We start from the raw sequence: 111,925 nt of genomic DNA on the forward strand, positions 1-111,925 counted from the left end.
CGACATACACCATAGGAGCTCAATCAAATGGCTGTGAGTATTGCTATTGGCGCACTGTTTTTGCTGTTTCTTGTAGGGACACCCGTCGCCTTCGCGCTGTTTTTTTCTACTTTTCTGTACTTCATTGTCGGGGCCGATCAGCCGACGATGTTGCTGATTCAACGTCTGGCAGGAGGCTTGGAATCCGTATCGTTATTAGCGATACCGTTTTTCATTATGGCCGGCGTATTCATGAACTATTCCGGCATTACGGACCGGCTGCTTAAATTAGCAGAGCTGCTTACGCGGCGTATGCACGGTGGGTTGGCGCAGGCCAACGTCCTGCTAAGTACCTTTATGGGTGGGCTATCTGGCTCTAACATTGCCGATGCCGCGATGAACTCAAAACTGCTGGTGCCTAGCATGACCGCTAAAGGCTATCCCAAGCCTTTTTCCAGTGCAGTAACGGCAGCTTCGTCGTTAATTACTTCTACTATCCCCCCCGGTATTGCATTGATCGTCTATGGCTACGTCAATAACGTATCGATTGGGAGGTTATTTCTAGCGGGGGTAGTGCCCGGCGTATTGATGGCCATCAGTTTAATGGTCTTGGTATCTTATTTATGCCGTCGGAATAACTACCAGCCGCCTGAGCGCAGCAAAGTGACGCGCCATGAATGGGTTAGCGTCACACGGGCTGGCATCATCGCTTTAATGCTGCCGCTGGTTGTGATCGGGGGTATTCGTATTGGTGTCTTCACGCCAACTGAAGCTGGCGCTATTGCGGTGCTCTATGCGCTGATTGTGGGTGTCTTTGTTTACAAGCAGATGTCGGTCAAGAGCATTGCGCTGGCCACCAATGAGTCACTGTTGGCATCGGTCAATGTGCTATTTATCATCGCTGTCGCTTCGGGCTTTGCGCGTTTTCTTACCTGGGAGCAGATCCCTCAAGAAATCGCTATGCTGTTGTCTTCAGAGGTGGGTAGTGCCATTGTCTTCCTGCTTTTGGCCAACTTGCTGCTGCTGGTGCTGGGAATGTTCCTGGAGGGCAACGCGATATTGATTGTGCTGTCTCCGTTATTAGCCCCTGTGGCCGCTCAGTTCGGCATCGATCCGGTTCACTTTGGTATCATTTTTATCATTAATGCCACGATTGGAACCATAACGCCGCCCTTGGGCACGGTCATGTTCACTACCTGCAGCATCACAGGCGTCAAGGTTGCGGACTTTATACGTGCGGTCATGCCATTCTGGATGGTGATGGTAGGCATACTGCTGCTGACAACCTTTGTGCCAGCGATCTCTCTTGCTCTGCCCGCGTTAGTTTTCTAACCGTTCTGTTTATATCCCTCCGCTTGTCTAAATAGATAAAGGCGCAGAAGATTCTTCTGCGCCTTTATCCTTGAAATTGCCACATTCAGTCACCGACGAGACAGCCGTTCGGGTCTATAATGTGTCACAAGCATTGGGCGATTTGACAGACGTGAGTCGAGGTGGCCGTTATGACAGGAAACGTTCGAAATACTGCAGTGTTGGGAAGTGCCGTTTTGCTAGGCGGACTGCTCGCATTGGGGCTAGTGTGGAGCGGCAGCTACATCAAAGGTGCGGCTGAGGTATGGCAGCAGTCGTCGCGTAGCGTCACCGTGCGGGGGTTGGCCGAGCGAGACGTCGAGGCCGACTTGGTATTGTGGCCGTTTAACTACACGGTGAGCGCCAATAGTTTAAGCGATCTAGAGCAGCAGCTAAGCAATGGCGAAGGGGCGATTCGAGATTTTCTTCAGGCTCAAGGCTTTGCCCCAGAGCATGTGAGCTCGACACCGCCGAGAATTACCGATCAATTCAGCAATCAGTATGGTGCTCAGCGCCCGGATGAACGCTATCGCGCAGAAGCGACGCTGCTGCTGCGCTCACCCGACGTTGAGGGCGTGATTGAAGCGATTCCTAACGCGACCTCGTTAGTGCGAGAAGGCGTACTGCTTTCACCTAGCTACGAATACCGCACGGAATTTCTGTTTACGGGCCTTGATGCCATTAAGCCAGAAATGATTGCGGCCGCAACGGCAGATGCACGTAACGCTGCACAGCAGTTTGCTGAAGATTCGGGTAGCCAAGTGGGTCAGATACGCCAAGCGACCCAGGGCTACTTTTCGATTGATGATCTAGATAGCTACACGCCGCAAACCAAGCGGGTGCGCGTTGTGACGACGGTCGACTACTCGCTCCAGGATTGAGCCTTACAGCGTCGCTATTTAGGCGGTGTAATCGATGACGGTGATGGTATAAAACGTATAGCCGTTAGGCGTAAGCACTTTTGCTTCTTCACCGACCTGTTTACCTAGCAGTGCTTTGGCCATGGGGGCATCGATACTGATCCAGCGCTTTTTGGTATCGATCTCATCGTGGCCAACAATTCTAAGATGTACCTGCTCACCGTTTTCATCTTCCAGGCTCACGTAGGCACCAAAAAACACTTTGCTGGTGTCGGCGGGGAGACGATCAACAATTTGCAGCTCATCCAAACGCGTCGTCAGGTAACTAATACGCGCAATCACGCGATTTAGCTCTTTCTTATTGTAGGTGTAATCAGCGTTTTCACTGCGATCGCCCTGGGCTGCGGCTTCGCCGACTTTGGCAGAAATTTCCGGGCGTTTAACGCGTGACAGGTGATCTAAAATAGCGCGTAAGCGTGAAGCGCCCTCGCTGGTAATCAGGTTGCTCTTAGGGGCTTGACGCGGATCTTTTGCTGGATCGCGCCAGCGGGTCATGTTGCGGCCTTTCATTACCGGTTCCCTATTATGTATCGAGCTATCTACCTTACGTTAATTGCGGGAAGCATACCAAGCAACATGCTACTGGCGAATCATTCAAACGTTCGTTACATTGTTGGAGAGGCCCGCCGTTGTTAGGTCTCAACGGGACAACAATAATTTAGGAGCATGTATGCAAACTCTGTCTTTTTCACGTCTATCTTTAAAGCGTTCATTAATGGCTATCCTCATTGGCAGCGCGCTTACGCTGTCACCCCTTGCCGCCACGGCCTTTGAAGACGAGCTGTTCTCGCTGAAGAATCGCTGGGAACATACCGTTACCGACATGCCGGCGAATGAGCGGGAAAGCACGCTGAAGGCGCTGGCAGTAGAAGCGGGGCAGCTGGCGGAGCAACAGCGCGATAACGCCGACGTGCTGGTCTGGCAGGGCATTATATTGGCGTCTTATGCCCGTGAACGGGGCGGTTTAGGTGCGCTGGGCACCGCGGGGGATGCTCGTGATGTGCTTGAACGGGCAATTGAGATTGATCCCCAGGGTAGCAATGGCTCGGCTTATGTCACCCTGGGTGCTTTATACGACCGTGCGCCGGGGCGCCCCATCGGTTTTGGTAATAGCGATACCGCCGAGCGGATGTTCCAACGTGCTTTAGAGATACGCCCAGACGGCATTGATGTTAATTATTATTACGCTGCTTTTCTAAAAGAAGAGGGCAATGAACAGGCCGCGCGGGAGCATGCTCAGCGCGCGGTGGAGGGCACGGCCCGCGATAGCCGACAGGCGTCTGATGAAGCCTTGCGTCGTGATGCGCAGGCAATACTAAGCGATCTTTAACCTACCGGCTGAATTGGCATTCCCAGTGGCAAGCATTGATAATAGCGGCATTATCATCACTGGGAGTGCCTCATGGCGACCCGCTCTAAGAACGTATCTTCTCCAGGCTCCGCGCAGCCAGCCGCTCCTTTTAAAAACACCACGCTTAGCGTTGCGCTGTTAAATAGCGCCGATGTTCAGTTGTTCAAGCGTGAAACGCTGCACCAGGGGTTTTTTCGTCTCGATGGGCTAGAGCTTCGCCACCGCCTATTTGAAGGCGGTTGGAGCGAGCCTATGCGCAGAGAAGTGCATAGCCGCTTTGATGCTGTAGGGGTGCTGCTCTACGACCCAGAGCGCGATTCATTGGTGTTAATCGAGCAGTTTCGTGCGGGCGCTATTGATGATGCTTTATCGCCCTGGAAGTTAGAATTTGTGGCTGGCTTAGTGGAAAAAGGCGAGTCGCTGGAAGACGTTGCCCGCCGAGAGGCGTGGGAAGAGGCCGGCTGTAAAGTGACGGAGCTAACCAAACTGCATACTTACTACCCCAGCCCCGGTGCCTGCAACGAGCAAGTGACACTATTTTGTGGTTTGGTAGATACCCAAGGATTAGGCGGCATTCATGGGTTAGATGAAGAGCATGAAGATATTCGTGTCCACGTGGTGCCTTTTGCTAATGCTTGGGAACTCTTGGGCCTGGGAAGACTCGACAACGCCATGTGTTTGATTGGGCTACATTGGTTAAATAGCCAACGAGCGTCACTGCGCGCCGCGTCACAGCGGGCGTCGACTTAACGTAAAATACATGCAAAAGCGAAAAAAATGAGGAGTGAACATGGCGAGAACGGCCTATGTCACCGATTTAAAATCGCTCCAGGGGGAGTGCAGCGCCAACTACTTACGTTTGGTGCGGCTGGTCGGCGATATGGAGGCCGGCCAGCGCCGTGATATCGCCCTGCGGGGAGATAAGCAGCATTTTGGCGACTTGCATCTTTATATTCACGAGCAGGCGCCTTACACCACGATGGTGGATGTTTTTCAAAGCGGGCCGTTAGATACCGTCATGGAAAGCCCGCGTATGCGTGTGCATCTTTATCACGATGTACGCATGGCGGAAGTGACCGATTTTCAACGCGAGCGTCATTTTAACGGCCGCTATCGGTATCCCAATGCCCGCATGCATCAACCGGATGAAAAGCTTCAGCTAAATCGCTTTTTAGGTGAATGGTTGGCCCATGGCCTTGCCCACGGCCACAGCATTGACGTGCCGGAGATTCCCTAATGCGCCTAGTGCAAATTACCGATGCCCATCTTTACGCTGATATCAATGCGCGCTCTCGGGCGGGCGTGCCCTGGCGGCAGTTTCAGCAGGTGCTCAGTGCGGTGACGGATGAGCAGCCTGATATCGTGCTATTCAGTGGCGATATCAGCCAAGACGAGTCCGCCGCTTCTTATGCCTTAGCGGTTCAGGCAATGGACACACTGCCGTGCCCCTGGTATTGGCTGCCAGGCAATCATGATCAGCTGGTGTTAATGACCGCCGAGCGCCCGCTGATTGACGACCTAGCGTGTGGTTCGTGGCGTTTGCTGCTGCTTGATACACACGTGGAGGGCAAGCCTTTTGGGGAGCTGGGCAACGAGCGGCTAGCGGCATTAGATGAGCAGCTAAAAGCAGATGATCGGCCGACGCTGATTGTGATGCACCACCCGCCGGTGGACGTTGGCGCCGCGTGGATGGACGCCATTGGCCTGCAAGATAGAGAAGCTTTTTGGCAGCTGTTGAGCGCGTATCCTCAGGTTAGGATCATCCTGTTTGGCCATGTACACCAAGCCTATGCTCGGCGTCATGAAATAAGTAGCCATGAAGTGGGCCACCATGAAATAGGCGTATACGGCTGCCCGGCAATGGCCGATCAGTTTTTACCGGGGGCTGAGCATTTTGCGATTGATGAAGCGTCGCGGCCCGGCTATCGGGTGATCGACCTAGACGGAAGTGAGTGGCAGACCTGGGTCGAGCGAGTCGCGGTATAGCTAATTTATGGCTATGAATATCTCGATAGGCGATAAAGATATAAAAAGATAGTTATTAATTCTTTTGGGTTATTATGGGCTCGGCGTTACCCTACCTGCATTCGAACGTACATTTTAAGAACGTACACTGTATTTAATAGCTTGTACGACGAGCTAGTTCTTGCGAGGTATGGGCCATGACCCAATTTTCTACACTGTCCTCAGAGATGCCGTCTTCCAAGACGGTATCTTCAGCGCCGCTGCGCGAGGTTTCTGTTACACCTGACGCCGCGCGCTTGACCCACCTTAAGCAATTAGAAGCTGAGTCTATCCATATCATTCGCGAAGTTGCGGCTGAGTTTTCCAATCCGGTCATGATGTACTCGATCGGCAAAGACTCTTCGGTCATGCTGCATCTAGCGCGCAAAGCTTTTTATCCCGGTACGCCGCCATTCCCGCTGATGCACGTGGACACCACGTGGAAATTTCGCGAGATGATCGAGTTTCGTAACCGCATGGCGGCAGAAGCGGGTATGGAGCTGATCGTGCATACCAATGAAGAGGGGCGGGCTGCCAATATCAACCCGTTCGATCACGGCAGCGCCAAATACACCGACATCATGAAAACTCAGGCGCTCAAGCAGGCGCTAGACAAGCATGGATTTGATGCCGCTTTTGGCGGCGCGCGCCGCGATGAAGAGGCGTCGCGGGCCAAAGAGCGCGTTTACTCATTTCGCGACAAATATCATCGCTGGGATCCTAAAAATCAGCGCCCTGAGCTGTGGAATGTGTATAACGCCAAGGTCAATAAAGGCGAGTCAATCCGTGTGTTTCCGCTTTCCAACTGGACCGAGCTGGATATCTGGCAGTACATCTACCTAGAGTCGATCCCTATTGTGCCGCTGTACTACTCGGCCAAGCGCCCGGTGGTCGAGCGCGACGGTATGCAGGTGATGGTTGACGACGATCGCCTGCCGCTGGCGCCAGGTGAAGTGCCGGAAGAAAAGTCCGTGCGGTTTAGAACGCTTGGCTGCTATCCACTGACCGGTGCCGTGGAATCCGAAGCCGCGACGCTTCCAGAAATAATTCAAGAGATGCTGCTGACCCGAACGAGCGAGCGAAGTGGCCGTGCTATTGACCGCGATCAAGTCGGTTCGATGGAGAAGAAAAAGCGCGAAGGCTATTTCTAAAGGCTATTTCTAAAGGAGTAGGGCCAATGTCACATCAATCGAATTTAATCGCTGACAATATCGAGCAGTATCTGCACGAGCACGAAAACAAAGACCTGCTGCGTTTCATCACCTGCGGCAGTGTCGACGACGGAAAATCTACCCTGATTGGGCGTTTGCTACACGATTCGAAAATGATCTTCGAAGATCAGCTGGCAGCTATTACCCAAGCCTCTAAAATCAATGGCACCACCGGTGATACCGTCGATTTGGCGTTGTTAGTGGATGGCTTGCAGTCAGAGCGCGAGCAAGGCATCACGATCGATGTGGCGTACCGTTTTTTCTCCACTGATAAACGCAAGTTTATTATCGCCGATACGCCGGGGCACGAGCAGTACACGCGTAACATGGCCACCGGTGCCTCAACGGCAAGCCTGGCGATTATTTTAATCGATGCCCGCTACGGCGTGCAGACGCAAACTCGTCGCCATAGCTTTATTGCCGACCTGCTGGGTATCCAGCATTTGGTGATTGCGGTCAATAAAATGGATTTGGTGGGTTTTTCCGAGCAGCGTTTTAACGAAATAGTGGCTGAATACCGCGCGTTTGCCACGAACCTTCAGGCGCCGGACATTCGCTTTGTGCCTATGTCCGCGCTTAATGGCGATAACGTAGTTAATCGCAGCGAGCAAACGCCCTGGTACTTCACCGCCGACTACCAAGGGAAAACGCTGATTGAACTACTTGAAAGCGTTGAAATTAGCCGCGATCAGAATCTCAGTGATCTGCGCTTGCCAGTCCAGTACGTGAACCGTCCAAATCTTGATTTTCGCGGCTACTGCGGCACCTTAGCGGCGGGCGTATTGCACTCTGGGCAAGCTATTAAAGTGCTGCCTTCGGGTAAAGTGTCCACGGTGGCAAGAATCGTGACCTTTGATGGTGATCTCGCGGCGGCTTATCCAGGTCAGGCAATTACCGTTACCTTGGAAGATGAGATCGATATTTCACGCGGCGACTGGATCGTGGCCGCGGAAAGCGAGCTGCCGCTCTCAAATACCTTTAAAGCCGATATTGTCTGGATGCAGGAAGAGGCATTAACCCCCGGCAAGCTTTACGATTTCAAACTAGCAACGCGCGATCTTTCCGGCCAAGTCAGTACCATTGATTATCAAATCGATGTGAATACGCTAGAAAAGCATGCCACGGACTCGCTCGGGCTCAATGCTATCGCTCGTTGTGATGTTGAATTGACCGCCGCTATTCCAGTTGATGATTATCGCACCAGCCCTGGTACCGGCAGCTTTATCATCATTGATCGGCTGACCAACGTGACTGTCGGTGCTGGAATGATTAGGGGAGCCGCCGGTGAACCTAGCGTTGCGGCCAATGCAACCGACTGGGCGGCCTTTGAACACGACCTCAATGCGCTGGTTCGAAAGCATTTTCCCCATTGGGAAGCTAACGATATTAGTAAGCTGTTAACGCGATAAACCGCCATGGGCTATTAATAAATAGCTCTAAAGTGCAGTTTTTAAAAGCGGCATACAGCAAAACGGCACGCCCTGAGGGCGTGCCGTTTTGTTTAGGCGGGAAAGGGTTACTCAGCGTTAGGGAAAAACAGTTGCTGCCCATCGACTTCGAAATCGGCAATCGCTTGCTGACCTTCTTTAGAGACTAGCCATTCGTGCCACTGGGCGGCGAGATCATGCTTCAAGTGCGGGTGACGTTCTGCTGAAAGCAGCAGGCTACCGTATTGGTTGAACAGCGCCTCGTCACCTTCAAACAGCAGCGTTAAGTCCTGCGGGTTTTCAAACGCAACCCAGGTAGCGCGATCGGTGAAGGTGTAAGCATCCATTCCCGCGGCGGTGTTTAGCGTGGGCCCCATGCCGCTGCCCAGCTCACGATACCACTCACCTTGCGGTGTTATTCCAGCGTCTTCCCACAACCGTAGCTCTGCGCGGTTGGTTCCGCTATCGTCACCGCGCGAGGCGAAAGGAGATTCGCTTTCAGCGATTTGCTGCATGGCATCGACAACCGTTTCGCTGTCACTAATGCCGGCGGGGTCATCACTGGGGCCCACAATCACGAAATCGTTGTACATCACATTCAGGCGTTCCGTGGCGTAACCGTCGGCCACAAACTGCTCTTCACCTGCCGTGTCGTGAACCAACAGGCTATCGGCATCGCCACGACGACCTATTTCGAATGCTTGACCGGTGCCTACGGCCACGACGCGTACGTCAATTCCGGTTTTTTCAGTAAACGCGGGAATAATGGCGCCAAACAGGCCCGAGTTTTCAGTAGAGGTCGTCGAGGCCAGCGTAATGTAGTCATCGTCTGCTAGCAGCGTGCCGCTCCACGTTAGGCTTAGAGCGCCAGCGGTTATCAGTGCGGTAGTCTTATTCATTGTAGTGCTCCTTGAGCGCTGCTCATCATTGCCAGGATTTATCCATGCTGTATTTCATCAATGCTATGGTTCATCAGTGCTAATGTGAAGCAAAGCCAGCGTTACCAGACCAGCTCGCCGCGAATAAACGCGCTTGCTTCGCGGGAGGCGGGTGCGGAAAAAAACTGCTTGGCGGGGGTGTGTTCAAGCAAATGCCCATTATGCAGAAACACGACGTCATCGGCTAAGCGGCGTGCTTGGTGCAGGTCATGGGTGGACATCACGATGCGTGTGCCTCGGCGATGAAACTCGAGCACTGCATCTTCAACGGCCTTGATGGCCGCGGGATCTAGTGCGGAGGTAGGCTCATCGAGAAACAGTACCTGCGGATTCAGCAGCCAGGCCCGCGCTAGCGCTAGTCGTTGCTGCTCCCCGCCAGATAGTACCCGCGCAGGGCGCTGCGCTAAATGCGCTAAACCAAACGTATCCAGTGCCTGCATGGCCTGGGCTTTGCGAGAAATACTGTGACCTGCTGTGCGGTTGAGCGCTGGCCGCAACGTTTTGTTAATGGCGAGGACATAGGTGAGATTATCAAGCGCTGAGCGACGCAGCAGCACTGGGCGCTGAAATACCATGGCCTGAGTAGGGGCTGTGCCTTGCCAACCCACAGCACCGCTGGTGGGGGGCAGTAAGCCATGAGCTAGGCGCATTAGCAGGCTTTTTCCTGCACCGTTAGGGCCCATGATCAGCGTACGCTGGCAGCCCGATAGGCGAAGCGTGGTGGGCTTTAGTAACGTATGGCCACGATGCGTGAACGCAGCGCCGTCAAATGCAAGCGTCGCCACCGGAGGCGGTTGGCTTGCATTCATCCCAACCTCTTTTTGGCCGTTTCGCCGATCATGTGCGCGATAGCGTTAATCATCGTCACCAGGATGAGTAAAATAATCCCTAAGCCGAGCGCCATGGGCAGATTGCCCTTGCTGGTTTCTAAGACAATGCTGGTAGTCATCACGCGAGTGACTCCATCGATATTGCCACCTACAATCATGACCGCGCCTACCTCTGCGCTGGCGCGGCCAAAGCCCGCCAGAATGACTGTTAGAAGCCCAAAGCGCGCATCCCACAGCAGCGTTGGAATCATGCGTGGGCGGGTCAGTCCTAATGATTGCAGCTGCTCGGCATACTCGCTATGCAGCGTTTCAATCTGCTGGCGGGTCAGTGCGGCGATGATGGGCAGTACTAAAATGACCTGAGCGATAACCATGGCGGTGGGCGTAAATAGCAGCCCCCAGCTGCCTAATGGGCCGGCGCGTGAAAGCAGTAGATATACGCACAGTCCTGCTACGACGGGTGGCAGTCCCATTAATGCATTGAGAACGATGATAACGGCATTACGCCCTGGGAACCGCCAAAGGGCGAGAGCTGCACCTAAGGGCAACGCTAATAGACTGGCGATCACTACCGCCATGAGTGATATCTGCAGTGACAGCATCACGATGGAAATGAGCGCGCTGTCCATACTCAGAATGAGAGCGAGGGCAGTGCTAAAGGCATTGTCACTGGTTAGCATAGTGGCTGGTTGGCATGGAACGTAGGCATCATTCTTATGTGTAATTAAGCATGATGTACTGAACAGCCCATAATTGCACACCCGACGGGCATTAATTGTGCATCGTTATTCATCAGCGTTAAGCGATTAGCAGGAGTGCTTGACGCTGTTACTATATACGCCAAACTGATATTGGACGGCTGCCGTCTATCATCACGAAAAGGAATGCATGATGAATCAATCATTGAATGGCCCCGTTTACGCTGGTCAACACGCTTGATGGGCTTAATGCGCCGGTGGGCAAGCTTTGTAAAAAGGGTAGTGCACATTATTGCCAAGCCTATTAAGGGCGACAGTGGCCGTGGCGGCATGGTGGTTCACCCCTATCGAGGTTATGGCTCGCAGAATGAAGTGTTTGTCATGGGGCGAGTCTTTCGTCAGGCTGCCTTAGGCCGCGCTATCCCTCGGCATGGAATGCTGCGTGATACTGCCGACGTTGCACGCCGGATTTTTCGTCGCGGCCTGGCCAATGCCCAGGTTGAAATTCATCTTGGCGAAAATCAACTCTGTGTCGGCACCGATCGGGATGGCTACTTCGACATGCATCTGCCGATCAGTCATACCCTGCCTATTGATGTATCGTGGCATCGTGCCGATATTCTGGTCCATTGCCAGGGCGAGACGCCGGTACGTACTCACGTTGAAGTCTACGTACCACCGCCTGAAGCGGACTTACTGGTGATCAGTGATATCGACGACACCGTCATGTTCACCGGCGTGGCGGAAAAGCTTAAAATGCTTTATCGCCTGTTTGTAAAAAAACCTCACCGCCGTACTGCATTTCCCGGCGTAGCGGCGCTTTATCAAGCGCTACATCGTGGCGCTAGTGAACGCATCGAAAGGCCCATTTTGTATGTCTCCCGCGGACCTTGGGCAATTTACGAGATGCTTGAAATCTTTTTTCAGATTAACCGTATCCCCGTCGGTCCTATTCTGTTTCTTCGCGAGTGGGGGATCTCTTGGCGACGCCCCTGGCCGCGCCGTGCGGAAGACCATAAGCGTGATCTGATCGACCGAATGCTTACCCTTTACAATGATATGCCGTGTATTTTAATCGGCGACAGTGGGCAGCACGATCCAGAGGTCTATATCGAGATCGTGAAAGCCTACCCGCATCGTATTAAGGCTATCTATATCCGGCGAGTTGATAAAGACCCTGCGCGTGAAGAAGCTATTCAGCGGCTGCGTGATGAGCTGGCCGGTACCGAGTGTGATTTGGTGCTAGCTGCCGACAGCGTGCTGATCGCTGAGCATGCCTACGCTCAGGGCGATATCTCAGCCCATGGCTTAGCGGCGGTGAAGCGCGATGTTGAAGAACATCGCAACGATCCTGATCCTACCTAAACAGCTTGGGGCACTGAGTCTGCCCCTTCATTTGTGGTGAATTGCCATGGTCATTGTGTTAATCGTGCTGGCACTGGCTATTTTTGTGCTCCCCAATGTATGGGCTAAGTGGGTGCTCAAACGACATACGCGTGGCCGGGATGACTACCCTGGAACGGGGGCTGAACTTGCTGAACACTTGCTGCGTCGACTAGGCGTTCAGGGCGTTAACGTAGAACGCACTGAATATGGGGATCATTACGACCCAGAAGCGCGCTGTGTGCGTCTTTCGCCTGATCATTATGATGGCCGATCGCTAACGGCGGTGACAGTGGCTGCCCATGAGGTTGGTCATGCTATTCAGCATCATCAAGGCTATTCACTGCTGCTGGCACGCAGCCGTTTAGTGGGGGTCGCCCAAAAGGCTGAGAAGCTTGGCGCTATTTTAATGATGGCCGCGCCTTTTCTATTCCTATTAACGCGGCTGCCTGGCGGGTTGGCAATCGTGGTTGCCTTGGCGGTGATCAGTTTCGGTACCGCCGCGCTGGTGCATCTAGTGACGCTTCCCGTGGAGTTTGACGCAAGCTTTAACCGGGCGCTGCCGCTGCTGAAGGAATACGTGCCGCCTAATGACATGGCCGGCGCGCGGCACGTGCTTACCGCCTGCGCCTTTACCTATGTCGCGGCATCACTCGCTAGCGTCATGAATCTAGGCCGCTGGCTGGTGATTTTAAGGCGCTGAGACTAGCCGGCTTTCTTGATAATAGTTTATTAAAAAGGGCTTGTTGAAAATGACATGCCTAGAAAGACTTATTAGCCAAAATCACCGCTCTACGAGGCGCCGGGTAGCCTTCGATGGTTCGGGTGCGGTCATTAGGGTCAAGAAAGTCTGCCAGTGACTGATAGGTCATCCATTCGGTTGAACGCTGCTCTTCCAGCGTGGTGATGGCTTCATCGACTATCCGCACATTGGTGAAGCCGCAGCGCTCCAGCCAGTGGCACAGCGCTTTTGATGAAGGCAGAAAGTAGACATTTGGCATCGCGGCGTAACGCTCGCCGGGAACAAACACCGTTTGCGCATCGCCTTCCACGACCAGTGTTTCCAGCACCAGTTCGCCGCCAGGCGCCAAGGCTGCTTTAAGCTGCTGAAGATGTTCAAGCGGGGCGGGGCGATGATAGAGCACGCCCATAGAGAATACCGTGTCGAAAAAGCCTAGATTCTCGGGCACATCTTCTATGCCGACGGGTAAAAACTGCGTTCTCCCGCCGTCGGCATCGCCTACAAAGTGGCGAACTGCCTGAAACTGCCAATAAAAACGTGGCGATGGATCGATAACGAGTACGAGCGCTGCGCCGGCCCCGGCCATCCGCCACGCGTGATAACCGCTACCCCCTCCGACATCCAGCACCTTGCGATACTTTAGCGGCGCCAAATGCGGTAAGACTCTTTGCCACTTCCAGTCTGAACGCCACTCTGTATCAATATGAATCCCGCCCAGCTGAAAAGGTCCTTTGCGCCAGGGGGCGAGCTTTTTAAGTAGATTAAAACATTGGCGCTGCTGGCTATCATTGAGTGCGAGCTCAACGCTGACGGTATCGCTGTTGAGATCAACGTTACGTTCGCTAGGCAGCGCGGGCAGTTTGGCAACGGCCTTTTCCCAGGCGGGAAGATCGCCGTGGCGATTCCGGTCAAGCCCCTGGGCAAGCTGCTCGGGCAGTTTGGCGAGCCAGGCGGTGAGCGACTGGTCGATGACCGCTTGATCCAAAAAAGCTTGGTAAAGGGCGCGATGATGCTCGGGTAAATCCACCTCAGCCCTCCTTAAAAGCGATCAGCGAGGCAAAGTTCAGGTACTGAAACCACGTTACCGAGCGGGGAAATCCTGCGTTTGCTAAACGCCCGTGAAGCGCATCCAGCGTATCGGGTACCAGCACGTTCTCAAGTGCGGTGCGCTTCTGGCTGATTTCTAAGTCGCTGTAACCATTGGCACGTTTAAAGTCATGGTAGCGTTCAACGCGCCAGGCGTTGTCGCGTTCGTCTGCGTCCACGGTTTTTTCTGAAAGAATTAGCACGCCGCCGGGCTCTAGCGCTGCGTACAGTTTCGCTAACAGGGCATCGCGATCAGCCGCGGGAAGAAACTGCAGCGTAAAGTTGAGAATGATCAACCCAGATGGCGCATACTCAAGCGTGCGAATATCGGCCTCTTCCACCTGCATGGCGTGATCAGAGCACTCTACAAGGAAGGTTTGGCGTGCCTGGCTTACCATGGCGGGTGAAAGGTCGATCCCGGTATAGCGAAAAGCGTCTGGTTCCAGCGTGCCTGCCAGGGCAAGCCCTGAAGCGCCAAGCGAGCAGCCTAAGTCATAAACGTGGGCGCCATGGCGCAAATGGCGCTGGGCAATCAGACTCAGCATGCCAAGAATTTGCCCGTAGCCAGGCACCGATCGACGAATCATGTCAGGAAAGCACGCGACCACCTTTTCATCGAATGAAAACCGCGCTACTCGGTCAAGGGGTGTCGAAAAGATAGCGTCACGGTAAGATGCATCACTCATGGGCAAGCCGGGATCATGGATAGGGCGTAATAGTTTACCCGCCCTGATATGTCTATAACAGACCCTGCTGCATGGATCGACGCCACTGGAGATATCACATGGCCTCAGCATCAAGCGCTACTCCCGATACGTTACCCGCTTGGCAGACGTTGAAGCATCATGCGCAAGCGCTGCAGAACGTTCACTTGAAAACGCTGTTTGGCACCGAGCCTTCGCGGTGGGAAAGCTTCACTCGCCAAGTGGCGGGCTTAACGCTGGATCTTTCCAAGCAGCGTTGGGATGACGATACCCTAGAGCATCTCTTTACGCTGGCCACTGAAGCGGGCGTGCCTTCGGCGATAGAGGCATTGCTTAGCGGCAAGCGTGTGAACGTCAGTGAAAATCGGCCCGCTTTGCATACGGCGTTGCGCTTGCCCGCCGATGCAACGCTGGACGTAGAAGGGGATGATATCGTTGCCGCGGTGCAGGAAAGCCTTGCCCAAATGGAAAGCCTAGTCAGCCGTTTGCACGCCGGGCAGTGGCGTGGCGCGACCGGCAAGCCGATTCGCGATGTCGTCAATCTAGGTGTGGGCGGCTCTGACTTAGGCCCATTGATGGTAACCCACGCTCTGGCTGACTTTCGCCCCAAAGGTATTCATCCCGTAGAAGTGCACTTTGCTTCCACGATGGATGGCTCGCAGCTTGCCGACTGCTTAAGCCGCTTAAATCCTGAAACGACCATTTTTGTTTTGTCCTCTAAGTCGTTTACGACCATCGACACGCTGTCTAACGCCAATACTGCCCGTGAGTGGCTCTTGGGTCGGTTAACGCAGCATGGTTCGACGCCTATTAGTGCTGAGATGGTTGTGCGCCAACACTTTATTGGCGTTTCGGCGAGCCCGGATAAAATGACCGAATGGGGCATTACGCCAGACCATCAATTAACCTTCTGGGAGTGGGTCGGTGGGCGCTATTCGTTGTGGGGAACCATTGGACTGCCGATTGCACTCGTAGTGGGGATGGATAATTTTCGCGAACTCCTAGCCGGTGCCCATGCCATGGATCGGCATTTTGCCGAAGCGCCGATGGAAGATAACTTGCCCATACTGCTTGGGCTGGCCGGCATCTGGAACGTCAACTTTCTGGACATTCGCGCGCATTCTATTTTGCCCTACGACGGGCGGCTGGAATATTTCGCGGCCTATCTCGAACAGTTAGAAATGGAGTCCAACGGTAAGTCGGTTACCCGCCAAGGCCAGCCGGTTAACTACTCCACCTGCCCGGTGCTCTGGGGGCAGCTAGGCCCTAATGCTCAGCATGCGTTTTATCAATTGCTACATCAGGGCACTCAGCCTGTGGTATGCGACTTCATTGCGCCGCTTAAGCGCTATGATGAAGTAGAAGACCCGGATACCCGTCGTGACCTTAAAACCCAGCACCGTTTATCGCTGGCTAACTGCTTTGCTCAGTCGCGTGTGCTGATGCTGGGTGACGACGCTTTAGAAGACGACGGGCCGCGTCCGGAGCACAAGCGCTATCGTGGCAACCAGCCTTCGACTACGGTGCTGCTTGACCAGCTAACACCGTTCACGCTGGGGGCGCTCATCGCGCTCTACGAGCACAAAGTATTTGTTCAAGCGGTGATTTGGGATATCAACCCCTTTGACCAGTGGGGCGTAGAATTAGGTAAGAAAATTGCCACGGATACGCAAAAAATTATTGATCATCAAGGTGATATTTCACTCATGGATGCTTCTAGCCGCGGCCTGATTGAGGCGTTTTGGGCCGCTGAGCAAGAATAAGTAATGGCCCTGCCACCGTGCGGCAGGGCTACTCTGACGCTTTGCCAATAAGCATGGCTAGATATACAGCTTTTTGCTTTTCAGCTATCCTGTGTTTCTTTGCCAGCTGCCAGCACTTTTTTCAGGAATCGACGTTACATGACCCAGTTTGATGCCTCTCAGTACGGTGCGAGTTCCATCGAAGTCCTGTCCGGGCTCGAACCGGTACGTAAGCGTCCCGGTATGTATACCGACACCTCACGCCCCAACCATCTTGTTCAGGAAGTCATTGATAATAGCGTCGACGAAGCGCTGGCAGGTCACGCCTCAATCATCAACGTTGTGCTGCAAAGCGATGGCGGGATTGAAGTGCAGGATAACGGCCGAGGTATGCCTATCGACCTGCATCCAGAACACGGCGTATCGGGCGTTGAACTGATATTTACCAAGCTTCACTCAGGGGGTAAGTTTTCCTCCACAAGCTATCGCTTCTCGGGTGGCCTGCACGGCGTTGGGGTGTCGGTGGTTAACGCGCTCTCTCGTCGATTAGACGTAGAAGTGACCCGTAATGGCGCGCGCCACGCCATGGCCTTTGAGTTTGGTGAGAAGGTCGAAGAGCTGCATGAAATTGGCAAAGCGCCAAAGCGGGCGAGCGGCACTCTGGTGCGTTTCTGGCCAGATGAAAGCTATTTCGATAGCCCCAAATTAGCGCTAACGCGGCTGAAACATTTGCTGCGTGCCAAAGCGGTGCTTTGCCCAGGGCTAAAAGTTACGCTAGTAGAGCCGGATGGCACGTCCTCCGAGTGGGAGTTTGCTGACGGCCTGCGTGATTATTTGGTAGAAGCAACGGACGGTTATGAAGTGCTGCCCCGCGAGCCTTTTGTTGGCCACTTCAATGATGATGAACACGGCGTTGACTGGGCAATTCAGTGGCTACCCGAAGGCGGGGAGGCGCTGTTGGAAAGCTACGTGAACTTGATACCCACGCCCCAAGGCGGTACCCACGTAAACGGGTTTCGTTCCGGCCTGCTGGACGCGCTGCGCGAGTTTTGCGAATACCGCAGCCTGCTGCCTCGTGGCATCAAACTTACCGCTGATGATTTGTGGGAACGCACCTCGTTTGTGCTCTCGGTGAAAATGCTCGACCCGCAGTTTGCCGGACAAACCAAAGAGCGGCTGTCTTCGCGAACCATTGCAGGCTTTGTGTCGGGCGTTGTCAAAGACGCTTTCTCACTGTGGCTAAACCACCACGTCGATCAAGCCGAAGCGATTGCCGAAATGGTGATTAGCGCAGCGCAAAATCGCCAGAAAAAAGCCAAAAAAGTGCTGCGTAAAAAGGTCACGTCCGGCCCCGCACTGCCCGGTAAGCTGGCCGACTGTTCCGGGCAAGACCCCGCGCAAAGCGAGCTGTTTTTAGTGGAAGGCGACTCTGCCGGCGGTAGTGCCAAACAGGCGCGCAACCGTGAAACTCAGGCAATCCTGCCGCTGCGCGGTAAAATTCTGAATACCTGGGAAGTCGAGACTCATGACATCTACAGCTCTCAGGAAGTCCACGATATTGCGGTCGCCATTGGTGCTGACCCCGGCAGCGACGGCCTGGATAAACTTCGCTACCACAAAATTTGTATTCTCGCCGATGCCGACTCCGACGGCCTGCACATTGCCACGCTGCTGTGTGCGCTTTTTGTTCGTCATTTCCCAAGCCTGGTAGACGCCGGGCACGTTTATGTCGCGATGCCGCCGCTTTACCGCATCGATCTAGGTAAAGAAGTGCATTACGCCCTAGATGAAAGCGAAAAAGCCGCGATTCTTAAACAGCTGGCCAGTAAGCGCGGTACGCCTAACGTGCAGCGTTTTAAAGGCCTGGGTGAAATGAACCCGCTACAGTTACGTGAAACGACGATGGCGGTGGAAACCCGTCGACTGGTTCAGCTCACGTTGACCGAAGGTGACGGCACCATGGAAATTATGGATATGCTGCTGGCCAAAAAGCGTGCCGGTGACCGCAAAAAGTGGCTGGAAGATTACGGCAACCTCGCAGACATTGAGGTATAACCCCCGATGACCATGGATATTCAAGTAGCAGAGGGCGACGTCGAACGTTTGTCCCTGCGCGACTATACCGAAAAAGCCTACCTCGATTATTCGATGTACGTGATTCTCGACCGTGCGTTGCCCAATGTGGGCGACGGCATGAAACCCGTGCAGCGGCGCATTATTTACGCCATGCGCGAGCTGGCGCTGCACGCTAGTGCTAAGTATAAAAAGTCGGCGCGTACCGTCGGCGACGTGCTGGGTAAGTTTCACCCTCATGGCGACAGCGCTTGCTATGAAGCCATGGTGCTCATGGCACAGTCGTTTAGCTATCGCTATCCGCTGGTAGATGGTCAAGGCAACTGGGGCAGCCCCGATGACCCTAAGTCGTTTGCCGCCATGCGTTACACCGAAGCGAAGCTTTCCAAGTTTGCCGAAGTGCTGTTAGGCGAGCTAGGCCAAGGCACCGTTGATTGGGCGCCCAACTTTGATGGCACCATGCAGGAGCCGCTGGTGCTGCCCGCCAAATTGCCACACGTATTGCTAAACGGCGGTACGGGCATTGCGGTGGGTATGGCCACCGATATTCCGCCGCATAACGTAGCTGAAATTGTCGAGGCGACCTGTCATCTGCTGCGTAATCCAAAGGCGACCACCGCTGATTTAATGGCATTCGTGCCCGCGCCTGACTTTCCTACTGACGCGGAAATTATCACCCCGCCTGCGGACCTGCGTAAGCTCTATGAATCAGGCCGTGGCTCGGTGAAGCTGCGTGCGCGCTATATTCGTGAAGAAGCCAATATCGTTATTACCTCGGTGCCTTATCAGGTTAGCGGCGCCAAGGTGCTTGAGCAGATTGCCGCTCAAATGCAGGCTAAAAAGCTGCCCATGGTGGCCGACCTGCGCGATGAATCGACCCATGAAGAGCCAACGCGCTTGGTGATTGAACCGCGCTCCAGCCGCATTGACGTTGAGTCGCTGATGGCGCACCTGTTCGCCACGACCGATTTAGAAAAGAATGTACGCGTGAATATGAACGTGATCGGCCTGGATGGTCGGCCACGGGTGATGCCGCTGCCTGAAATGCTCGGCGAATGGCTGCAGTTTCGTCGCAGCACCGTACGTCGGCGTTTAGAGCATCGATTAGGTAAAGTCGAAGACCGCCTGCACATCTTGGAAGGCCTGCTGACTGCCTATCTGGATCTCGATGAAGTAATCCGCATCATTCGTGAGGAGGATGATCCCAAGGCTTCGCTAATTTCCACGTTTAGTCTTTCTGATCGACAAGCAGAAGCCATTTTAGAGCTGCGCCTGCGTCATCTGGCCAAGCTCGAAGAGATGAAAATTCGTGGCGAGCAGGATGAGCTGGAAAAAGAGCGTAAGTACTTGCAGGGTTTGCTGGGCAGCGAAGCTAAGCTCACCACGCTAATTGAAAAAGAAATTCGCGCCGCCGGTAAAGAGCACGGCGATGCGCGCCGCTCACCGCTCGTTAAGCGTGAAGAATCCAGAGCGCTTTCGGAAGTAGAGCTGCTGGGCGCTGACCCCATTACCGTGGTGTTATCAGACAAAGGCTGGATTCGAGCAGCCAAAGGGCATGATATCGATCCCGAGGGGCTTTCCTATAAAGCGGGTGATAGTTTCCAGCTTGCGGCGCGGGGCAAAACCAATCAACCGCTGGTCTTGCTGGATGATACCGGTCGTGCCTATACGCTGTCAGCGCATAATCTTCCCAGTGCTCGGGGCCAGGGTGAGCCGGTGACTGGGCGCGCCAATGTGGCGGCTGGGGCGAAAATGGCGGGGTTGATGTTTGCACCGCCCGAGCGGCGTTTCGTGCTGGCCACTGACGGCGGCTATGGTTTTGTCGCTAGGCTCGATACGCTCACCGGTAAAAACAAAGCCGGTAAAGCGGTACTGAGCCTGCCCAAGGGCTGTAACGTGATGGCGCCTATTGAGGTGCCGGAAGGCGAGGAGCTGTGGGTTGCTTCGGTATCAAATGAAGGGCGTTTACTGCTCTTCCCCTTGGCTCAATTGCCCGAGATGTCCAAAGGCAAAGGCAATAAAATGCTCGATATACCTGGCCCTAGAGCGGCACGCCGGGAAGAGTTTGTATGTGGGATTGTGGTATTAGCTGCCAGCGATGCACTGATGCTGCATGCCGGTAAGCGCAAACTGACGCTTAAAGCCGATGACTTGGCCTATTACCGCGGTGAGCGCGGACGGCGTGGCAGTAAACTACCGCGCGGTTTCCAAAAAGTAGATCGTTTAGAGGCAGGGGAATAAGTAATGGCACGCGGTAATTTTATTCTAACCGCCTTAGGGTCGCGTTTGACTGTGGATATTCAAGCGCAGGTAGACGCCTTAGTGGCACAATTTGGCCTTGAGCAGAAAAGTACCCAGCGGCTTGCCGATGCCTCACTGCTACAGAGCGACATAATTGATTGCATCGAGTACCGCCTGGTCGGTGACAGCGTTGATATTGAGGCGGTACGTAAAGCAGCATTAGCACTGGGTGAGACTCTAGGCGTGGATGTCGTCATCCAGGATGATCTGCGTGGCCAGGTTCAACCACGCCTGATCTGCTTTGACATGGACTCCACGCTTATCAAAGCTGAAGTGATTGACGAGCTTGCGCGTCGTCACGGGGTAGGAGACGAAGTCGCTGCGATTACCGAGCGCGCCATGCGTGGTGAGCTAGATTTTCAGCAGAGCTTTCGCGAGCGCATGAGTAAGCTAGCCGGTTTGGATGAGTCGGTGCTGGCGGATATCGCTAAAGAACTGCCGCTGATGGATGGCGTTGTACGTTTGATGGCTAACCTAAAGCGCTTGGGTTACCGCACGGCGATTCTCTCCGGCGGCTTTACCTACTTTGCTCGCTACTTGCAGGAGGCGTTAGGCTTCGACGAAATCCATGCTAACGAACTGGTGATTGAGAAGGGTAAGGTGACCGGTGACGTTCGCGAGCCTATTGTCGATGCCGAGCGCAAAGCGGAGCTATTAGCCGCCATTGCGGAGCGTGAAGGCTTTACCTTGAATCAAACCATTGCGGTGGGCGATGGTGCGAACGATCTAAAAATGCTCGCTAGTGCTGGCTTGGGCGTCGCGTTTCATGCCAAACCTGTGGTGCGTGGCCAGGCACGTCAGGCAATCTCAACGCTAGGCATTGATGCGTTGCTGTACGTGATGGGCTATCGTCAGCAGGATTTAACGCCTTAAAATGCATATAAGACGGTGCTTTTCAGCACCGCCTTATGTCGTTGGTGCGAGACGCTATGGGATTGCTTTTAACCATGGCCCTTGTCGGGATGTGGCACCGGTTTTTCGCCGACTTCTTCGGTCTTCAGTTCCAACGGTTTGCCCTGGGTTTTATCGGTATGTTTTAAGCGCATGTGCAGGCCGGATTTAGCCAGCAGGTGGGCGCTCACGGGGGCAGTGATAAACAAAAATAGCGTAATGAGCATCTCTTGAATATCCGGCTTACCGTCCACGCTCCAGAAATACAGCATCGAAGCAATCAGCATGCAGCCGATACCTAGCGTGGTGGCTTTGGTAGGGCCGTGCAGGCGCATATAAAAATCGTGTAGGTGAGCCATGCCCAGCGAACCGATAAAAACGAACACACCGCCCGCGATCAACAGCAGTGAAATAATCCCTTCCACTATTATCGACATAGCCACTGCTCCCTGTTGTCGGCGTCCATTATGTGCGTCATTCGATAATATCTCCGCGCAAAATATATTTACACACTGCCACAGTACTGATGAACCCTAGCATGGCGATCAATAGCGCTGACTCGAAATACGTTTTGCTGTTAAGCCATAGCCCCAAGAGCACAATGAGCGCAATTGAGTTTACGTACATGGTATCCAGCGCTAATACCCGATCAGGTAGGCTAGGACCGATGGTGAGCCGATAAAGGTTCAGCAGTAGTGCCATCACGACCAGGGTTAAGGTGATGTAGAGTGCAATACTTAACATTCGTAAATCTCCTTAAGGGGGCGTTCATAGCGCTCGCGTATTTGCTCGATCAGCACCTCTTCATCATCCACGTCTAAGGCGTGAATCAGCAGTGATTTACCGTCCAGGCGTAAGTTAGCCGAGACGGTGCCCGGCGTCAGGCTAATAGTGCTGGCCAGTAGGGTGATGGTGAATCGTTCTTCAAGTATCAGCGGGTATTCAATAAAATGGGGGCGAAGCTTGCGCCAAGGGTTGGTAATTAAGTAAGCCACTTCAAAGTTGGCGATGACTATATCGCCGAGCACTCGAAAGAAAAAGCGCAGTAGAGCGAAAGGCTTGGCGATCCTTGGGCGTGCATCCCAAAAGCGGTGGGTCAGCAGGGGAATCAAAATGGCTAAGGAGCCGCCTAACACAAACTGACCAATGGCGTAGCTGCGCACTAACAGCAGCCAAACTACCAATAGTAATAGGGATAAAACAGGCGTGGGCAGCCAGGCGCGTGGAGCAATCATTGTGCTTCTCCTGCATCAGTAGCTTGATCAGGCAGTAGCGTGCGGATAAGCACCTGCGGATTAGCGAGTTGCTCAGCCGTGGCCTGTGTATAGCTACTCACTGGCCCAGCCAATGCCACTAACAGGGGAGCCGCGCTAAGTAGCCAGATAACGCCAAACCACTGGCGATACGGTAGCGGACTGCCGCTAATGTTGCCGCGGTAGCTGCGCCAAAACAACGTAGACCCCGCGCGCGCCAGGGCGACCATGGAACACAGCCCCGCGACCAGTAGCAGCGGCCATAGCCATAGCCGCTGAGTGCCTTCTGCTGAATTGAGCATCAGAGCTTTGCCAATGGCGCCTGACAGTGGCGGCATGCCCGCTACGGCGATCGCGCCTGCAAAAAAAAGAATCCCTAGCGCGGTACCTTGCACCATGGGGCGGCCCTTAACTAGTCGGGTACCGGCTTTGCCACGCTGCAGGCCGATCATTTCTGCTAACAGAAACAGTCCGCCGGTAATCAGCGTCGTATGTATCAAGTAGTACAAGAGTGCCGAGATCGCTTGAGGCGTGCCTATGCCGATGCCGGCCAGCAGCGTACCCACTGATACCAGCACTAAATACGCAACCAATAGGCGTAAGTCGCGTGCGGCCATTACGCCAGCGCCTGCGGCTGCAATAGTGGCCAGCGACAGCCACCAAACCCAGGGCTGCTCCAGTGCTTCCAAATCACCCGCACTATCACCAAAAATTAACGAATAGACACGTAGGATGGCGTAAACACCCACCTTCGTCATAATGGCGAAAAGGGCGGCGACCGGTGCCGGCGCTGACGCATAGGCTTTGGGCAGCCAAAAATACAGCGGCAGCATAGCGGATTTTAAAGCAAAAACGACTAGCAGCATCAGTGCGCCAGCGGTGACTAAGCCTTCGCGCTCAACCGGCAGGTCAGCCACCCGAATCGCCATATCGGCCATATTGAGGGTGCCCGTTGCGCCATAGAGTATGCCCACTGCGATTAAAAACAGCGAAGAACCCGCTAGGTTGAGCACCACATAGTGCACGCTGGCTTGAATGCGCGCTTTGCCACCGCCGTGCAGCAGCAGCGCGTAAGACGCCAGCAGCAGTACTTCGAAAAAGACGAAAAGGTTGAATAGGTCGCCGGTTAAAAAGGCGCCGTTTATCCCCAGCAGCTGCCATTGAAAAAGACCATGGAAATTGCTGCCTTTTTCGTCGTCACCCGCGCAGGCAAACACCACGGCACCCACTGCTAGGGTGGCGGTTAACAGCACCATTAACGCAGAGAGGCGATCCAGAACCAGCACGATACCAAAGGGTGCCTGCCAATCGCCCAGCGCGTAGTAAGTCACGTCACCGCTGGCGGCTTGGCGTACTAAGCCTATTGCCACCAGTAGTAACAGCAGCGTAGCCGCCACGCTAACCGTGCGCTTATAGCGCACTAATCCTTGGCGCTGATAGAGCATTAAGATGCCCGCAATCAGTGGCAGGACAACAGGAAAAACAATCAGGTGCTGCATCATTCTCGGTCTTCCTTATTGCCGTCGACGTGGTCGTTGCCCACTTCGCTGCGTGCCCGCATTGCCAGGATCACCACAAAAGCCGTCATTGCAAAGCCGATAACGATGGCGGTAAGCACCAGCGCTTGAGGAAGAGGGTCGGCAACGTTTCCGCCCTCGGACACAATCGCGGCGCCGTCAGTGGTCAGTCCGCCCATCGAAAACAGAAACAGGTTTACCGCGTAAGAGAGCAGCGTAAGGCCCACCACGACGGGAAAGGTACGGCCTCTTAACGTGAGATAGAGACCAGAAGCGGTCAATACACCGGTGGTCATCGCGTAAAGCAATTCCATTAACGGGGCTCCTGAGTAGCTGAAGAGGCTGGGGGGGCGTCGATATCTTTTTCCGTCGCTTCGGTCACCGGGCGATGCGCGGTGGTGACTTTACCAAGGTTGGCAAGAATCATCAGCGTGGCCCCGACGACGGCCAAGTACACGCCCAGATCAAACAGCAGTGCGGTGGCCAGCTCAAACGTGCCGATCAGTGGAAGACTAAAATAGCCGAAAGCGGAGGTTAAGAACGGATGCCCAAACAGCCAGCTGCCTAGTCCGGTGAGCGTGGCCACGGCCACCCCGATAACCGCCACTGGTTGGAATGGGAAATCCAAACGTTCCTGTGCCCACGCCACGCCACGCGCCATATACAGCAGAATAAGCGCCACGGCGGTAATTAAGCCGGCAATAAACCCGCCGCCTGGCTGGTTGTGGCCGCGCAAGAAAATAAACGCAGAGACCAGCAGCGCCAACGGAAGCAGCGTCATTGAAATGGAGGTAAGCACCGCAGGGTAACGGTCAGGGGACCATACACGGCCTTCGCCGTCGCTGTGCGGCATAAACAGACGCAGGCGATTCAATAGCTTAAATATCGCTAAGCCCGCGATGGCCAGCACGGTAATTTCACCCAGGGTATCGAAGCCACGGAAGTCGACCAATATAACGTTGACTACGTTATAGCCACCGCCGCCAGGCTTACTGTTTTCTAAAAAGAAGCTAGAAATTGACTGGGTATCATGGGTCATGACCGTATAGTTAAGGCTAGCAACGACTAACCCTAGCGACCCCGCCAGCAACATATCGCGAATATTACGCAGCGGGCTGGATTCTCTAGGGGTTTTCTGCGGTAAGAAAAATAGCGCCAGCATCAGCAGAATCATGGTCACAACTTCGACCGAAAGCTGTGTCAGGGCAAGGTCGGGCGCTGAGAAACGGGCAAAGGTGAGAGCAACAAACAGGCCCACCACCGATAGCATTAGCAGCGAAATAAGCCGATAGCGGTGAGTGGCAGCGGTCGCTATGCCACCGAACATCAGCATTCCCGCGCCTAAAATCAGCACGCCATCTAAGGGTTGATTGCCCGCCGCGCCGGTTAAATCGGGTATTTGAACGAGGCCTATGCCGCCCATTAATAGCGCCGCTAACCATAGCCAGCCTACATAGCGCTGTAAGGAATTACCGTCGAGCGTAGTAATAAGCTGTTCGGCGCGAAAGCTAATGGCAATAAGAATACGTTCAAATATGCGGCGAGCATCCACGCCCACAAACTGCTGAGTAAAACGTTGAACGTTGCCGTAGCGCCAATAAAGCGCAATGCCGGCTACAAAAGCGAGCACACTCATCATCAGCGGCAGGTTGACGCCATGCCAGATCGCCAGGTGGATATCCAGAGGGCTACCAATCACGGCCAGGCTAGCAAGTTCTAAGATGTTGGTGGCCATCACTGCGGGAAATAACCCGACCACCACGCACAAGGCAACCAGTATTTCCATCGGCAGGCGCATCAGGCGAGGCGGCTCGTGAGGCGTCTTAGGCGGTGCTTCGCGAGCGGGCTTGAAGAAGACTGCGTGGACCAAGCGCAGCGAGTAGGCCACCGACAGAACGCCGCCGATCGTTGCTAGCGCGGGCAATAGCCAGCTTATTCCGCCGAACACGGGGGTTGCCAGCGTCTCGGTAAAGAACATTTCTTTAGATAAGAAACCGTTTAACAGTGGGACACCCGCCATGGACGCTGCCGCCAACGTGGTTAGCAGCGCCGTGACAGGCATCGCTTTTCTCAGGCCACCCAACTGCTTAAGTTCGCGGGAACCGGCTTCGTGATCAATGATGCCCGCACTCATAAACAGCGCGGCTTTGAAAGTGGCGTGATTGAGAATATGAAAAAGGGCCGCCAAAATTGCCATTGGGCTGCCAATGCCCAGTAGCACGGTAATCAAGCCGAGATGGCTAACCGTGGAAAACGCTAATATGCCTTTCAGGTCGCTCTTGATCAGTGCAAACCACGCGCCATACAGCATCGTTATAATGCCGACCAGCGAGACAACCACGCTCCATAGCTCGCTGCCGGCAATCGCAGGATGCAGTCGCGCCATCAGGAAAATGCCCGCTTTAACCATGGTGGCAGAGTGTAGGTAGGCCGACACCGGCGTGGGAGCGGCCATTGCGTGGGGCAGCCAAAAATGAAAAGGAAACTGCGCTGATTTGGTAAACGCGCCGAGTAATACTAAGCACAGCATCAGTGGGTAGCGCGGGTCGGCAAGAATTGCGTCGCCGCTTGCTAATACGTCGCCCATGCTGAAACTGCCCGCCATGTTGCCAAGCAGTAGCAAGCCCGCCAACAGGGCAAGCCCACCGGCACCAGTGATCGTTAGCGCCATTCGGGCGCCCTTACGAGCATCTGATTGATGTGACCAATAACCAATAAGTAAGAATGACGAGAGGCTGGTTAACTCCCAGAAAAACCAGAGCAGAATCAAATTGTCCGACATTGAAATGCCCACCATTGATGCCATAAATAGCATCAAGAAGGCGTAAAATCGGCCAAACGGCTCATCTTTTGCGAGATAGTAATGGGCATAAAGTATAATCAGTAGCCCAATGCCCAGTATCAGCAGGTTAAACAGCAGCGATAACCCGTCCAGCCGAAACGCTAAGTTTAGCGCTAGTTCCGGCATCCAGGTGGCTGAAAAACGCAGCTGCTCGCCATCTTGTAGCGCCGGCACGTTGAGTAGCGTCATTGCTAGCGCGGTCGCTGGTAGCACGGCGGTTGTCAGTGAACAGACACTGCGACCAAATCGTGCGGTGAGTAGCGGCACCAGTACGCCTAGCAAAGGCAACAAGGCTATCCAAAGCAATGTCATGGGTGTCATCCAGCGGCTAAGTTAAAAAAGTCAAAAGAACACCTCCAGAGCGCCTGGAGAGGGTTCTGGTGGTGCAGGATACATCAAGTGGAACAAGAGGATATCACTTGTGCAGTAGCTGTGTAATTTTAGTATAAAGTGTGCCGGTCAACCGATGAGAGATTTTTTGTTCCATGAGTGAACCCTTTAATACCTGGCAAGCCCGTTTTGAAAAGCTGCGATCAAACAAGCTTTTCGAAGCCGTAGTGATTGCCATTATCGTTATTTCGGCCTTAGTGATAGGGGCCAAAACCTATGAAGAAACCTCTCGGATTGAGCAGTGGCTGCTGTATTTAGATGTCGCCGTCACTATCTTCTTTTTGATAGAAATTTTAATCAGGATGGCCGCTGAGCGCACTCTTCTGAGCTTCTTCAAAAAGGGCTGGAACGTTTTTGATTTTCTGATTGTGACCGCCAGTTTAATCCCTATGGATGACTCTGAAATGGTCCTGTTGGCGCGGCTGCTGCGTATTTTCAGAGTGCTGCGATTGGTGTCGATGATTCCTGAACTGCAGATGCTGCTCAATGCCCTGGTGAAGTCGGTGCCGCGGATGGGCTATGTCGTTCTGCTGATGTTTATCATTTTCTATATTTATGCCGCCATTGGCAGCTTTCTATTTCATACCGTTGATGAGGGGCTGTGGGGCAATATTTCGCTGGCGATGCTAACGCTGTTCCAGGTGGCGACCTTTGAAAGCTGGGCGACGGCCGTGCTTTATCCCACCATGGAAGTTTATCCCTATGCCTGGATCTTCTTTTTAACGTTTATCTTTCTGAATGCCTTTATTTTCCTCAACATGATGATTGGCATCGTGTTGGACGTGATGCAGAAGGAGAGTGCGCTACTCGATTTAGAGGATGATGACGGTGATGCTGCCCAAATGAAGGGGCTGCGTAGCGATGTGCGGGATTTACGCGCACAGCTTGACCGAATGGAATCAGCGCTGGCTCAGCGCGACGGGCACTCGCCACAGAAGGATTCAGTTAGTAACCATACTGACCATTGATGATATTTTTTTGCCGTTTGAAAGCAAAGCGGGTTGGCCCTTTGCAATGCAAAGGGCCACCCCGTCAGGCTACGCTACTTTAACGTAGGTTTTACTGGCGTTACTCAGGTAGTGCGTAGACCGCGATTTGATCGCCGACCTGATCCTTGAGAATGGAGTTACCGCCGGCGATAAAGGCAACGTATTGACGGCCTTCATATTCGTAGACGGCAGGAATGGACACAGACGGCGCCTGTGCTTGATCAGACCACAGCTCTTCACCTGTTTCCAGAGAGTAGGCACGCACCTTGGCATCCATCGATGCGCCGATGAAGATAATGCCGCCAGCCGTTATCGCAGGGCCGCCAATAGTAGGTGAGCCCCAGCTCTCTGGCATGAAGAAGCCATACTGTTGCGATACGCCTACTGGCCGACGCCATTTGACGTCGCCGGTGGTCATATCCAGCGCCACAAGTTCACCGAAAGGCGGTTCCCAGCAAGGCATGCCAAGCCAGTTGCGGGCTACCTCAAGACGCATGCCATAGGGCGCGCCAGCTTGAGGTGAAAAACCACTCTCGTTGCCTGAACCGCTATCCGCTTTATCGTAATCTTCCCGGCTGTAAAGTTTCACGTATTGCACGATGTGAGACGTGTTGACCACCGCAATCTGGTTCTCAGGGTCAAAGGCAACGCCTCCCCACTGAACGCCGCCGGAGCTGTCTGGGTAAGTGAGTGCACCTTCGCCTTGGGTGGTTGGCGGGGTGTACATGCCTTCATACCAAAGATCTTCCCACAGCGCTGAACATTGGCCAAAGCTCACCGCGTCGGCAAGTGCCCACACCTTAGGCTTCTCTGATTGGTCTAGTAGTGGTGCGGGCTTCGTTGGGAAGGGTTGAGTCGGGGCGTAAACCTCGCCTTCAACCGAGCCATCGCCGCCTGGCACCGGGCGTTCCTCAATAGGCCAAACGTCTTCGCCGGTTTCACGGTTTACGACGAACAGGAAGCCCATTTTGGTTGCTTGGATCAGAGCCGGAATCTCTTCGCCGTCCACGGTAATATCCATCAGCGTGGGGGCCGAGTTAATATCGTAATCCCAGATGTCGTGATGTACCCATTGGCGCGACCACACTACCTCGCCAGTTTCGATATCGAGTGCCGCCGTCGACGTCGCTAGTGGGGCGCTCTCGGTACGGTTGCCGCCCCAGTAGTTGGGTGACGGCGAGGAGACGGGCAGATAGACCAATCCAAGCTCTTCGTCCGCTGACATGTGCGTCCAGACGTTTGCTGTGCCGCTTTGCTCACGCATTTCTTCGGGCAGTACCTCAAACGTCCACTCACGCTCGCCGGTACGCGCGTTGATCGAGAACACGTTGCCTGGAGGCGCCTGCTCAAACGCCCAGTCTTTGCCTGCCCAGCCGAGTATTAGATGATCACCGACCACGGTCGGCGGCTGCAGCAGCGAAAGCGGCCACTCAGCGTTGGTGTTATTCCACTGGTTCACATCCAGTACGCCATTGTCGGCAAAGCTGGCACACGGCTGGCCGCTATCGGCATCGACTGCGAACAGCTGCGCATCCATGGTGCCTAGATAGACGATCTTCTGGCAGGCTTCCCCAGCGTCAGGCTCATCGGCTTCCCAGTAAGCGACGCCACGATTTTTTAAGGCGGGCTGGGTCAAGGCTTCGAGAGTGGACTGTGTGTCAAAGCTCCACTTTTCTTCGCCAGTACCCGGGTCAAGCGCCAGAATGCGGTAGAACGGCGTGCCGATATAGAGCGTATCGTTGGCGAATACCGGCGTTGCGGACCAGACGGTCGGCGGCAGATCGCCGTGCCCATCTGAAACATCGCCGGTATGCACTTCCCAGACCTTCTCTAGGTCACCCACGTTGTCGGTATTAATCTGCTCAAGCGGACTGTACTTTTGCGCATTGAGCTGGCCGTGAAAGCTATTCCAGATCGGCTCGCCGGGTACTAGTGGAATCGGGTCAGCGTCAGCCTGTTGTCCTTGTGGCTGGGAGCGAGTCTCTGGCGAGCCTGGTTGATCTTGTGCTAGCAGCGTGAGCGGCGTTAGACAAGCGGCTATAACGGTAGCTGTGCCCAACCCAGATGTAACTGCTTTGAAGCGGGTATTGATAACAGGTAAAAAAATCGGCATGGACGGCTCCTCAGGCGTGGGTGGGGCGGGCATGGGATGATGGACGAGCCATATCAATAATAAGGCCAATCAGACCGACCACCATGGCAGCGTCGACCCACCACTGGTGCAGGAGAAATCCAGCGAAGAAAGTGCCGGCAAGTCCAATAAGGATCAGCAGTCGCAATACGATAATGGCGCCTCGCCCGGTGGCCACCATAAGAAGCAGCGCCATCACCGCAAGTGCAAAACAAGCCGCGCTAGCGACTAGCGCACCGAGTGTGCCGGTGACCCCGGTCAGCGGTGTGAAGTAGGCATAGAGGGCGATGGCTAGCCCGACGAGCGAAGCTATCAATAGCACGATAGCGCCCATTTTAGCCCTGAGTGGTTGCGACATGGCGTTCTGGTCTCCAGGTGGGAATGCCCTAACACGAACTAAATATTGAGAATAAAGTTAGCCTGGTAACTTTATCATAGGGCTATGTTTGTTCGCATCTAATTTGCCCGTAGATGCTGGTTGTTTCTTCTGAAGTGTTAAAAACCCCGACGAGGCGGGGTGGGTATATACAGAGTATAGAAAGAAAATAAAGTATTGCTCGGTTTGGGTCGCCAGAAATGATAGGTAATGCTAAAAACGCTGCTTAATAGTTAACTTTGTGGATGAGCGAGCGCGCTACAATGGCAATCTCTGCCCAATAAGAAGAGCGAAGTATGCGTATCTTTTTGACAATGCTTGCGATAGCGACCGTATTGGCGGGCGGACTATCGGCGCTAGCCTCAAGTGAGGCCTTTGAACCACGACTAGTACGGCTTGAAGCGCAGCGCACACTACCTTCCATTGAAGCTTCGCTGGCTCAAGAGTCGGCCGATCTAAACGCAGTTTTTCTTCACTACGCAAGCGATCAGGCGCTCTGGATGAACGCCCAGTTGGCCATCATGCGTTATGGCGATATCGCCCGTGTTGCGTTACTTGAGTATGCCGCACTGCCTGAGTTTCAGCAGGTGCTGGTGCGTTTCGGCCCCGATGCCGTACTGCCGATTATCTACTATCGCGATAATGATATCGCCACGCTGCGTGCTCAGCATTGGGTGGGTGAGCACTACCAGCAGTTGAGCCGCTGGTGGAATGAGGATGCTGAACAGGCGCAGCGACAGGGCGAGGTAACAGAAGCCTCCGTGTGGAGCCCATATCGGCGGGGACAAATGGGCATTGTCTTACTGGAAGCGGAAGGTCATGGCTTGCTCAATCAGTTTGTGGTGGGTAGCGCGGGCGATGTGCACTGGCTCCAAGGGGAGCGTGTCGTTGCAGGGCTCAGCGATTTCTTTACCAGCGGTCTACGTAATCTGGAAAATCAATGGCGTCGTGATGAGGCGATTGGTGCCGTGGACGTGGGTTGGGCGGGCGTAGACCTTTTATTGATGGCGAGCACCGTTAAGGTTCTGCGGGCAGGGGGTGTTGCGCGAGGCGCACGTCTAAGCAGTGTTGAGGCACAGGGAGCTCGCACTGGATTACGCTCAGGTTTAGCCGCAGGTGGTGGGCGCTTTGCCAGCCTGCCACGTATGGCCAAAGTGGCGGCGGTTGCTGGCACTGCTTATGTGGTGGTTCGCCATCCGTCGCTGGTAAGCGCACTGGGAGCCAATGTGGCGAAATGGCTCAGCTTGCCAGTATGGCTGGGGCAGTTTGTCATCTGGCTGTTGGTGCTGCTGCCGGTTCTTCTGATGGTGCGCTTTGTTTGGCGCTGGGTACTGGTACCTGTTTTATGGCTTCTCATGCCGCTGTTGCGATTTTGCTTTTCAAGGTTTGTGGCCACGACCAATATCAGTGCGCGAAAAAGCAAAGAGATCATCACGCCAGCTTCATAGGCCATGGGCTGACTCCCGATACCCGTGGCATGTTAATCGAAGGCGTGATGGACATGGTGATCACTCAGAGCCCGCCCCGACGGCAATGGAGATCTATTTTTCAGAAAATCTTCCCACTGTGAGTGGGTAGTAATGCGCTAAAAGTCGATCCGGTAGGTGAGTGCCGCGATATTAAAGCGGCGTTTTGCTCCCTTTGCCGGGGATTTCCCGCACTAGGCGTGGCATCAAAAAACCGGGCAAGTGATCACGAAGCTCGGCGATCAGTTCCTTTGCTTCACTATCCGCCACATCAAAATGCGCCGCGCCCTGCACCGGGTCCAATACGTGCAGGTAGTAAGGCAGTATGCCTGCTTCAAACAGGCGCTCGGAGAGAGTGGCCAGCGTCGTCACATTGTCGTTCACGCCGCGCAGCAGCACGCTCTGGTTAAGTAGCGTCACGCCTGTTTGCTTCAAGCGCGTGCAGGCATCTATCACGGCTTGGTCAATTTCGTTGGCATGGTTGATGTGCAAGACGATCACTTTCTGTAGCCGCGTATTGCTTAGCCATGCCAATAAGGCGTCATCAACTCGGTCAGGTATCACCACCGGCAGGCGGGTGTGAACGCGTAGCCGTTTAATGTGCGGAATGCCCTCAAGTTGATCAACCAGCCATGCTAGCTGGCGGTCATTGGCAGCCAGCGGGTCGCCCCCGGAAAGAATCGCCTCATGGATCGACGTATCTGCTCGCAGGTAGTCGAGCGCTTCTTGCCACTGCGCTCGCGAAGGGGCGTTGTCGCTATAGGGAAAGTGACGGCGAAAGCAGTAGCGGCAGTTGATCGCACAGGTCGGGCTGGCAATTAGTAGTACACGGTTAGCGTATTTGTGGATTAACCCTTTTGCCGGTTGATGGCCGCTCTCTTCCAGCGGGTCAGCCACATAGCCTGGGGGCGTAAGCGCCTCTTTATCGACGGGCAGAACCTGGCGTAGCAGTGGATCGTTTAGATCGGCATACGCTATTCTGTTGAGATAAGCATCGGGCACGCACACGTCAAACAGCGCATGCCCCGTCTGTGCGCCTGCTAGCCACTGGCTGCTTAATCCTAGCCGGTCGCACAGCACCTGCGGGTCGCGAATGGCCATAGAAAGTTGCTGTTGCCAAGTCAGGGGCGTCTTAGACGCGGCAATAATGATGTTCTCCTGCAAAAAAGCCCTCCTTCGGGTTATCATGCGACGCACTGATCATAAGCGTGAAGCCGCGGCTTCGCAGACCACGTAGCTAAGAATAGGTAATTGAGAGGCGATATGGCGAACTATTCTACCAATGAATTCAAAGCCGGTTTGAAAGTAATGCTCGACGGCGACCCTTGTTCGATTGTCGAGAACGAGCTGGTCAAGCCAGGTAAAGGGCAGGCGTTTAACCGCGTTAAAATGCGTAACCTGATGACTGGCCGTGTGGGTGAGAAGACGTTCAAATCCGGTGACTCGCTGGAAGGCGCCGATGTCATGGATTTAGAGATGGAATATCTCTACACCGACGGTGACATGTGGCACTTCATGAAGACCGATGGCTCCTTCGAGCAGTATGCCGTGGAAAAGAAAGCCCTAGGCGATACCTCAAAATGGCTTAAAGAGCAGGTGCCTTATACCATTACGTTGTGGGACGACAAGGCTATTTCTGTTACGCCGCCCAACTTCATTGAGCTGGAAGTCGTCGAAACAGACCCTGGCTTGAAGGGCGATACGGCCCAGGGCGGCTCTAAGCCTGCAACGCTTACCTCGGGTGCCGTAGTACGCGTACCGCTGTTTATCAACCGTGGTGAAGTGCTAAAAATTGATACGCGCAGCGGCGATTACGTCTCGCGCGCTTAATCAGTTTTGCTGCCGATGATATGATTTAAAGGCCACGCAACGAGCGTGGCTTTTTTTCGTGCCTTGCCCTAGGAGTCGTAATGGCCATTGATTGGCACCCCACAGCGTCTATCGAAACATTGCGCGAGCGTGCGCGTTTAATGGCCAGCGTGCGGGCATTTTTTGCTGTGCGTAATGTGCTAGAAGTCGAAACGCCGGTGTTAGGGCAGGGCGGCAGCACGGATGTGCATCTGGTCTCACTGAATACTCTGGCACGCACTGACCGAGGGCAGCGCCGTCTCTGGCTGCAAACTTCGCCTGAGTTTCATATGAAGCGACTGCTGGCTGCCGGCAGTGGGGCGATTTTTCAACTAGCCAGAAGTTTTCGCGATGGTGAAGTGGGTGCGCGGCATAATATCGAGTTCACCATGCTTGAGTGGTATCGGCCTCAGTTTTCGCTCAATGAGATGATTGCAGAAACGGCGGCGCTGGTTATAGCTCTGCTGCCAACTGCGCCTGGCGACATTGTGCATTATCGTTACCGCGAGCTGTTTCATACCCACCTGGCGGTCGACCCCTTTACATCGTCGCTGGAAAAACTGCGGGCGTTGGCCTCAGAGCGGGGGCAAATGTCTGCTCATGCCTTGGCCGATGAAGGGCGTGATACCTGTTTGGACTTATTGATGAGCATGGTCATTGAGCCTCAGCTTGGCCAGCAGGAGCTTAGCGTGGTCACCGATTACCCTACCAGCCAAGCGGCGCTGGCTCGCCGCCATCAGGATGCGGATGGCGAGTGGGTGGCGTCTCGCTTTGAGCTTTATGTTAATGGTATTGAGCTGGCCAATGGCTACGATGAGCTAACCGATGCAGAAGAGCAGCGCCTGCGCTTTAATGCTGATAACGCCGAGCGGCGTCGTTTAGGCTTGCCGGAAGTGGATATTGACGAGAACCTGCTGGCCGCGCTTGAGCATGGCATGCCCGAGGGGGCAGGCGTGGCGCTGGGCATCGACCGTCTTATTCAGTTGGCGCTGGGAAAGGCGCGCTTGGAAGACGTACTCGCATTTTCAACACCCCATTGTTAGGGCGGGATACGTCTTATGCCTTGATGCGTTTGAGTAGAAACACCAGCGGCACTGTGGCGATATAGATCAGGCCCATCCACGTAAAAATATCGTTAAAGGCTAGTACCTGGGCCTGCTGTGAGACCCGCTGTACGAGTAAGCCAACGGCCGCGTGGTAGGCATCAGGTACCGACCCGCTGAGCATGGCTTCATACTTGGCGATTTCAGTCACTACCACCTCTCGGCCGGTATCGATGGCCGGAATTAGCTGATTCCAGTGAAAGTCCTCGCGGATATCGCGCACCGTATCAAGCAGTGCAAGCCCCATGGCGCCGCCTAAATTGCGCATCACGTTGAAGAGCCCGCTGGCGTTGCCTACTTCGCTGGGTGGAAGGGTGCCTAGCGCGATTCGCGAGGCCGGAATGATGCACATGATGAGCCCCATGCCGCGCACAATCTGCGGCAAGCAGAACTGCCAGAACCCCGACTCCACGGTGAGATTGCTGTTCATCATGGTGCCCACGCCTACCAGCAGTAAACCGAAAAATAGCATCACGCGCAGGTCTAGATGATTAGTCGCTTGGCCGACGATCGGTGCACACAGGAACATCGTTACCCCGGTGACAAACATGACTTGACCGATCTGTAGGCTTGAGTAGCCGCGTACGTAGCCAAAGAACAGCGGCATGATGTAAACCAGCCCATACAGCGCAATGCCGATAATAAAGCCCATTCCCGCGCCGATCGCGAAGTTGCGGTTGGCGAAAGCGCGCAAGTCGACAATCGGGTGATCGCTTCGCAATGTGCGAGTAAAAAACCACACGCCCGCCAGCAGGCACACCACACTGAAGATGGCGATACGATCACTGGCGAACCAGTCATCGCCTGGGCCCTCTTCAAGGACGAACTCAAGTGATCCTAGAAACACCGCTATCAGGGCCAGGCCGATAAGGTCAAGCTTGCGCGCTAGCGCGTGATTAGGCTTGTCGATATCTAGAAACTTCCATGATGCCCAGCACACCAGTATTCCCGGAATGATATTGGCTAAGAATAGCCAATGCCAGCTCTGGGCTTCAGTGATGTAGCCGCCCACCGTGGGGCCAATTGAAGGCGCCATGGTCACCACCATGCCAATGACTGCCTGTACGCTGCCCATCACCCGGCGAGGAAAGATCGAGAAGCTGACCGCTTGCGTAATGGGAATCATCGCGCCGCCCATGAAGCCCTGAATGGCACGCAGTACGATAAGTTGTTCAATTGAAGTAGCCATGGCGCAGCCAAGGCTTGCCAAGGTGAAGCCCGCGCAGGAAAGGGTGAAGACGACGCGCGTTGAAAGAATCCGCATCAGCATACCCGATAGCGGAATCATCACTATCTCTGCAATCAGATAAGAGGTTTGCACCCAGGATATCTGGTCTGCGCTAGCCGAAAGACCCGACTGGATCTCGTTTAGCGAGCTGGCGACGATCTGAATATCCAAAATCGCCATAAACATGCCAAACACCGCGGCAATGAAACCGACTCGCTGGCGCCAGGATGGCATGTCGCTGACGCCGGTGGACGGGCTTCCTGCTGCCTCGCTCATAAGTCGCGGCGTTCCTGGGGGCTACCCGGGGTGTTTACGTGGGCAACCCCTGTGTCGTTGCCTGGCTCAAGGTTGCGAGTATCGATTTCCGGCACCGCCGAAAGCCCTGCACGCAGTAGATTTAATGCATCTTGTGGGCCGGTAAAGCGAATCTTGACGGGCACGCGCTGCACGATTTTATTGAAGTTGCCGGTAGCGTTATCCTGAGGCAACAGACTGAACTCAGTGCCCGTGGCCGGGGATAGGCTGTCGACCACGCCCTGATATGTGATGTTCGGGTAGGCATCTAAATGAATATTGACCGGCTGACCGACGCGTATCCGCTCAAGCTGGGTTTCCTTAAAATTAGCCGCCACGTAGGCTGATTCAATGGGCACTAGCTGCAGCAGGGTTAGGGATGGCTGAGCCAGCGCGCCGGCCTTCACCTGAAGGTTGCCGATGATGCCCGCCCGCGGCGCGACGATACGCGTTTTGTCGAGCTGATGTTGGGCATAGTCAAAATCGGCGCCTGCAGCATCCAGATTGGCTTCAGCTCGGGTCACGTCGCTTTCGGCCACCTCCAACTGACGCCTGGCCGAGATAACCGCGGCGCGGGTCTGAGCCAGGTTGGCCTCAGCAACCCTGAGCGTGGTTTGATCGTCCTCGTTTTGCTGGCGAGAGCCATAGTTGCTGGCGGCAAGAGAAGACGAGCGCTCAAGGTGCTGGCGAGCTTGGCCGACATCGGCTTCGGCGGCATCTACCTGGGCATTGGCCTGGTCGATAGATGCCTGCTGTAAGGCTATCTGACGCTGTGACTGAACGATTGATGCGGCGGCCACCGCTTGTTGCGCTCTAGCTTGAGCCAACTGGTCGCGATAGCTGGCATCGTCCAGACGTATGAGTAGATCGCCTTGGCTCACCGTTTGGTTGTCATGCACAGCCACTTGCGCGACGCGTGCTGACAGCTCTGCACGCACGGCGACACTATCGGTGCGCACGTAGGCGTTGTCGGTTTCTGCCATGAAACGCCCGGTCTGCCACCAGCCGACGCCCCACCAAATCAGCGCTCCTAGCGCGATTAAGACGATGATGACAGCCAGTATCTTGCCCTTATATTTTTTACCGGTATTAGCTTCTTGCTTGCCATTTTCCGACATGGACACTCCTTAACGATGTCATCCCTAAGAAACGCTATCACCCCGAAAAGACTGCTCAATGACGAGAAGTGACATGCTGAACGCAGGCGGGAAAGGTTGTGAGGATATATAGTGTAATGAATGCTACATTACATGACTAGCGTAAAAAATAACTGTTTAGCGCAGCGTCTGTATAATTAATGCTCTTTTAGCATGCCTCTATATTGGAGTGTGGATGCCTCTCTCAATCATGAAAGACTCGGCCGATGATGCTAACAAAAGCGATGTGATGCTGACGTCGCGCGGGGTGGCGCGTCGTGAACGCTTGCTAGACGCGGCGCGAGATGTGTTTCTCGAGCAGGGCTATGCTGGCGCCAGTGTTAATGAAGTGGTTGCTCGTGCAGGTGGCTCATTGGCAACGCTCTACAAGCAGTTTGGTAATAAAGAGGGGCTGTTTACGGCGGCGATGGAGCGGCATATCGCCACTGCTTGGGCCGTGCTAGAAGAGGGGCGCCGGGATCAGCAGGCCCCCGAGCAGGTGCTTTACGAGCTGGGGCGTCGCATGCTGATGCTGGTATTTGATGCAGGCGTGATTCGTTTGGTGAGAGGGCTAGCATTTGAGGCCGAGCGGGCCCCTGAACTTGGCGAGATGTTCCTGGCCCGCGGCCCTGATCACACACGCCAAGCGCTCGCCTGCTACCTGCGTGATCAGGTTGAAGGTGGCCGCCTAGCGCTTGAAGAGCCCCGTGAGGCTGCCGGTATTTTCATGGGCATGTTGCTTGGCGAGTGGCATATCGACGCCTTACTAGGCCGCGACCTGCAGCTTGACGAGGCAAAGTGTAATGCCCGTGCCCAGCGCTGCGTGGACATATTTCTCGCTGGTGTTGCCCGCCCGCAGGCCTAATGTCGATGGCTATTTCTTGAGGCCTTCAGTAGTGCCCAAGGATTGGCCCATCTGAACCGCCGTGGTTTGAACCGATTCGTCAAAGCTTACGGGCTTGGCAAAGCACATCACCACCGTAGAGCCGAGTTTGAAGCGTCCCATCTCAGCACCTTTGGCTAACGTAATAGATTGGCCAAATTGCATGCGCTGGGGCTGGCCCGACAGCGGCGTGACCTGCCCGGACCAAACGGTTTCAATCGCCGCAACAATCATCGCGCCGACTAAAACCATCGCGAGCGGCCCGTACTCGGTGTCAAAAATACACACCAAGCGTTCATTACGCGCGAATAACCCCGGCACGTAAGTGGCCGTCGCTTGATTCACGGAGAACAGCCTTCCAGGGACATAAATCATTTCCCGCAGCGTGCCGGTTACCGGCATATGTACGCGATGGTAGTCCCGTGGTGAAAGGTAAACGGTGGCAAAGCTGCCGCCGAGAAACTCTTCAGCCAGGGCGGTATCGCCACCCAGCAGCGTCTGAGCCGAGTAAGTGTGGCCCTTGGCCTGGACTAGCTGACCCGCCTGCAGGCGCCCGTATTGCGACAGCGTGCCATCGGCCGGGCTTAGTATGCCTTCGCCCAGCGGGCGTGCATCTGTCTTTAAGGCGCGGGTGAAGAAGTCGTTGAAGGTTGCGTACGCGCTAGGATCGGGCTCTAAGGCTTGGCTCATATCCACATTAAAGCGTTTGATGAACGCTTTAATCAGGTGATTTTTCACCCAGGGGTTGTCGCATTGAGCGAAATGCCCCGTCAGGCGCGAAAGCGCGTGGTGTGGCAGCGGGTATTGAAGTAGCGAAAAAGCTTTTTGGGAAACGGTCACGGTGGTCGGTTCACTTCTCAATCGGTGTGTCGTCGCGGTTGCCCCACTCGCCCCAAGAGCCAGCGTAGCCGCGCATATTAAAGCCCAGTGCTTTGCCTACCAGCCACGTAAAGCTACTGCGATGATGGCTTTGACAGTGGGTCGCCACTTCCATATCCGGCGTTAGGCCCAGAGCGCCCAGCTCAGTGATGAGCTCGGCATAATCACGAATACGCAAAGCGCGATGGCGATCCATGGCCTGCAGCCAATCCATGTTCACCGCTCCCGGTATATGACCCAGGTGCTTGTTGTTGCCCCGCTCGCCGTCATATTCACCTTGCGAGCGAGCATCCCATACGGCGAACTGCCTATCGCCCAGCTTTGACTTGATCTCTTCACACGTAATCAGGGCGTGCGGATTAAGAATGTCAGCCTGGTAGTCGCTGGGCGTTGGCGATTTCGATTCGGTGCTTTCTTCAAGCCCCGCGTCGCGCCAAGCATGAATGCCGCCATTTAGATAGGAGTAGCGGGTATGGCCGATCAGGTCTAGCGTCCACAGAAGGCGTGCTGCCCAGCCGCCACCTTCATCATCGTAAGCCACAACGTGGGTATCGCGTGTCAGGCCTAGAGCACTAAACAGGCGGGACAGCGCTTCAACGCTGGGAACGTCGTTGGGTACCGGTCCTTCGCCACGCATTAAGTAGCGAAAATCGAGAAAAATAGCCCCTGGTACGTGGCCCTGACGATAGCTATCGCCATTAACGGGCACGTCGATAATCAGCAGTTGAGGATCGTTTAAGTGTTCCTGAAGCTGTTCGGGCTCTACGATCAGCGAAAAAAGATTGGCTTCTGACGATGGGCTTTCAGTGCTCATGGGTAACTCCTGTAAACGTTAGCCATCCAGGCTATCAAGGATGCGTCGATAGCTGGCGAAACGGGCGGGATGGATCTTGCCGGCCTCAACGGCTTCGAGTAGCGCGCAGCCGGGCTCGGCGCGGTGACGACAGTCACGAAAGCGGCAATGGCCAATAAAGGCGTGAAACTCAATAAAGCCGTCGGTAACTTCCTGCTCGTTGAGGTGAATCAGGCCAAACTCGCGAATGCCCGGTGAGTCGATTAAATCACCGTCGGCCACTTCTTCACGGCTCATCGTATAAAGGCGCGCTGTCGTGGTGGTATGTGTGCCTTTGCGGGAGTCTTCCGAGAGCGCGCCAATGCGCAGGGTTTCATCTGGCAACAGCAGGTCGATGAGCGATGATTTGCCCACACCACTCTGACCAACAAATACCGATGTGCGTCCCTCAAGCTGGCTGCGCAGCTCATTAAGCCCCGAGTCTGTGGCAGTGGTGGTGCGCACGACCGGATAGCCCAAAGCGCTGTAGCGCTCCAAAAGTTTACCCAGTTCGCCGCCATCCTCGGGCAGTAAGTCCGTTTTGTTGAGGACCAAAACTGGCGCAATGCCGGTAGCTTCGGCAGCGACGAGATAGCGGTCGATTAAATTAGCGTGGGGCGCGGGCTCCACGGCAAACACAATCAGCAGTTGATCAATATTAGCTGCCACCGGTTTCAGCAGGCCTCGGGCATCGGGGCGCTTGAGTACGCTGTCGCGTTCTTCTCGCGCCACCACGACGCCAGAGCCTTCTTGCCCGGCACGCCAGATCACGCGGTCACCGGTGACCAGGCCGTCTAGGTTGGCGCGTAAGTGGCAGCGCACCGGTTCATTATCGCTATTGCGCACCTCTAGGGTACGCCCAAAGTGAGCAACGACTCGGCCCGGTTGTTCGGCACCGTATTCGCCAGCAGAGAGCTTTTCAGCGTCTTGCACATCGCGCTTCTCAGCACGTTGGGCGCGTTCTGCCTGAACCTTGTCGACTCGCCACTGCTGCTGGCGACTTAATTTGCGTTTGCTCATGTCCACCTGATGCTGAGTACAATAGCGGCCATTGTACCTATCAAGTAGCCAAGCTGTCCTGCATGGGCTGCTTGGCAATGCGATTTAAGGCACTATTCTGATTTTAAACTGACTTTACGCCATAATTGCATGCTGATAACGGCTATTTTGGCAAAGGGATGAACCCAATGAGTAATGATACGACTGAGACCGCCGTGCCCCGCGATGACCTATTGATATGGATTGACCTGGAAATGACCGGTTTAGATCCTAACAAAGAGCGCATTATTGAAGTGGCTACGCTGATTACCGATGCGGATTTGAACGTGGTGGCAGAAGGGCCTGTTATGGCCGTAAAGCAGCCCGACAGCCTGCTAGCGAAAATGGATGATTGGAATCAGAAGACTCACGGTGCATCGGGTTTGGTCGCTCGGGTGAAAGCCAGTCAAGTGGCAACTGCAGACGCTGAGCAGCAAACTTTGGCATTTTTAAAACACTACGCCGTGGCGGGGTCGTCACCGATGTGTGGCAATAGTATCCATCAGGATCGGCGTTTTTTAGAGCGTGAAATGCCTGAGCTGCTCAACTTTTTTCACTATCGCAATCTGGATGTATCGACGTTGAAAGAAGTGGCTAAACGCTGGAATCCAGGCGCCTTGGCGGGCTTTAGTAAGCGCAACGTGCACCTGGCAATGGACGATATTAAAGAGTCTATTGCTGAGCTGGCCCACTATCGCACGACCTTCTTACGCGTTGATCAGCGCCGCGACGAAAAAGAGTAGCCATTTAGGCGGTGGCAATCAGCTCGCCACGCTTGATGTGCTGTTCCTCCAGTGCCCAGGCAACGTGCTCGCGCACGAGCGCACTGGGAAAGCCACGCCGCGCCCATAAGGCTGTCTCAACGGCGTCACTCCAGGGTGCGTTGCCTAAGCCAATAGCGATATTACGCAGCCAGCGTTCGTAGCCAATGCGCCGGATGGGGCTGCCCGCGGTTTTGTCCAGGAACTCCGCTTCGCCCCAGGCGAACAGGCTGATCAGCGTTGCGCGGTCTAAATCATGGCGCGGTGCAAAGTCATCTTCTTGGGTAATGCGAGTGAAGCGAGTAAAAGGGCAGACTAGCTGGCAGTCGTCACAGCCATAAATCCGGTTGCCCATGGCGCGGCGAAACTCCACTGGAATCGCGTCATGCAGTTCAATAGTGAGATATGAGATGCACTTGCGTGAGTCGACCACTTTGTCGTCAACGATGGCGCCGGTGGGGCAGGCGGTACGACAGGTGCTGCAACTGCCGCAGTGCTCATGCTCAAAGGGGGCGTCAATAGGCAGCGGTAGATCGGTATACAGTTCGCCAAGAAAGAACAGCGAGCCTGCTTTGGGATTGAGCAGCATGGCATTTTTGCCAAACCAGCCCAGTCCGGCTTTTTGGGCCAAAGCGCGCTCCATGACTGGCGCTGAATCAACAAACGCGCGGTAGCCGAACGCGCCGACTTCCTGCTCAATTTTTTTTGCTAATAGGGCTAACCGTTTACGGATTAGCTTGTGATAATCACGCCCCAGCGCGTAACGCGATACGTAGGCTTTGCTGGGCTGGCCAAGCACCTTGGTGGTTTCTACCTCAGGGGGTAGGTAATCCATTCGGACGCAGATAATGCGCTGGGTGCCAGGTTCTAGCTGTGCAGGTCGCGTGCGTTTGGTGCCGTGTTTGGCCATAAAGCCCATGTCGCCGTGATAGCCTTTTTCTAGCCATGCGTCGAGATGCGCCTCGTGGGCAGACAGTTCAGTATCGGTGATGCCGACTTGCTGAAAGCCGAGCTCCTGCCCCCAGGTCTTTATCAGGTCGGCAAGGCGAGCAAGCTTTTCGTCAGTCAGTGCATCGCTAGAACGTTTAACGGCAGTGGAATCCGGCATAGTTAGTCAATAAATAGTGAATCAAATAGAGAGTGAGTTAAATAATATAGTCAGGTCGTCGTCAGTCTAGTAACGCAAGTTCAGCCGTCGCCAGCAAAGCGGCCGTCAGTCTACGGCAAGGCTATAAGCGCGCTATGCTAACGCATTGGCAGCCATCAAAATACGTGAAAGGAGAGATCGTGACGGTCCCGAATACTTCCATGCTACGCCCTCTATATAAAGCCGCCCAGGTGCGCGAGCTTGATCGACGTACGATTGCCGGCGGTATTGATGGCTTTGCGTTAATGCAACGCGCTGCATCCAGTGCTTGGCATTGTTTCCGCTCACGCTGGCCGCAAGCGCGCAGTTTAACGGTGGTGTGTGGCCATGGTAATAACGGCGGCGATGGTCACGTGCTCGCGGCGCTGGGCATGCAGTCCGGCTTAAAGGTTCAGCGGATAACGCTTAAGCCTCTTGATGAACTGAGCGGTAGCGCGGCCCGCGCGGCAGAGCTGGCAACTTCGGCGGGTGTTGGCTGCGAAGAGTGGCATGCGGGCATTGTGTTAACGGGCGAAGTGATCATTGATGCGTTGCTGGGGACCGGTTTGAATGGCGCAGTAGAAGGGCGTTTCAAGCGTGTCATTGAAATGATCAATGCCGCTGGTCGACCGGTACTGGCGATTGATATTCCCTCTGGGCTGGTAGCCGATACCGGTGCTATGCCCGGTGTCGCTGTTAATGCTGCCTGCACGGTGACTTTTATCGGCGATAAGGTCGGTTTACACACGGGCGATGCGCCGGCCTGCACCGGCGAGATTGATTTTCGCTCACTGGGTGTTAAAGCCCAGGCATATTTTGATATTCCCCCCACCGCTTGGCGGCTGGATGAATCCCTTTTAGCAGGCGCTTTTACACCGCGCCTGCGCACTAGTCATAAAGGCACAATGGGCCACGTGCTGGTGATGGGGGGCGCGCCAGGGTTTGGTGGGGCCGCTTTGTTGGCGTGTCAGGCGGCTGCGCGCATGGGGGCGGGGAAAGTAAGTTTGGCAACGGCGCCCGAACATATCTCTGCCAGCCTGGTGCGCTGCCCTGAAGTGATGGCGCATGGGGTGCGCGGTGGTGCTGAGGCCGGCGAGTTGCCCCACAATGCGGATGTTGTCGTTGTGGGGCCCGGGCTTGGGCAGGCGGCCTGGGGGCAGGCCGTGCTACAAAGCGCATTGCAAGCGGATGCGCCGCTGGTCATCGATGCCGACGCTTTGAATCTTTTGGCGCGCCAGTGGCCTGATGTGCGTAGGGATAACTGGATTTTGACGCCGCATCCCGGCGAAGCCGCAAGGCTGCTGGGATGTACAGTGGCCGATATCCAGGCTGATCGGCCCGCCGCTGTTCAGGCGCTGCAGCGAGCACGCGGCGGCGTGGTGATATTAAAAGGCGCAGGCAGCTTAATCGCCGGCCCTGCGGGGCTAGTCGTTTGCCCGTATGGCAATCCAGGCATGGCCAGCGGTGGAATGGGCGATGTGCTAAGCGGCATGCTGGGCGGGCTGATTGCCCAGCGTGGCGAGGTTGAGTTCAGCGCTTGGCTTGGCACGATGGTGCATGCGTTAGCCGCTGATCGTGCGGCTGAGCAAGAAGGCGAGCGTGGCCTGCTGGCCAGCGATCTGGCATCCTATGCGCGAAAATTGATTAATCCTTGAAGGCAGCCCACATGCAGGTGCAATTAGACAATGAAGATGCCCAGGTTTCTTTTGGCGAAGCGCTAGGGCATGCTTTGCAAGGCCGCGGGCTGGTATATCTTGAAGGTGAGTTAGGCGCCGGTAAAACGACGCTATCACGCGGCATTTTGCGTGCTTATGGTTATCTAGGGGCCGTAAAAAGCCCTACCTATACGCTTGTAGAGCCTTACGAGATAGGATCTCAGCGGGTGTATCATCTGGATTTGTATAGACTGTCTGATCCAGAGGAGCTTGAATTTATCGGTGGTCGCGATGTGCTGGCCGACGATGCCCTTAGTATTGTCGAGTGGCCCAGTCGTGGCGAAGGGTGGTTGCCTGCACCTGATCTTCGCTTAGCGCTAGAGGTAGCTGCTCACGGGCGTTTGGCCGCATTAACGGCGTGCAGTGATAAAGGTAGGCTTGTGCTGGCATTATTACAAAGCCAAGTGAGTGAAATAAGTCAGGTTCGTTCCGACCAGCTGGAGAATGGTGTGATTCAATGGAAATGAAGGGCGCAGTAGCGCGCGCATGCCGTCTGCTGGCCACGGGGCTTTTTACCTTAGTGGCTGTCAATGTCCAGGCGGCCACCGTGGAGAGTATGCGTTTATGGGCGGCACCTGATCATGCGCGCCTAGTGTTTGATTTGTCGGCTGCTGCGAATGCCAATGTCTTCTCGTTGGAAAATCCCGCGCGGTTAGTGATCGATTTAGACGATACGCAAATGGATACTGATCCCAGTACGCTGCCGCTTCATGACAGTGCCATCACATCAGTGCGTTCAGGGCTGCGCGACGGTGGTGGCTTGCGGGTAGTGCTTGAGCTTAATCGCGAGATAGAGCCGCGCCACTTCACTCTAACGCCGAACGATCAATACGGACATCGTCTTGTTGTTGACCTTGAGTATCCTGGTGAGAGTGCCGTTGAAAACCCCATTGACCCGATTGAAGCAATGATTCGGGATCAGGAAATTCAGTCTTCTCAGCGTGCGATCGCTCAGCAGCAGGTGCCGGGTGTCGTATCGCCGCCTGTGCCAAGCCCGCCGACAGAAGTGCAGGAAGCCAGGCCGCATCCGCGTCGAGATATTATTATTGCAGTCGATGCAGGGCACGGCGGCGAAGATCCAGGCGCCATTGGTCCTTCAGGTACCCGTGAAAAAGACGTCGTGCTTGAAATTGCCCGGCGCTTAGCCGCTGAAGTGAATAGCACCGAAGGGTTCAAGGCGGTACTGACACGCGACGGTGATTACTACATAGGCCTGCGTCAGCGTACAGCGCTGGCTCGCGAGCAAAAAGCCGATTTCTTTGTTTCCGTGCATGCCGATGCCTTCACCAGTCCGCGTCCTCAAGGCAGCTCGGTGTATGCGCTTTCTCAACGCGGGGCAACCTCGGAAACCGCGCAGTGGCTGGCCGATAGCGAAAACCGTTCTGATCTTATCGGCGGCGTTGATGGCAGTCTTTCGTTGCGTGATAAGGACCAAGTGCTGCGTGGCGTACTGCTAGATTTGACCATGACGGCCACGTTGAACGATTCGTTATCTATCGGTGGACAGGTGCTGGAACAGCTTGGCCGAGTCAATCAACTGCATAAAACACGCGTCGAGCAGGCCGGGTTTATGGTGCTCAAATCGCCGGATATTCCGTCACTATTGATTGAAGTTGGCTTTATTTCCAACCCTGATGAAGAGCGTCGCTTACGTGACCCAGTGCATCAAACGGGGCTGTCACAGGCTATTTTTGGCGGCTTGCGCGAGCATTTTGAGCGCTACCCGCCGCCCGCCAGCTTGCTTTCTTGGCAGCGTGATAACCAGCGCCGGCCTTCAGGTAATGAGTACCGCATTCAGTCTGGCGATACGCTGTCGGCGATTGCCATACGCCACGGAGTGCCAGTGGGCCAGCTTCGCCAAGCCAATGACTTAAACGGTGACGCCATTCGCGTTGGCCAAGTACTACAGATTCCCAGCTCATGAGGTGCTGTTTATGAGGTGCTGTGTTGACTGATATAACCGCTACCGCATCGCGTATTCATGTGCTCGATCCGCGCTTGGCCAACCAGATTGCGGCTGGCGAGGTCGTTGAGCGCCCTGCATCGGTAACCAAAGAGCTGATAGAAAACGCCATTGATGCTGGCAGCCAGCGTATTGATGTCGATATTGAGCAAGGGGGTACGCGGCTCATCAAGGTGCGTGACGATGGTATCGGCATCGGTGAGCAGGATTTGCCGCTGGCCTTGGCGCGCCACGCGACCAGTAAAATCGGTAGCCTGGAAGACTTGGAGGGCGTTAGCTCGTTAGGTTTTCGGGGTGAGGCGTTGGCGTCTATCAGCTCGGTTTCACGCTTAGAGCTGATCTCTAACGCTGAGGATGACCCTCGCCATGGTTGGCGAGTGGTGGCAGAGGGGCGTGGGATGGAGGCTAGAGTTACTCCAGCGCCGCATCCCCGTGGCACTAGTGTTGGTGTGCGCGATTTGTTTTTTAACACGCCTGCCAGGCGTAAATTCTTGCGTACCGAAAAGACAGAATTTGCTCACGTAGAAGAGGCGTTTCGCCGACAGGCGCTGTCGCGTTACGACATCACGTGGGTGCTGCGGCACAATCAGAAAGTCATTCATCAGTTGCCTTCGGGGCACTCTGTCGCAGCCCGGGAGCGTCGAATTGCGTCGCTGCTAGGTAAGAACTTTATTGAGCATGCTCGTTATATTGAACGCGAGGCGGGCGGTCTGCGGTTAAGTGGCTGGGTGGGGCTGCCTACTCATTCACGCTCGCAGGCCGATCAGCAATACTTTTTTGTGAATGGGCGTGTGGTCCGCGACCGGCTAGTCGCACATGCGGTGCGCCAAGCTTACCGTGATGTGCTGTTTAATGGCCGTCACCCGGTGTTTGTACTCTATCTTGAGCTTGATCCTGACGTTGTCGATGTCAACGTTCATCCGACCAAGCATGAAGTACGCTTTCGTGATGGCCGTATGGTGCACGATTTTCTGTATTCGAGTCTGCACCATTGCCTGGCGTCTTCTAAGCCCGCGGCTGATCATGATGCCGACGGCAATGAGGCGAATGAGAGCGATGGCGGTCATCAGCAAGAGGGCATAGCGGAAAACGCTGAGCAGCCGCGCTGGCAGCAGCAGGGGATTGCGCTTACCCACTCGCCGGATCGTCATCCGGGCGCTGAGCGCGTGCGCCGCTTTATGCAGGGCTATCAGGCCCTTCACCCCAATCATGAAGAAACGCTGTTGACCCCGCAGTCCGGCGGCCCGACTGATCTAAGCGCTAGCGCAATGGGCGGCAGTCATGGTGCTAGCGAAGTGCGAGAAGTGCCGCTGGCAATGCCGGCTGACGATCCGACAGCGCCGCCGCCGCTTGGTTTTGCGCTAGGCCAGCTGCACGGTATTTATATTTTGGCGCAGAATGCGCAGGGGCTCGTGCTGGTGGATATGCACGCTGCTCATGAGCGCATTGTTTACGAGCGCATGAAAACACAGCTGGCAGCCGCGAAAGGCTTAGATGCTCAGCCGCTGCTGGTACCTGTTTCTATTGCTGCCAGTGGGGCGGAGGTGGCGACGGCCGAGAGCGAGCAGGAGGCGATTGCCAAGCTGGGTATTGAACTTGATATTGCCGGGCCAGAGACGCTGCTGGTTCGTCAGATGCCAGCGCTACTGGCGCAGGCTGATCCTGAAGCGCTGGTGCGTCAGATGCTGGAGGAGCTCGCCCGCTATGGCCGTACTCACCAGGTTGAGGCACGGCTGCATGAGCTGCTTTCCACGATGGCCTGTCACGGTAGCGTGCGCGCCAATCGGCGGCTTACTCTTGATGAAATGAATGGATTGCTGCGCGATATGGAGCGCACCGAGCGCAGCGACCAGTGTAACCACGGCCGCCCCACCTGGACGCAAATGGGCCTAAAGGCGCTTGATCGTTTATTTCTACGTGGTCAGTAGCCGCTACTCGCTTGGCCAGCGATGGTTTGTTCAACAGGCGCTAAGGCGCCTTTTTTAATCGGGAGTTTCAACTGCGCATGGCTGATACGCGCCCTTGGGCGATTTTTTTGATGGGCCCTACGGCTGCGGGTAAAACCGATGCCGCTATAGCGTTGCATGAGCGCTTAGGGCACGAGCTCATTAGCGTTGATTCAGCCATGGTTTACCGCGGCATGGATGTTGGCAGCGCAAAGCCGAGTGCTGCAGAGCTTGCCCGTGCGCCCCATCGCTTGATTGATATTCGTGACCCCGCAGAGCCTTATTCGGCCGCTGATTTTCGTGAAGATGCGCTGGCGCACATGCGACAAATTAGCGCGGCTGGCAAGGTGCCTCTGCTGGTGGGCGGCACCATGCTGTATTTCAAGCGACTGATTGAGGGCGTTGCCAATCTTCCCTCAGCGGATTCGTTGATCCGTCAGCAGCTTGAGGATCAGTGCCAGGCGGAGGGGCTTTTGGCGCTCCATAAGCGCTTATCACAGGTTGATGCGCTATCCGCTGAGCGCATTCATCCTAATGATCCTCAGCGCATCATGCGTGCCTTGGAGGTTTATTACGCCAGCGGACGGCCTATGAGTGAGCTTTGGGCCGAGCAGCAGTCGGAAACCTTTCCATGGCGGGTGCTGTCGATAGCATTAGCGCCTAACGATCGCAGCTTCTTGCACCGGCGTATCGAGCAGCGCTTTGAACTAATGTTGGGTGAAGGCTTGATAAATGAAGTCGCCGCCCTCAGAAAGCGTAATGACTTACATTCAGGCCTGCCTGCAATGAAAAGCGTTGGCTATCGCCAGGTCTGGGAATATCTGGATGGCGAGTACGATTATGCCACTCTCGTTGAGCGGGGTGTCATAGCAACGCGCCAGCTTGCTAAGCGTCAATTGACGTGGCTAAGAAGCTGGCCAGAGTTAACGTGGATAGATTCGCAGCGTGATGACTTGATGGATAAGGTGCTGAAAATCGTGCGTGAAAGCAGTGCTTAGCGTAAGATGGTGATCTAGTGAATGTGTGTTTTCGAGCGGCCAGTTGGCTTGGCCTTTCGGGCAACAAGATTGCGGCGTAGCACCAGTAGGGCGCGCCATTGATAATTAACCCCAACGACAGTTTTAGGGAGAGCAACATGTCCAAAGGGCAGTCCCTTCAAGACCCTTACTTGAACATTTTGCGCAAGGAGCGCATTCCGGTCTCAATCTTTTTGGTCAACGGCATTAAGCTGCAGGGCCAGATTGAATCGTTTGACCAGTTTGTTATCTTATTGCGTAATACCGTCAGCCAGATGGTTTATAAACACGCTATTTCCACGGTTGTGCCTTCTCGCAATGTACGTTTGCCTGCGCAAGATCCGGCAGAGCAGGATGCAGAGATTTAACACCGCTGGATAAGCAAGAGAGTCCACGAGGTATTGATTGTTTTTCGAACGCCCAGACGCCGGTGAAACGGCAGTTCTTGTTCACGTTGATTTCCATGATGAACAAAAACGTGAAGACCCGGGTGAGTTTTTAGAGCTCGTGCGCTCTGCTGGTGCAGAGCCTGCGACTCTACTCACTGCTAGCCGACATCGCCCAGATTCACGCACGTTTATTGGATCCGGTAAGTTGGAAGAGTTGCGGGCATTGCTTGCGGCTCATGAAGCAGAACTGGTTATCTTCAACCATAGCTTAAGCCCCTCTCAAGAGCGCAATGTTGAGCAAGAGCTCAAATGCCGAGTGTTAGACCGTACCGGTCTTATTCTCGATATCTTTGCGCAGCGGGCACGAACTCATGAAGGTAAGCTGCAGGTAGAGCTTGCCCAGCTTGAATATATGTCCACTCGCTTAGTGCGAGGCTGGACGCACCTAGAGCGCCAAAAAGGCGGTATTGGCCTGCGTGGCCCGGGTGAAACTCAGCTTGAAACTGACCGACGCCTTTTGCGTGGTCGGATTAAATCGATTCATAAACGGCTTGATAAGGTGCGTAGTCAGCGCGATCAGAATCGCCGCGCCCGTGCTCGCGCTGAAATCCACAGCGTCTCGTTAGTGGGTTATACCAACGCTGGTAAGTCAACGTTGTTTAACGCGTTAACCAATGCCGATGTGTATGCCGCGGATCAGCTGTTTGCCACGCTGGATCCGACGCTACGGCGCCTTGAGATTGCAGACGTTGGCCCTGTGGTTATGGCGGATACCGTTGGTTTTATTCGCCATTTGCCACATAAGTTGGTTGAGGCGTTTCAGGCAACGCTGCAGGAGGCGTCTGAAGCGTCACTGCTGGTGCATGTCATTGACGCTGCCGACCCTGACCGCGAACTCAACGTGAAGCAGGTAGAGCTAGTGTTAAAAGAGATCGGTGCTGATGATGTGCCGGTGCTCAAGGTTATGAATAAAATAGATAGGCTGGGCAGCGCGCCGCGCATAGAACGTGATGGCCAAGGCGTGCCGGAAGTCGTTTGGCTCTCGGCGCAGGAAGGCCAAGGCCTTGATTTGCTGCATGAGGCGCTCAGCGAGCGATTGGCAAACGATGTCATTGGCTTTTCGCTGACACTCAGTCCTGAGCAAGGTAAGCTGCGTGCAGGGTTGCATGAGCTTAATGCCGTTCGCACAGAGTCTTTTGACGAACAGGGTCATTCTGTATTGGGTGTGCGTCTGCCTCGGCGTGATTTTAATCAGCTGATGGCGCAATTGGGCGAGCGCGCTAATACGTATTTACCTAAAGCACTACGTGAAACCGATGAGTGGTAGTCTTGCTATTAAGATGTTCAGTGCACTGCCGATTTTCTGTTTCGCATAAGAATGAGACAAGATTTATATAGCAATAATATCAAAACGCGACGGCTTCTCTTACCGATGGAGTCACGTCCGTTAGTGAATTTCTTAGTGGAGACGATGTATGGCCTGGAATGAGCCTGGTGGTGGGGACAAGCACGACCCGTGGAGCAGCGGTGGCCGACGAGGTGGAAACGACGGCGACAGAAGCCAAGATGGCAGTAACGGTGGCAATAATGGCGGCAATAACGGCGGCGGCAACAACAATGGTAATAAAGGGGGCAATAACCAAGGCCCGCCTGACCTTGATGAAGCGCTGAAGAAATTCCAGGAAAAGCTGAGCGGCATCTTTGGCGGTGGCAAGAAGAGCGGCGGTAAAAAAAGTGATGGGGGCGGTGGCGGTAAAAACCGTAATCCTCTTGCTTTACCCGGCCTACTGATTGTTGTTGCGTTGGCTATCTGGGCTGCCATGGGTTTCTACCTAGTTGACCAATCTGAGCGTGGCGTTGTGCTGCGCTTTGGTGAGTTCCAGGGTATCGTCGATCCAGGCCTTCAGTGGAACCCACCGCTGATAGATGAAGTGCGCATGGTTAACGTGACGCGAGTGCGCTCATTGACACAAATGCAGTCGATGCTGACGCGCGATGAAAACATTGTAGAAGTGGAAATTTCGGCGCAGTACCAAGTCGCTAATCCTCGCGATTTTGTACTAAACGTTCGTGATCCCGCCATTTCGATTGAGAACGCGCTGGACTCTGCGCTGCGTCACGTGGTCGGCGGTACCGATATGATCGATATTCTTACCTCTGGGCGTGAGATTTTGGGCAGCTCTGTCTCTAGTCGTCTGCAGTCTTACCTCGACAACTATGGTGCCGGTATTCGTCTGCAAACCATTAACATTGAGTCTACCACTGCGCCTGAGCCCGTTATCGATGCCTTTGATGATGTTATCCGCGCTCGTGAGGATCGCCAGCGTACGATTAACGAAGGGATGGCTTATGCGAACGCTATCATTCCTGCGGCCCAAGGTCAGGCGCAGCGTGTGGTAGAGCAGGGTCAAGGTTATCGCGAATCGGTTGTTGCCGAGGCGCAAGGTCAGGCCAACCGATTTAACTCGCTGTTGACCGAGTACCGTAATTCGCCTGATACCATGCGTGAGCGCATGTACTTAGACACAATCGAAGACGTGTTCAGCAGTACGCCGAAAGTGCTCTTAGACGTCAGCGAGAACGCGCCTTTGATGTATCTTCCGCTAGATCAGATGCGTGGCGGTAGCGGTGGTGGTAATCGAACCGGCTCATCGTCTAATAGCAATAGTGATAGCAGCCAAGAGCAGTTAGACCCTGACGTGATTGAGCGTTTACGCAGCACTCAGAGCAGCTCTTCAGGCAATAGCAATAGTAGCTCCATCCGCAGGGAGGGCCGGTAAATGATTAATAATCGATCCTTGCTAGTGGTGGGTGTTTTAGCCGCAGTCGCATGGCTTGCGAGCAACACTTTGTACGTCGTTGACGAAACCGAACGCGCTGTTAAATTGCGCTTTGGTGAAGTCATTGAAGAAAATATTCAGCCTGGTTTGCACGCAAAAGTGCCCATTGCCCAGACGATCCGTAAGTTTGACACTCGCTTACTGACATTGGACACCGATACCAGTCGCTATCTGACGCTTGAACAGAAAGCGGTCATCGTAGATTCCTATGTGAAGTGGCAGGTCATTAATCCCACCCGTTACTACGAAGCAACGGCTGGCGATGAATTGATGGCCGTTCGCTTGATTCAGCCTCGCGTTGATGAAAGCCTGCGTAACGAGTTTGGCCGCCTTAATCTTCAAGAGATTATCGCTGAACGCCGTGATGACTTGATGGTTGGTCCAACCGCTGAGCTTGATGAGCTGATGCGTGAAGAGCTGGGCGTGGCCATTCGGGATATTCGTATTAAGCGAATCGACTTGCCTGACGACGTTTCCGCTGCTGTTTTTGAGCGTATGCGTTCTGAGCGTGAGCGTGAGGCCCGCGAGTGGCGTGCACAGGGTCAAGAAGAGGCCGAGCGTATTCGCGCTAATGCGGATCGTCGTCGTCAGGTCTTGCTTGCCCAGGCTAACGAACGTTCTGAAACGTTACGTGGTGAGGGTGATGCGCAGGCCGCTGCGATCTTCTCCGAAGCCTATGGTCAAGATCAGGAGTTCTTTTCTTTCTGGCGTAGCCTGAATGCTTATCGTGAAAGCTTCGCTGGCGATGGCAATTTGATGGTTTTAGAACCTAATAGTGACTTCTTCCGCTATTTGCGCAGCGCTGAGCCGGAAAGTGGTGACGACAGCGGCGAATAATTTGCCGATGGTTGTGGTGCTCCTCGTCTTGGCTGGTTGACGTCCAGGCGGGGTTCACCTAGCCAATAAACGTGATAGAATTTGTTAACCGGGCGTCGCCCGGTTTTTTTGTGGCCCTCATTTAATGCGAGCGGCATTAACGGTCTTGAGCCGTTACTGCTTGAATTTGTTGGGCCTTCATCGTCTGTAGGATTGTTTACATGACCATCGCTGACCGCTGGCTACTGCCCGACGGCATGGATGAGGTGCTTCCGCCTCAGGCAAGCCGTATGGAAGAACTGCGCCGTGCGCTGCTTGATCTTTACCATTGCTGGGGCTATGAACAAGTAATGCCACCACCGGTAGAGTTTTTAGACTCTTTGCTCACCGGTACCGGTACGGACCTTGATCTACAGACCTTTAAGCTGACCGATCAGCTAACGGGCCGTATGATGGGGGTTTCGGCGGATGTTACGCCGCAAGTCGCACGTATGGATGCCCACTCATTAAGACGCCAGGGCCCGGTGAGGCTATGCTATTGCACTAATGTGCTGCGCGCTAAGGCTGATCAGCATCAGGGCGGGCGAAGCCCAGTGCAGGTAGGTGCAGAGCTTTTTGGTCATGCGGGTCTCGATGCCGACAGTGAAATTATTTATCTCGCCTTGGCCAGCTTAAAGGCTGCTGGCGCTGAAGAAATTCATCTAGCGCTGGGGCATATCGGTATTTATCGTAGCCTTGTTGAGGCGGCGGCGCTGAGTAATGAGCAAGAAAGAGCACTCTTTGATGCCCTGGCACTAAAGTCTCCCGGCCAACTGGCGGACGTTGTGCAGGCGAGTGTCTCAGAGCCGGCATTGGCCGAGATGCTGCTGGCACTTGGCGAGCTGCACGGCGGGGCGGATGTATTAAATCAGGCGCGCGATCGCTTTGCGGGCGCGCCCGCCACGGTAACGGCGGCATTGGATCAGCTGGATGCTCTTTATCAAGGGGTGCTCGCACGCTTTGACGTGTCGCTGTACTTTGATCTGGCTGAGCTGCGTGGCTATCAATACCATACTGGTATGATGTTTGCCGCCTACGTGCCTGGCTATGGGCATGCGCTCGCCAAAGGCGGACGCTATGACGATACTGGTCGGGCCTTTGGGCGTGCGCGCCCGGCCACGGGTTTCTCTATGGATCTGAAACAGCTAGCCTCGCTGGCGTTAGCATCGCCTAGTCGCGGTAGCATTTGGGCGCCTGCTAATCAGGATGAGTCGCTCAACGCTGCCATTGTCGCGCTGCGTGAGCAGGGCGAACGCGTGATTCAAGCGCTGCCTGGGCAGCGTACTGGGCCGGCGGAGCACGACTGTGACCGCTGTCTTGAGCTTATCGATGGTCGTTGGCAGCCAACGACCCTGACACAAGAGACGAGTGCATCATAATGGGTAAGAATGTCGTAGTGCTGGGCACCCAGTGGGGTGACGAGGGCAAAGGTAAGATCGTTGATCTGCTAACCGAGTCCGCATCTGCCGTGGTACGTTTTCAGGGTGGCCACAATGCTGGCCATACGCTGGTCATCGACGGTGAAAAAACCGTCCTTCACCTGATCCCCTCAGGTGTTCTACGCCCAAGCACAAAGTGTGTGATCGGCAATGGCGTGGTGCTCTCACCCGAAGCGTTGATCAAAGAGATCCGTGAGTTGGAAGCCAAGGGCGTGCCTGTGCGCGAACGCCTGCGTCTTTCTCCCGCCTGCCCGCTAATTTTGCCTTACCACGTACGCCTGGATCAGGCGCGTGAAAAAGCCCGTGGTATCGCTAAGATTGGCACCACCGGCCGCGGCATTGGCCCCGCCTATGAAGACAAGGTGGCGCGCCGTAGCCTGCGTTTAGGCGATATGCTGCACCGCGAGCGTTTCGCTTCTAAGCTGGGAGAAGTGCTCGACTACCACAACTTTGTGCTAGTTAATTACCACGGCGAACCGGCAGTCGATTTTCAAGAAGTACTCGACTCGGCCATGCAGATGGCTGAAGAGCTGCGCCCGATGGTATGCGATACGGTCAGTATGGTGCACGACCTGCGTAAGGCCGGTGAGAACATTCTGTTTGAAGGTGCCCAGGGTTCACTGCTGGATATCGATCACGGTACTTACCCTTACGTTACTAGCTCCAATACGACTGCTGGTGGGGTTGCAACCGGTTCTGGCGTTGGCCCGCTGTATTTGGATTACGTGCTTGGTATCACTAAGGCATACACCACGCGCGTGGGCTCTGGTCCATTCCCGACTGAGCTTTTTGACGTAGACGGGCGCCACCTTGCCGAGCGCGGTCATGAGTTTGGCGCTACCACTGGGCGTGCACGTCGCTGTGGTTGGTTTGACGCTGTGGCGCTACGCCACGCGGTGCAAATTAACTCCGTCTCCGGTATCTGCTTGACCAAGCTTGATGTATTAGACGGGTTGGAAAATATCCGTGTATGCGTTGGTTACCGCAGCAAAGATGGCGATGTGATGGATAACCCGGTGGATTCAGAGGGCTTTGAAGCCATCGAACCGCTTTATGAAGACTTACCGGGCTGGAAGGAGTCGACCCTGGGTGCTAAGCGAGTAGAAGATTTGCCCGCCAATGCACGTGCTTACATTAGCTATCTTGAGCAGCAGGTAGGCACCAGCATCGATATCATTTCCACCGGCCCGGACCGCATGGAAACGATCGTATTGCGTAATCCCTTCACAAGCTAATGGTGGGTAGCGCCGGCTGAGCGTAAGCCGGAGGATGCGAAAAGGGGCAATTAAATTGCCCCTTTTTTATATTTAAAACAGCGGACTAAACGTCGCGTATTTAAAATCGATTTGTGTAGAAGGCTAGTAATCGATACCTCTACGCGCCTGAAGTCCGTTGTTGAAAGCATGGCGGATTTCCTGCATTTCGGTTACCGTGTCGGCCATGGCGATTAGCTCACGATGGGCGTTGCGACCGGTAATAATGACCGTCTGTTCCGGCGGGCGATTCTCCAATGCCTGTTTCACCGCTTCAATCTCTAAGTAGCCAAACTTAAGCATGTAAGTAATTTCATCCAGCACCACCAGGTACATCTCTGGGTCGGCCAGCATGCGCTCCGCCTCTTTCCACACCGCGTGACAGGCCTCGGTATCTGCCTGTCGGTTTTGCGTATCCCAAGTAAAGCCTGTGGCCATAATCGCCACCTCTAGATGGCTATCTTCTTCTAAACGATTGCGCTCACCACATTCCCATAATCCTTTAATAAACTGCACAACCGCCACGTTGTAACCATAGCCTAAGGCGCGGGTCACCGTTCCCCAGGCAGCAGTCGTTTTACCTTTCCCATTGCCCGTGTTGACGATAATGAGGCCGCGTTGCTCATTGGCGCTGGCGACTTTCTCATCTACGCGTGCTTTGAGCTTCTGCATCGATGCTTTGTGGCGGGTGTCGCGATCACTCATGGTGTCTCCTGGAAAGCACTTAATCATAACGATGGTCAAGGTAGCGCGTTAGCGTAAGCCATCCACTTTGCGTTGAACATTTTTTTGAGTCTTCTTTAGAATAACTTGTGTACAACTAATTATGAACCTGCGTTAAGAGCTGTTTAATGAATGGGCGCTTAAAACACACAGAAAGCGAAGAGAATTGGCCGGTAGGGGGCTGCCTGCTCTAGAATGGTGGGCCATGTCTTGTCAGGAATTGAATCATGCCCTCATTTGATATTGTCTCAGAGTTTGATCAGCACGAAGGTGCTAACGCCGTTGATCAGGCAAATCGCGAAGTACAGTCTCGTTTTGACTTTAAAGGCGTCAATGCCAGCTTCACACTTGAAGCCGATAAAGTGCAGCTAGAGGCAGACGTTGATTTCCAGCTCAAGCAAATGCTGGACGTACTGCGCGGGCGATTAATTGCTCGCGGCATTGATGCCCGCTGCATGGATATTCAAGACCCCGTACTTTCCGGCGTTAAGGCGCGCCAAGAAGTTGCGCTCAAGCAGGGACTTGATGCAGCAGAGGCAAAAGATGTGGTCAAGCGCATCAAAGCCAGCAAGATAAAAGTACAGGCGCAAATTCAAGGTGAGAAAGTGCGCGTCACGGGTAAAAAGCGCGATGATTTACAAGGCGTCATGGCGTTACTACGCGCTGAAGAAGGGCCCGACTTGCCGCTGCAGTTTGATAATTTTCGCGACTAGTCCAGGGCTTTAACGCAGCCCACCGTCATCGCCCTCATTTAATCATGTGAATGATTGTTTTATACAGGAGTCAAGCACTATGTCTGATCCGCAGCCGGTTTTTTTAAGCGACTACCAGCCACCCGCCTACCGGGTTACTCATGCCGAGCTGACGTTTGATCTTGACCCCGCCGCGACCCGTGTGAAAGCGCGCCTGTCGATTGAGCGTCATTCCGACGCTGACGCCGACACGCCGCTAATATTAAACGGCGAGCACTTAAAACTGATTTCCCTCGCCATTGATGAAAAGGCGCTGGATGCATCGTCGTATCAGCTTGATGAAAAGGGCCTGCATATTGCCCAGGTACCTGAACGGTTTGTGCTGGAAAGCGACGTTGAAATTGCTCCGCAGGAGAACACGGCGTTAGAAGGCCTTTATCAATCTAACGGCATGTACTGTACTCAGTGCGAAGCTGAAGGTTTTAGGCGCATTACGTTTTATCCTGATCGTCCGGATGTAATGGCGACGTTCAAGGTGACCGTTATTGGTGACCAGCAGCGTGAGCCGGTGCTGCTCGCCAACGGTAATCCTATTGAGCGCGGCAACTTGGAAGGCGGTCGCCATTTTGCCACGTGGGAAGACCCACATCCCAAGCCCTGTTACCTGTTTGCTCTAGTGGCAGGCAATCTGCATTGCGTCGAAGACCACTTCACCACCATGAGCGGGCGTGAGGTCACGCTGCAGATCTGGGTGGAAAAAGACAATGTCGATAAAACTGAGCATGCGATGTCGTCGCTAAAGCGAGCGATGGCATGGGATGAGCAGGCCTACGGCCGTGAGTATGATCTTGACCTGTTTATGATCGTCGCCGTCAATGATTTCAATATGGGGGCGATGGAAAATAAAGGCCTCAATATTTTCAACTCTGCTGCCGTATTAACGCATCCTCATACCGCCACCGATGCTGCGTTTCAGAATGTAGAGGGCATTGTTGCTCACGAGTATTTCCACAACTGGTCCGGCAATCGGGTGACGTGCCGAGACTGGTTTCAGCTCTCGCTGAAAGAAGGTTTTACGGTCTTTCGTGATCAGTGTTTTTCGGCGGATACGAACTCTGCGCCGGTTAAGCGCATCCAAGACGTGTCTTTTTTCCGTACCGCGCAGTTTGCCGAAGATGCTGGCCCCACGGCGCACCCGATTCGCCCCGACCGCTTTATTGAAATTACCAACTTCTACACCCTGACGATTTACGAGAAGGGGGCCGAAGTCGTACGCATGCTGCGCAACTTGGTTGGCGAAGAGCGTTTTCGTCAGGGCTCTGATCTTTACTTTGAGCGTTTCGACGGTCAAGCGGTGACGATTGAAGACTTTGTCGGCTGTATGGCGGAGGTTTCCGGCCAGGATTTTAGCCAATTCATGCGCTGGTATTCTCAGGCAGGAACCCCGGATATTGATGCTCATGGCGAATATGACTACGTTCACGGCGAATATCACCTAACGTTACGCCAGCGCACGCCGGCAACGCCAGGGCAGCCAAACAAGCTGCCGTTGCATATCCCTGTGCGTATGGGGCTAGTTGGCACTAAGTCTGGGCAAGATCTCACGCTGACATTAAACGGTGAAGAATTAGGCAAAGATGCGGTCATTCATCTGCGTGATGATGAGAATACGTTTATCTTTACCGATGTGGCTGAAGCGCCCGTACCGTCACTGCTGCGTGAATTCTCTGCGCCGGTGAAGCTGCATTATCCCTACTCGCGAGAAGATCTGGCGTTTTTGTTGACCCATGATAGCGATGGCTTCAACCGTTGGGATGCAGGTCAGCGCCTCGCTTTATTAGCATTAGATGACTTGATTGCGGCCCATCGCAACGGCGTGGAAAAGGTCATGGATAGCCGGGTGACAGAAGCCTTTAAGACGCTTTTGACCGGATCAATGAGTGATAAGGCGGTACTGGCAGAAATGCTGACGCTACCCTCTGAAGCGTATATCGCCGAGCAGCAGCCAATCGTTGATGTCGATGCAATTCATGCTGCCCGTGAGTTCGTACGCCAGTCGCTGGCGGTTGCTCTGCGCAACGAGTTTATCGCTGTTTACGAAGCCAATATGACTGAGCAGCCATACGCGCCGACACCAGAGCAAATTGCCCAGCGCAGTCTGAAGAACATTGCACTTTGCTACTTGATGTCGATTGAAGATGAGCAGGGCTTGGCACTGTGCGAAGCGCAGTTCAGCGCCGACCATAACATGACCGATGTCCGTCAAGCGCTGACGCTGATGGTGCATAGTGATCGTGATGACCTTGCATCGCCGGCGTTAAAAGCATTCGGGGAAAAATGGGCGCACGACCCGTTGGTGATGGACCAGTGGTTCACCATTCAGGTATCGCGTCCTCAGGCGGATGTGCTGGAGAGAGTTAAGTATTTAATGCAGCACCCTGCGTTTTCACTTAAAAATCCCAATAAGGTTCGCGCACTGATCGGGGCGTTTGCTCAGAACCGGGTAAATTTCCACCGTTTAGATGGCCAGGGTTACCAATTGCTGACCGATGTGGTGATTGAGCTCAACCGACTTAACCCCGAAATTGCAGCCCGTCTGATTACGCCGTTAACGCGCTGGCAGCGCTTCGATGAAACCCGTCAGGGATTAATGCGGTCTCTACTTGAGCGTATTCAAAAAGAACCGCTATCTTCCAATGTATATGAGGTGGTTGAGAAGGCGTTGGCATGACGGTCAGCAACGGTGGTTAACCAAGGAAAGGAAAAATAACGGTGACAGACTCTCAGCAGTATTATTTACTGATTATTAATGGTAAATCTGCCGGTAATCCGGCATTGCGTGAAGCCGTTGATGAGCAACGCCAAGCAGGGATGCTAATCACCGTTCGCGCTACTTGGGAGGGCGGCGATGCTGCTGATATTGCCGAGCAGTCAAAGGCGATGGGTATCACGCATGTGATCGCCTGTGGAGGTGATGGCACTGTCAGCGAAGTTATGAATGGTCTAATGCGGCTGCCCCACGATCACCGCCCCGCACTGGGTATTGTGCCACTGGGCAGCGCGAATGACTTTGCTACCTCCTTAGGCTTACCTTTGGAGCCCGGCCAGGCGTTAGCGGCAGCGATGACGCTAAACTCACACCCCATTGACGTTATACGGGTGACGGCAGGAAAGGAGGGCGAAGCGACGACCAGCTATTATATCAACATGACTACCGGCGGGTTTGGCGCTGAAATTACCTCCTCCACGCCCAAAACGCTCAAGCGTATGTTGGGCGGTGGAGCCTATTCGCTGATGGGCGCACTAAAGGCTTGGCGCCATCGCAGCTATCGCGGCACGCTTCACTGGGATGGCAAGGAGGAGAGGGCATCGCTGCTGCTACTGGCATTGGGCAATGGCCGCCAGTCAGGCGGCGGGCAAGTGTTAGCCCCTCGCGCTAAGCTTGATGACGGGCGTTTAGATGTGCTGCTGGTGAAAGACTTTAGCTCCGTCACTGAGCTGACCAAGCTGATTGGTGAGCTGCAAGATTTTCCTTATGACGGAAAGTTTGTTCGCTATTTCACGACTAGCCAACTGACAGTGACCACTCAGGCAGATGATCCTCCTTGGCCGCTTACCCTAGACGGCGAGGCGCGCTGGTACGATCATTTCTGTGCTGAAGTGGTGCCGCTTGCGCTGCGCGTGCTGATACCCGAGGATTGCCCGTTGCTATCTTCCGCCCATCAGCATTAATGGGTGGACTCAGAATTTTATTGTTATGAAGGAGACGTATCAAATGGCAAATCGCGTGTGGATACCTGCACTTGCCGTCGTGGCATTAATGCTAAGCGCCTGTGGAGACTCTCAAGAAGATCCTGCCGTGGCACCCGCTGATAATGCTGAAGTGGCGGATGACGAAATGGTACGCGAGGATGAAGGGCCCGCTGCGGCTGAAAATGCGGCAGAGATGGCAACGCCTGAAGAAGTAGAAAATGACATCGAGGCGCGTCAGGCCGAGGAGCAGCTTGAGCGCGCCGATGCCCTGCGTGATGACGAAACAGAGGAAAGCAATACTGAGGGGGCCACACAGAGTGAAACGTTAGAGGCAGGTGAAGAGACTTTGGCCGCTGACCCTGACGATGCGCTTAATGAAGATAGTGCAATGCCCGGTGAGGCAACGCGTTCCGATGTGGACGAGATGATTGCAGAAACCGAGCGTCGCTTTGAGGAAGCCGAAAAGCGTCTTGAGGAACAGTTTCAGGAGGTTGAGCAGCAGGCTCCCGCGTTTGAGCCGATGGAAAGTGAAGATATCCCGCCTAGCTGGGAAACCAACAGCAGTATTCCAGAGCGCACGCCGTTAGACGACGGTCTTGAATCTACCGATGTAGACGCTTTAATTGAAGATACTGAGCGCCGCTTTGAAGAAGCCGAGCAGCGTCTTGAGGAGCAGTTTAAAGAGATGGAGAGTGAGGAGGCTCAGAGCGGGCCAGCGTTACCATCGGAACGCCAGAATTAATAACTAGCAATAAAAAAGGCCCGCATTAGCGGGCCTTTGTCCATCCGTTCGCAATTAAGCGGGTTGGATGTTGGAAGCCTGAAGGCCTTTTTTACCCTGAGTCACTTCAAAGCTGACTTTTTGACCATCCTGAAGGGTCTTGAAGCCTTCAGCTTGAATTTCGGAGAAGTGGGCGAACAGATCGTCTCCGCCGTCATCAGGAGAGATGAAGCCGAAGCCTTTAGTATCGTTGAACCACTTAACTGTGCCAGTTGCCATTTTCTAATTTCCTTAACTTGCTTAGTAATCAAACGGGCAACTCAATTGTCCACCCGCTACAATTACTCTAGATGTAAATTAGGCTGTCGTCCAGCCAGACTCCTAAGATTTTTTCATTTCGTTATGAGCACACAATCATGATGCAGTTTGGCTTTATTGACCCGCAGTTTCTGTCTTTTTTGGTGGCGATCACGCTATTAACCATTAGCCCTGGGGTGGATACGCTGCTGGTGATTCGTAATACCGCGCGTGGCGGTATTCGTGATGGAGTCACTACCAGCGTTGCTATTTGCTGCGGGCTATTTGCTCATGCAACTATTTCTGCGTTGGGAATCTCACTGATTCTACTGCAGTCAGCATGGGCGTTTCATCTGCTTAAACTGGTCGGGGCGGGCTATCTGATTTGGCTGGGCGTGACGAGCCTTTTGGCGGCACGCCGTGGGCAGCCGCTGCCCGTTAACGGAGTGTTGCAAGGGGGCGCTGCCGTCTCTCGCTGGCAACCCGTTAAAGAGGGGTTCTTGTCTAATGTGTTGAATCCCAAGACGGTGGTGTTCTATATGGCCTTTTTGCCTCAGTTTATTGCACCAAGCGACCCTGTTTTACTGAAGTCACTGTGGCTAGCGAGCGTGCATTTTATGATTGCCAACGTTTGGCAAATTGGCGTCGTGCTGATGGTAGGCAGTGCGAGTAAGTGGTTGGCCAGTGCGCGGGTTGCACAAATCTTAAATGCTGTGACCGGCACCGTTTTGATTGCCTTTGGTATCCGGCTTGCGCTAACGCAGCGCCCCCTATAGAGGGGGCGCTGAGCAATGCATGGTTTTGTGAATGGCAATTTCACGCTAAGCGGCTTCGCCCGTTGGCTTAGATTCAGCGGCGGGCAAGTAGCGCGCGATCATAGCGTACCTGCTGTTCAGCGTCGCTAAGCAGAGAAACGCCTTCACTATTACCGCCGTTTGCGAGGCTCTCGAAAATCACTCGATAGCTGAGCACCGCTTGCACGTAGTCGCGAGTTTCACGAAAAGGAATGCTTTCCACGAACAGATCAAACTCTTCTACGCTATTGCCGAGCCACTGGTCAACGCGCCCCGGACCTGCATTGTAAGCCGCGGTCGCTGCAAGACGATTGCCTTGATAGCGCTGTAGCTTATCGCGCAGATAGGTGCTGCCTAAACGGATGTTTAGCTCAGGGTCCAGCACGCCATAAGGCCCAGGATCGCTAATCCCCAGTTCGCGGCTGACCTGGCTGGCAGTGCCCGGCATCAGCTGCATTAATCCGCGTGCGCCTGCAGGTGAAAGGGCATTGGGGTTATAGGCGCTTTCACGGCGTGTAATGGCCATGAGCAGGTAAGGATCTACGCCGGTTAACCTGCCCCAGTGTAGGAAGCTGTCGTGATAGGCCTGGGGGAAGCGCCAGTCGAGGGCGTCCCATAGCTCCCCTGCAATGGTGGTTTGCACCAAACGTGCGTGCCACTGCTGGCTGGCGGCATAGTCTGCCAACGCCCTGGCCTGTTGGGGTGTGACGCTCTGAACGGCGTGTAGCCACTCGCTGTTAGCTAGCCCATCTTCACCAATGCGCAGTAATGCTTCAGTACGCTGGACGGCCGGTAGCTGGGCGATGCGCTGCCGCGATGCTGCGTCAAAATGATTGCGTTCAAGATTCAACTGGTAAGGCTGGCCGAGTTTTTCTGCAGCGGCAAAGCCATAAAAACTGCGATCCGTGGCGGCCTGCTGATAGCGCGATTCGGCGGCTACCTGATTGCCAAGCTGGCCGTTTGCACGTCCCAACCAATATTGCCAGCGGCTGTTTTCTTGCTGGCCGGCCGGCATTTCGGCAATCCAATGGACGACATCATCCCAGCGGCGTTCTGCCAGTGCACGGCGCACGCGCAGTTCTAGTACGCGCTCGCTATCCAGTGATGGAAGTACGCTGTCGACCCAGGTAAGCGTACCCGGAACCTCGCGCACCAACGCATAAAAAGCCAGCTCTTCCTCAATGGCCTGCTGGTCACTGGGCAGTAGGCTTAGGCGCGGTGCTATTTCTTGCCACGCGGCAAAGGCGGCGGGGGTGTCTTCGCGGGTGAAGCGTTGCATCGCCGCTCGATAGAAGCTTGCGGTTGCTGCGCACTCAGGGCCCAAACATAGCGGGGCCTGGGTAATGGCCCGGCTGCGTGCTGAAACGTCATCAACGGTGTCTAGAGCGGTTTGCCACTGTCCGCTTAAAAGCCCGCCCAGGTAGCTTGAGAGATTGTTTTCTCCTGCCTGCCACGCCAGCATCTTGCGCTCCCAGATCGCCGTGGCGTCAATCGTGCCGTTGGCGCGAAGACGCTCAAAAAGCGTATTGCAAGCGTCAGGCTGAGAGCCGCCAGTCAGCCACAGGTCAAGACCCGCTTGATTGGCCTGCTGCGGCTGGGCGTTGAGTAGCGCAGTGTAGTAGTAACATTGGCGCGCGGTGCCGGCCGGTTCGCCATCAGCCACACTAAGTAAGTCGCTATAGCGGCCCGCATGGCCATAGTTAGCAATGGCTTGACCACGGATCCAACCGGCCAGTGGCGAATCCGCATACTGATCCATAAATTGCAGGACCCTTTCAGGGGACACGTTCGGCAGCTGTCCTCTTATGCGATGATAATCAACGTAGCCGCGCAGCTGGTGGTCTTCAATCAAGCGCTCGTCGACGCGCTGCCACTGCTGCTCCCTGGCTGCGCTGAGGGCGTCACGGAGGTCGCTATCTGAAGCGGCCCAGGACAGCGTGGGAATTCCAGCCAGCAGTGCCGTACACAGCACACGAGCGGTATGGCGAAATGGCGAAACCAACATGGTGCTCTCTCTCTATTGATTGACGTCTATTTAGGTCTGAGGGATTGCTGAGCAACCGCTAAAATGAACCAATGTTTACAATGATGATCCGACAACTTAGAGACTAGGAGGATTCAATTACGATGGCTCCATTATCCACTTGGTGGTTCTTGCGTCGACTCAAATCACGCGTTTGGGTCACAAAACGCATTCTGCGGGCTTTAAAATTTTTTTTACCCATGACCCGGGACGTCTTGCGAGGCGATTTTCGGCCTGTTCCTTGGTCGGCATTCGCCATGATGGCATTGGCACTGGCGTATTTAGTCATGCCGTTCGACCTGATTCCCGATTTTTTGATGCTGATTGGCATTATTGATGATGTGCTAATTGTGGGATGGCTGTTAAACCGTATTGATCAGCGCTTAGAAGGCTATCGTGCCTGGAAATACACCAACCCCGATATGACGCCGTCTTAATACTTGTCCGCTAGTTATCACCTACCTGCTTGAAAAAACGTTGCTTAACACCATATAAGGCTCACGAAACTAGATTATGCCTCTGGGCGCATGGCGCAGAGGCGCATGACTCAACCTGATCCTAAAACGTGATCCATAAATAAGGGGCTAAGCGCATGACTACTGCTACCCATGAAGAAACTCTTGGCTTTCAAACGGAAGTTAAGCAGCTCCTGAATCTGATGATTCACTCCCTGTATTCTAATCGCGAAATATTCTTGCGCGAGCTTATCTCGAATTCAGCAGATGCCTGCGACAAGCTTCGCTATGCCGCGCTGGATAACGATGCGCTGTATGAAGGCGACAGTGAGCTGCGCATCGAAATTGAGCATGACCGCGATGCCAATACTATTACCCTGCGCGATAACGGTGTGGGTATGAATCGCGAAGATGTCATCGCCAACCTGGGCACGATTGCGCGCTCTGGTACTGCTGAGTTTCTTAAGCAGCTTTCCGGCGAGCAGCAAAAAGATGCCAAGCTGATCGGCCAGTTCGGTGTGGGGTTCTACTCAGGCTTTATTGTTGCCGATGAAATTGCGGTACGTACCCGTAAAGCAGGCACCGATGCGGCTCAAGGCGTTGAGTGGCGTTCAAAAGGCGAGGGCGAGTTTACCGTTGCCGATATCGAGCGCGCGCAGCACGGTACCGAAATTACTCTGCACTTAAAAGAAGATGCAAAAGAGTTCGCCGACGACTATCGCCTGCAAGGCTTAGTGCGTAAGTACTCGGATCATATCGAAGTGCCGGTCCGCATGCCGAAAACCGAAACGCCTAAAGATGACGAAGGCAACAGCATTGAAGGTAGTGAAGTAACGACGTGGGAAACAGTTAACGAAGCGACAGCGCTATGGGCGCGTCCGAAGAGTGATGTTTCCGAGGACGAGTACAAAGCGTTCTATAAGCACGTGGCGCACGATTTTTCTGATCCGCTGGCCTGGAGTCACAATAAGGTTGAAGGCAAGCTTGAATACACTAGCCTGCTGTATGTGCCCGGCCGTGCGCCGTTCGATATGTTCGATCGTGATGGTTCACGCGGCGTTAAGCTCTATGTTCAGCGCGTCTTTATTATGGATGATGCCGAACAGTTCCTGCCGCTATACCTGCGCTTTGTCAAAGGCGTGTTGGACACCCGCGAGCTGTCGCTAAACGTATCTCGCGAGCTGCTCCAGCAAGATCCTAAGGTCGACAAGATCAAGGCAGCGCTCACCAAGCGCGGCTTGGACATGTTGAAAAAACTTGCCAACGACAAAGAGCATTATCAAACCTTCTGGAATACCTTCGGCAGCGTGTTGAAAGAAGGTCCTGGAGAAGATTCAGCCAATCGTGAAAAAATTGCCAGCCTGCTGCGTTTTGCCTCAACGCATACCGATACTGCTGCCCAAGAACACGCCTTAGTCGATTACGTTGAGCGCATGAAAGAAGGTCAGCAGAAGATTTATTATGTGGTCGCTGACAGCCTCAATGCGGCAAAAAATAGCCCGCACTTGGAGATCTTTCGTAAAAAAGGTATCGAAGTACTGCTGCTTTCTGACCGTATCGATGATTGGCTGATGAGTCATTTAACCGAGTTTGATGGCAAAACCTTTGCCGATGTGGCCAAAGGCGAACTCGATCTTGGCGATGTCGAGGACGAAGAGGAAAAGAAAGCCCAGGAAGAAACGGCTAAAGCCAAAGAAGATCTGGTCAAGCGTGTCAAAGAAGCGTTGGGTGACGGTGTTCAAGACGTTAAAGTGACCCACCGCCTGACCGATTCGCCGGCGTGCGTCGTGTTGCCCGAGCATGAAATGGGCTATCAAATGCGCCGTATTATGGAAGCTGCGGGACAGCCGCTGCCTGAAGTGAAGCCGATTCTTGAGCTTAATCCGGATCATGCGTTAGTGACACGCCTTGAAAGCGCTGAGGGCGAACTGTTCACCCAGCTTTCCTACATATTGCTAGATCAGGCGATTATTGCCGAAGGCGGACATCTGGATGACCCCGCCGCTTACGTGAAGCGTCTTAATAGCGTGCTGACCGCCTAATTTAGGCGCTGTTTTACGCACGCCCTTAGGCAATGTCGGTAATGTAGCGTTGCTATGCCGTCGGCCCGTTTGGTTATCCAAGCGGGCCGTCTGCTTTAATAAATCGATTTTGATACAGTAGCTATACGTTCCGCGAGACTTATTAGGACATCATCATGGCTGAGCAGCAAATCAACGGCGCGGTGCCCATCAATGTTGCGGTGCTTGGAGGCGGTAGTTTCGGTACGGCGCTGGCAAGCATTGCCGCGGATAATAACGCCCGCGTTCGCCAGTGGATGCGTGACGAAGCGCTGGTGGCGCAGATTAACCAGGAACATCGTAACGGGCGTTATCTGCCCCATTACGCTATCAACCCTGCCGTGCAGGCCTCAACCGATCTTAAAGCCGTGTTGGCCGATGCCTCGCTGGTGCTGATCGCGATTCCCTCAAAGGCTTTTCGCAGCGTAGTGCAAGCGGCCAAAGTATGGTTAACGCCTGAGCAGATTTTGGTTAGCACTACGAAAGGGATCGAGCCAGATAGCTTTTTATTAATGAGCCAAGTGCTTGAGCAAGAAACCGGCTTTGAGCACATTGGTGTGATTGCAGGCCCCAATTTGGCCTCGGAAATTGCCGATAAGCAGCTCACTGCTACCGTGATTGCAAGCGCCGATCCATTAACGCGAACTCGAGTTCAGCAAGCATTAGGCTGTCGCTACTTTCGAGTTTACGCCAGCGATGACCGCCATGGCGTCGAGCTGGGCGGTGCGTTGAAAAATATTTATGCGATAGCCGCAGGAATGGCAGCGGCGCTGGGCATGGGTGAAAACACCCGCAGTATGCTGATGACGCGTGCCTTGGCAGAGATGAGCCGCTTTGCCGTCGCTGAAGGCGCTAATCCGATGACGTTTCTGGGGCTGGCGGGGGTCGGAGATTTAATCGTTACCTGTTCGTCTAACTTGTCGCGCAACTATCGAGTCGGGCATGCCATGGGTGAGGGGCGCACGCTGGAAGAGGCCGTCAGTTCGCTTGGCCAGGTCGCAGAAGGGGTCAATACCGTCAAATTGGTGTGTGCTAAAGCGCGTGAAATGGATGTTTATATGCCCTTAGCTGAGGGACTTTCTCGCGTATTATTTGATGGCGTGCCGGCACAGGATATGGCGCGCACATTAATGATGGGGGAGCAGAGCAGTGATGTAGAGTTTATCTTGCCTCGTGAGTCCGTACTGCAGGCCCATCGTGATCAGCCTAATCAGCATGCTTCTTCTCAAACCCCGTCACCGCTTAAGAAAGGGGGTTAGCATGCAGCGTATGCTGATTATGCGTCATGGTGAGGCCGCGCCGGGATCTCCCGATCATGCACGCCAGTTGACTCCACGTGGCGTGCAGGAAGCTGAAACAATGGCGAGCTGGCTGGCGCAGCGTGTCGCCCAGGGCGAGCTGCCCATGCCAAGGCTTTACGCTAGCCCCTATGTGCGCGCGCAGCAGACGGCACAGGCGCTGTGTGATGCGCTGGGCATTGGGCTGGAAACGCTGGATTTTATTACTCCCGATGACGCGCCCTCGGCCGTTGGCGACTGGCTGCTTGAGCAGGCAGAAGGTGCGCCGATAATGTTGGTCAGCCATATGCCCTTGGTGGGGGATCTGGCGGGTTGGCTGGTGGGGGGTAGCCGCGCTCAGGGCGTTGGTTTTCCTACGGCGGCTATTGCCGAGCTGACAGGCGAGATATGGGCTGCAGGCTGCGCGCAATTAGTGAGTTTTACCCAGCCTAGCCAACTGGCGAGTGGCTAACAGGCCATAAAAAAGCGGCTGCCGAGGCAGCCACTAACGTCTAAGAATGTTCAAACGAGATTAAAGCAGCGCATCCAATTTCTGCTTCAATATACCGTTTACCTGCTGTGGGTTAGCGGTGCCCCGTGACGCTTTCATCGCCTGGCCAACAAAGTAGCCAATCATTTTGCCGCGCTTGTCGGGCTCTGAGTCGCGATACTGGGCCACCTGAGCAGGGCTGTCTGCGATCACTTGATCAATCATGGCTTCAATAGCAACGGTATCAGTGACTTGCTTGAGGCCTTTAGCGTCAATGATCTCATCGGCTGTTTCGCCCTGACCGTTCCAAAGCGCCTGGAAAACATCTTTAGCCGCCTTGCCACTAATCGTATCGTCGAGTACACGGCTAATCAGCTCGCCTAACTGGCGTGCGGAAATGGGGCTATTGGCAATGCTCAGGTTTTCACGATTAAGCGCACCGGAAAACTCTCCCTGCACCCAGTTGGCCGACTGCTTGGCATCGCCACATACGTTATGCACTGCTTCAAAGAACTCGGCCATATCCCGGCTAGCAGAGATGACATTGGCATCATAAGCCGACAGGCCCAGCTCGCTTTGGAAGCGCTCGCGCTTATCGGCAGGCAGCTCGGGCAGCTGGCCGCGCAGGTGGTCCAGATAGGCCTGATCAAGCACTATCGGCAGTAGGTCCGGGCAGGGGAAGTAGCGGTAGTCGTTGGCTTCTTCCTTGGTACGCATGCTGCGCGTTTCATCGCGGTCTGGATCAAACAGGCGTGTTTCTTGAACGACTTTGCCACCGTCTTCGATGAGCTCAATTTGGCGCTCAACCTCAAAGGCAATCGCGCGCTCGACAAAGCGGAACGAGTTAACGTTTTTGATTTCAGCCCGAGTGCCTAACGTTGCTTGGCCTTTCGGACGCACCGAGACATTCACATCGCAACGCATAGAGCCTTCCGCCATGTTGCCATCGGAAATGCCCAGGTAAGTAACGATTGAGTGAATCGCCTTAAGATACGCAGCGGCCTCTTTGGCATTGCTCATGTCTGGCTCAGACACGATCTCTAACAGCGGTGTTCCCGCGCGGTTGAGATCAATGCCCGTCATGCCTTGGAAGTCTTCATGCAGCGACTTGCCTGCATCCTCTTCAAGATGCGCATGATGAATGCGAATGCGTTTGGTGCTGCCATCTTCCAAAGTGACCTCAACATCACCAGGGCCCACAATCGGGTGATACATCTGGCTAGTCTGATAGCCCTTAGGCAGGTCAGGGTAGAAGTAGTTCTTGCGGTCAAATATTGATACTTCAGCAATATCGGCATGCACCGCCAGGCCAAACTGAACGGCCATGGCGACGGCCTGTTCGTTGAGCACTGGCAGCACGCCCGGCAGACCCAAGTCAACCGCGCAGGCCTGGGTGTTTGGCTCAGCGCCAAACGCCGTTGAGGCGCCGGAAAAGATTTTTGAACGCGTAGCGAGCTGAACGTGGACTTCAAGCCCAATCACGGTTTCCCATTGCATTAGGCGTTCTCCTCGGCAAAGGCAGGACGTTGTAGGTGCCAGTCGGTCGCTTGCTGAAATTGGTGGGCGACGTTAAGCAGCTGCGCCTCAGCAAAGTGGGTGCCTAGAATCTGCAGGCCAACGGGACGCTTGCCGACAAAACCGGCGGGTACGCTGATGCCGGGAATGCCCGCTAGGTTAACGGCGATGGTGTAAATATCCTGCAGGTACATCGACACCGGGTCTTTTTTAGCACCCAGGTCGAAAGCTGGCGTAGGCGAGGCTGGCCCCATCAGTACATCCACGTCTTGAAAAGCGTCTAAGAAGTCCTGACGGATCAGGCGGCGCACTTTTTGTGCCTTGGTGTAGTAGGCGTCAAAGAAGCCTTCTGAGAGCGTATGAGTGCCGATCAGAATGCGCCGCTTGACCTCTTCACCGAAACCCTCTGCGCGTGAGCGGGTATATAAATCAATTAAGTCGCTGGGGTTTTCGCAGCGGTGACCAAAGCGCACGCCGTCGTAGCGTGACAGGTTTGAAGATGCTTCGGCGGGAGCGATAACGTAGTAAGCCGGAATGGCGTAGTGCGTATGCGGCAAGCTGACTTCACGCACCGTGGCACCCAGCGACTCGTAAACGCTGACCGCTTCACGCACGGCTTTTTCAACCGCGGGGTCTAATCCGTCGCCAAAATATTCTTTAGGTAACCCGATTTTGAGCCCTGAAAGCGGGGCGTTAAGCCCTTCTACATAGTCCGGTACGCCACGCGCAACGCTGGTGGAGTCGCGGCCATCGTGGCCTGCAATTACCCCTAGCAGGTGCGCGCAGTCTTCAGCGCTGCGTGCCATGGGGCCTGCCTGATCAAGGCTTGAAGCGTAGGCGATGATGCCGTAACGCGACACTCGGCCGTAAGTAGGCTTTAAACCGGTAATCCCACAAAACGCCGCCGGTTGGCGAATGGAGCCGCCAGTATCGGTGCCCATCGCCGCGGGTACTAAGCCTGCTGCCACTGCTGCCGCGCTGCCGCCGGAGCTGCCGCCGGGTACTGCACTCAGATCCCAGGGGTTTTTTACCGGGCCGTAAAAGCTATTTTCATTGGAAGAGCCCATAGCGAACTCATCCATATTAGTTTTACCCACGCTGACCGTGCCCGCAGCGTTGAGCTTTTCAACCACGGTGGCATTGTAGGGCGCAATAAAATTATCCAGCATTTTGGAGCCACAGCTGGTTTTTACATCGCGAGTACAAAAAATATCTTTGAGCGCTAGAGGAATGCCCGTGAGCGCTCCTGCTTTGCCAGCGGCGCGCGTGCTGTCGGCTGCGTCAGCACGCGCCAACGCTTGCTCTGCGGTTACGCTGATGAAGCTGTTGAGCTTGCTATCAGCCTTTTCGATACGCTGTAAATAATGTGTGGTCAGTTCGCGGCTCGAAAACTCGCCTTTTTTTAAGGCGACAGCGAGTTGCGTTAATGTTTTCTCATACATGACCCAGAAGCTCCGTTCAGGGGCGAAAAAAATAGCGGCGAAAGTGGCGGCTCAGTAATCTCGAACGCGTTTCTGTTCAACAAATTTATTCAACAACGCGGGGGACGAGATACAGGCCGTTTTCCACTGCCGGAGCACAGCGCTGAAAAGTATCGCGCTGGTTGGTTTCAGTGACTTCGTCGGCGCGCAGCCGCTGGGTCGCATCTAGCGGATGAGATAGCGGTAAAACACCTTCGGTATCAACGCCTTGTAGTTGGTCGACCATGTCCAGAATCCGGCTTAGATCATCTACAAAGCCGCTGGCTTGGTCATCGCTGACGGCGAGTCGGGCTAGGTGGGCAGCCCGGCGCACATGAGATTCTTCAAGCGCCATGATCGGAATTTCCTCATAAACGTAAGGGAACATAATCCGCTTTAAGCGGTATACATACCGATATCAAAAAAACGTCTTGTGTCGCAGACGTGGAAAATAGCCGCAAAAGGTACCACATCTTGGCCTTAACGGGCAGTATTAGGCACGACTCGTGCTTGCTGCCAGGGGGTTGCGGTGATACCGTTTGCATCCGCACAGGGTTCCCGGTCTGCACTAGGTAACGACATCCATGTTTAAACGTTTGAGGGGGCTGTTTTCCAGCGATCTGTCGATCGACTTGGGTACGGCCAATACACTGATTTATGTACGCGGTCGCGGTATCGTGCTTGATGAGCCGTCCGTGGTCGCTATTCGCCAGTCTGGCACTATGCGCAGCGTTGCGGCAGTCGGTACTGATGCCAAGCGAATGTTGGGTCGTACGCCTGGCAATATCACTGCGATCCGTCCGATGAAAGATGGCGTTATCGCCGATTTCACCGTGACCGAGCAAATGCTTCAGCATTTTATCCGCAAAGTGCACCAAAGCACCTTTTTAACCCCTAGCCCGCGTGTGCTGGTGTGCGTTCCTTGCATGTCAACGCAAGTTGAGCGACGGGCGATTCGTGAGTCGGCGGAAGGTGCCGGCGCCCGCGAGGTGTTCTTGATTGAAGAGCCCATGGCGGCAGCGATTGGCGCAGGCCTTCCGGTTGATGAAGCCCAGGGTTCAATGGTGGTGGATATCGGTGGTGGTACCACTGAAATTGCGATTATCTCACTCAATGGCGTGGTCTATTCCGAATCTATTCGGGTGGGTGGCGACCGCTTTGATGAAGCCATTACCGCTTATGTTCGTCGTCACTATGGCAGCTTGATTGGTGAGGCGACGGCCGAGCGCATTAAAGAAGAGATTGGCTGTGCTTATCCGGGTGGCGAACTGCGCGAAATAGACGTGCGCGGACGTAACCTGGCTGAAGGTATTCCACGCAGCTTTACGCTAAATTCTCACGAAACGCTTGAAGCCCTGCAAGAAACCCTTGGCTCCATTGTTTCCGCGGTCAAAAGCGCTCTTGAGCAGTCGCCGCCAGAATTGGCCTCTGATATCGCCGAGCGTGGCTTGGTGTTGACCGGTGGCGGTGCCTTGCTTCGCGATCTGGATAAGCTGATTGCTGAAGAAACAGGGCTGCCGGTGATTGTGGCTGAAGACCCGCTGACGTGCGTTGCGCGCGGTGGTGGTAAAGCGCTGGAAATGATTGATCAGCATACCTTTGAGTTGCTGTCGAGCGACTGATCTCAGCGGTTAATGCGGGGGGATTGCCTATTAAACCGCTGTTTTCGCACGGGCCATTGCCGGGCTACCGGCTGTTTTTTTGCGCGTTGGCCGCCAGTGCTTTGATGTTTGTCGACCATCATTTCACGCGTATGGAGCAGGTGCGCGCGCAAATGTCGATGGTTGTGGCGCCTGTTCAATGGATCGTTAGTGTGCCTAGCGATCTATTGAACTGGGGCTCGCTTGCGCTCTCCGATCAGCAGGCGCTGGTGGACGAAAACCGTCGTCTGCGCGAGCAAATCCTAACGCTTTCCCATCGCGGTCAGCGTATGGCTAACCTGACGGCAGAAAATAGCGAATTACGTGATTTGCTCAATGCCGCCGAGCGACGTGACATTCCCTATATCACCGCCGAGTTGTTGTCGTTGGATAACGATCCCTTCAGCCATCAAATGGTGGTTAATCGCGGGCACCGCAACGGTGCCTACGTGGGACAGCCTGTCATCGATGCATCGGGTTTAGTCGGCCAAATTACGGCGGTTTCGGCTTACTCTAGCCGCGTACTGCTATTGGCCGATGCCAGCCATGCTTTGCCTGTGCAGCTAAATCGCAACGGTCTGCGCTTTATTGTGCAGGGTGCCGGGCGCTACAGCAGCGTCAATGTAATGCACGTGCCGGATACTGCAGACATTCGTGAGGGTGATCTGCTAACCACGTCAGGCCTGGCCGGGCGCTTTCCTCCCGGGTATCCCGTAGCCCGAGTGACCGAGGTCTATCATGATCCGGGTCAACCTTTTGCACGCGTAACGGCTGAGCCAATGGCGCAGTTGCAGCGCTCGCGCCACTTCTTGCTACTTTTTCCACCTCCCCAGCAAGAGATTGACGAACATGCATGGGATGAGACGTTGGATATTTCCGCAGCAGCGCTGCGCTCTTCGCTTCAACTATCCAATCCCGATCAAAATGTATCATCCCAAGAGGTGCCCTGATGGCCCGCGCACCGATTGTTCCGCTGTTGTTTGTTTGGCTAAGCCTGTTATTAGCATTGTGCCTTCAAGTAATGCCGCTGGCCGATGGCTGGCAGGTATATCGCCCTGAATGGCTGGGCCTGATGCTGGTCTACTGGTGTATGCGCACGCCCGATAGAGTCGGCGTTTTTCACGGCTTTGTGCTGGGTATCTTGATGGATTTAATAGAAGGCACTGCGCTAGGCCAGCATGCGATGGTTTATGCACTGCTGGCTTTTTTATGTGCCTTGGTATACCCCCGATTCCGCGCCTATTCGCTGGTGCAGCAGTCGGCGCTCGTGCTGGTGCTCATTGGTTTAGTGCAGCTTGTTGCGCAATGGTTGCGTACTATCGTGGGCGATTTTTCGATCCATTTGGCCTTTTTGATTCCTTCCTTGATTAGCGCTCTGCTGTGGCCTTGGCTATCCACGATGTTCCAAGCATTGGAACGCCGGTTAGCCGCTTCATGAGCGCTTCAGTGCCGGTCTTGTGCCTGGCCTCCGCTTCGCCGCGTCGGCGTGCTTTGCTGGCCTCCATCGGGGTGCCGGTAACGGTTCATCCCTGTGATATTGATGAAACGCCGCTAACTGGGGAGTCGGCGACGACCTATGTGAGTCGCTTAGCGATTGCCAAAGCAGAGGCGGCTATGTCGCTTACTGACTTGCCAACCTTAGGTTCCGATACCGCTATTGCTGTTGATGGGCGTATTCTAGGTAAGCCGGCGGATGCTCAAGATGGAGCCTCGATGCTGCGCCTATTGTCAGGTCGCTCGCATCAAGTGCTCACGGCAGTAGCCGTGACCGGGCCGGAGGGTATGCTCTCTTGCTGCGTCACCACTCAAGTAACGATGCGCGTAATTAACGAGCAGGAAATCTCTGCCTATTGGCAGACCGGTGAGCCGGCTGATAAAGCGGGAGGCTATGCCATCCAAGGTTTAGCATCGATATTTGTAAAAGAGATTCAAGGCAGCCATTCTGCAGTAGTGGGGCTGCCGCTATTTGAGACGACGAGCTTGCTGCGCCGACAGGGAGTTCCTATTTGGCAGTGCATTTAACGCGCTAAGCATGGATAGATCGGCGCATGTATCGCTAGCAAGGAATACGTCAACCTATAAGGATTTGTGCATGAGCGGTGAAGTTCTCATCAATTTAACGCCAATGGAAACCCGCGTTGCGCTGGTGGAAAATGGCGTTTTGCAAGAGGCACTGATCGAGCGCTCCCGACGGCGTGGCATCGTGGGCAATATCTACAAAGGCAAAGTGGTACGCGTGCTGCCTGGTATGCAGGCTGCTTTTGTCGATATTGGCCTTGAGCGCGCAGCCTTCATTCATGTGCATGAAGTGATGCCGCCCGGCACGCCTCAGGATGAGCAGCAAACGATCGCTCAACTGCTACATGAAGGTCAGGCGCTCGTCGTGCAGGCGACCAAAGATCCTATTGGCAGTAAAGGTGCGCGCTTAACTACACATCTTTCGATCCCTTCGCGCTACTTGGTTTATATGCCTGATTCGCCACACCACGGTGTTTCTCAGCGCATTGAAGATGAGCATGAGCGTGAGCGCTTAAAGGCGCTATTGGATGCCAGTATTAGCGAGCAAACGCTAGAAGTGACGGGTGGATTTATTGTTCGTACGGCGGCCGAAGGTGTGGGCGACGAAGAACTTAAAGGCGATATGAATTTTCTGCTGCGACTATGGCGTAACGTCAGCGAGCGGAAAGTCAGTGCGGCCCCACAAACCGTTATTTATGATGACCTGCCGCTATTCATGCGCACGCTGCGTGATGTGATGCGTGATGACATCGAAAAAGTGCGTATCGATTCGCGTGAAAATTTTGTCAAGCTAGTGGAATTCGCTGAAGAGTTCATGCCCAATGCCGTTGATCGCATTGAATATTATCCTGGCGAGCGGCCCATTTTTGATCTCTATAGCGTCGAAGATGAGATCCAAAAGGCATTGGGTCGTAGGGTGCAGCTGAAGTCTGGTGGTTATCTCGTGATTGACCCGACCGAGGCAATGACCACCATCGATGTTAATACCGGTGGCTATGTCGGCCACCGCAATCTTGAAGAGACTATCTTTAAAACCAACCTGGAGGCGGCAACAGCGATTGCTCGCCAGCTTCGGCTACGCAATTTAGGTGGCATCATCATTATCGACTTTATCGATATGATTGACGTTGAACACCAGCGCCAGGTCTTGCGCGTTTTAGAAAAAGCTTTAGAGCGCGATCATGCTAAAACCAAGTGCACGGGCGTCACAGAGCTTGGGCTTGTTCAGCTTACCCGCAAGCGTACCCGCGAAAGCTTGGAGCAAACGCTCTGTGAAGCTTGCACCACCTGCAGTGGCAGGGGAACGCTGAGAACGCCAGAAACCGTTTGCTACGAAATCTTTCGGGAGATTCTGCGCGAAGAGCGCGCCTACAGTGCTGAAACCTACATGGTGCTTGCCTCGCAGTCAGTCGTTGACCGGTTACTGGATGAGGAGTCAGCGGCGGTGGCAGACCTGGAAACCTTTATCAACAAAACGATTCGCTTTCAGGTTGAACAGCACTATTCCCAAGAGCAGTACGATATCGTGCTGATGTAAATCATGCAGACTCGTTTACTGGTGCATTGGAGCTTGGCGGCCACGGCATGGGTATTGGGCAGCATCGCCGTGCTGCTGCTGTTACTCCGCCTGGTGATGAGCCAGTCCGATGCCTTAACCCCGCGTATTGAAGCGCTGCTTGAAGCGCGTATCGGCGTGCCTGTCACTATCGAGCGCATGTCGCTATCTCTTTCTCGTAATGATCTGCTGTTAAGTCTTGACGGCGTTAATGCGGAGACGCCGGATGGTCAGGCGCTGTTTTCGCTGGACCATGCGGGCTTGCAGCTGGATACATGGGCGTCACTTGCCAATTTAGCGCCGATCTTTAGCGACGCTCGCATTACCGGCACGCAGTTTCATCTTTATCAGGGCGCCGGCGCAGCGTGGCAGTGGCCTGAGCCTGCTAAGCTCCCGCTATTGGCACCTGACCCCGATATGGATCTAGCCACTGTCGACGACTGGACCGGCTTAATTTTGCGCCAACGGCTGTGGGTCGATGACACGCGTGTCGTGTTGCATGGCCGGGAAGATACCGTGCTGCTGCACGCCCAGACCCTGCTGCTGACCGGTGATGAGCGGCGTACTCGGCTTGAAGGTGCTATCAATATTGCACAGTCACTGCAGCAGGCACACGAGATTGCTTTGCCTGCGGCTGAAATAAAGGTCGAAATGCAGCCTGGCCAGCATGGCTTTAGCGACTTTTCGGCTGCTTTGCAGTTGGATATTCAGTTAGATCAATTGGTCGTGCTAGCTGCTATGTTTCGCCCCGATCATATGCCTTATTTAGAGCAGGCGGGTGGCAGTGCGCGGCTGTGGGGACGTTGGAGCGCCGGGCGTCTTGAAGAGGCGAGGGTTTCTGTCAAAGTTCCTGAACTGACGCTGCGCCATGACGTTCAGTACGCGGTATTAAGGGATATTAAAACCAGCGGTTTGTGGCAGCGCGACGGTGATGGCGGTGAGGCATGGCTAAGTGGCGATGCGGACAGGGTCGAGTGGGCGCAGCCGCCTGGTGCTAGCGTTGGACCCGCCTTGCCGAGACATTGGCATGCCACGCATCAGCCAGGTCGGTGGGAAGTGCGCACCAGTGCCTTTGAACTCGCATCGCTTACTGCTTGGCGTGACTATGTCTTGCTGCCCGAATCGTTGACGCGCGTTTTGCAAACGCTTTCGCCGCGCGGTCAGGTGCAGGGGCTGCAGGTGGGGCAGCAGGATGGTCGTTGGGGAGTAGACGCCGCCCTTAGCGATGTCGAAGTATCGCCTTGGGAGCAGGTGCCCGGCGGCGGCCCGCTTGATGCCTGGGTTCAAGCGCGTGACTTTCGCGGTCGTGTGCAGTTTAGTAGTGACGGCGACAGCACCCTTTATTTCCCCGAGTTTTTTGCCGCTCCCATGCAGTTGCAAAGCGTCGAAGGAGAGGTTGAGTGGGTATACGACGGCCCTAACACGATGGTTAGCGGCAAGCAGCTAAACGTTGAGTGGGATGGGGCTCAGGTGTCGGGTGGCTTCGGATTGGTCAGCGGTAATCAGCGCGGCCATTTTGGTTTAGACCTTGATTTTAGCGATGTGGATGCCCTTGAACGCCCGTTGGCTCAATGGCTGCCGCTAAGTGTTATGGATAATGAGCTTCAGGACTGGCTGCTTGATGATATTGGCGGCTACGTGACCGAAGGATCATTACAGCTGAGTTTGCCGATTGGTGAAACCGTCGGCGCTGATGACTTTACCGCGACGCTAGCGCTGGCCGTTACCCAAGGACATTTGCCCATTGCGCCCGGCTGGCCGCGCCTTGACGATATTGAGGGCCGCCTCAAGTGGCAGGATAAAGTGCTAAAAGCGGAGATAGAGCGTGCCCAGAGCCATGGCGTGGCAGCTTCCAAGGGCGAGCTGGTAATGGAAAATGAGACGCTTAAGCTCTCCGGGGAATTACAGTCGGAAGGCTCGGCGCTTATGTCGTTTCTTCAGGCCATGCCTGATATTGATCTTTCGCAGCTGAGTGATTTGCGGATAACCGGTGACGTCGATGGCGATATTGCGCTTTCGCTGCCGCTGAAAACGCCCGAGACACTTCAGCTAGAAATCAATGCGCAGCCACGCTTCTCTGAGATTGTTTATCTACCGCTGGGGGTGCGTCTCCGGTCGGTCGAAGGGGGTCTACGCTGGTTACAAAATGGCGAAAACGGAGGGCTGGTTGGCACGGCGAGTGGCCAAGTCTTGGGCGGTGAAATAAACGCCGATATTGATACGCTGGGCGACGGGATTCAACTGCAAGGTAGCGTTGCGACGGCGGCACTTTTCGGTTTGGCTGGGTTAGACGATAGCCAGGGGCGCTTGCCGCTAGAGGGACAGCTACAGTGGCAGGGCCACGTTGGCCTGTTGCCCACACCGACCGTGAGAGTGGAAAGTCGTTTAGTCGGCGTTACTAGCCACCTACCTGAACCCTTTGCAAAAACGTCACAGCAGCCCTGGCCATGGGTGTTAACCGCGGATATCGATTCCGGACGCATTGAAAGCCGCTTAGCTGATATTTTCTCTGCGCGAGGGCTGTTCGGTCATCAAGCGCTGGCCGGCACGATGCATCTGGGCAGTGCCGCAGAGCAAGTGCCTGCTTGGCCAGCTCAGCCTGGGATAAATCTCGTTGCGAATGTGCCGCGTATTGATCCACTGGCGTGGCAGCAGGCTATTAAGCCAATGATGGCGCTAAGCGCATCTCAACCGAGTGGCGCAGATAGCCAAATGCCGCTGAATGTCTCGCTAACAACGCCCTGTGTGGTTTATCAGGCGGAATGTTTAGGCAATGTCAACGCGTCAGGTAGTGTCAGCGGCGGCCAGGTCGATCTTGATGTGGGCGGTAATCTAGTCACCGGGCATTTGCTGTACAATGGTGATTCGCCGCAGCCGCTGGATATTGCGATTGATGGCATTGCGCTAGACCGTTTGTTGAAACTCGCTAATGTCGAGCATGACAGCGAGACGCCAGCACCCGATTCCTGGTGGCAGGCGGTTGAGACCCAGCGCAAGCCGCCGACGGTGATTCCCGAGTGGCTGGCCGATGTGCCGAATGGCCGTTTACGCTTAGCAGAGATTGCCATGGGCACGCGTCGCTTTGGTCCGTTGACCGCGTATTGGCAAACCGACGGGCAGCGGTTTTCGCTGACCCCAGTCGGTCTCACCATGGGGCAGCTTTCCGCTCGTGGCGAGCTTCACTGGGAAGGAGATTCAACCACCAGCCACACTTGGGCGGATATCTCTATTCAAGGTGGAGACATCGGCACGGCGCTTGAGCGGCTTGATCAGCCTGTGGTGATGCGTAGCCGCAGTACCGACGTAAAAGCATCGCTGAACTGGCCGGGAGCGCCTTGGCAACTCGATTTGCGCAATGCCGATGGCTCCCTAAGCACAGATATGCGTGATGGCCGTTTTGCCACCCTAGAATCTGCGCCTGCGCGTTTAATCGGACTGCTCAATTTCGATAATATTTTACGCCGCATACGCTTAGATTTTTCTGACGTTACCGGCCAAGGCACGGCGTTTGACCGTGTCAATGGTACTGCCGATGTCACCGGTGGACTGCTAACGCTGCGAGGGCCATTGGAAATTGATGCCCCGGCTACCACCTTAACGCTTACCGGCAATGTCGACCTGGTTACGCGTGAACTTGATCAGCGGCTTGGCGTCACACTGCCAGTGACACAAAGTTTACCTATCGCGGCAATTGCTGTCGGTGCGCCCATTGTTGGCGGTGCGCTATTCATCGCAGACAAGCTTTTTGGTGACGCGCTAGATCGGGTCACGACACTTCATTATCGCGTGCGAGGCCCTTGGACTTCGCCGCAGGTTACTTTAGAGGGCCCCCTATGACCGTATATAAAAGTGATATAGACACGGCTGCCGCCATTTTGTTGACACCCGGGGGGCTGGATTTAGATGCTCTGGAAACCGGGCTTGGCTACGCGATGGGCGCGGGCATAGACTACGCCGATCTGTATTTTCAGCGTACTTGGCAAGAAGGCTGGGTATTAGAAGATGGCGAAGTAAAAGAAGCCAGCTACAGCATTGATGGTGGGGTTGGCGTGCGCTCATTGGCGGGTGAAAAAACCGGCTTTGCCTACTCAAATCAAATTACCGCCGATGCGCTAATGGATACTGGCCGCACCGCGGCAGGCATTGTGCGCAGCGGTAAGCGCCTACCTGGGCAACTGGTCCGCCCGGTGTCTGCTATGTCACGCTATGTCGGGATTGATCCATTGGCAGGTCTGAGCGCGGAAGATAAGGTGGCCATGCTCAAGCAGGCCGATTGCGTGGCGCGTGCAGCGGACCCGAGCATTAGCCAAGTGAGTGCCTCTCTCTCCGGTACCTATGAAGTCGTATTGGTGCGTGCCAGCGATGGCACTCTGGCGGCGGATATTCGCCCGTTGGTTCGCTTTAACGTTAGCGTTATTGCCGTTAAAAATGGTCGTCGTGAGCGCGGCAGCGCGGGCGGCGGTGGCCGTTATTCAATGGCAAAGCTGCGTGATGAGCAGGTGGCGGAGCGCTATGCTAAAGAAGCTGTGCGTCAGGCGCTGGTGAACCTCGAAGCCGTTGATGCGCCCGCGGGTCAAATGCCCGTGGTTTTGGCGTCAGGATGGCCGGGTATTTTGCTGCATGAAGCCGTGGGCCACGGTCTTGAAGGGGATTTTAACCGTAAGGGAAGCTCCGCTTTTTCGGGGCAGATGGGCAAGCGGGTCGCCGCGAAGGGCGTCAATATTGTAGATGATGCGACGCTAGCCGATTGTCGTGGCTCAATGAGTATCGATGATGAGGGTACACCTGGCCAATACACGCCGCTTATCGAAGACGGTATTTTGACCGGTTACATGCAGGACAAGCTCAATGCTCGCTTGATGGGAATGGCGCCGACAGGAAATGCTCGGCGCGAGTCATTTGCTCACATGCCGATGCCGCGAATGACCAATACCGTCATGCTGGCTGGTCAGGATGAGCCTAGTGACATTATCAAAAGCGTAAAACGTGGCATTTACGCAGTAAGTTTTGCGGGTGGCCAGGTTGATATAACGTCGGGTAAGTTCGTATTTTCCGCCAGTGAAGCTTACTTAATTGAAGATGGCAAAGTGACTGTGCCGGTCAAAGGCGCAACGCTTATTGGCAATGGCCCTGAGGCGATGGGGCGCGTTTCGATGATCGGTCACGATATGGCCCTTGATACCGGGATTGGTGTGTGCGGTAAAGAAGGACAAGGGGTGCCGGTCGGTGTTGGTCAGCCCACCCTCAAGTTGGATGAGCTGACGGTCGGCGGTACTCATTCGTAAGCGCTGTCTTACGCTCGGGCTTAAAGTGCCAGGGTTTCGCGCAGGTGTTTGAAGAGCTTGCGCGAGCTCGTTGGCGGCTTGCCCTCTTCGCGTTCTCGCTGGGCATTGCGAATGAGCTGACGCAGCGTTTGACGATCGGCGTCGGGGTGTTCAGTCATGAACAGATCGACAGCCTCATCGCCCTCGTCAATTAAGCGTTCGCGCCATTTTTCGAGGCGATGAAAGGCGTGATCGCGCTGCTCTTGTTCCTGATCAATGGAATCGAATACGCCTTGAATGGCAGTGAGATCTTCTTTACGAATTAATTTGCCAACGTACTGCATATGACGTCGGCGACCTTCATGAGAACGAATGCGTGCGGTTTCTTCAATTGCGCGCAGCATATCGTCAGAGAGGGGGAAACGGGCGCGTTCTGCTGGTCGCATAGCGATCAATGTTTCCCCAAGTGCCTGTAAGGCATGCATTTCGCGTTTGAGTTGCGACTTGCTAGGGCGTTCTTCCTGTTCTTCTACTTCAACTGGATCGGGACGTTGCTTACGCATAATGTGACTCACAGACAAGATTCGTTGCGGCATTATACCAGCTGCGAGTACAACATTGATTCGCCAAAGACATTCTATTGAGAGAGATTCGGCGAAAAAGGAGGCCATATGGCACAGGCATTTGATGCATCCGCGCAGCAGTCGCTACTCACCGCGCGGGCCGAAGAGGCGCTAGCGTTGGCAAAACGTATGGGCGCAGATGCCGCCGAAGTGGGCGCAAGCGTGGATCAGGGTATAGGCGTGAGCGTGCGTCTGGGCGAAGTTGAGACGGTTGAGCTATCCCGAGACCAGGGTATTGCCGTGACGCTTTACGTAGGACAGCGTAAGGGTAGCGCTTCATCTACAGATGCCAGCAGCGCGTCGATTCAGGCCGCCGTAGAGAAAGCGTTGGCGATTGCTCGATATACCGGTGAAGATCCCGCCGCAGGGCTAGCCGATGCGGCGCTGATGGCAAGCGAGCTGCCCGATTTGAAAGTGCACTATCCTTGGGCGCTTACCACGGATGAAGCGATTGAATTAGCGCTTGCCTGCGAGCAGGCGGGGCGTGACGTGGAAGGTATTTCTCAGTCGGATGGTGCCTCGCTGTCCAGCGGTGAAGGGGTGCGCGTTTATGCCAATAGCCATGGTTTTTTAGGCACTCAAAAAGGCAGTAGCCATTCACTATCATGCATGCTGATTGCTCAAGATGACGGCGGCATGCAGCGTGACTACGACTATACCTCTGCGCGTGATCCCAGAGCACTGCGTGACCCCGCTGACGTGGGGCGTGAAGCCGCCGCACGCACGCTGCGTAGGCTGGGTGCTCAGCGTCCGCCCACGGGGACCTTTCCAGTGCTGTTTGATCCGTCGTTATCCGGTGGTTTGATCGGGCATTTGTTGGGCGGTATCGCCGGTGGAGCGTTGTATCGCCAGTCATCTTTTTTATGTGATCGGCTTGGTACTGTGCTCTTTCCTGACTGGTTTAGCCTTGAAGAGCGACCCATGGAAGTGGGCGCTACCGCGAGCTCACCGTTTGATGGCGAAGGGGTGCAAACGCGCAATAATCGCTTTATCGATGAGGGGCGTATCGAAAGCTATATGCTGTCTTCCTACAGCGCTAGGCGGATGGGTATGCAGACCACGGGCAATGCTGGTGGGGCGCGCAATGTACGCCTGACAGCACCGCTGAAGCCTCGCGAAGCACTGCTGCAAGAGATGGGGAAAGGTATTTGGGTGACGGAGCTGATGGGCCAGGGCGTTAATGGCGTTACCGGCGATTACTCCCGTGGGGCGGCCGGCTTTTGGGTCGAGAACGGTAAGGTTCAATACCCGATCGAAGAGTTTACGATCGCTGGTAATCTGGAGCGGATGTTCGCGGGCCTAGTGGGCATTGGTGATGATACCGATACCCGTGGCAGCGTGCACACGGGTAGCTGGTTGATTGATGCGATGACAGTAGCCGGTAACTAATCGGCGTAAATGGCTACTGATCTTCCTCAAAGCGAGCCTCGAACAGCGCTTGAATCGCATCAAGCGCCTGTTCTGCGTCGTCGCCCTCGGCGTGTATAGCTAGCTCAGTACCGCACGGGGCGGCGAGCATTAATAACGACATAATATTAGCGGCATCGGCAGCCTGCTGCTGCTTATAGACACGTATATTAGCCGTGAACTGTTGGCCGCATTTAACTAGTTTCGTCGCCGCGCGGGCATGTAGTCCGCGTTGATTGGTGAGTGTGAGTGTTCTTTCTGGCACCCTGGTTCCTTTTCGCCGAGTGGTGTCATTAATCAATAGACGTGCTTAAGTCGTTGGTAATTGATCGCTGGTCGAGGAGAGACTGGTCAACGGCGTTGGGGGCTGTTCGCTCAGCGTATATTGCAGGCCTAGCTCTCGGTGGCGCAATTGAACTTCGCCCACACGAGCCGCTAAGCTTTTTGCTAGCTGCTCCACCATATAGACAGAGCGATGTTGACCACCGGTGCAGCCAATAGCAACGGTCATGTAGCTACGTTGGCTATTCTGATAAGCCGGTAACCAGCGCTCAAGCCATGCCTGGATATCGTTACTCATGGCATCCACAACGGGATAGCCTTTTAAGAAGGCAACGATGTTGGCGTCACGGCCTGTCGATTGTCGCAGCGTTGGGTCCCAGTAAGGATTGGGCAGGCAGCGCACGTCGAAGACGAGGTCAGCATCCAAGGGTACCCCACGCTTATAACCGAACGATTCAAACGTCAACGTCAACTGGTCGCACTGCTGGTGAGCCACCTGGTCAGTAATCCGGCGGCGTAGGTCGTGTACTGACAGTCGCGATGTGTCGATCAATAGATCGGCTAGATCACGTATGTCATGCAGGGTCTCTTCTTCTTTATTGATAGCCTCTTCAAGGGTCATTTCACTATTGCGCGTCAACGGATGTCGGCGGCGTGTGGCGGAGTAACGCTCTAGAAGAATTCGGGCATCAGTGGTTAGGTAGATAACTTGGAAATCAATGGTGCGCTGGCGCAACTCTTGTAATAGCGAGGGCAGGCGTTCAAGAGCCCCCGGTAAGTTGCGTGCATCAATGCTGACCGCCAGATGGGTACGATCACTCTGGTCGCGTAATTCGTCGACCAGTGACCCCAGCAGCATGACGGGAAGGTTATCAATCGCGTAGTAGCCTAGGTCTTCCAACGCCTGTAAGGCGATAGATTTGCCAGACCCAGAACGACCGCTAATGATGACCAGTTGCATAGAGTTTCTCTTCGCGTTAATCCAACGGCTTAAATAGGGACTTGATGGTCATTGATTGTCGCTTAATCCGCTGAATGCTCACGAATTTTAGCTGTAATGAGGTCGAGTAGTTCGCGCTGACTGCCTGCTTTGCGTAGCCGCTGGCGAGTATCCGCATCATTCATGATGGTGGCTACTTGGCCTAGCAAAGAGAGGTGTGTGTCATCCGCTTGTTCCGGTACGAGCAGCACAAACACTAGATCAACGGGGTCGCCGTCGATAGCATCAAAATCAATCGCTTCTGAGAGTTTTAAAAAACCAGCAATAGGCGTAGAGCAGTGAGGGCTGCGGGCATGTGGAATAGCCACGCCGTTACCAATCCCTGTGCTACCTAAGCGTTCTCGGCCGATTAAGCGACTGAACACTTCTTGGCTATCTAAACTGGGCGTATTTTGGGCGATAAAGGTGCTGAAAAATTCCAGCACCCTTTTTTTGCTGCCCCCAGGGACGTCGAAAAGAACGCGCTCTGGGGGGAGTATGGTTTCCAACGTCATTGAATTAACGCACACCTGCGCCTTGGGCGCGAGCTTGTGCTTTTTCCTTATGTTTAACGAGTTGACGATCAATTTTGTCCGCTAGCGCATCGATAGCGGCATACATATCACTGTCTAGGGCTTCTGCATGTAAGTCAGCGCCTGCTGCATGCAGTGTGCAGGCTGCCTGTTGGCGTTCTTTCTCCACCGATAGGGTGACCTGCACAGTGGTTATATTGTCGTAATGACGCTCAACACGTTCAAGCTTTTCATTAACATAGTCACGCAAGGCGTCAGTCAGTTCTACGTGATGACCAGTGATATTTACTTGCATTGACGTACTCCTTATCTATCGGACTGTACTTAGGAACCGTGCTTAGGAACCGTACTTAGGGACTGTACTTAGTACTTAGATATGTAGCCCTTTTGATTGTAACCCTTTTTGCCCCGTTGCAAAGCCCTTGTCGAGAGTTTCGCTGCAACCTGGCAGATCCTAGCGCAAACGGCGCCGCTCACTGGAAGAGGGAATGCCCATGGCTTCACGATATTTGGCTACCGTACGCCTTGCAACTTGAATGCCACCTTCTTCTAATAATGTCACTAAGCGGCTATCAGAAAGCGGTTTGCTGGGCGCTTCTTCGTGAACCAGCTTTTTCAGGCGGGCGCGGATCGCGGTACTGGAGTGGCTGTCGCCATCCTGGCCACTCACTTGGCTAGAGAAAAAGTATTTCAGCTCGAACACGCCACGCGGCGTATGAATATATTTCTGCGTTGTCACCCGTGAAATCGTTGATTCATGCATTTCAACGGCTGCGGCTATATCGGCCAAAATCAGCGGTTTCATGGATTCTTCGCCATGTTCGAGAAAGCCGATTTGACGGGTAATGATTTCACGGCCCACTCGCAGCAGCGTGTCGTTACGACTCGAAAGGCTTTTAATTAACCAGCGCGCTTCCTGCAGGTGTTCTTTCAAAAACTGATTATCCTGACTTTTGTCCGCACGCTTTATCAGGCTGGCGTAATCAGGTTGGATTCTTAACCGAGGCAGGGCGTCCTGATTGAGCTCTAAATGCCAGCCTTCATTATCATGACGCACCACCAGGTCGGGCGTGATGTAGCTGTCGTTGGTCACGCCATAAGCGCTGCCTGGGCGTGGATCTAGGCTGCGAATTAGCTGGATGACATCGGCTAGCTGCTCGTCATCGAGTCCTAAGCGTCGCTTGAGTAAGCGCATGTCATCTTTGCTGAGCGCTTCAAGAAACTGACGCACTAGCCTACGAGCAGGCACTAGCAGTGGCGTATCATCTGGCAGGGCGGCGAGCTGCAGCATCAAGCATTCACGCAGGTCGCGGGCAAAAATACCGGTGGGCTCGAATTGCTGCAGTTTTAATAATGTCGTTTCGACTTCGCGCTGGCTAAGGCTATCAATGCCCTGGGCGCGTAGCCCTTCACGAATATCATTAAGCGGCTGGGTCAAATAGCCGTTGGCATCTAGTGCATCAATGAGGCTCTCGGAAACCAGCTGTTCACGCACACTAAAATCGGTCATGGCGAGTTGCCACAATAGGTGGCCATGAAGGCTCTGTTCGGCAGCCTGGCGCTCAAAATCAGGGCCCTCGCTGCTGCTGCCAGTGCCGCCAATGTCTTGATAGGTGTCCGACCAGTCGCTATCAACGGAAAGCTCGGTGGGAATGCTCTCTGACCACTCCTCCTCTTTAGGCTCGCTTACGGCCTCTTCACCGAACTCATCTTCCTGTTCCAGCATGGGGTTGGCATCTAAGGCCTGCTGAATTTCCTGACGAAGATCCAGAGTCGATAGCTGCAGCAGGGCGATAGCCTGCTGCAGCTGAGGTGTCATGGTCAGCTGTGTCCCAATGCGCAGTTGAAGAGAAGCTTTCATGACCATTTGAGAACCACTCGTTAATCGGAATGCTTTACCCTAGTGCGAGTGGGAGCTGGGTGCAAGTGCAATAAGCATGCCATTGGTAGTTAAAGCGTTATAAGGCGGGATTTATGGGCAAAAATAAGCCTACAGACGAAAATCTGCGCCCAGATAAACATCCCTGACTTGCTGGTTAGTGAGGATAGATGCCGGGGGGCCGCTGGCGATGATATGGCCATCGCCGACAATATAAGCGATATCGCAAATGTCCAGCGTTTCACGGACGTTATGGTCGGTAATCAGAACGCCAATGTGGCGCTGTTTCAGCGCGCGAATGATGGTTTTAATCTCGCCCACTGAAATGGGGTCAACCCCGGCAAAGGGCTCATCTAGCAAGATGAAGGCGGGTTCGGTCGCTAGCGAGCGGGCAATTTCTACACGGCGACGCTCTCCCCCTGAGAGGCTCATGCCTAGGTTGTCGCGAATATGGGTGATATGGAAATCTTCAAGCAGAGCCTCCAGGCGCTCTTCGCGACCTGGGCGGTCGAGCTCTTTGCGCGTTTCTAATATCGCCATAATGTTATCGGCAACCGATAATTTGCGAAAAATAGACGCTTCTTGGGGCAGGTAGCCAATGCCTGCCGCTGCGCGCTCATGCATCGGAGCACGAGTTAAATCTAAGTCGTCAATACCCACTTTGCCGGCGTCAGATTTGACCAGCCCGACAATCATATAAAACGACGTGGTTTTGCCCGCGCCGTTAGGGCCGAGTAAGCCAACGACGCTGCCTTGGGAGATTTCCAAGTTAATATCTTTAACCACTCGGCGGCGTTTGTAACTTTTTGCCAAGTGGTGGGCATATAGTGTTTTTATCGGCGCATTGTCAGCAGTTGCCATCGATAGACTCTCTATTGTTCAGGCTGAATAGTCATGCGTATACGCTGCGGCTCGCTACCTTCAACGTCTGAGCGCGCTTGAATCACTTCACGGTCGATGAAATATTCAAGCCGACCTCCGGTAAATTTGTCGTCCTGCTGTGTCAATTCAGCTTGATCAACGAGCTCCACTCGGCGTTCGGCGACGTGATAAATAATCCGCCGAGCCCAGCCTTCCGTCGGGCCTTCTTGCCCTTCGGCCTGATGGCGCAAATAAGCACGCTCACCGGTCGACGTTGCCCGTGAAAGCTCGCCCGCCTCATTGCGTTGAATTTCCACTCGTTCGCCGCGCAGCTGCATTTCGCCCTGGCGAATATTGACATCCCCGGTGTAGACGGCGGTGCCCGCGCGCTGATCAAGATCTAGGCGGTCGGCTTCGACCTCCACGGGGGCCTGTTGTGAAGACGAGCTGGTTTGGGCTGCCGCGGATAGCGGCACGGCAAGCGCAAAAAGGGCGGTGTAGATAAGTGCTTTCATGGCGACTCCTGTTAGCGTTGTGTGGCCGGTGGATGAGTGCCGCGCACACCGTCAGATAAGCGGACCTGGCTATCGTTTAACCATACATCCATATGTGAAGCATTCATTTGCTGGGGCGGCTGTTGCAGTAATACCGGTGCCTCGCTCCATGCATGTTGAGTGAGGCCATCATAGTGCAGTTCTTCAGTATCCAGCTGCCATCCTTCGTCTGGCGCAATAAGTCGCGCGGAGCCGGACATAACGAGGGACTGCGTATTGGTATTAAGCGTGCCCACATCGGCACTGGCTAGCCACTGGCGCTCATCGCTGTCATACAGGGTGGCCTGAGGGCTCTCAGACCAGGTTTCCCCGCTTTGCGGCGTATGGATGAGGCGCGGTGTTTTTAATGACTGCAAGACGTTACCGTTGTCGCCAAACAGAGTGATTTCAGCATCCTCCAGGACGTGCCCTGGCTCTTGGGCCTGCGCTTCTGGGTCGATAGCGGTTTTTTGAGGCCCGCCTGGGCCAAGCCACACCAATAGCACGCCCAAGGCGATAAAAAGCCCTGTTAATCCTAGGCGTGTTTTAAGATGCTTAAGCATTTATGTGCGGCCGTGCAAGTAAGTGTCGAGCACTGCGCTCCAGTGCCCTTGGGCTTCAAGCAGAGTATCGCAAATTTCGCGTACCGCGCCGTGCCCGCCAAGCCGTTCCGTTGTCCAGTCGGCATGAGTGTGCATATAGTCCGGCGCATTGGGGACGGTAATGCCGACACCACAGCGCTTGATAACCGATAGGTCGGGGAGATCATCGCCGCAATAGGCGACTTGCTCTAGCTCTATATCCAAACGCTGGCACAGGCCGCGCAAGGTGGCGAGCTTATCCTCGCAGCCTTGAAAGACATGGTCGATACCCAGCGCTGCGGCACGTTGACTAACCATGGGCGAATCGCGGCCAGTAATCAGCGCGACGTGGATGCCGACTCGCTTAAGCAGCTTTAGACCATGGCCATCCTGAGTATGAAAGGCTTTAATTTCGATGCCGTCAGCCTGAAAGTAAAGTCGACCATCGGTGAGTACGCCATCAACATCTAACGCCAATAGACGAACGCGGCGAAGTCGATCAAGTAGGGCTGCAGATAGGGTCATAAAGCCTCCATTCTTTTAAGAAGTCGCTAAATCTTGCGATAAATACGTTAAATAACGCCGCTAACAAGCAAGTCATGCATATGTAAGGCACCAACCGGGCGCTGTTGTTCATCAACCACCGCGAGTGCGGTAATTCGGCCCTCTTCCATAATGCGTACCGCCTCTGCTGCCAGTATGTCGGGGCCGATACGTTTACCTGGCCGAGTCATGACATCATCGACTAAGACGTCGCGTAAGTTGTGGTATTGATCCAGTGTGCGCCGCAGGTCGCCATCGGTATATACCCCGGCTAAACGACCGTCACTATCAACCACGCAGGTAAAGCCCAGCCCTTGGCGGGTAATTTCCAATAAAGCGTCGCGCAGCGGGCTGCCTAGCGGAATTTGCGGCAAGCGTGCGCCATCGTGCATAAGGTCTCTCACGCGCAGCAACAAGCGCTTGCCTAAGCTGCCACCCGGATGGGAAAGAGCGAAATCTTCTGCCGTAAAGCCTCGGGCTTCCAGCAGTGCTACGGCGAGCGCATCACCCAGCGCTAGGGCGGCAGTGGTCGAGCTAGTGGGGGCGAGATCCAGCGGGCATGCCTCGCGCTCAACGCCGCTATTTAGATGCGCATCAGCATGCTTAGCGAGCGTGGAGCCAGGCCGCCCTGTCATGCTGACCAGCGGCGTACCTAAACGTTTCAGTAGCGGCAGAAGGGCGGTCACTTCGGCCGTTTCGCCTGAGTTAGACAGGGCCAACACAACGTCGGCGCGAGTAATCATGCCCAGGTCGCCGTGACTGGCTTCACCTGGGTGAACAAAGAAGGCGGGTGTGCCGGTGCTGGCTAGGGTGGCGGCAAGCTTGCCGGCTATATGGCCAGATTTACCCATGCCAGTGACCACGACGCGCCCCTGGCAGGCGAGTATAAGCTCGCAGGCGCGGTCAAAGTTTTCATCTAACTTGGCCTGCAGGCCACCAATAGCTGCCTGCTCAATTTGCAGCGTACGTAAGGCACTTTCGCGCAGTAAGCTGAGGGAGGCGAGAGGCTGGCGCATAGCGATATCTCTTGGCGATTGAAAATATAAAAGGCGACAAGCGCTAAGAATAACATCTTGGCAGTGCTAGTAGGCAGTACTTCAGCTGCTATTGGGGCAGATGTGCTGAGATATGCTGTGCTTAATAATCGCAACATCGGTTAGCGTGATAGCGCTTAGTAGAGTTATAGTACGTTGTTCGATAATGTATTAGAACGCTGTTTTTTTAAATGCGGCAGCGGCAAGTGGCGTATAATAGTTAGCCCTAGCCGCGTCGCGCTAAGAGTCAACTGAGCTATGACAGAGACACCCTTCATAGAAATTGAAGATCTTTATTTTTCTCGTGGCGATCACGAGATTTTTCGTGGCGTCAATATGACGATTCCGCGGGGTAAAGTCACTGCTATCATGGGGCCCAGTGGCACCGGCAAGACAACGCTGCTTAAGCTCATAGGTGGCCAGTTGGCGCCGGACCGAGGACGAGTCTTAATTGATGGTCAGGACGTTCATCGCCTCTCACGCAAAGCGCTGTTCACGCTACGTAAACGCATGGGTATGCTGTTTCAAAGTGGTGCGTTATTTTCAGATTTAGACGTGTTTGAAAATGTCGCCTTTCCGCTGCGCGTGCACACCGACTTGCCCGACACGATGGTGCGTGATCTGGTGCTGCTGAAGCTGCAGGCGGTAGGTTTGCGTGGAGCGCGTGAATTAACTCCCGCAGAGCTTTCAGGCGGAATGGCGCGGCGAGTCGCCTTGGCGCGAGCCGTAGCACTAGACCCCGAGCTGGTTTTGTACGATGAGCCTTTCGTTGGTCAGGACCCTATTTCAATGGGCGTTTTGGTTCAGCTGATTAAGCGCCTCAGTCAAGCGCTACAGCTGACCTCTGTCGTGGTCTCGCACGATATTAAAGAAACCTTGAGTATTGCGGACTACCTCTATTTGATCGCTGATGGGCAGGTAGTGGCGCATGGCACGCCGCAAACGCTGGATATCAACCAGGATCCACGGGTTAGTCAATTTGTTCATGGCGAGCCCGACGGTCCCGTGCCGTTTCACTACCCCGCTGAGGCGTTTTATCGCGATATTCTGGGGCAAGCCGCGCTACGACAATAGGCAAAATGTACAAAGGCAGGGTCAATGCAGTCAAAATTCTCAAACGGCACCGCGCGTATTACCCGTCTGGGGCGCAAAGGGTGCGATTTAATGGAAGCCTTAGGCCGCGCTGGCGTGTTTCTTGCCCAGTCGGCAGTCGGCGTTCCCTCTCGGGAGGGGTGGCGGTTATGGGTGCATCAAATGCACTTTGTTGGCGTACTCTCGTTGGCTATTGTGCTGGTGTCAGGGTTGTTTATCGGCATGGTGCTGGCGCTGCAGGGGTACACCATTTTGGTCGATTTTGGCGCTGAGCAAGCGCTGGGTCAAATGGTGGCGCTGTCTCTGCTGCGTGAGCTCGCGCCGGTGGTGGCCGCGCTGTTGTTTGCTGGCCGCGCCGGCTCTGCGTTGACCGCAGAAATTGGATTAATGAAAGCCACTGAGCAGTTAACCAGCATGGAGATGATTGGCGTTGATCCATTGCGCAGAGTCGTGGCGCCACGGCTGTGGGCGGGGTTCGTGTCACTGCCTATTCTGACCGTCGGGTTTAGCGTGGTGGGTATTTGGGGTGGTTATTTAGTCGGCGTTGAGTGGCTAGGCGTGTTTGAAGGCTCCTATTGGAGCAATATGCAGGCTAACGTCGCCTTCGTTAACGATGTTGGCAATGGCGTGATCAAAAGCTTGGTCTTTGCCCTGGTAGTGACGTGGATTGCTGTCTTTCAAGGATATGATCTGGTGCCTACCTCTGAAGGTATCTCACGTGCCACCACGCGCACGGTTGTGTATTCGTCGCTTGCAGTTCTGGGGCTTGATTTTGTGATGACGGCCGTTATGTTTGGCGGCCTTTGATGGGTGGAGTCGTTTCATGAGACGTAGTAAAAGCATGGAGTTTGGTGTTGGCCTGTTTATGATTGCCGGCATTTTGGGCTTGGTATTCCTCGGCTTGCGCGTCAGTGGGCTAACGCTTTCAGCGCCCTCGCAGTCGTTTCAGTTGGAAGCTAACTTTGCCAATATCGGCGGGCTAAAGCCGCGTGCGCGGGTCACCATGGCAGGCGTAACGGTAGGGCGGGTAGAAAGCATTGAGCTAGACCAGCAGTGGTATGATGCCCGCGTGGTATTGAGCTTGAATAGCGAGCTTGAAGGCCAGCTGTCTAGCGACTCCATTGCCTCTATCCTAACCGCAGGTCTTCTGGGTGAGCAGTATATTGGCCTGAGTGTAGGCGGTGATCCTGACATGCTCGAAGACGGCGACTCGATTCGTGACACCCAGTCTGCGCTGGTGCTAGAAGAACTTATTCAACAATTTGTGTCCAATATGGCAAGTAGTTAATGGCAACAAGACGTTAAACGCCGTTCTCATAGGATAACGAGTAGGGAGATTAAAGTGATGAAAAAAGCAAATAACGCCGTTAGCCGTTGGCTTGTCGCAGCCACCATGCTGGTTGCAATGTCGCTACCTTTTCAGGCGCTGGCGCAGTCTCAATCGCCCGAAGATATGATCCGTGACAATATAAGTTCGTTAATGGCGGATCTTGACGGTAGAGAAGACTACTACGCCAATAACTTGAATGAGCTTGAAGCGCTGGTGGATAGCAGCCTCGATCAAGTAGCTGACTTTCGCTATATCGGTGCTAGCGTCATGGGTAACTATTTCCGCAATGCTTCACCGGAGCAGCGTAGTCGCTTTGCCGATGTGTTTCGTCAAACATTGATTGACACCTATACGCGTGGATTGGTGACCTTTGATTATGACGAGCTGCGAGTGCTGGATTCCCAGCAGGCTCAGCGCTACGACGACCAAGCTAGTGTTGCCATGGAAGTAGTTGCCAACAACGGCCAAGTGTATCCCGTGAGCTATAGCCTGAGACTTTCAGGTGGCGAATGGCGTGTGGTCAATGTAATCGTCAATGGCATTAATTTGGGCCTAACATTCCGTAATCAGTTCGACCAGGCGATGCGTGATAATAACCGCGATTATGATGCGGTCATTAATGGGTGGTCGCCCGAAGTAGGCGTTGAAGAGTTGGAACAAGGAGGCGATGCGTGACAGTGCTGTATTCGCACACTGACGTCTCTATTCACGTAGAAACCACGACTCTAAGGGTCATAGGCGACGTAAACGTAGCACTGGCGGCCGATTTGGCCGCCAGTGGCGTTAAGTGGCTGAAAAGCACTGAGCTAGACGCCGTGACGTTTGATTTTAGCGGCGTTGATAAAGCCAGCAGCGTTGCTATTAGCGTGCTGTTTGAATGGCTGCGTATTTGCCAGCAGCGTGCCATCGGCGTTGATGCGATTGATTTGTCTGAGCCGCTTAAGCGGCTAGCGTCATTGGCTGAGTTGGACGATCTAATTGAGAACCCGTCCACGGCGCTAGCCGTTTAACAGTGCGGCATCGCCAAGTGCACCGCTTTTCTTTATTATGTCGACCCGCTTACGCTCATTAATCACGATGACCCCAAAGGAGTTTTCTGCCCCATGCAACCCAACGAGGTAAAAGCACTGCTTGAGTCCCGTATCGACGGATGCCAGTTTCACATCCAGGGTGAAGGCTGTAATTTTCAGGTGATTGCGGTTGGCGAAGCCTTTGACGGCCTTTCTCCGGTCAAACGTCAGCAGTTAGTTTACTCTGCGCTCAGCGACGAAATCGCTTCGGGTGCTCTCCACGCTATTAGCATCAAAACGTTTACTCCGACGCAGTGGCAAACTGCGTCGGAGAACGTTCAATAACGGCATTCCTATGGATAAATTACTCATTACCGGCAACGGGTCGGTAGACGGTGAAGTGTGGGCAAGCGGCGCTAAAAATGCAGCGCTGCCTATTCTGTGTGCCAGCCTGTTGGCCGATGGCCCCGTGATTATTGGTAATCTTCCGCATCTTCAAGATATTACCACCACGCTAGAGCTGCTAGGCCGTATGGGCGTTGAGCCGGTGATGGGCGAAAAGCTGAGCATACAGCTGGATGGTTCGCAGGTTACTCACTGCCACGCGCCTTATGAACTTGTTAAAAAGATGCGTGCCTCCATCCTCGTTTTAGGCCCCTTACTGGCTCACTTTGGCAAGGCCGATGTATCGCTACCCGGCGGCTGTGCGATTGGTTCGCGTCCGGTGGATTTGCACATTCGTGGCTTAGAAGCCATGGGGGCGGAGATACGCGTTGAAGCAGGCTATATCCGTGCGCGTGTCGATGGCCGCCTGAAGGGCGCCACTATATATTTCGATACGGTAACGGTAACCGGCACCGAAAACCTGCTGATGGCTGCCACGTTGGCCGAAGGCAAAACGATTCTCGAAAACGCTGCCCGCGAGCCTGAAATTGTTGATTTGGCGCAGTGCTTGATCAAAATGGGCGCTAAAATCAGCGGCCATGGTACTGATACCATTACTATTGAGGGTGTCGAGAAGCTGCACGGCTGTGAGCACGATGTAATGCCTGATCGTATCGAAACCGGTACTTTCCTGGTCGCTGCTGCTATGACCGGTGGGCGGGTAAAGGTTAAGCGCACCCGGGCGGACATTCTTGACGCCGTTATTGCTAAGTTAGAAGAAGCCGGTGCCGAGGTTACCAGTGGCGATGACTGGATTGCATTGGATATGTATGGTCAGCGCCCCAAGGCCGTTAATATTCGCACGGCGCCTTATCCTGCTTTCCCTACCGACATGCAGGCACAGTTTGTGGCTATGAATGCGGTGGCCGTAGGCAACTCTCGCGTGGTTGAGACCATTTTTGAAAATCGCTTCATGCACGTTCAAGAGCTTAATCGAATGGGCGCTAAGATCGTACTGGAAGGTAATACGGCCTTGATTGAAGGGGTTGAAAAGCTTTCCGGCGCGCCAGTGATGGCCACCGATCTGCGTGCCTCCGCGTCGCTAGTCATCGCGGCGATGATGGCCGAGGGCGAAACGCTGGTAGATCGGATCTACCACATTGATCGTGGCTACGAATGTATCGAAGAGAAAATGCAGCTGCTGGGTGCGCGTATTCGCCGTATTCCAGGTTAAAACCGACGGGCCGACACGATGAGTAAGCAACTGATTTTAGCCCTCTCGAAGGGCCGTATTCTTGAAGAAACGCTGCCACTATTGGCCGATGCGGGTATCACGCCCGCAGAGGATCTAAGCAAAAGCCGCAAGCTGCTATTTGATACCAATCTGCCCGATGTGAAACTGGTAATTCTGCGGGCGACCGACGTGCCAACCTACGTTCAGCTAGGCGCTGCGGACATGGGTATCGCAGGTAAAGATGTGCTGCTTGAACATGGTGCTGAAGGCCTGTATGAGCCGCTAGATCTAGATATTGCTCGCTGCAAATTGATGACGGCTGGGGTTAAGGGCCAGTTGCCTGCTCGCGCCCGGCGTCGTGTGGCGACTAAGTTTGTCAATATAGCTCGCCGTTACTATGCCGAGCAGGGGATTCAGGCTGAGGTGATCAAGCTTTACGGCGCCATGGAGCTTGCGCCCCTGATGAACCTAGCCGATGAGATTGTCGATATCGTCGATACCGGCAATACTCTGCGGGCGAACGGGATGGAGCCGCGTGAGTTCATTGCCCATATCAGTACGCGATTAGTGGTTAATAAAGCGGCCATGACAATGAAGCATGAGCGTATTCAGCCGCTCTTGGCGCGTTTAGAAAGCGCGGTCAAAAAGCGCCAGATAGCACTTGCCGATTGATCTGAGGTAATCCATGAACGAGCTCACAAGCGAACAAACTGCTGCCACGGTATCACGCCTGTCGACCAGCGCTGCTGACTTCCACCAGCGTCTTGATGCTTTGCTGGGCTGGGAGGGCGTATCCGATAAAGCGGTGCAGGCACGGGTTGATGAAATTCTTGCTAGCGTTAAGCAGCATGGCGACGCTGCCGTGATCGATGCCACTAATCGTTTTGATCGCCTTTCCGCTACTTGTATGGACGAGCTGCGGTTAACGCATGAGCAGTTGAAGCACGCGTATGACCACTTGCCCGCCAGCCAGCGCGATGCGCTGACGAAGGCAGCAGAGCGGATTAAGCGCTATCACGAGCGTCAGAAGCCGAATTCTTGGCAGTATGAAGAAGCTGATGGCACGGTGTTAGGGCAAAAAGTGACGCCGCTTGATCGCGCCGGTATTTATGTTCCAGGCGGCAAGGCGGCTTACCCGTCGTCGGTACTGATGAATGCCATTCCCGCTCATGTGGCAGGGGTGCGTGAAATAGTCATGGTAGTGCCCACTCCGGATGGCGTCTTAAACCAGCTGGTGCTAGCCGCGGCGCATTTGGCCGGTGTCGACTATGTATTCACTATCGGCGGTGCGCAGGCGATCGCCGCGCTCGCTTATGGTACTGAAAGCGTGCCTCGGGTCGACAAGATTGTGGGGCCGGGCAATATTTACGTCGCGACGGCTAAACGTGCGGTGTTTGGTCAGGTGGGCATTGATATGATCGCCGGTCCATCGGAGATCATGGTCGTTTCCGATGGGCAAACTGATCCTGACTGGCTGGCGATGGATTTGTTTTCTCAGGCAGAGCACGATGAAGATGCTCAGGCGCTATTAATTAGTTGGGATGCCGAGCATTTGGACGCTGTCGAGGCTGCAATTGAGCGATTACTGCCGAGTTTAGAGCGTGAAGGCATTGTGCGTGAGTCGCTGCGCAACCGCGGTGCCCTCATTCATTGCCAGGATGCCGAAGAGGCCGTGACGATCATCAATCGCGTTGCGCCAGAGCATTTAGAGCTATCGGTCACCGCGCCTGAGGCATGGCTAGACGATATTCGTCACGCCGGTGCGATCTTTATGGGGCGTTACACCGCAGAAGCTTTAGGTGATTACTGTGCCGGTCCGAATCACGTGCTACCCACGTCAGGCACCGCACGTTTCTCTTCTCCACTAGGCGTGTATGATTTTCAGAAACGTTCATCCATCATTCACTGCTCTGCTGTTGGAGCATCTGAGCTGGGCAAGATCGCTTCGGTATTGGCCAGGGGCGAGTCGTTAACGGCTCACGCACGCTCCGCTGAATACCGCATCTGCGATTAAGCTTCTCGTAGCTTTCTTTGTGAATAGTGCTGGGGGCAGATCCGCTACGCCAACGTGACACTATTATGAGTCGCGTTGGCGCGGCACGACTTCGTTAATAGGGATAGCCGGCGGCGGTCGTTCGCCCACCACTAGCGTCATGTCCATACGCTCGCCGCTACGTACGATGGTCAGCGGCAGCGAAGTGCCCGGTGGAATAGAGGCGATGTCACTCATCGCGGTACGCGCATCCAAGATAGCCTGCCCATCAACGGCGAGCAGTACGTCGCCAGGCTCCAGCCCTGCTTCGGCGGCTGGGCCATCACTGACAACCCCGGCGACGATAACGCCCTGCGGTGTTTGCAGGCCAAAAGAGGCGGCAAGCTCGCGGGAAAGTGCCTGTGCCTCGATGCCCAGCCAGCCACGAATGACGCGCCCTTGAGTGACAAGCTCATCGAGTATGCTGTGGGCGAGATTGGCAGGGATTGCAAAGCCAATACCCTGTGAGCCGCCTGATCGCGAGAAAATAGCCGTATTGATGCCAACTAGCGCGCCGTCAGGATTGACTAAAGCACCCCCCGAGTTGCCTGGGTTGATGGCGGCATCGGTTTGTATGAAATCTTCGTAGGCATTGAGCCCTAAATGATTACGCCCAGTGGCGCTGATAATGCCCATGGTCACCGTTTGGCCCACACCGAACGGGTTGCCGATGGCCAGCGCTACGTCACCAACCGCCACGTCTGCTGAGTCGGTCAGCTCAATCACCGGCAAATCGTCTAGCTCAATACGCAGTACTGCCAGGTCGCTTTCAGGATCAGTCCCTATCACTTCAGCTAGCGTCTCACGTCCATCGCGTAAGGCCACTTGTATCTCATCAGCTCCGTTGATGACATGGTGATTAGTGAGCACATAGCCATCGTCACTCACGATAACGCCAGAGCCCAGGCTCGAAAGCATGCGCTGATGGGTGGTCGTATCATCGCCCTGGTCATCAAAGAACTGCTGGAAAAAAGGATCAGACATCAGCGGATGCTGGTCGCGCTCTACAATGCGCGAAGAGTAAATGTTGACGACGGCAGGGGCAGCTTGATCCACCGCATATGAGTAGCTAGAAGGTCCTTGGTTACGCGCCATCGGTTCTGCTTGGTGTATCTCGGGAGCGGGGCGATTGGGGCTTGGTTCGACAACGGCCGGTACCGTGACCACTGCTGGGGCAGGTGCTTGCGGCGTTGGGCTTTGAAACGGGTTCGATAATAGATCTGGGAGCCCCGGTAAGATCAGCAAAGCGATCAATACGCCAGTGATGACTGGCCATAAATAAGGCAGCACATAGCGTCTCATGCAAAAAATTCCTTAACGAGTCAGTCTTGCCAATCGTGACAAAAGAAGCGAGTTTAACAATGGCCGTATGGTAACACTTTCTTAGCGAGTTCCTCACGGGTGCAATTCAACCATTAACGAAAGGAGTCAGCATGATATATCGCGACCAACTAGTGGCAGCCTGTGATCATCAGCTGCGCGCGGCCCAATTCAAAGACTTTACGATTAATGGGCTGCAGGTCGCAGGCACTGACTGTGTTAAGCGTGTGATGACGGGCGTGACGGCCTGCCAAGCGCTGCTGGACGAAGCGGTCGCTTGGAAGGCAGACATGGTGCTGGTGCATCACGGCTACTTTTGGAAAAACGAGCCTGTTGCGATTACCGGTATGAAGCAGAAACGCATCAAAACGCTGCTCGATCATGGGATTAATTTACTCGCTTATCACTTGCCCCTTGATGCGCATGCAGAGTTAGGTAATAACGCCGAGCTGGCTAGGCGTCTGGGTTGGAAAGTTGAGGGGTGCATTGATGGTGAGCTGGGGGAAGGGCTCTTATGGTCTGGGCGTTTAACTCAGCCGAGCTCGATACACGCGTTAGCTGCACAAATCACGCAGTCGTTGCAGCGTGAGCCGCTGGTGGTTGAAGCGCCGCAAGTGGGCGAAATTGAGCGTATTGCTTGGTGCACAGGCGGGGCTCAAGACATGATTGCCTCTGCGTGTGAAGCCGGTGCGCAGGTGTTTGTATCGGGTGAGATATCTGAGCGAACCACGCATCTTGCGCGCGAAATGGGGATTCATTATATCGCCGCGGGCCATCATGCTACCGAGCGTTACGGTATTCAGGCGCTGGGGGAGTGGCTGGCCGATGAGTATGCGATCGAACACCGGTTTGTGGATATTGATAATCCTGCCTAGAGGCCTTCCTAATCAATGGGCCCCGGCGCGTTTTTAGCCATCAGTCGCGAATAACGGCTTTTGACGGCTGTCGGGGCCTGCTATATCGATTAATAGCGTGGTGGCTGGGGAGTGGCTACCTCATGGCTTTTTAAGCCGAAATTTTCGGATAGCGTGCCACCTTTGCCGTCAGCGTAATCACGCGGCATCGCGGGCGTGGTGTTATCTGCTGACGGTTGCTGCTTTGAATTGATGCCGGAAAGATCAAGGCTGTGCTGAATGGTGGCATCCCGAATGTTCCATTCCTCGGCATCCTCTTTGAGCTGAAGCTCCAGCTGGTTAGCTTCATCACGAATATTGCTGAGACGTTCATAGATGCCGGTTAAATGGCTGCCTACGCTGGTCTTCATTTCGGCGATTTGATGTTCGCGTTCAAGTAGCTGCTGGCGCATGGAGGCCGTCTCGCGCTGGCTTTTGCTGAATAGGCGATAGCAGCCCATTCCGATAATAAAACCGACGATAAGACCGATAACAGCAAAGATTAATGGTGAGCTTGCGTCCACAGTGTTCTCCCTGGCGCCTTGTATATAACAGCCGACGTTATTAGCCAGCTGTTGTGAACTAACAGACTGCCATTATAGGCGTCAGTCCGCTAGTCGGGTCAATCCGCTCATGCGTTATGGTGCCTCAGTGGGTATAATCGCAGCCTTTTAAGGCGGGTAGTAACGATTGTGGCTACCGCTTTGCACGCTGTAGGAGGCGATTGCATGTCATCAACATCTGCTGCGGGTAGGTCTGTGCCAAAAGCGCGTCCTGCGACGCCTATAGAGCGCTATCGCGCGGACTTAGAACGCGATGATTTTCAATATGATGCAGCGCAAGAGTTAGCGGTAAAGCACTTGCAGCGACTTTACGATGAGCTTGTCGCGGCGCCAACAACCATGCCCAAGGCGTTGGTTGCCCACAAGGGGCTTAAAGCCAAAATGGCGGGGCTGATGGGAAAGAAGTCTTCTTCTTCGCGTGAGCCCATGTTGCCTCAGGTGAAAGGGCTCTACTTTTGGGGCGGTGTAGGGCGTGGAAAGACCTACTTAGTCGATACATTTTATGAGGCGCTGCCTTTTTCCGACAAAATGCGCACTCACTTTCATCGCTTTATGCAGCGCGTTCACAATGAGCTGACGCACTATAAAGGCGAAAAAAACCCCTTAACACTGATTGCTGGAAAGTTTGCGACCGAGTATCGAGTGATCTGCTTTGATGAGTTTTTTGTCAAAGATATTACCGACGCAATGATTCTTTCCAACCTGCTGGAAGCGCTCTTTGAACGAGGTGTGGTGTTGGTCGCGACCTCTAATATCGTGCCTGACGATTTGTACAAAGAAGGACTGCAGCGGGCGCGTTTTCTACCGGCTATCGAACTTATTAATCGTCATTGTGACGTGGTGAATGTGGACTCTGGCGTGGACTACCGGTTGCGAGCGCTAGAGCGTGCCGCCATTTTTTACTCGCCGCTGGATGATTTGGCTGAGCGTGAGCTGTCGCGAAGCTTCAGAGAGATAGCAGGGCATGAGGGCGAGTCAGACGCCTCGTTAGAGATAAATGGTCGCGTGCTAAAAGCGCGCCGACTGCATGAAGATATTGCTTGGTTTGAGTTTTTAGAGCTATGTGATGGCCCGCGCAGCCAGAATGACTACATTGAGCTGGCGCGAGAGTTTCATACCGTACTGGTGTCTAACGTTGTGCGTATGGATGCCAAAACGGATGATCAGGCGCGCCGTTTTGTCAATATGGTCGATGAGTTTTATGATCGCGGCGTCAAGCTACTGATGTCGGCAGAGGTGTCCGTCGAGCAGCTGTATAGCGGTGGAAAGCTGACATTTGAGTTCCAGCGTACTCTCTCACGCCTACAAGAAATGCAGTCGCAGGAGTATCTGGCGTTAGCACATAAACCCTAGCCATTGCCGATAGTGTAAAAAAGTGGTGATGCGGCTTAACTTGTCTCGGTCCTTGCTGTAGAATGCCGCCTCGCTACACGTTGCTTGCAATTTGCAATGCAAGCAACCAAGAAAAATAGGGATGGTGCTTCGCCGTGTAAGCGGTGTGAGTCGCCCAATACATTTAATCTGGTGATTTCATCCATGAAGACGTTCAGTGCTAAGCCTGAGTCCGTCCAGCGCGACTGGTATGTTGTCGACGCTAAGGACAAAACGCTCGGTCGTCTGGCAACCGAGATTGCTCGCCGCTTACGTGGCAAGCATAAGCCCGAATTTACCCCTCACGTTGATACTGGCGACTACATTGTCGTGATCAACGCAGAGAAAGTCCACGTGACCGGTAACAAGGCGAAGGCTAAAACCTACTATCGCCACACTGGTTACCCGGGCGGTCTGCGCTCTATGACATTCGACAAAATGCTTGATCATGCCCCTGAGCGCATCATCGAGTCTGCCGTTAAAGGCATGTTGCCGAAAGGTCCTTTGGGCCGCGCCATGTACACCAAATTGAAAGTGTACGCCGGTGCTGAGCATCCGCATGCTGCCCAACAGCCGCTTGAACTGAACATCTGAGGAAATCTTCGCCATGACACAGCAGTATTACGGTACCGGGCGCCGCAAGACTTCCACCGCTCGCGTGTTTATGAAGCCGGGCTCTGGTAAAATTACCGTCAACAATCAAGACCTTGACCTTTATTTTGGTCGTGTAACGGGTCGTATGGTTGTTCGTCAGCCGCTTGAGTTGACTGAAACGGTAAGCCAGTTTGACATCTTTGTGACTGTCGCTGGTGGCGGTGGCTCTTCTCAAGCTGGCGCCATTCGTCACGGCATTACTCGCGCCCTGATGAACTACAACGAAGACCTTCGTCCTTCGCTACGTGCCGCTGGCTACGTAACGCGTGACGCACGTCAAGTTGAGCGTAAGAAAGTTGGTCTACGCAAAGCACGTCGTCGTCCGCAGTTCTCCAAGCGCTAATTTTAACCAGCGCTGCAAAACGCCCAGGTCATCGACCTGGGCGTTTTTTATTGGAATCTCAAAAAGATAGGCTGTCCGCATTGTCATCGTGGTGTACGGTCGGTCATTATTATTCACTGCAAGGCTTTTCAGCATAGCGGGTAGGCTAGGGGGAGGGATCTGAAATGGCAGATAGCGGCATTAACAAAAGCCGGCGCCGTTTCCTCGTGGTGGCCACCTCCGTTGTCGGGGCGGTGGGGGCTGTCGGGGTGGCGGTTCCCTTTGTGGCTTCTTGGCAGCCTAGTGCCCGAGCCAAGGCGGCCGGTGCTCCCGTTCGGGCAGATATCTCGCGTCTTGAGCCAGGGCAGAGAGTGACCGTTGAGTGGCGCGGCCGTCCTGTGTGGATTATTAACCGCACGCCCGAAATGATTGCGCGAACGCAGGCAATAGATGTGGCGAGCTTGGCAGACCCAGATTCCAATGTCCCGCAGCAGCCAGCCTATATTGCCGGTGGTTTGCGTTCTATCAAGCCAGAAATTGGCGTGCTTGTGGGTATTTGTACTCACTTGGGGTGTTCACCGCTTTTCCGGCCAGAGCCAGATGCCGCCGGTGTGGGTGTTGATAACTGGCCGGGCGGCTTCTTTTGTCCTTGCCACGCCTCGCGCTTTGATTTGGCGGGCCGCGTGTTCAGTAACGTTCCTGCGCCAACCAATCTTGAGGTGCCGCCTTATCGCTTTGCAAGCAATGACATTATTGTCATTGGCGAAGATGAGGAGGCCTGATGGAAAAACCCAATAAGGCTAAGGCTGAAAAAGGGGCCATGCGCTGGATAGATGACCGCTTCCCTGCCACACAAATGTGGCAAAAGCACCTTTCCCGCTACTACGCACCGAAGAATTTTAACTTTTGGTACTGTTTTGGTTCATTGGCACTGCTGGTTTTGGTTAACCAAATCCTGACAGGCATTTGGCTGGCGATGAGTTTTAATCCCTCTGCTGAGGGGGCTTTTGCATCTATCGAATACATTATGCGCGACGTAGAGTGGGGGTGGTTGATCCGCCATATGCACACCACGGGCGCTTCTGCCTTCTTTATCGTTGTTTATCTGCATATGTTTCGGGGGCTTTTATATGGCTCTTATAAGGCACCGCGCGAGCTAGTGTGGATATTTGGCATGAGCATCTATCTCGTATTAATGGCCGAGGCCTTTATGGGTTATCTGCTGCCATGGGGCCAAATGTCTTATTGGGGTGCGCAGGTCATTACCTCGCTATTCTCGGCTATTCCGGGGTTGGGTGCTGATCTAGCTCAGTGGATACGCGGTGACTATCTTATTTCAGGTATTACCCTTAACCGTTTTTTTGCGCTACATGTTATTGCTTTGCCCCTCGTTATTCTGGCGCTGGTAGTGCTGCATATTATTGCGCTGCATGAGGTGGGTTCCAATAACCCTGACGGTATTGATATCCAGCAGCGCAAAGATGGAGCAGGTGTGCCGTTAGATGGAATACCTTTTCATCCTTACTACACGGTCAAAGACCTTGTTGGCGTAGCTATATTCTTGTTCGTTTTTTGCGTGGTAGTGTTTTATTTTCCGGAAGGCGGCGGATATTTTATTGAAAATTCCAACTTTGAGCCCGCCAATCCTCTGCAAACGCCTGATCATATTGCGCCCGTTTGGTACTTCACGCCCTTTTACGCCATTCTGCGTGCGATCACCTTCTCAGTGTTTGGCTTAGAGGCTAAGTTCTTGGGCATTGTGTTTATGGGAGGGGCCATTGCGGTGCTTTTCGTTTTGCCTTGGCTTGATCGCAGCCCGGTGCGGTCTATGCGCTATAAGGGATGGATGTCCAAAGCGATGCTGCTTTTGTTCGTTGTTAGTTTTGTGCTCTTAGGGGTTTTAGGTGTTCTGCCGCCAACCGCGGGACGAACCATGTTGGCGCAGGTGTGTACCTTTGTTTATTTTGCTTTCTTCCTGTTCATGCCGATTTATACCAAGTTTGAGAAGACAAAGCCGCTTCCTGACAGGGTGAGCGGCTAATGAGAAAGCGTCGATTGAGAGTGTTAGTCGTTGGGTGTTGTACCGCCATGCTGGCAGCAGCTAGTGCTGGCGCGGCCCATTCGATGGAGCCGGATCTTCAGGATCAAGCGTCGCTGCAAAATGGCATGAAGCTCTATGTGAACTATTGCATGGGCTGTCATTCGCTAGAATATCAGCGTTTTTCTCGTGCGGCTGATGATTTAGGGATCCCGCAGGACTTGGTCGAGGCAAATCTAATTTTTTCGTCTGAATTAGCCTATAACGATCAAATGCTTATAGCGCTTGAAAGTGACGATGCCAAGGGGTGGTTTGGTGCTGTGCCGCCAGACTTGACCCTGCAGGCGCGCCTACGCAGTCCTGATTGGATTTACGCTTTTTTACTTGGTTTCTATCAAGACTCTAGTCGACCGACGGGTGTTAACAATACGCTATCCGATTTAGTGGCCATGCCTAATGTGCTGGAGCCTTTGCAAGGTGTGCAGACGCTGGTCTGCGCTGAAGAAGATGGCCGAGACGCGAATGCGTTGTCGGCTCAAAGCCAACCCTGCGAGGGGCTGAAAGTAACGGAGCCAGGTGAGCTGGCGCCCGCTGAGTTTCAGAAGGCGGTTTATGATTTAACTAATTTTCTCGCTTATGTTGGTGAGCCTTCCAGGCTTAAGGCTCAGGCATTGGCGCCTAAAGTGCTGATCTTTATTTTCATTTTTGGGGTGATGGCTTACCTGCTCAAGCGCGAGTATTGGCGAGACATTCACTAATTCGCCGGTTCTGGCGGGCAATGGGATGCGCGACAAAGGTCGCGCGCCTTTTTGACTGTCAGCATGGCAACAAAAGCAAAGCAAGCTAGCTTCCCCTAAGGGAGTGCTGGCGTGTTATTATCCAAGATTGTTTTGATGCGAGGATGCTTTCATGGGTGTTGTGGCCAAGCGGTCGTCGATGATCTTTTACTCGGGTAGTGATGATCATTTCAGTCATCGTGTGCGCATTGTGTTGGCCGAGAAGGGGGTTGCCGTTGATATCGTCGATGTACTCGACGAAAAACCACCGGAAGAGCTGGCAGACCTCAATCCGTACAATAGCGTACCGACGCTATTGGATCGTGACCTGGTGCTTTATGAATCCAAAGTCATGATGGAGTACTTGGATGAGCGTTTCCCACATCCTCCGCTATTGCCTGTTTATCCTGTGGCGCGTGCACAAAGCCGCCTATGGATGCACCGCATTGAGCGCGAGTGGTGCCCAATGGTCGACCAAATTCGCAGCGGTGGAAAAAAAGAAGCGGATAAGGCACGTAAAGAACTACGCGAGAGCCTTATTGGTATCTCGCCGATCTTTGAAGACATGCCTTACTTCATGAGTGAAGAGTTTACGCTGGTGGATTGCTGTTTAGCACCGGTTCTATGGCGTTTGCCTGATCTCAATATTGACCTGCCCGAAAAGCAGGTTAAGCCGCTGTTGGGGTATATGTCGCGAGTATTTGAGCGTGAAGCGTTTAAGGCATCTTTAAGTGAGCGTGAAAAAGAGATGCGCGCTTGAATTCATTCGGCTCCCTTGTTTTGAGTAAAGGCGGGGAGCCTTACTGTTGGAGGAGGGAGTCTAGATGAAGTCGAGTCGCCCCTATCTCGCCCGAGCGCTTTATGAGTGGTTGTTAGATAATGAGTTAACTCCTTACTTGGTGGTGGATGCTACTCAACCAGGTGTCGAGGTGCCTCGCCAGCTAGTGCAAAATGGCCAGATTGTATTAAACGCGGCGCCGACGGCGGTGCGTGATTTTTTCATGGAAAACGAAGCGATCAGTTTTAATGCTCGCTTTGGTGGCCAGCCGATGCAGGTGATGATTCCTACGCCGGCATTAATTGCCATTTACGCCCGTGAGAACGGCGCGGGGATGGTGTTTGGTCATGAGCCCGAACTTGAAGATGGGGCCGAGTCCTTTGGTGATATTGAGGATGACGCCAGCGCTTCTGATTCGCCAGAGCCCTCAGTTAAGCGTGAGCCTTCAGTCAAGCCAGAACTTTCGATAACCGCACCGGTTTCTGAGGGAGGCGGTAATTCCAAGGCTTCTTCAAAAGCATCGGGTGACGATGCTAAGCCGAAGAAAAAGCCAACGCTAAGGGTCGTTAAGTAATCAGCCCTGCATTGCGCAATAAAAAAGCCTCGCTCTTAGATAAGAGCGAGGCTTTTTAATGGCGGCGCAGTTAATCGATGTATTCAAACACCTTAACAATGCGCTGCACGCCGCCCACGGCGGAAGCGGCGTTGACGATACGGTCTGACTCTTCACGCGTAACAATCCCCATCAGGTAGACGCTAGCGTTTTCGGTGGTCACTTTTATTTTTCCAGAATCGATATGATCATTGGTCGCTAAATGGCTGACGACATTAGTGGTAAGCCACGTATCGGTCAGCCGTTGGCTGGCGGGAAGGCGTGCCGCAACGGTCAGCTCGTTATGTACTTCATCAACGCCTCGCAAATTGCCGGTCACTTCGCCGGCCATGTCGCGAAGCTCTTCGCTTGGTACTTGACCAACCAGTAAGACAGCGCCATTAAAGCTATTAGCCCGTATACGCGCATCGCCCAGGCGCGCATCGGCTCGTTCTAGCGCGCGCTGAATTTCGCGCTCGATTGTGGCATCAACGGCTTCAACATCGTTACTACGCTGGGAGTAGTTAGATTGATTGGACGCGGAGTTATTGGCGCAGCCGCTGAGCAGCAATACTGCGCAAAGGGTGGCCGCCATTAAGCTGCGGGGAGAGAGGCGCTGGGTCATCGTATAGCTCCATGAGGCAAGTGGTTTACGCATAGTTATATATGAAACATGTTGGTAAGAAAAATACGGATAAAAAATTCGAAGCCAATAGGCGTTTAGGCGCTGCCAAACAGCTGTTCATCAATGAGGTCGCATAGGCAGTGAATAACCAGTAGATGAACTTCCTGAATGCGAGCCGTAGAGGTGGCGGGTACGCGAATCTCGCAGTCATCTTGCCCTAGCAGTGAAGCCATGTCGCCACCGTCACGCCCGGTTAGCGCAACCACGGTCATATCGCGGTCATGGGCGGCTTGGATGGCTTGTACAATGTTGCCGGAATTGCCGCTGGTGGAAATGGCCAATAGTACATCGCCAGGCTGTCCGAGCGCGCGGATCTGCTTGGAAAAGACTTCGTTATAGCTGTAGTCATTCGCAATCGACGTAAGCGTAGATGTGTCGGTGGTGAGCGCCAATGCAGGCAGGCTAGGGCGCTCTCGCTCGAAGCGATTGAGTAGCTCAGATGAGAAGTGCTGGCTGTCTCCTGCGCTACCGCCATTGCCGCAAGAAAGAATTTTTCCTTCGCTGACCAGACACTGCACCATCATTTGGCTCGCCACTTCAATAAACGGTGGAAGTACTTCGCTGGCGTAGGTTTTGGTGTCAATGCTGTCGTTAAAATGGCCAAGTATACGAGTCTGAAAGTCCATCAGGGCTTCCTGGTTAGATAGAGTCAAAAGGCATCAAAAGCAGCTTTCGCCCAGTGAAACTCTAGGTTGGGCGGCTTGCCAATAATTGCCAGGATATCAAACCGGCAGGGCGATGAAAGCCCGCCGCGAGCGAGATATAGCCTTGCAGCGCGTATTAGGCGCTGCTGCTTTTGATGCGTGACGGTTTCCAGCGGGTGCCCGTAGCGCGTGGTGGTGCGATGTTTGACTTCGACAAACACAAGAATATCGCCATCCCGCATCACCAAGTCAAGTTCACCCCCTTTCACGTAATGATTTTGCGTAACGAGGGTGAGGCCTTGCTGGCACAGCCATTGAGCAGCTATTTGCTCTATGGCCGCGCCGCGCGCCCGAGCGGTTTGGGCATTATTCGCCACTGTTATCCAGGTTAGGAATTAAAATAGGTGCGGGAGCGCCGTTTTGAAATTTCGCCCACGGCAGTTCGCGGTAAATGCGTCCGTCGCTTCTCAAGGACAGCGTACCGGTGCTGCCACTTAAACCTTCTAACTCCGCTAGGTTAGAAAAGCGAATAGCCAGCTCGTAAGCATCAACGCCCATCGCCATTAGGCGGAACATCGAGGCATCGGACTCATCGCGAAAGCTGCGGTAAGAGGCTGAGAAGGGCAGTGCTTCTTCGCCACCGACGGCCGCGTCCGGAATTTGCCACGGGATATCCATGAACATCACGTCGTTAAGGTCTTGATCCAGGCGAGTCTGTAGGCGCCCTTCGTGTAGATGTGAGGTGGCATAGATGGGTAGGTCAGGGGCGTAGTAGTAATCCATCGTAGGTGGTACTTGGCGAGCATATTCTGGCAAGGCAAGCAGAAAGAGGGCATCAATGTTGCCTAAGCGCGCACGTTCACCGCTAACGTTGAGTGCGCTTTGGACGGCGGTAGAAACAGAGCTTTCAGGATTGTAGCGAACGGCATTGGTAATTTCGCCACCCTGGCTTTTCCACTCGTTCCAGAAGGCTTCGCCTACGCGGCGCCCCCAGCCATTATCGGGCACCATCATTGACATTTGACGGTGACCATCTTGCCAAGCGCGGCGAGCGGCTTGGCGAGCTTCATCTTCAG

General features: G+C 54.3%; 111 protein-coding genes (2 of these 111 cut by a window edge). 67 read left to right on the forward strand and 44 right to left on the reverse strand.

Annotation, left to right across the window (positions count from 1 at the left end; genetic code table 11):
* The 3 genes from ACT3TF_RS05140 to ACT3TF_RS05150 form a co-directional block, all read left to right on the forward strand.
* On the forward strand, positions 1 to 15 hold the end of the coding sequence (locus tag ACT3TF_RS05140; protein ID WP_096280974.1) for a TRAP transporter small permease. Its footprint begins 459 nt before the window's first position; 15 of the gene's 474 nt are visible here — the last part of the coding sequence; the start codon falls outside the window, past its left edge; it ends in the stop codon at positions 13 to 15.
* A 12-nt stretch (positions 16 to 27) separates the two neighbouring features.
* Complete coding sequence (locus ACT3TF_RS05145) at positions 28 to 1,311, forward strand: TRAP transporter large permease (protein ID WP_096280972.1); 1,284 nt, start codon at positions 28 to 30, stop codon at positions 1,309 to 1,311.
* A 170-nt stretch (positions 1,312 to 1,481) separates the two neighbouring features.
* Positions 1,482 to 2,210 carry an SIMPL domain-containing protein gene (locus ACT3TF_RS05150; protein WP_441686550.1) on the forward strand — a complete coding sequence of 243 codons (729 nt, stop codon included), beginning with the start codon at positions 1,482 to 1,484 and terminating at the stop codon, positions 2,208 to 2,210.
* 18 nt (positions 2,211 to 2,228) lie between these two features.
* Here ACT3TF_RS05150 and greB read toward each other — a convergent pair whose 3' ends face one another.
* Positions 2,229 to 2,759, reverse strand: a complete 531-nt coding sequence (gene greB, locus ACT3TF_RS05155) for a transcription elongation factor GreB (protein WP_441686551.1) — start codon at positions 2,757 to 2,759, stop codon at positions 2,229 to 2,231.
* 160 nt (positions 2,760 to 2,919) lie between these two features.
* On the opposite strand from greB, the gene ACT3TF_RS05160 reads away from it, so the two are divergent.
* The 6 genes from ACT3TF_RS05160 (at position 2,920) to cysN (ending at position 8,224) form a co-directional block, all read left to right on the forward strand.
* On the forward strand, positions 2,920 to 3,579 hold the full coding sequence (locus tag ACT3TF_RS05160) for a TRAP transporter TatT component family protein (RefSeq protein ID WP_444671716.1): 660 nt from the start codon (positions 2,920 to 2,922) through the stop codon (positions 3,577 to 3,579).
* Between the two features lie 72 nt (positions 3,580 to 3,651).
* The gene (locus ACT3TF_RS05165) at positions 3,652 to 4,350 is read left to right on the forward strand and encodes an NUDIX domain-containing protein (RefSeq protein ID WP_441686553.1); all 699 of its coding nucleotides are present in this window, start codon (positions 3,652 to 3,654) and stop codon (positions 4,348 to 4,350) included.
* Positions 4,351 to 4,390: 40 nt separating this feature from the next.
* Complete coding sequence (locus tag ACT3TF_RS05170; RefSeq protein ID WP_096280962.1) at positions 4,391 to 4,837, forward strand: DUF1249 domain-containing protein; 447 nt, start codon at positions 4,391 to 4,393, stop codon at positions 4,835 to 4,837.
* Complete coding sequence (locus ACT3TF_RS05175) at positions 4,837 to 5,586, forward strand: phosphodiesterase (protein ID WP_444671717.1); 750 nt, start codon at positions 4,837 to 4,839, stop codon at positions 5,584 to 5,586. Before ACT3TF_RS05170 ends, ACT3TF_RS05175 begins: the two co-directional genes overlap by 1 nt.
* 176 nt (positions 5,587 to 5,762) lie before the next feature.
* Positions 5,763 to 6,755: a sulfate adenylyltransferase subunit CysD gene (cysD, locus tag ACT3TF_RS05180; RefSeq protein WP_412767929.1), complete on the forward strand. Its 993-nt coding sequence runs from the start codon at positions 5,763 to 5,765 to the stop codon at positions 6,753 to 6,755.
* A 26-nt stretch (positions 6,756 to 6,781) separates the two neighbouring features.
* On the forward strand, positions 6,782 to 8,224 hold the full coding sequence (gene cysN / locus ACT3TF_RS05185) for a sulfate adenylyltransferase subunit CysN (RefSeq protein ID WP_444671718.1): 1,443 nt from the start codon (positions 6,782 to 6,784) through the stop codon (positions 8,222 to 8,224).
* Between the two features lie 107 nt (positions 8,225 to 8,331).
* Here the strand turns inward: cysN and ACT3TF_RS05190 are convergent, their stop codons facing one another.
* The 3 genes from ACT3TF_RS05190 to ACT3TF_RS05200 form a co-directional block, all read right to left on the reverse strand.
* Positions 8,332 to 9,141 carry a substrate-binding domain-containing protein gene (locus ACT3TF_RS05190; protein WP_441686556.1) on the reverse strand — a complete coding sequence of 270 codons (810 nt, stop codon included), beginning with the start codon at positions 9,139 to 9,141 and terminating at the stop codon, positions 8,332 to 8,334.
* Between the two features lie 101 nt (positions 9,142 to 9,242).
* A complete protein-coding gene (locus ACT3TF_RS05195) occupies positions 9,243 to 9,989 on the reverse strand; it encodes an ATP-binding cassette domain-containing protein (RefSeq protein ID WP_441686557.1) in 747 nt (248 codons plus the stop codon).
* On the reverse strand, positions 9,986 to 10,690 hold the full coding sequence (locus tag ACT3TF_RS05200) for an ABC transporter permease (protein WP_444671719.1): 705 nt from the start codon (positions 10,688 to 10,690) through the stop codon (positions 9,986 to 9,988). The genes ACT3TF_RS05195 and ACT3TF_RS05200 overlap by 4 nt, the downstream gene beginning before the upstream one ends.
* A 267-nt stretch (positions 10,691 to 10,957) precedes the next feature.
* On the opposite strand from ACT3TF_RS05200, the gene ACT3TF_RS05205 reads away from it, so the two are divergent.
* Both ACT3TF_RS05205 and ACT3TF_RS05210 read left to right on the forward strand, forming a co-directional pair.
* Positions 10,958 to 12,073, forward strand: coding sequence for an App1 family protein (locus ACT3TF_RS05205; RefSeq protein WP_444671771.1), 1,116 nt, complete (start codon positions 10,958 to 10,960; stop codon positions 12,071 to 12,073).
* Positions 12,074 to 12,119: 46 nt separating this feature from the next.
* Positions 12,120 to 12,794 carry a zinc metallopeptidase gene (locus ACT3TF_RS05210; protein WP_444671720.1) on the forward strand — a complete coding sequence of 225 codons (675 nt, stop codon included), beginning with the start codon at positions 12,120 to 12,122 and terminating at the stop codon, positions 12,792 to 12,794.
* Between the two features lie 58 nt (positions 12,795 to 12,852).
* On the opposite strand, the gene cmoB is transcribed toward ACT3TF_RS05210, so the two are convergent.
* Positions 12,853 to 13,860 carry a tRNA 5-methoxyuridine(34)/uridine 5-oxyacetic acid(34) synthase CmoB gene (cmoB, locus tag ACT3TF_RS05215; RefSeq protein WP_444671721.1) on the reverse strand — a complete coding sequence of 336 codons (1,008 nt, stop codon included), beginning with the start codon at positions 13,858 to 13,860 and terminating at the stop codon, positions 12,853 to 12,855.
* A 1-nt stretch (position 13,861) separates the two neighbouring features.
* Positions 13,862 to 14,605, reverse strand: coding sequence for a carboxy-S-adenosyl-L-methionine synthase CmoA (cmoA, locus tag ACT3TF_RS05220; protein WP_444671722.1), 744 nt, complete (start codon positions 14,603 to 14,605; stop codon positions 13,862 to 13,864).
* A gap of 98 nt (positions 14,606 to 14,703) precedes the next feature.
* Here cmoA and pgi point away from each other — a divergent pair, with 98 nt between their 5' ends.
* From pgi to serB, 4 genes are all read left to right on the forward strand, one after another.
* Positions 14,704 to 16,386 (forward strand): glucose-6-phosphate isomerase, encoded by a 1,683-nt coding sequence (pgi, locus tag ACT3TF_RS05225; RefSeq protein WP_444624765.1) that lies wholly within the window; start codon positions 14,704 to 14,706, stop codon positions 16,384 to 16,386.
* A 138-nt stretch (positions 16,387 to 16,524) separates the two neighbouring features.
* Positions 16,525 to 18,420: a DNA topoisomerase IV subunit B gene (parE, locus tag ACT3TF_RS05230; RefSeq protein WP_441685963.1), complete on the forward strand. Its 1,896-nt coding sequence runs from the start codon at positions 16,525 to 16,527 to the stop codon at positions 18,418 to 18,420.
* A gap of 6 nt (positions 18,421 to 18,426) precedes the next feature.
* Positions 18,427 to 20,679, forward strand: a complete 2,253-nt coding sequence (gene parC, locus ACT3TF_RS05235; protein WP_444671723.1) for a DNA topoisomerase IV subunit A — start codon at positions 18,427 to 18,429, stop codon at positions 20,677 to 20,679.
* A gap of 3 nt (positions 20,680 to 20,682) precedes the next feature.
* Positions 20,683 to 21,612 (forward strand): phosphoserine phosphatase SerB, encoded by a 930-nt coding sequence (serB, locus tag ACT3TF_RS05240; protein WP_444671724.1) that lies wholly within the window; start codon positions 20,683 to 20,685, stop codon positions 21,610 to 21,612.
* Between the two features lie 68 nt (positions 21,613 to 21,680).
* Here serB and ACT3TF_RS05245 read toward each other — a convergent pair whose 3' ends face one another.
* The 6 genes from ACT3TF_RS05245 to ACT3TF_RS05270 are packed head-to-tail and all read right to left on the reverse strand — an operon-like array spanning position 21,681 to position 27,554.
* On the reverse strand, positions 21,681 to 22,067 hold the full coding sequence (locus ACT3TF_RS05245; protein ID WP_441685969.1) for a Na+/H+ antiporter subunit G: 387 nt from the start codon (positions 22,065 to 22,067) through the stop codon (positions 21,681 to 21,683).
* 37 nt (positions 22,068 to 22,104) lie between these two features.
* Positions 22,105 to 22,374, reverse strand: a complete 270-nt coding sequence (locus tag ACT3TF_RS05250) for a K+/H+ antiporter subunit F (RefSeq protein ID WP_096280932.1) — start codon at positions 22,372 to 22,374, stop codon at positions 22,105 to 22,107.
* On the reverse strand, positions 22,368 to 22,865 hold the full coding sequence (locus tag ACT3TF_RS05255) for a Na+/H+ antiporter subunit E (RefSeq protein ID WP_096280930.1): 498 nt from the start codon (positions 22,863 to 22,865) through the stop codon (positions 22,368 to 22,370). The genes ACT3TF_RS05250 and ACT3TF_RS05255 overlap by 7 nt, the downstream gene beginning before the upstream one ends.
* Positions 22,862 to 24,385 (reverse strand): monovalent cation/H+ antiporter subunit D, encoded by a 1,524-nt coding sequence (locus tag ACT3TF_RS05260; RefSeq protein ID WP_096280928.1) that lies wholly within the window; start codon positions 24,383 to 24,385, stop codon positions 22,862 to 22,864. Before ACT3TF_RS05260 ends, ACT3TF_RS05255 begins: the two co-directional genes overlap by 4 nt.
* Entirely contained in the window at positions 24,382 to 24,714 is a 333-nt protein-coding gene (locus tag ACT3TF_RS05265; RefSeq protein ID WP_096280926.1) for a Na+/H+ antiporter subunit C, read from the reverse strand. Before ACT3TF_RS05265 ends, ACT3TF_RS05260 begins: the two co-directional genes overlap by 4 nt.
* Positions 24,714 to 27,554 (reverse strand): monovalent cation/H+ antiporter subunit A, encoded by a 2,841-nt coding sequence (locus ACT3TF_RS05270; protein ID WP_444671725.1) that lies wholly within the window; start codon positions 27,552 to 27,554, stop codon positions 24,714 to 24,716. Before ACT3TF_RS05270 ends, ACT3TF_RS05265 begins: the two co-directional genes overlap by 1 nt.
* Positions 27,555 to 27,727: 173 nt before the next feature.
* Here ACT3TF_RS05270 and ACT3TF_RS05275 point away from each other — a divergent pair, with 173 nt between their 5' ends.
* Positions 27,728 to 28,600: an ion transporter gene (locus ACT3TF_RS05275; protein WP_444671726.1), complete on the forward strand. Its 873-nt coding sequence runs from the start codon at positions 27,728 to 27,730 to the stop codon at positions 28,598 to 28,600.
* Positions 28,601 to 28,700: 100 nt separating this feature from the next.
* Here the strand turns inward: ACT3TF_RS05275 and ACT3TF_RS05280 are convergent, their stop codons facing one another.
* The gene (locus tag ACT3TF_RS05280) at positions 28,701 to 30,734 is read right to left on the reverse strand and encodes a pyrroloquinoline quinone-dependent dehydrogenase (RefSeq protein WP_444671727.1); all 2,034 of its coding nucleotides are present in this window, start codon (positions 30,732 to 30,734) and stop codon (positions 28,701 to 28,703) included.
* A 10-nt stretch (positions 30,735 to 30,744) separates the two neighbouring features.
* Positions 30,745 to 31,110 carry a hypothetical protein gene (locus ACT3TF_RS05285; RefSeq protein ID WP_441685976.1) on the reverse strand — a complete coding sequence of 122 codons (366 nt, stop codon included), beginning with the start codon at positions 31,108 to 31,110 and terminating at the stop codon, positions 30,745 to 30,747.
* A 314-nt stretch (positions 31,111 to 31,424) separates the two neighbouring features.
* Between ACT3TF_RS05285 and ACT3TF_RS05290 the strand changes: the two genes are divergently transcribed.
* Entirely contained in the window at positions 31,425 to 32,576 is a 1,152-nt protein-coding gene (locus ACT3TF_RS05290; protein WP_444671728.1) for a hypothetical protein, read from the forward strand.
* 171 nt (positions 32,577 to 32,747) lie between these two features.
* On the opposite strand, the gene epmB is transcribed toward ACT3TF_RS05290, so the two are convergent.
* Complete coding sequence (gene epmB / locus ACT3TF_RS05295) at positions 32,748 to 33,758, reverse strand: EF-P beta-lysylation protein EpmB (protein ID WP_225734264.1); 1,011 nt, start codon at positions 33,756 to 33,758, stop codon at positions 32,748 to 32,750.
* A gap of 99 nt (positions 33,759 to 33,857) precedes the next feature.
* Between epmB and efp the strand changes: the two genes are divergently transcribed.
* Positions 33,858 to 34,424, forward strand: a complete 567-nt coding sequence (gene efp / locus ACT3TF_RS05300) for an elongation factor P (RefSeq protein WP_096280910.1) — start codon at positions 33,858 to 33,860, stop codon at positions 34,422 to 34,424.
* 80 nt (positions 34,425 to 34,504) lie between these two features.
* Positions 34,505 to 35,485: an EF-P lysine aminoacylase EpmA gene (gene epmA, locus ACT3TF_RS05305; RefSeq protein ID WP_444671729.1), complete on the forward strand. Its 981-nt coding sequence runs from the start codon at positions 34,505 to 34,507 to the stop codon at positions 35,483 to 35,485.
* Between the two features lie 13 nt (positions 35,486 to 35,498).
* Here the strand turns inward: epmA and ACT3TF_RS05310 are convergent, their stop codons facing one another.
* Positions 35,499 to 37,049: a DHA2 family efflux MFS transporter permease subunit gene (locus ACT3TF_RS05310; protein ID WP_444671730.1), complete on the reverse strand. Its 1,551-nt coding sequence runs from the start codon at positions 37,047 to 37,049 to the stop codon at positions 35,499 to 35,501.
* Positions 37,046 to 38,185, reverse strand: a complete 1,140-nt coding sequence (locus tag ACT3TF_RS05315; RefSeq protein WP_444671731.1) for an HlyD family secretion protein — start codon at positions 38,183 to 38,185, stop codon at positions 37,046 to 37,048. The genes ACT3TF_RS05310 and ACT3TF_RS05315 overlap by 4 nt, the downstream gene beginning before the upstream one ends.
* A gap of 214 nt (positions 38,186 to 38,399) precedes the next feature.
* Between ACT3TF_RS05315 and ACT3TF_RS05320 the strand changes: the two genes are divergently transcribed.
* Entirely contained in the window at positions 38,400 to 39,068 is a 669-nt protein-coding gene (locus ACT3TF_RS05320; protein WP_193062476.1) for a TetR/AcrR family transcriptional regulator, read from the forward strand.
* A 9-nt stretch (positions 39,069 to 39,077) separates the two neighbouring features.
* On the opposite strand, the gene asd is transcribed toward ACT3TF_RS05320, so the two are convergent.
* The 3 genes from asd to rsgA are packed head-to-tail and all read right to left on the reverse strand — an operon-like array spanning position 39,078 to position 41,817.
* Complete coding sequence (gene asd / locus ACT3TF_RS05325) at positions 39,078 to 39,926, reverse strand: archaetidylserine decarboxylase (protein WP_444671732.1); 849 nt, start codon at positions 39,924 to 39,926, stop codon at positions 39,078 to 39,080.
* 10 nt (positions 39,927 to 39,936) lie between these two features.
* Positions 39,937 to 40,779 (reverse strand): sulfurtransferase, encoded by an 843-nt coding sequence (locus ACT3TF_RS05330; protein WP_444671733.1) that lies wholly within the window; start codon positions 40,777 to 40,779, stop codon positions 39,937 to 39,939.
* 18 nt (positions 40,780 to 40,797) lie between these two features.
* Positions 40,798 to 41,817 (reverse strand): small ribosomal subunit biogenesis GTPase RsgA, encoded by a 1,020-nt coding sequence (gene rsgA, locus ACT3TF_RS05335; protein ID WP_096280891.1) that lies wholly within the window; start codon positions 41,815 to 41,817, stop codon positions 40,798 to 40,800.
* 167 nt (positions 41,818 to 41,984) lie between these two features.
* Between rsgA and orn the strand changes: the two genes are divergently transcribed.
* A complete protein-coding gene (orn, locus tag ACT3TF_RS05340) occupies positions 41,985 to 42,578 on the forward strand; it encodes an oligoribonuclease (RefSeq protein ID WP_193062478.1) in 594 nt (197 codons plus the stop codon).
* Between the two features lie 4 nt (positions 42,579 to 42,582).
* On the opposite strand, the gene queG is transcribed toward orn, so the two are convergent.
* Positions 42,583 to 43,704 carry a tRNA epoxyqueuosine(34) reductase QueG gene (gene queG / locus ACT3TF_RS05345; protein WP_444671734.1) on the reverse strand — a complete coding sequence of 374 codons (1,122 nt, stop codon included), beginning with the start codon at positions 43,702 to 43,704 and terminating at the stop codon, positions 42,583 to 42,585.
* A 200-nt stretch (positions 43,705 to 43,904) separates the two neighbouring features.
* Between queG and ACT3TF_RS05350 the strand changes: the two genes are divergently transcribed.
* The 11 genes from ACT3TF_RS05350 (at position 43,905) to ACT3TF_RS05400 (ending at position 57,120) form a co-directional block, all read left to right on the forward strand.
* Entirely contained in the window at positions 43,905 to 45,377 is a 1,473-nt protein-coding gene (locus ACT3TF_RS05350) for an NAD(P)H-hydrate dehydratase (RefSeq protein ID WP_441685988.1), read from the forward strand.
* An 11-nt stretch (positions 45,378 to 45,388) separates the two neighbouring features.
* Positions 45,389 to 45,904, forward strand: a complete 516-nt coding sequence (gene tsaE / locus ACT3TF_RS05355; RefSeq protein WP_193062482.1) for a tRNA (adenosine(37)-N6)-threonylcarbamoyltransferase complex ATPase subunit type 1 TsaE — start codon at positions 45,389 to 45,391, stop codon at positions 45,902 to 45,904.
* Positions 45,895 to 47,361: an N-acetylmuramoyl-L-alanine amidase gene (locus ACT3TF_RS05360; protein WP_193062484.1), complete on the forward strand. Its 1,467-nt coding sequence runs from the start codon at positions 45,895 to 45,897 to the stop codon at positions 47,359 to 47,361. The genes tsaE and ACT3TF_RS05360 overlap by 10 nt, the downstream gene beginning before the upstream one ends.
* Before the next feature lie 32 nt (positions 47,362 to 47,393).
* Positions 47,394 to 49,328 carry a DNA mismatch repair endonuclease MutL gene (gene mutL, locus ACT3TF_RS05365; RefSeq protein ID WP_444671772.1) on the forward strand — a complete coding sequence of 645 codons (1,935 nt, stop codon included), beginning with the start codon at positions 47,394 to 47,396 and terminating at the stop codon, positions 49,326 to 49,328.
* Positions 49,329 to 49,405: 77 nt separating this feature from the next.
* Complete coding sequence (miaA, locus tag ACT3TF_RS05370; RefSeq protein WP_444671735.1) at positions 49,406 to 50,344, forward strand: tRNA (adenosine(37)-N6)-dimethylallyltransferase MiaA; 939 nt, start codon at positions 49,406 to 49,408, stop codon at positions 50,342 to 50,344.
* A 137-nt stretch (positions 50,345 to 50,481) separates the two neighbouring features.
* Positions 50,482 to 50,730: an RNA chaperone Hfq gene (gene hfq / locus ACT3TF_RS05375; RefSeq protein WP_007114649.1), complete on the forward strand. Its 249-nt coding sequence runs from the start codon at positions 50,482 to 50,484 to the stop codon at positions 50,728 to 50,730.
* Positions 50,731 to 50,767: 37 nt separating this feature from the next.
* Positions 50,768 to 52,078, forward strand: coding sequence for a ribosome rescue GTPase HflX (gene hflX / locus ACT3TF_RS05380; RefSeq protein ID WP_193062488.1), 1,311 nt, complete (start codon positions 50,768 to 50,770; stop codon positions 52,076 to 52,078).
* A gap of 148 nt (positions 52,079 to 52,226) precedes the next feature.
* Complete coding sequence (gene hflK, locus ACT3TF_RS05385; protein WP_444671736.1) at positions 52,227 to 53,531, forward strand: FtsH protease activity modulator HflK; 1,305 nt, start codon at positions 52,227 to 52,229, stop codon at positions 53,529 to 53,531.
* Positions 53,532 to 54,428, forward strand: a complete 897-nt coding sequence (hflC, locus tag ACT3TF_RS05390; protein ID WP_193062492.1) for a protease modulator HflC — start codon at positions 53,532 to 53,534, stop codon at positions 54,426 to 54,428.
* 200 nt (positions 54,429 to 54,628) lie between these two features.
* Positions 54,629 to 55,825, forward strand: a complete 1,197-nt coding sequence (locus tag ACT3TF_RS05395; RefSeq protein WP_193062494.1) for an ATP phosphoribosyltransferase regulatory subunit — start codon at positions 54,629 to 54,631, stop codon at positions 55,823 to 55,825.
* Positions 55,825 to 57,120 carry an adenylosuccinate synthase gene (locus tag ACT3TF_RS05400; RefSeq protein WP_193062496.1) on the forward strand — a complete coding sequence of 432 codons (1,296 nt, stop codon included), beginning with the start codon at positions 55,825 to 55,827 and terminating at the stop codon, positions 57,118 to 57,120. Before ACT3TF_RS05395 ends, ACT3TF_RS05400 begins: the two co-directional genes overlap by 1 nt.
* A 123-nt stretch (positions 57,121 to 57,243) precedes the next feature.
* Here ACT3TF_RS05400 and cobO read toward each other — a convergent pair whose 3' ends face one another.
* Positions 57,244 to 57,843, reverse strand: coding sequence for a cob(I)yrinic acid a,c-diamide adenosyltransferase (gene cobO / locus ACT3TF_RS05405; protein WP_193062498.1), 600 nt, complete (start codon positions 57,841 to 57,843; stop codon positions 57,244 to 57,246).
* Positions 57,844 to 58,088: 245 nt separating this feature from the next.
* Here cobO and ACT3TF_RS05410 point away from each other — a divergent pair, with 245 nt between their 5' ends.
* The 4 genes from ACT3TF_RS05410 (at position 58,089) to ACT3TF_RS05425 (ending at position 63,048) form a co-directional block, all read left to right on the forward strand.
* The gene (locus ACT3TF_RS05410) at positions 58,089 to 58,574 is read left to right on the forward strand and encodes a YajQ family cyclic di-GMP-binding protein (protein WP_193062500.1); all 486 of its coding nucleotides are present in this window, start codon (positions 58,089 to 58,091) and stop codon (positions 58,572 to 58,574) included.
* Positions 58,575 to 58,653: 79 nt separating this feature from the next.
* Positions 58,654 to 61,284, forward strand: a complete 2,631-nt coding sequence (pepN, locus tag ACT3TF_RS05415) for an aminopeptidase N (RefSeq protein ID WP_444671737.1) — start codon at positions 58,654 to 58,656, stop codon at positions 61,282 to 61,284.
* 41 nt (positions 61,285 to 61,325) lie between these two features.
* Entirely contained in the window at positions 61,326 to 62,285 is a 960-nt protein-coding gene (yegS, locus tag ACT3TF_RS05420) for a lipid kinase YegS (protein ID WP_444671738.1), read from the forward strand.
* Between the two features lie 43 nt (positions 62,286 to 62,328).
* Positions 62,329 to 63,048 (forward strand): hypothetical protein, encoded by a 720-nt coding sequence (locus tag ACT3TF_RS05425; protein ID WP_096280845.1) that lies wholly within the window; start codon positions 62,329 to 62,331, stop codon positions 63,046 to 63,048.
* A gap of 54 nt (positions 63,049 to 63,102) precedes the next feature.
* Here ACT3TF_RS05425 and ACT3TF_RS05430 read toward each other — a convergent pair whose 3' ends face one another.
* Positions 63,103 to 63,306, reverse strand: coding sequence for a cold-shock protein (locus ACT3TF_RS05430; protein ID WP_096280842.1), 204 nt, complete (start codon positions 63,304 to 63,306; stop codon positions 63,103 to 63,105).
* Positions 63,307 to 63,443: 137 nt separating this feature from the next.
* Here ACT3TF_RS05430 and ACT3TF_RS05435 point away from each other — a divergent pair, with 137 nt between their 5' ends.
* Entirely contained in the window at positions 63,444 to 64,100 is a 657-nt protein-coding gene (locus ACT3TF_RS05435; protein WP_096280839.1) for a LysE family translocator, read from the forward strand.
* A 73-nt stretch (positions 64,101 to 64,173) separates the two neighbouring features.
* On the opposite strand, the gene ACT3TF_RS05440 is transcribed toward ACT3TF_RS05435, so the two are convergent.
* Entirely contained in the window at positions 64,174 to 66,123 is a 1,950-nt protein-coding gene (locus tag ACT3TF_RS05440) for a transglycosylase SLT domain-containing protein (protein WP_444671739.1), read from the reverse strand.
* A 122-nt stretch (positions 66,124 to 66,245) separates the two neighbouring features.
* On the opposite strand from ACT3TF_RS05440, the gene ACT3TF_RS05445 reads away from it, so the two are divergent.
* The 4 genes from ACT3TF_RS05445 (at position 66,246) to sixA (ending at position 70,405) form a co-directional block, all read left to right on the forward strand.
* A complete protein-coding gene (locus tag ACT3TF_RS05445) occupies positions 66,246 to 66,578 on the forward strand; it encodes a YkvA family protein (protein WP_444671740.1) in 333 nt (110 codons plus the stop codon).
* A gap of 155 nt (positions 66,579 to 66,733) precedes the next feature.
* Complete coding sequence (gene htpG / locus ACT3TF_RS05450) at positions 66,734 to 68,638, forward strand: molecular chaperone HtpG (RefSeq protein WP_444671741.1); 1,905 nt, start codon at positions 66,734 to 66,736, stop codon at positions 68,636 to 68,638.
* A 155-nt stretch (positions 68,639 to 68,793) separates the two neighbouring features.
* The gene (locus ACT3TF_RS05455) at positions 68,794 to 69,915 is read left to right on the forward strand and encodes an NAD(P)H-dependent glycerol-3-phosphate dehydrogenase (RefSeq protein WP_444671742.1); all 1,122 of its coding nucleotides are present in this window, start codon (positions 68,794 to 68,796) and stop codon (positions 69,913 to 69,915) included.
* A gap of 1 nt (position 69,916) precedes the next feature.
* Positions 69,917 to 70,405: a phosphohistidine phosphatase SixA gene (sixA, locus tag ACT3TF_RS05460; protein ID WP_096280824.1), complete on the forward strand. Its 489-nt coding sequence runs from the start codon at positions 69,917 to 69,919 to the stop codon at positions 70,403 to 70,405.
* 60 nt (positions 70,406 to 70,465) lie between these two features.
* Here sixA and gatB read toward each other — a convergent pair whose 3' ends face one another.
* The 3 genes from gatB to gatC all read right to left on the reverse strand — a co-directional run bounded on the left by gatB (position 70,466) and on the right by gatC (position 73,753).
* Positions 70,466 to 71,920 carry an Asp-tRNA(Asn)/Glu-tRNA(Gln) amidotransferase subunit GatB gene (gene gatB / locus ACT3TF_RS05465; RefSeq protein WP_096280821.1) on the reverse strand — a complete coding sequence of 485 codons (1,455 nt, stop codon included), beginning with the start codon at positions 71,918 to 71,920 and terminating at the stop codon, positions 70,466 to 70,468.
* Entirely contained in the window at positions 71,920 to 73,380 is a 1,461-nt protein-coding gene (gatA, locus tag ACT3TF_RS05470) for an Asp-tRNA(Asn)/Glu-tRNA(Gln) amidotransferase subunit GatA (RefSeq protein ID WP_444671743.1), read from the reverse strand. The genes gatB and gatA overlap by 1 nt, the downstream gene beginning before the upstream one ends.
* An 85-nt stretch (positions 73,381 to 73,465) precedes the next feature.
* On the reverse strand, positions 73,466 to 73,753 hold the full coding sequence (gene gatC / locus ACT3TF_RS05475; protein ID WP_096282380.1) for an Asp-tRNA(Asn)/Glu-tRNA(Gln) amidotransferase subunit GatC: 288 nt from the start codon (positions 73,751 to 73,753) through the stop codon (positions 73,466 to 73,468).
* A 229-nt stretch (positions 73,754 to 73,982) separates the two neighbouring features.
* Between gatC and ACT3TF_RS05480 the strand changes: the two genes are divergently transcribed.
* From ACT3TF_RS05480 to tldD, 7 genes are all read left to right on the forward strand, one after another.
* Complete coding sequence (locus ACT3TF_RS05480) at positions 73,983 to 75,020, forward strand: rod shape-determining protein (RefSeq protein ID WP_096280814.1); 1,038 nt, start codon at positions 73,983 to 73,985, stop codon at positions 75,018 to 75,020.
* Between the two features lie 23 nt (positions 75,021 to 75,043).
* Positions 75,044 to 75,988, forward strand: a complete 945-nt coding sequence (mreC, locus tag ACT3TF_RS05485; protein WP_096280812.1) for a rod shape-determining protein MreC — start codon at positions 75,044 to 75,046, stop codon at positions 75,986 to 75,988.
* A complete protein-coding gene (gene mreD / locus ACT3TF_RS05490) occupies positions 75,988 to 76,476 on the forward strand; it encodes a rod shape-determining protein MreD (RefSeq protein ID WP_096280809.1) in 489 nt (162 codons plus the stop codon). Before mreC ends, mreD begins: the two co-directional genes overlap by 1 nt.
* Positions 76,473 to 77,060, forward strand: a complete 588-nt coding sequence (locus ACT3TF_RS05495; protein ID WP_441684032.1) for a Maf family protein — start codon at positions 76,473 to 76,475, stop codon at positions 77,058 to 77,060. The genes mreD and ACT3TF_RS05495 overlap by 4 nt, the downstream gene beginning before the upstream one ends.
* Before the next feature lie 70 nt (positions 77,061 to 77,130).
* Positions 77,131 to 78,594: a ribonuclease G gene (gene rng, locus ACT3TF_RS05500; protein ID WP_096280804.1), complete on the forward strand. Its 1,464-nt coding sequence runs from the start codon at positions 77,131 to 77,133 to the stop codon at positions 78,592 to 78,594.
* A gap of 3 nt (positions 78,595 to 78,597) precedes the next feature.
* Complete coding sequence (locus ACT3TF_RS05505; protein ID WP_444671744.1) at positions 78,598 to 82,449, forward strand: YhdP family phospholipid transporter; 3,852 nt, start codon at positions 78,598 to 78,600, stop codon at positions 82,447 to 82,449.
* Positions 82,446 to 83,897, forward strand: a complete 1,452-nt coding sequence (tldD, locus tag ACT3TF_RS05510) for a metalloprotease TldD (protein ID WP_444671745.1) — start codon at positions 82,446 to 82,448, stop codon at positions 83,895 to 83,897. Before ACT3TF_RS05505 ends, tldD begins: the two co-directional genes overlap by 4 nt.
* A gap of 20 nt (positions 83,898 to 83,917) precedes the next feature.
* Here tldD and yjgA read toward each other — a convergent pair whose 3' ends face one another.
* A complete protein-coding gene (yjgA, locus tag ACT3TF_RS05515) occupies positions 83,918 to 84,439 on the reverse strand; it encodes a ribosome biogenesis factor YjgA (RefSeq protein ID WP_096280795.1) in 522 nt (173 codons plus the stop codon).
* A gap of 108 nt (positions 84,440 to 84,547) precedes the next feature.
* Between yjgA and pmbA the strand changes: the two genes are divergently transcribed.
* The gene (gene pmbA, locus ACT3TF_RS05520) at positions 84,548 to 85,888 is read left to right on the forward strand and encodes a metalloprotease PmbA (protein ID WP_441684038.1); all 1,341 of its coding nucleotides are present in this window, start codon (positions 84,548 to 84,550) and stop codon (positions 85,886 to 85,888) included.
* Between the two features lie 13 nt (positions 85,889 to 85,901).
* Here pmbA and ACT3TF_RS05525 read toward each other — a convergent pair whose 3' ends face one another.
* From ACT3TF_RS05525 to ACT3TF_RS05570, 10 genes are all read right to left on the reverse strand, one after another.
* Complete coding sequence (locus ACT3TF_RS05525; RefSeq protein ID WP_096280790.1) at positions 85,902 to 86,171, reverse strand: HPr family phosphocarrier protein; 270 nt, start codon at positions 86,169 to 86,171, stop codon at positions 85,902 to 85,904.
* 45 nt (positions 86,172 to 86,216) lie between these two features.
* Positions 86,217 to 87,149 (reverse strand): RNase adapter RapZ, encoded by a 933-nt coding sequence (gene rapZ, locus ACT3TF_RS05530; RefSeq protein ID WP_096280788.1) that lies wholly within the window; start codon positions 87,147 to 87,149, stop codon positions 86,217 to 86,219.
* Between the two features lie 62 nt (positions 87,150 to 87,211).
* Positions 87,212 to 87,682, reverse strand: a complete 471-nt coding sequence (locus ACT3TF_RS05535; RefSeq protein ID WP_096280785.1) for a PTS sugar transporter subunit IIA — start codon at positions 87,680 to 87,682, stop codon at positions 87,212 to 87,214.
* A 4-nt stretch (positions 87,683 to 87,686) separates the two neighbouring features.
* A complete protein-coding gene (gene hpf / locus ACT3TF_RS05540) occupies positions 87,687 to 87,995 on the reverse strand; it encodes a ribosome hibernation-promoting factor, HPF/YfiA family (RefSeq protein ID WP_007114683.1) in 309 nt (102 codons plus the stop codon).
* A 159-nt stretch (positions 87,996 to 88,154) separates the two neighbouring features.
* Positions 88,155 to 89,567, reverse strand: coding sequence for an RNA polymerase factor sigma-54 (locus ACT3TF_RS05545; RefSeq protein ID WP_096280782.1), 1,413 nt, complete (start codon positions 89,565 to 89,567; stop codon positions 88,155 to 88,157).
* 123 nt (positions 89,568 to 89,690) lie between these two features.
* On the reverse strand, positions 89,691 to 90,440 hold the full coding sequence (gene lptB / locus ACT3TF_RS05550; protein ID WP_096280778.1) for an LPS export ABC transporter ATP-binding protein: 750 nt from the start codon (positions 90,438 to 90,440) through the stop codon (positions 89,691 to 89,693).
* 11 nt (positions 90,441 to 90,451) lie between these two features.
* Complete coding sequence (lptA, locus tag ACT3TF_RS05555; protein ID WP_096280776.1) at positions 90,452 to 90,955, reverse strand: lipopolysaccharide transport periplasmic protein LptA; 504 nt, start codon at positions 90,953 to 90,955, stop codon at positions 90,452 to 90,454.
* Between the two features lie 11 nt (positions 90,956 to 90,966).
* The gene (lptC, locus tag ACT3TF_RS05560) at positions 90,967 to 91,536 is read right to left on the reverse strand and encodes an LPS export ABC transporter periplasmic protein LptC (protein ID WP_096280773.1); all 570 of its coding nucleotides are present in this window, start codon (positions 91,534 to 91,536) and stop codon (positions 90,967 to 90,969) included.
* On the reverse strand, positions 91,537 to 92,079 hold the full coding sequence (locus ACT3TF_RS05565) for a KdsC family phosphatase (protein ID WP_096280771.1): 543 nt from the start codon (positions 92,077 to 92,079) through the stop codon (positions 91,537 to 91,539).
* A gap of 47 nt (positions 92,080 to 92,126) precedes the next feature.
* Positions 92,127 to 93,113 carry a KpsF/GutQ family sugar-phosphate isomerase gene (locus ACT3TF_RS05570; protein ID WP_096280768.1) on the reverse strand — a complete coding sequence of 329 codons (987 nt, stop codon included), beginning with the start codon at positions 93,111 to 93,113 and terminating at the stop codon, positions 92,127 to 92,129.
* Between the two features lie 276 nt (positions 93,114 to 93,389).
* Here ACT3TF_RS05570 and ACT3TF_RS05575 point away from each other — a divergent pair, with 276 nt between their 5' ends.
* From ACT3TF_RS05575 to hisD, 9 genes are all read left to right on the forward strand, one after another.
* Positions 93,390 to 94,205 (forward strand): ATP-binding cassette domain-containing protein, encoded by an 816-nt coding sequence (locus ACT3TF_RS05575; protein ID WP_096280765.1) that lies wholly within the window; start codon positions 93,390 to 93,392, stop codon positions 94,203 to 94,205.
* A 24-nt stretch (positions 94,206 to 94,229) separates the two neighbouring features.
* Complete coding sequence (mlaE, locus tag ACT3TF_RS05580; RefSeq protein WP_096280762.1) at positions 94,230 to 95,030, forward strand: lipid asymmetry maintenance ABC transporter permease subunit MlaE; 801 nt, start codon at positions 94,230 to 94,232, stop codon at positions 95,028 to 95,030.
* Between the two features lie 16 nt (positions 95,031 to 95,046).
* Positions 95,047 to 95,511 (forward strand): outer membrane lipid asymmetry maintenance protein MlaD, encoded by a 465-nt coding sequence (gene mlaD / locus ACT3TF_RS05585; RefSeq protein WP_096280760.1) that lies wholly within the window; start codon positions 95,047 to 95,049, stop codon positions 95,509 to 95,511.
* A 57-nt stretch (positions 95,512 to 95,568) separates the two neighbouring features.
* Entirely contained in the window at positions 95,569 to 96,228 is a 660-nt protein-coding gene (locus tag ACT3TF_RS05590; protein WP_096280757.1) for an MlaC/ttg2D family ABC transporter substrate-binding protein, read from the forward strand.
* Complete coding sequence (locus ACT3TF_RS05595; RefSeq protein WP_441684045.1) at positions 96,225 to 96,563, forward strand: STAS domain-containing protein; 339 nt, start codon at positions 96,225 to 96,227, stop codon at positions 96,561 to 96,563. The genes ACT3TF_RS05590 and ACT3TF_RS05595 overlap by 4 nt, the downstream gene beginning before the upstream one ends.
* Positions 96,564 to 96,656: 93 nt before the next feature.
* A complete protein-coding gene (locus ACT3TF_RS05600) occupies positions 96,657 to 96,908 on the forward strand; it encodes a BolA family protein (RefSeq protein WP_096280750.1) in 252 nt (83 codons plus the stop codon).
* Between the two features lie 10 nt (positions 96,909 to 96,918).
* Positions 96,919 to 98,181 (forward strand): UDP-N-acetylglucosamine 1-carboxyvinyltransferase, encoded by a 1,263-nt coding sequence (gene murA / locus ACT3TF_RS05605; protein WP_444671746.1) that lies wholly within the window; start codon positions 96,919 to 96,921, stop codon positions 98,179 to 98,181.
* An 18-nt stretch (positions 98,182 to 98,199) separates the two neighbouring features.
* A complete protein-coding gene (gene hisG, locus ACT3TF_RS05610) occupies positions 98,200 to 98,853 on the forward strand; it encodes an ATP phosphoribosyltransferase (protein WP_444671747.1) in 654 nt (217 codons plus the stop codon).
* 13 nt (positions 98,854 to 98,866) lie between these two features.
* On the forward strand, positions 98,867 to 100,195 hold the full coding sequence (gene hisD, locus ACT3TF_RS05615) for a histidinol dehydrogenase (protein ID WP_444671748.1): 1,329 nt from the start codon (positions 98,867 to 98,869) through the stop codon (positions 100,193 to 100,195).
* Positions 100,196 to 100,258: 63 nt separating this feature from the next.
* On the opposite strand, the gene ACT3TF_RS05620 is transcribed toward hisD, so the two are convergent.
* Entirely contained in the window at positions 100,259 to 101,515 is a 1,257-nt protein-coding gene (locus tag ACT3TF_RS05620; protein WP_444671749.1) for a Do family serine endopeptidase, read from the reverse strand.
* A 131-nt stretch (positions 101,516 to 101,646) separates the two neighbouring features.
* Here ACT3TF_RS05620 and ACT3TF_RS05625 point away from each other — a divergent pair, with 131 nt between their 5' ends.
* Positions 101,647 to 102,408, forward strand: coding sequence for a Nif3-like dinuclear metal center hexameric protein (locus ACT3TF_RS05625; RefSeq protein ID WP_441684052.1), 762 nt, complete (start codon positions 101,647 to 101,649; stop codon positions 102,406 to 102,408).
* Between the two features lie 89 nt (positions 102,409 to 102,497).
* On the opposite strand, the gene ACT3TF_RS05630 is transcribed toward ACT3TF_RS05625, so the two are convergent.
* A complete protein-coding gene (locus ACT3TF_RS05630; RefSeq protein ID WP_444671750.1) occupies positions 102,498 to 102,950 on the reverse strand; it encodes a YhcB family protein in 453 nt (150 codons plus the stop codon).
* Between the two features lie 204 nt (positions 102,951 to 103,154).
* Between ACT3TF_RS05630 and zapE the strand changes: the two genes are divergently transcribed.
* From zapE to ACT3TF_RS05670, 8 genes are all read left to right on the forward strand, one after another.
* On the forward strand, positions 103,155 to 104,342 hold the full coding sequence (zapE, locus tag ACT3TF_RS05635; protein ID WP_444671751.1) for a cell division protein ZapE: 1,188 nt from the start codon (positions 103,155 to 103,157) through the stop codon (positions 104,340 to 104,342).
* Positions 104,343 to 104,525: 183 nt separating this feature from the next.
* Positions 104,526 to 104,954: a 50S ribosomal protein L13 gene (gene rplM, locus ACT3TF_RS05640; RefSeq protein WP_096280728.1), complete on the forward strand. Its 429-nt coding sequence runs from the start codon at positions 104,526 to 104,528 to the stop codon at positions 104,952 to 104,954.
* A gap of 13 nt (positions 104,955 to 104,967) precedes the next feature.
* On the forward strand, positions 104,968 to 105,357 hold the full coding sequence (rpsI, locus tag ACT3TF_RS05645) for a 30S ribosomal protein S9 (protein WP_096280725.1): 390 nt from the start codon (positions 104,968 to 104,970) through the stop codon (positions 105,355 to 105,357).
* Positions 105,358 to 105,521: 164 nt separating this feature from the next.
* Positions 105,522 to 106,118 carry a ubiquinol-cytochrome c reductase iron-sulfur subunit gene (gene petA, locus ACT3TF_RS05650; protein ID WP_441684056.1) on the forward strand — a complete coding sequence of 199 codons (597 nt, stop codon included), beginning with the start codon at positions 105,522 to 105,524 and terminating at the stop codon, positions 106,116 to 106,118.
* A complete protein-coding gene (locus tag ACT3TF_RS05655; protein ID WP_444671752.1) occupies positions 106,118 to 107,377 on the forward strand; it encodes a cytochrome b in 1,260 nt (419 codons plus the stop codon). The genes petA and ACT3TF_RS05655 overlap by 1 nt, the downstream gene beginning before the upstream one ends.
* Positions 107,377 to 108,132, forward strand: a complete 756-nt coding sequence (locus tag ACT3TF_RS05660) for a cytochrome c1 (protein ID WP_444671753.1) — start codon at positions 107,377 to 107,379, stop codon at positions 108,130 to 108,132. Before ACT3TF_RS05655 ends, ACT3TF_RS05660 begins: the two co-directional genes overlap by 1 nt.
* Before the next feature lie 151 nt (positions 108,133 to 108,283).
* Complete coding sequence (gene sspA, locus ACT3TF_RS05665) at positions 108,284 to 108,910, forward strand: stringent starvation protein SspA (protein WP_441684062.1); 627 nt, start codon at positions 108,284 to 108,286, stop codon at positions 108,908 to 108,910.
* A 64-nt stretch (positions 108,911 to 108,974) separates the two neighbouring features.
* A complete protein-coding gene (locus ACT3TF_RS05670; protein ID WP_441684064.1) occupies positions 108,975 to 109,502 on the forward strand; it encodes a ClpXP protease specificity-enhancing factor in 528 nt (175 codons plus the stop codon).
* 70 nt (positions 109,503 to 109,572) lie between these two features.
* Here the strand turns inward: ACT3TF_RS05670 and ACT3TF_RS05675 are convergent, their stop codons facing one another.
* The 4 genes from ACT3TF_RS05675 to ACT3TF_RS05690 form a co-directional block, all read right to left on the reverse strand.
* Entirely contained in the window at positions 109,573 to 110,145 is a 573-nt protein-coding gene (locus tag ACT3TF_RS05675) for a BON domain-containing protein (protein WP_444625851.1), read from the reverse strand.
* A gap of 95 nt (positions 110,146 to 110,240) precedes the next feature.
* On the reverse strand, positions 110,241 to 110,831 hold the full coding sequence (locus ACT3TF_RS05680) for a phosphoheptose isomerase (RefSeq protein WP_096280705.1): 591 nt from the start codon (positions 110,829 to 110,831) through the stop codon (positions 110,241 to 110,243).
* Between the two features lie 23 nt (positions 110,832 to 110,854).
* Positions 110,855 to 111,226: a YraN family protein gene (locus ACT3TF_RS05685; protein WP_441684068.1), complete on the reverse strand. Its 372-nt coding sequence runs from the start codon at positions 111,224 to 111,226 to the stop codon at positions 110,855 to 110,857.
* A protein-coding gene (locus ACT3TF_RS05690; protein WP_441684070.1) for a penicillin-binding protein activator crosses the window boundary here: on the reverse strand, positions 111,216 to 111,925 show its end. The gene runs 796 nt beyond the window's last position; only the last 710 of its 1,506 coding nucleotides appear in the window; its start codon lies beyond the right edge, outside the window; its stop codon occupies positions 111,216 to 111,218. The genes ACT3TF_RS05685 and ACT3TF_RS05690 overlap by 11 nt, the downstream gene beginning before the upstream one ends.

It is taken from the genome of Halomonas sp. AOP25-F1-15 (assembly GCF_052378675.1).
Classification (GTDB): Bacteria; Pseudomonadota; Gammaproteobacteria; order Pseudomonadales; family Halomonadaceae; genus Vreelandella; species Vreelandella casei.

Excerpts from the sequence above, each read along its gene's own strand:
- ACT3TF_RS05145 (WP_096280972.1), top strand. The coding sequence starts at position 28 with ATGGCTGTGAGTATTGCTATTGGCGCACTGTTTTTGCTGTTTCTTGTA.
- ACT3TF_RS05150 (WP_441686550.1), top strand. The coding sequence starts at position 1,482 with ATGACAGGAAACGTTCGAAATACTGCAGTGTTGGGAAGTGCCGTTTTG.
- greB (WP_441686551.1), bottom strand. The coding sequence starts at position 2,759 with ATGAAAGGCCGCAACATGACCCGCTGGCGCGATCCAGCAAAAGATCCG.
- ACT3TF_RS05160 (WP_444671716.1), top strand. The coding sequence starts at position 2,920 with ATGCAAACTCTGTCTTTTTCACGTCTATCTTTAAAGCGTTCATTAATG.
- ACT3TF_RS05165 (WP_441686553.1), top strand. The coding sequence starts at position 3,652 with ATGGCGACCCGCTCTAAGAACGTATCTTCTCCAGGCTCCGCGCAGCCA.
- ACT3TF_RS05170 (WP_096280962.1), top strand. The coding sequence starts at position 4,391 with ATGGCGAGAACGGCCTATGTCACCGATTTAAAATCGCTCCAGGGGGAG.
- ACT3TF_RS05175 (WP_444671717.1), top strand. The coding sequence starts at position 4,837 with ATGCGCCTAGTGCAAATTACCGATGCCCATCTTTACGCTGATATCAAT.
- cysD (WP_412767929.1), top strand. The coding sequence starts at position 5,763 with ATGACCCAATTTTCTACACTGTCCTCAGAGATGCCGTCTTCCAAGACG.
- cysN (WP_444671718.1), top strand. The coding sequence starts at position 6,782 with ATGTCACATCAATCGAATTTAATCGCTGACAATATCGAGCAGTATCTG.
- ACT3TF_RS05190 (WP_441686556.1), bottom strand. The coding sequence starts at position 9,141 with ATGAATAAGACTACCGCACTGATAACCGCTGGCGCTCTAAGCCTAACG.
- ACT3TF_RS05195 (WP_441686557.1), bottom strand. The coding sequence starts at position 9,989 with ATGAATGCAAGCCAACCGCCTCCGGTGGCGACGCTTGCATTTGACGGC.
- ACT3TF_RS05200 (WP_444671719.1), bottom strand. The coding sequence starts at position 10,690 with ATGCTAACCAGTGACAATGCCTTTAGCACTGCCCTCGCTCTCATTCTG.
- ACT3TF_RS05205 (WP_444671771.1), top strand. The coding sequence starts at position 10,958 with ATGCGCCGGTGGGCAAGCTTTGTAAAAAGGGTAGTGCACATTATTGCC.
- ACT3TF_RS05210 (WP_444671720.1), top strand. The coding sequence starts at position 12,120 with ATGGTCATTGTGTTAATCGTGCTGGCACTGGCTATTTTTGTGCTCCCC.
- cmoA (WP_444671722.1), bottom strand. The coding sequence starts at position 14,605 with ATGAGTGATGCATCTTACCGTGACGCTATCTTTTCGACACCCCTTGAC.
- pgi (WP_444624765.1), top strand. The coding sequence starts at position 14,704 with ATGGCCTCAGCATCAAGCGCTACTCCCGATACGTTACCCGCTTGGCAG.
- parE (WP_441685963.1), top strand. The coding sequence starts at position 16,525 with ATGACCCAGTTTGATGCCTCTCAGTACGGTGCGAGTTCCATCGAAGTC.
- parC (WP_444671723.1), top strand. The coding sequence starts at position 18,427 with ATGACCATGGATATTCAAGTAGCAGAGGGCGACGTCGAACGTTTGTCC.
- serB (WP_444671724.1), top strand. The coding sequence starts at position 20,683 with ATGGCACGCGGTAATTTTATTCTAACCGCCTTAGGGTCGCGTTTGACT.
- ACT3TF_RS05245 (WP_441685969.1), bottom strand. The coding sequence starts at position 22,067 with ATGTCGATAATAGTGGAAGGGATTATTTCACTGCTGTTGATCGCGGGC.
- ACT3TF_RS05250 (WP_096280932.1), bottom strand. The coding sequence starts at position 22,374 with ATGTTAAGTATTGCACTCTACATCACCTTAACCCTGGTCGTGATGGCA.
- ACT3TF_RS05255 (WP_096280930.1), bottom strand. The coding sequence starts at position 22,865 with ATGATTGCTCCACGCGCCTGGCTGCCCACGCCTGTTTTATCCCTATTA.
- ACT3TF_RS05260 (WP_096280928.1), bottom strand. The coding sequence starts at position 24,385 with ATGATGCAGCACCTGATTGTTTTTCCTGTTGTCCTGCCACTGATTGCG.
- ACT3TF_RS05265 (WP_096280926.1), bottom strand. The coding sequence starts at position 24,714 with ATGGAATTGCTTTACGCGATGACCACCGGTGTATTGACCGCTTCTGGT.
- ACT3TF_RS05270 (WP_444671725.1), bottom strand. The coding sequence starts at position 27,554 with ATGACATTGCTTTGGATAGCCTTGTTGCCTTTGCTAGGCGTACTGGTG.
- ACT3TF_RS05275 (WP_444671726.1), top strand. The coding sequence starts at position 27,728 with ATGAGTGAACCCTTTAATACCTGGCAAGCCCGTTTTGAAAAGCTGCGA.
- ACT3TF_RS05280 (WP_444671727.1), bottom strand. The coding sequence starts at position 30,734 with ATGCCGATTTTTTTACCTGTTATCAATACCCGCTTCAAAGCAGTTACA.
- ACT3TF_RS05285 (WP_441685976.1), bottom strand. The coding sequence starts at position 31,110 with ATGTCGCAACCACTCAGGGCTAAAATGGGCGCTATCGTGCTATTGATA.
- ACT3TF_RS05290 (WP_444671728.1), top strand. The coding sequence starts at position 31,425 with ATGCGTATCTTTTTGACAATGCTTGCGATAGCGACCGTATTGGCGGGC.
- efp (WP_096280910.1), top strand. The coding sequence starts at position 33,858 with ATGGCGAACTATTCTACCAATGAATTCAAAGCCGGTTTGAAAGTAATG.
- epmA (WP_444671729.1), top strand. The coding sequence starts at position 34,505 with ATGGCCATTGATTGGCACCCCACAGCGTCTATCGAAACATTGCGCGAG.
- ACT3TF_RS05310 (WP_444671730.1), bottom strand. The coding sequence starts at position 37,049 with ATGAGCGAGGCAGCAGGAAGCCCGTCCACCGGCGTCAGCGACATGCCA.
- ACT3TF_RS05315 (WP_444671731.1), bottom strand. The coding sequence starts at position 38,185 with ATGTCGGAAAATGGCAAGCAAGAAGCTAATACCGGTAAAAAATATAAG.
- ACT3TF_RS05320 (WP_193062476.1), top strand. The coding sequence starts at position 38,400 with ATGCCTCTCTCAATCATGAAAGACTCGGCCGATGATGCTAACAAAAGC.
- ACT3TF_RS05330 (WP_444671733.1), bottom strand. The coding sequence starts at position 40,779 with ATGAGCACTGAAAGCCCATCGTCAGAAGCCAATCTTTTTTCGCTGATC.
- rsgA (WP_096280891.1), bottom strand. The coding sequence starts at position 41,817 with ATGAGCAAACGCAAATTAAGTCGCCAGCAGCAGTGGCGAGTCGACAAG.
- orn (WP_193062478.1), top strand. The coding sequence starts at position 41,985 with ATGAGTAATGATACGACTGAGACCGCCGTGCCCCGCGATGACCTATTG.
- queG (WP_444671734.1), bottom strand. The coding sequence starts at position 43,704 with ATGCCGGATTCCACTGCCGTTAAACGTTCTAGCGATGCACTGACTGAC.
- ACT3TF_RS05350 (WP_441685988.1), top strand. The coding sequence starts at position 43,905 with ATGCTACGCCCTCTATATAAAGCCGCCCAGGTGCGCGAGCTTGATCGA.
- tsaE (WP_193062482.1), top strand. The coding sequence starts at position 45,389 with ATGCAGGTGCAATTAGACAATGAAGATGCCCAGGTTTCTTTTGGCGAA.
- ACT3TF_RS05360 (WP_193062484.1), top strand. The coding sequence starts at position 45,895 with ATGGAAATGAAGGGCGCAGTAGCGCGCGCATGCCGTCTGCTGGCCACG.
- miaA (WP_444671735.1), top strand. The coding sequence starts at position 49,406 with ATGGCTGATACGCGCCCTTGGGCGATTTTTTTGATGGGCCCTACGGCT.
- hfq (WP_007114649.1), top strand. The coding sequence starts at position 50,482 with ATGTCCAAAGGGCAGTCCCTTCAAGACCCTTACTTGAACATTTTGCGC.
- hflK (WP_444671736.1), top strand. The coding sequence starts at position 52,227 with ATGGCCTGGAATGAGCCTGGTGGTGGGGACAAGCACGACCCGTGGAGC.
- hflC (WP_193062492.1), top strand. The coding sequence starts at position 53,532 with ATGATTAATAATCGATCCTTGCTAGTGGTGGGTGTTTTAGCCGCAGTC.
- ACT3TF_RS05395 (WP_193062494.1), top strand. The coding sequence starts at position 54,629 with ATGACCATCGCTGACCGCTGGCTACTGCCCGACGGCATGGATGAGGTG.
- ACT3TF_RS05400 (WP_193062496.1), top strand. The coding sequence starts at position 55,825 with ATGGGTAAGAATGTCGTAGTGCTGGGCACCCAGTGGGGTGACGAGGGC.
- cobO (WP_193062498.1), bottom strand. The coding sequence starts at position 57,843 with ATGAGTGATCGCGACACCCGCCACAAAGCATCGATGCAGAAGCTCAAA.
- ACT3TF_RS05410 (WP_193062500.1), top strand. The coding sequence starts at position 58,089 with ATGCCCTCATTTGATATTGTCTCAGAGTTTGATCAGCACGAAGGTGCT.
- pepN (WP_444671737.1), top strand. The coding sequence starts at position 58,654 with ATGTCTGATCCGCAGCCGGTTTTTTTAAGCGACTACCAGCCACCCGCC.
- ACT3TF_RS05425 (WP_096280845.1), top strand. The coding sequence starts at position 62,329 with ATGGCAAATCGCGTGTGGATACCTGCACTTGCCGTCGTGGCATTAATG.
- ACT3TF_RS05430 (WP_096280842.1), bottom strand. The coding sequence starts at position 63,306 with ATGGCAACTGGCACAGTTAAGTGGTTCAACGATACTAAAGGCTTCGGC.
- ACT3TF_RS05435 (WP_096280839.1), top strand. The coding sequence starts at position 63,444 with ATGATGCAGTTTGGCTTTATTGACCCGCAGTTTCTGTCTTTTTTGGTG.
- ACT3TF_RS05440 (WP_444671739.1), bottom strand. The coding sequence starts at position 66,123 with ATGTTGGTTTCGCCATTTCGCCATACCGCTCGTGTGCTGTGTACGGCA.
- ACT3TF_RS05445 (WP_444671740.1), top strand. The coding sequence starts at position 66,246 with ATGGCTCCATTATCCACTTGGTGGTTCTTGCGTCGACTCAAATCACGC.
- htpG (WP_444671741.1), top strand. The coding sequence starts at position 66,734 with ATGACTACTGCTACCCATGAAGAAACTCTTGGCTTTCAAACGGAAGTT.
- ACT3TF_RS05455 (WP_444671742.1), top strand. The coding sequence starts at position 68,794 with ATGGCTGAGCAGCAAATCAACGGCGCGGTGCCCATCAATGTTGCGGTG.
- sixA (WP_096280824.1), top strand. The coding sequence starts at position 69,917 with ATGCAGCGTATGCTGATTATGCGTCATGGTGAGGCCGCGCCGGGATCT.
- gatB (WP_096280821.1), bottom strand. The coding sequence starts at position 71,920 with ATGCAATGGGAAACCGTGATTGGGCTTGAAGTCCACGTTCAGCTCGCT.
- gatA (WP_444671743.1), bottom strand. The coding sequence starts at position 73,380 with ATGTATGAGAAAACATTAACGCAACTCGCTGTCGCCTTAAAAAAAGGC.
- gatC (WP_096282380.1), bottom strand. The coding sequence starts at position 73,753 with ATGGCGCTTGAAGAATCTCATGTGCGCCGGGCTGCCCACCTAGCCCGA.
- ACT3TF_RS05480 (WP_096280814.1), top strand. The coding sequence starts at position 73,983 with ATGTTTAAACGTTTGAGGGGGCTGTTTTCCAGCGATCTGTCGATCGAC.
- mreD (WP_096280809.1), top strand. The coding sequence starts at position 75,988 with ATGGCCCGCGCACCGATTGTTCCGCTGTTGTTTGTTTGGCTAAGCCTG.
- ACT3TF_RS05495 (WP_441684032.1), top strand. The coding sequence starts at position 76,473 with ATGAGCGCTTCAGTGCCGGTCTTGTGCCTGGCCTCCGCTTCGCCGCGT.
- rng (WP_096280804.1), top strand. The coding sequence starts at position 77,131 with ATGAGCGGTGAAGTTCTCATCAATTTAACGCCAATGGAAACCCGCGTT.
- ACT3TF_RS05505 (WP_444671744.1), top strand. The coding sequence starts at position 78,598 with ATGCAGACTCGTTTACTGGTGCATTGGAGCTTGGCGGCCACGGCATGG.
- tldD (WP_444671745.1), top strand. The coding sequence starts at position 82,446 with ATGACCGTATATAAAAGTGATATAGACACGGCTGCCGCCATTTTGTTG.
- yjgA (WP_096280795.1), bottom strand. The coding sequence starts at position 84,439 with ATGCGTAAGCAACGTCCCGATCCAGTTGAAGTAGAAGAACAGGAAGAA.
- pmbA (WP_441684038.1), top strand. The coding sequence starts at position 84,548 with ATGGCACAGGCATTTGATGCATCCGCGCAGCAGTCGCTACTCACCGCG.
- rapZ (WP_096280788.1), bottom strand. The coding sequence starts at position 87,149 with ATGCAACTGGTCATCATTAGCGGTCGTTCTGGGTCTGGCAAATCTATC.
- ACT3TF_RS05535 (WP_096280785.1), bottom strand. The coding sequence starts at position 87,682 with ATGACGTTGGAAACCATACTCCCCCCAGAGCGCGTTCTTTTCGACGTC.
- hpf (WP_007114683.1), bottom strand. The coding sequence starts at position 87,995 with ATGCAAGTAAATATCACTGGTCATCACGTAGAACTGACTGACGCCTTG.
- ACT3TF_RS05545 (WP_096280782.1), bottom strand. The coding sequence starts at position 89,567 with ATGGTCATGAAAGCTTCTCTTCAACTGCGCATTGGGACACAGCTGACC.
- lptB (WP_096280778.1), bottom strand. The coding sequence starts at position 90,440 with ATGGCAACTGCTGACAATGCGCCGATAAAAACACTATATGCCCACCAC.
- lptA (WP_096280776.1), bottom strand. The coding sequence starts at position 90,955 with ATGAAAGCACTTATCTACACCGCCCTTTTTGCGCTTGCCGTGCCGCTA.
- lptC (WP_096280773.1), bottom strand. The coding sequence starts at position 91,536 with ATGCTTAAGCATCTTAAAACACGCCTAGGATTAACAGGGCTTTTTATC.
- ACT3TF_RS05565 (WP_096280771.1), bottom strand. The coding sequence starts at position 92,079 with ATGACCCTATCTGCAGCCCTACTTGATCGACTTCGCCGCGTTCGTCTA.
- ACT3TF_RS05570 (WP_096280768.1), bottom strand. The coding sequence starts at position 93,113 with ATGCGCCAGCCTCTCGCCTCCCTCAGCTTACTGCGCGAAAGTGCCTTA.
- ACT3TF_RS05575 (WP_096280765.1), top strand. The coding sequence starts at position 93,390 with ATGACAGAGACACCCTTCATAGAAATTGAAGATCTTTATTTTTCTCGT.
- mlaE (WP_096280762.1), top strand. The coding sequence starts at position 94,230 with ATGCAGTCAAAATTCTCAAACGGCACCGCGCGTATTACCCGTCTGGGG.
- mlaD (WP_096280760.1), top strand. The coding sequence starts at position 95,047 with ATGAGACGTAGTAAAAGCATGGAGTTTGGTGTTGGCCTGTTTATGATT.
- ACT3TF_RS05590 (WP_096280757.1), top strand. The coding sequence starts at position 95,569 with ATGAAAAAAGCAAATAACGCCGTTAGCCGTTGGCTTGTCGCAGCCACC.
- ACT3TF_RS05600 (WP_096280750.1), top strand. The coding sequence starts at position 96,657 with ATGCAACCCAACGAGGTAAAAGCACTGCTTGAGTCCCGTATCGACGGA.
- murA (WP_444671746.1), top strand. The coding sequence starts at position 96,919 with ATGGATAAATTACTCATTACCGGCAACGGGTCGGTAGACGGTGAAGTG.
- hisG (WP_444671747.1), top strand. The coding sequence starts at position 98,200 with ATGAGTAAGCAACTGATTTTAGCCCTCTCGAAGGGCCGTATTCTTGAA.
- hisD (WP_444671748.1), top strand. The coding sequence starts at position 98,867 with ATGAACGAGCTCACAAGCGAACAAACTGCTGCCACGGTATCACGCCTG.
- ACT3TF_RS05620 (WP_444671749.1), bottom strand. The coding sequence starts at position 101,515 with ATGAGACGCTATGTGCTGCCTTATTTATGGCCAGTCATCACTGGCGTA.
- ACT3TF_RS05625 (WP_441684052.1), top strand. The coding sequence starts at position 101,647 with ATGATATATCGCGACCAACTAGTGGCAGCCTGTGATCATCAGCTGCGC.
- zapE (WP_444671751.1), top strand. The coding sequence starts at position 103,155 with ATGTCATCAACATCTGCTGCGGGTAGGTCTGTGCCAAAAGCGCGTCCT.
- rplM (WP_096280728.1), top strand. The coding sequence starts at position 104,526 with ATGAAGACGTTCAGTGCTAAGCCTGAGTCCGTCCAGCGCGACTGGTAT.
- rpsI (WP_096280725.1), top strand. The coding sequence starts at position 104,968 with ATGACACAGCAGTATTACGGTACCGGGCGCCGCAAGACTTCCACCGCT.
- petA (WP_441684056.1), top strand. The coding sequence starts at position 105,522 with ATGGCAGATAGCGGCATTAACAAAAGCCGGCGCCGTTTCCTCGTGGTG.
- ACT3TF_RS05655 (WP_444671752.1), top strand. The coding sequence starts at position 106,118 with ATGGAAAAACCCAATAAGGCTAAGGCTGAAAAAGGGGCCATGCGCTGG.
- ACT3TF_RS05660 (WP_444671753.1), top strand. The coding sequence starts at position 107,377 with ATGAGAAAGCGTCGATTGAGAGTGTTAGTCGTTGGGTGTTGTACCGCC.
- sspA (WP_441684062.1), top strand. The coding sequence starts at position 108,284 with ATGGGTGTTGTGGCCAAGCGGTCGTCGATGATCTTTTACTCGGGTAGT.
- ACT3TF_RS05670 (WP_441684064.1), top strand. The coding sequence starts at position 108,975 with ATGAAGTCGAGTCGCCCCTATCTCGCCCGAGCGCTTTATGAGTGGTTG.
- ACT3TF_RS05675 (WP_444625851.1), bottom strand. The coding sequence starts at position 110,145 with ATGACCCAGCGCCTCTCTCCCCGCAGCTTAATGGCGGCCACCCTTTGC.
- ACT3TF_RS05680 (WP_096280705.1), bottom strand. The coding sequence starts at position 110,831 with ATGGACTTTCAGACTCGTATACTTGGCCATTTTAACGACAGCATTGAC.